Annotated in this window: 105 protein-coding genes; 65 read left to right on the top strand and 40 right to left on the bottom strand. The window is 65.9% G+C overall.

The features are described 5' to 3' along the window. Positions 1–114: 114 nt before the first annotated feature. The 7 genes from TZ00_RS17840 (at position 115) to TZ00_RS17810 (ending at position 5,880) form a co-directional block, all read left to right on the top strand. Entirely contained in the window at positions 115–732 is a 618-nt protein-coding gene (locus tag TZ00_RS17840) for a hypothetical protein (RefSeq protein ID WP_152631259.1), read from the top strand. A gap of 129 nt (positions 733–861) precedes the next feature. Continuing rightward, a complete protein-coding gene (locus tag TZ00_RS17835; RefSeq protein WP_044443755.1) occupies positions 862–1,290 on the top strand; it encodes a DUF4279 domain-containing protein in 429 nt (142 codons plus the stop codon). Positions 1,291–1,387: 97 nt separating this feature from the next. Beyond that, entirely contained in the window at positions 1,388–2,086 is a 699-nt protein-coding gene (locus tag TZ00_RS17830; RefSeq protein WP_152631258.1) for a hypothetical protein, read from the top strand. Positions 2,087–2,263: 177 nt separating this feature from the next. After that, positions 2,264–3,088, top strand: a complete 825-nt coding sequence (locus TZ00_RS17825) for a CPBP family intramembrane glutamic endopeptidase (RefSeq protein ID WP_044443753.1) — start codon at positions 2,264–2,266, stop codon at positions 3,086–3,088. A 64-nt stretch (positions 3,089–3,152) separates the two neighbouring features. Next, positions 3,153–4,973: a TIGR03767 family metallophosphoesterase gene (locus TZ00_RS17820; protein WP_044443752.1), complete on the top strand. Its 1,821-nt coding sequence runs from the start codon at positions 3,153–3,155 to the stop codon at positions 4,971–4,973. Further along, entirely contained in the window at positions 4,970–5,329 is a 360-nt protein-coding gene (locus TZ00_RS17815; RefSeq protein ID WP_044443751.1) for a hypothetical protein, read from the top strand. The genes TZ00_RS17820 and TZ00_RS17815 overlap by 4 nt, the downstream gene beginning before the upstream one ends. Next, on the top strand, positions 5,326–5,880 hold the full coding sequence (locus TZ00_RS17810; protein WP_044443750.1) for a hypothetical protein: 555 nt from the start codon (positions 5,326–5,328) through the stop codon (positions 5,878–5,880). The genes TZ00_RS17815 and TZ00_RS17810 overlap by 4 nt, the downstream gene beginning before the upstream one ends. Before the next feature lie 195 nt (positions 5,881–6,075). On the opposite strand, the gene TZ00_RS17805 is transcribed toward TZ00_RS17810, so the two are convergent. The 3 genes from TZ00_RS17805 to TZ00_RS17795 all read right to left on the bottom strand — a co-directional run bounded on the left by TZ00_RS17805 (position 6,076) and on the right by TZ00_RS17795 (position 8,069). Then, positions 6,076–7,062 (bottom strand): aldo/keto reductase, encoded by a 987-nt coding sequence (locus TZ00_RS17805; protein WP_044443749.1) that lies wholly within the window; start codon positions 7,060–7,062, stop codon positions 6,076–6,078. A gap of 84 nt (positions 7,063–7,146) precedes the next feature. Continuing rightward, the gene (crcB, locus tag TZ00_RS17800; protein WP_044443748.1) at positions 7,147–7,524 is read right to left on the bottom strand and encodes a fluoride efflux transporter CrcB; all 378 of its coding nucleotides are present in this window, start codon (positions 7,522–7,524) and stop codon (positions 7,147–7,149) included. After that, on the bottom strand, positions 7,521–8,069 hold the full coding sequence (locus TZ00_RS17795) for a fluoride efflux transporter FluC (RefSeq protein ID WP_338010804.1): 549 nt from the start codon (positions 8,067–8,069) through the stop codon (positions 7,521–7,523). Before TZ00_RS17795 ends, crcB begins: the two co-directional genes overlap by 4 nt. A 257-nt stretch (positions 8,070–8,326) precedes the next feature. Here TZ00_RS17795 and lgt point away from each other — a divergent pair, with 257 nt between their 5' ends. Beyond that, complete coding sequence (gene lgt / locus TZ00_RS17790; protein ID WP_052521687.1) at positions 8,327–9,262, top strand: prolipoprotein diacylglyceryl transferase; 936 nt, start codon at positions 8,327–8,329, stop codon at positions 9,260–9,262. A gap of 204 nt (positions 9,263–9,466) precedes the next feature. Here the strand turns inward: lgt and TZ00_RS17785 are convergent, their stop codons facing one another. Continuing rightward, positions 9,467–10,570 (bottom strand): LacI family DNA-binding transcriptional regulator, encoded by a 1,104-nt coding sequence (locus TZ00_RS17785; RefSeq protein WP_044443746.1) that lies wholly within the window; start codon positions 10,568–10,570, stop codon positions 9,467–9,469. Between the two features lie 167 nt (positions 10,571–10,737). Between TZ00_RS17785 and TZ00_RS17780 the strand changes: the two genes are divergently transcribed. The 6 genes from TZ00_RS17780 to TZ00_RS17755 all read left to right on the top strand — a co-directional run bounded on the left by TZ00_RS17780 (position 10,738) and on the right by TZ00_RS17755 (position 17,043). Next, entirely contained in the window at positions 10,738–12,087 is a 1,350-nt protein-coding gene (locus TZ00_RS17780) for an ABC transporter substrate-binding protein (protein ID WP_078714311.1), read from the top strand. Next, on the top strand, positions 12,084–13,055 hold the full coding sequence (locus tag TZ00_RS17775; protein WP_338010803.1) for a carbohydrate ABC transporter permease: 972 nt from the start codon (positions 12,084–12,086) through the stop codon (positions 13,053–13,055). Before TZ00_RS17780 ends, TZ00_RS17775 begins: the two co-directional genes overlap by 4 nt. Further along, positions 13,052–13,876: a carbohydrate ABC transporter permease gene (locus TZ00_RS17770; protein ID WP_044443745.1), complete on the top strand. Its 825-nt coding sequence runs from the start codon at positions 13,052–13,054 to the stop codon at positions 13,874–13,876. Before TZ00_RS17775 ends, TZ00_RS17770 begins: the two co-directional genes overlap by 4 nt. Before the next feature lie 2 nt (positions 13,877–13,878). After that, entirely contained in the window at positions 13,879–14,868 is a 990-nt protein-coding gene (locus TZ00_RS17765; protein ID WP_044443744.1) for a glycoside hydrolase family protein, read from the top strand. Then, positions 14,865–16,040 carry a serine hydrolase domain-containing protein gene (locus tag TZ00_RS17760; protein ID WP_044443743.1) on the top strand — a complete coding sequence of 392 codons (1,176 nt, stop codon included), beginning with the start codon at positions 14,865–14,867 and terminating at the stop codon, positions 16,038–16,040. The genes TZ00_RS17765 and TZ00_RS17760 overlap by 4 nt, the downstream gene beginning before the upstream one ends. Positions 16,041–16,149: 109 nt before the next feature. Beyond that, positions 16,150–17,043 (top strand): DUF808 domain-containing protein, encoded by an 894-nt coding sequence (locus TZ00_RS17755; RefSeq protein WP_044443742.1) that lies wholly within the window; start codon positions 16,150–16,152, stop codon positions 17,041–17,043. Positions 17,044–17,079: 36 nt separating this feature from the next. Here TZ00_RS17755 and sigJ read toward each other — a convergent pair whose 3' ends face one another. After that, on the bottom strand, positions 17,080–18,006 hold the full coding sequence (gene sigJ / locus TZ00_RS17750; RefSeq protein WP_044443741.1) for an RNA polymerase sigma factor SigJ: 927 nt from the start codon (positions 18,004–18,006) through the stop codon (positions 17,080–17,082). A 104-nt stretch (positions 18,007–18,110) separates the two neighbouring features. Here sigJ and TZ00_RS17745 point away from each other — a divergent pair, with 104 nt between their 5' ends. The 3 genes from TZ00_RS17745 (at position 18,111) to TZ00_RS17735 (ending at position 20,464) form a co-directional block, all read left to right on the top strand. Then, positions 18,111–18,851 carry an SDR family oxidoreductase gene (locus TZ00_RS17745; RefSeq protein ID WP_044443740.1) on the top strand — a complete coding sequence of 247 codons (741 nt, stop codon included), beginning with the start codon at positions 18,111–18,113 and terminating at the stop codon, positions 18,849–18,851. A gap of 49 nt (positions 18,852–18,900) precedes the next feature. Further along, positions 18,901–19,317 (top strand): DUF6855 family protein, encoded by a 417-nt coding sequence (locus tag TZ00_RS17740; RefSeq protein WP_044443787.1) that lies wholly within the window; start codon positions 18,901–18,903, stop codon positions 19,315–19,317. 94 nt (positions 19,318–19,411) lie between these two features. Beyond that, positions 19,412–20,464, top strand: coding sequence for an NAD(P)/FAD-dependent oxidoreductase (locus TZ00_RS17735; RefSeq protein WP_084606283.1), 1,053 nt, complete (start codon positions 19,412–19,414; stop codon positions 20,462–20,464). Positions 20,465–20,532: 68 nt separating this feature from the next. Here TZ00_RS17735 and TZ00_RS17730 read toward each other — a convergent pair whose 3' ends face one another. After that, positions 20,533–21,675, bottom strand: a complete 1,143-nt coding sequence (locus TZ00_RS17730; protein WP_161793796.1) for a low temperature requirement protein A — start codon at positions 21,673–21,675, stop codon at positions 20,533–20,535. A gap of 114 nt (positions 21,676–21,789) precedes the next feature. Here TZ00_RS17730 and TZ00_RS17725 point away from each other — a divergent pair, with 114 nt between their 5' ends. From TZ00_RS17725 to TZ00_RS17715, 3 genes are all read left to right on the top strand, one after another. Further along, positions 21,790–22,284: a hypothetical protein gene (locus TZ00_RS17725; RefSeq protein WP_044443738.1), complete on the top strand. Its 495-nt coding sequence runs from the start codon at positions 21,790–21,792 to the stop codon at positions 22,282–22,284. Positions 22,285–22,347: 63 nt separating this feature from the next. Beyond that, the gene (locus TZ00_RS17720) at positions 22,348–22,716 is read left to right on the top strand and encodes an ArsR/SmtB family transcription factor (RefSeq protein ID WP_044443737.1); all 369 of its coding nucleotides are present in this window, start codon (positions 22,348–22,350) and stop codon (positions 22,714–22,716) included. After that, positions 22,716–23,768 carry a DMT family transporter gene (locus TZ00_RS17715; RefSeq protein WP_044443736.1) on the top strand — a complete coding sequence of 351 codons (1,053 nt, stop codon included), beginning with the start codon at positions 22,716–22,718 and terminating at the stop codon, positions 23,766–23,768. The genes TZ00_RS17720 and TZ00_RS17715 overlap by 1 nt, the downstream gene beginning before the upstream one ends. A gap of 65 nt (positions 23,769–23,833) precedes the next feature. Here the strand turns inward: TZ00_RS17715 and TZ00_RS17710 are convergent, their stop codons facing one another. Further along, positions 23,834–24,598, bottom strand: coding sequence for a VIT1/CCC1 transporter family protein (locus tag TZ00_RS17710; RefSeq protein WP_084606279.1), 765 nt, complete (start codon positions 24,596–24,598; stop codon positions 23,834–23,836). A gap of 236 nt (positions 24,599–24,834) precedes the next feature. On the opposite strand from TZ00_RS17710, the gene TZ00_RS17705 reads away from it, so the two are divergent. The 5 genes from TZ00_RS17705 to TZ00_RS17685 are packed head-to-tail and all read left to right on the top strand — an operon-like array spanning position 24,835 to position 29,561. Then, positions 24,835–26,271, top strand: a complete 1,437-nt coding sequence (locus TZ00_RS17705) for a ferredoxin reductase family protein (RefSeq protein ID WP_044443734.1) — start codon at positions 24,835–24,837, stop codon at positions 26,269–26,271. Next, on the top strand, positions 26,268–26,789 hold the full coding sequence (locus tag TZ00_RS17700; protein WP_044443733.1) for an FMN-binding protein: 522 nt from the start codon (positions 26,268–26,270) through the stop codon (positions 26,787–26,789). Before TZ00_RS17705 ends, TZ00_RS17700 begins: the two co-directional genes overlap by 4 nt. Continuing rightward, positions 26,789–27,583, top strand: coding sequence for an FAD:protein FMN transferase (locus tag TZ00_RS17695; RefSeq protein WP_238579750.1), 795 nt, complete (start codon positions 26,789–26,791; stop codon positions 27,581–27,583). Before TZ00_RS17700 ends, TZ00_RS17695 begins: the two co-directional genes overlap by 1 nt. 53 nt (positions 27,584–27,636) lie before the next feature. Next, a complete protein-coding gene (locus tag TZ00_RS17690) occupies positions 27,637–28,305 on the top strand; it encodes a response regulator transcription factor (protein WP_174436088.1) in 669 nt (222 codons plus the stop codon). Continuing rightward, the gene (locus TZ00_RS17685; RefSeq protein ID WP_044443732.1) at positions 28,302–29,561 is read left to right on the top strand and encodes a sensor histidine kinase; all 1,260 of its coding nucleotides are present in this window, start codon (positions 28,302–28,304) and stop codon (positions 29,559–29,561) included. Before TZ00_RS17690 ends, TZ00_RS17685 begins: the two co-directional genes overlap by 4 nt. Before the next feature lie 36 nt (positions 29,562–29,597). Here the strand turns inward: TZ00_RS17685 and TZ00_RS17680 are convergent, their stop codons facing one another. Then, on the bottom strand, positions 29,598–31,028 hold the full coding sequence (locus TZ00_RS17680) for an MFS transporter (protein ID WP_044443731.1): 1,431 nt from the start codon (positions 31,026–31,028) through the stop codon (positions 29,598–29,600). 188 nt (positions 31,029–31,216) lie between these two features. Between TZ00_RS17680 and TZ00_RS17675 the strand changes: the two genes are divergently transcribed. The 3 genes from TZ00_RS17675 (at position 31,217) to TZ00_RS17665 (ending at position 33,678) form a co-directional block, all read left to right on the top strand. Next, positions 31,217–32,260: a hypothetical protein gene (locus TZ00_RS17675; RefSeq protein ID WP_152631257.1), complete on the top strand. Its 1,044-nt coding sequence runs from the start codon at positions 31,217–31,219 to the stop codon at positions 32,258–32,260. After that, positions 32,260–33,099: a hypothetical protein gene (locus tag TZ00_RS17670; protein ID WP_052521686.1), complete on the top strand. Its 840-nt coding sequence runs from the start codon at positions 32,260–32,262 to the stop codon at positions 33,097–33,099. The genes TZ00_RS17675 and TZ00_RS17670 overlap by 1 nt, the downstream gene beginning before the upstream one ends. A gap of 75 nt (positions 33,100–33,174) precedes the next feature. After that, the gene (locus TZ00_RS17665; protein WP_044443729.1) at positions 33,175–33,678 is read left to right on the top strand and encodes a hypothetical protein; all 504 of its coding nucleotides are present in this window, start codon (positions 33,175–33,177) and stop codon (positions 33,676–33,678) included. Here TZ00_RS17665 and TZ00_RS17660 read toward each other — a convergent pair. Both TZ00_RS17660 and TZ00_RS17655 read right to left on the bottom strand, forming a co-directional pair. After that, on the bottom strand, positions 33,624–34,139 hold the full coding sequence (locus TZ00_RS17660; RefSeq protein ID WP_052521685.1) for a GNAT family N-acetyltransferase: 516 nt from the start codon (positions 34,137–34,139) through the stop codon (positions 33,624–33,626). The genes TZ00_RS17665 and TZ00_RS17660 overlap by 55 nt on opposite strands. A 59-nt stretch (positions 34,140–34,198) precedes the next feature. Further along, on the bottom strand, positions 34,199–34,483 hold the full coding sequence (locus TZ00_RS17655) for a DUF3253 domain-containing protein (protein WP_044443728.1): 285 nt from the start codon (positions 34,481–34,483) through the stop codon (positions 34,199–34,201). A gap of 178 nt (positions 34,484–34,661) precedes the next feature. On the opposite strand from TZ00_RS17655, the gene TZ00_RS17650 reads away from it, so the two are divergent. From TZ00_RS17650 to TZ00_RS17615, 8 genes are all read left to right on the top strand, one after another. Further along, positions 34,662–35,591 carry a metal ABC transporter solute-binding protein, Zn/Mn family gene (locus tag TZ00_RS17650; protein ID WP_044443727.1) on the top strand — a complete coding sequence of 310 codons (930 nt, stop codon included), beginning with the start codon at positions 34,662–34,664 and terminating at the stop codon, positions 35,589–35,591. 88 nt (positions 35,592–35,679) lie between these two features. Continuing rightward, positions 35,680–36,522 (top strand): metal ABC transporter ATP-binding protein, encoded by an 843-nt coding sequence (locus TZ00_RS17645; protein WP_238579751.1) that lies wholly within the window; start codon positions 35,680–35,682, stop codon positions 36,520–36,522. After that, positions 36,519–37,409, top strand: coding sequence for a metal ABC transporter permease (locus TZ00_RS17640; protein WP_044443726.1), 891 nt, complete (start codon positions 36,519–36,521; stop codon positions 37,407–37,409). Before TZ00_RS17645 ends, TZ00_RS17640 begins: the two co-directional genes overlap by 4 nt. Before the next feature lie 66 nt (positions 37,410–37,475). Beyond that, complete coding sequence (locus TZ00_RS17635) at positions 37,476–37,874, top strand: Fur family transcriptional regulator (RefSeq protein ID WP_044443725.1); 399 nt, start codon at positions 37,476–37,478, stop codon at positions 37,872–37,874. A gap of 188 nt (positions 37,875–38,062) precedes the next feature. Then, positions 38,063–38,299 carry a 50S ribosomal protein L28 gene (rpmB, locus tag TZ00_RS17630; protein WP_044443724.1) on the top strand — a complete coding sequence of 79 codons (237 nt, stop codon included), beginning with the start codon at positions 38,063–38,065 and terminating at the stop codon, positions 38,297–38,299. Continuing rightward, a complete protein-coding gene (rpmG, locus tag TZ00_RS17625; RefSeq protein ID WP_044443723.1) occupies positions 38,299–38,466 on the top strand; it encodes a 50S ribosomal protein L33 in 168 nt (55 codons plus the stop codon). The genes rpmB and rpmG overlap by 1 nt, the downstream gene beginning before the upstream one ends. A gap of 3 nt (positions 38,467–38,469) precedes the next feature. Next, the gene (gene rpsN, locus TZ00_RS17620) at positions 38,470–38,775 is read left to right on the top strand and encodes a 30S ribosomal protein S14 (RefSeq protein ID WP_044443722.1); all 306 of its coding nucleotides are present in this window, start codon (positions 38,470–38,472) and stop codon (positions 38,773–38,775) included. Positions 38,776–39,009: 234 nt separating this feature from the next. Beyond that, the gene (locus TZ00_RS17615; RefSeq protein ID WP_044443721.1) at positions 39,010–39,297 is read left to right on the top strand and encodes an HU family DNA-binding protein; all 288 of its coding nucleotides are present in this window, start codon (positions 39,010–39,012) and stop codon (positions 39,295–39,297) included. A 199-nt stretch (positions 39,298–39,496) separates the two neighbouring features. On the opposite strand, the gene TZ00_RS17610 is transcribed toward TZ00_RS17615, so the two are convergent. Further along, positions 39,497–40,276 carry a TetR/AcrR family transcriptional regulator gene (locus tag TZ00_RS17610; RefSeq protein ID WP_084606277.1) on the bottom strand — a complete coding sequence of 260 codons (780 nt, stop codon included), beginning with the start codon at positions 40,274–40,276 and terminating at the stop codon, positions 39,497–39,499. Between the two features lie 104 nt (positions 40,277–40,380). Here TZ00_RS17610 and TZ00_RS17605 point away from each other — a divergent pair, with 104 nt between their 5' ends. Beyond that, the gene (locus TZ00_RS17605) at positions 40,381–42,339 is read left to right on the top strand and encodes a bifunctional copper resistance protein CopD/cytochrome c oxidase assembly protein (RefSeq protein WP_238579749.1); all 1,959 of its coding nucleotides are present in this window, start codon (positions 40,381–40,383) and stop codon (positions 42,337–42,339) included. Here TZ00_RS17605 and TZ00_RS17600 read toward each other — a convergent pair. Beyond that, positions 42,336–43,400, bottom strand: a complete 1,065-nt coding sequence (locus TZ00_RS17600) for a hypothetical protein (RefSeq protein ID WP_044443720.1) — start codon at positions 43,398–43,400, stop codon at positions 42,336–42,338. The genes TZ00_RS17605 and TZ00_RS17600 overlap by 4 nt on opposite strands. 103 nt (positions 43,401–43,503) lie before the next feature. On the opposite strand from TZ00_RS17600, the gene TZ00_RS17595 reads away from it, so the two are divergent. From TZ00_RS17595 to TZ00_RS17585, 3 genes are all read left to right on the top strand, one after another. After that, positions 43,504–44,775, top strand: a complete 1,272-nt coding sequence (locus TZ00_RS17595) for an ATP-dependent DNA helicase (RefSeq protein ID WP_044443772.1) — start codon at positions 43,504–43,506, stop codon at positions 44,773–44,775. 135 nt (positions 44,776–44,910) lie between these two features. After that, complete coding sequence (locus TZ00_RS17590) at positions 44,911–45,936, top strand: DUF6923 family protein (RefSeq protein ID WP_044443718.1); 1,026 nt, start codon at positions 44,911–44,913, stop codon at positions 45,934–45,936. A gap of 244 nt (positions 45,937–46,180) precedes the next feature. Next, a complete protein-coding gene (locus tag TZ00_RS17585; protein WP_152631256.1) occupies positions 46,181–47,173 on the top strand; it encodes an NHL repeat-containing protein in 993 nt (330 codons plus the stop codon). A 144-nt stretch (positions 47,174–47,317) separates the two neighbouring features. Here the strand turns inward: TZ00_RS17585 and TZ00_RS17580 are convergent, their stop codons facing one another. The 7 genes from TZ00_RS17580 to TZ00_RS17550 all read right to left on the bottom strand — a co-directional run bounded on the left by TZ00_RS17580 (position 47,318) and on the right by TZ00_RS17550 (position 54,733). Next, entirely contained in the window at positions 47,318–48,013 is a 696-nt protein-coding gene (locus tag TZ00_RS17580; protein WP_044443771.1) for an alpha/beta fold hydrolase, read from the bottom strand. 44 nt (positions 48,014–48,057) lie between these two features. After that, positions 48,058–49,197: a cysteine desulfurase family protein gene (locus TZ00_RS17575; protein ID WP_044443716.1), complete on the bottom strand. Its 1,140-nt coding sequence runs from the start codon at positions 49,195–49,197 to the stop codon at positions 48,058–48,060. 127 nt (positions 49,198–49,324) lie between these two features. Beyond that, positions 49,325–50,179 carry a carboxylating nicotinate-nucleotide diphosphorylase gene (gene nadC / locus TZ00_RS17570; RefSeq protein ID WP_044443770.1) on the bottom strand — a complete coding sequence of 285 codons (855 nt, stop codon included), beginning with the start codon at positions 50,177–50,179 and terminating at the stop codon, positions 49,325–49,327. Between the two features lie 4 nt (positions 50,180–50,183). Continuing rightward, on the bottom strand, positions 50,184–51,851 hold the full coding sequence (gene nadB / locus TZ00_RS17565) for an L-aspartate oxidase (RefSeq protein WP_044443715.1): 1,668 nt from the start codon (positions 51,849–51,851) through the stop codon (positions 50,184–50,186). A 1-nt stretch (position 51,852) separates the two neighbouring features. Next, entirely contained in the window at positions 51,853–53,181 is a 1,329-nt protein-coding gene (nadA, locus tag TZ00_RS17560; protein ID WP_044443714.1) for a quinolinate synthase NadA, read from the bottom strand. Positions 53,182–53,257: 76 nt separating this feature from the next. After that, positions 53,258–53,935: an NUDIX hydrolase gene (locus TZ00_RS17555; RefSeq protein ID WP_044443713.1), complete on the bottom strand. Its 678-nt coding sequence runs from the start codon at positions 53,933–53,935 to the stop codon at positions 53,258–53,260. A 144-nt stretch (positions 53,936–54,079) separates the two neighbouring features. After that, positions 54,080–54,733: a biliverdin-producing heme oxygenase gene (locus tag TZ00_RS17550; RefSeq protein ID WP_044443712.1), complete on the bottom strand. Its 654-nt coding sequence runs from the start codon at positions 54,731–54,733 to the stop codon at positions 54,080–54,082. Between the two features lie 160 nt (positions 54,734–54,893). Here TZ00_RS17550 and TZ00_RS17545 point away from each other — a divergent pair, with 160 nt between their 5' ends. Beyond that, positions 54,894–55,694, top strand: a complete 801-nt coding sequence (locus tag TZ00_RS17545) for a LysM peptidoglycan-binding domain-containing protein (RefSeq protein WP_161793795.1) — start codon at positions 54,894–54,896, stop codon at positions 55,692–55,694. Positions 55,695–55,737: 43 nt separating this feature from the next. Here TZ00_RS17545 and TZ00_RS17540 read toward each other — a convergent pair whose 3' ends face one another. Continuing rightward, entirely contained in the window at positions 55,738–56,037 is a 300-nt protein-coding gene (locus TZ00_RS17540; protein ID WP_044443710.1) for a DUF2470 domain-containing protein, read from the bottom strand. 99 nt (positions 56,038–56,136) lie between these two features. Between TZ00_RS17540 and TZ00_RS17535 the strand changes: the two genes are divergently transcribed. Continuing rightward, entirely contained in the window at positions 56,137–56,658 is a 522-nt protein-coding gene (locus tag TZ00_RS17535; protein WP_044443709.1) for a DinB family protein, read from the top strand. Here TZ00_RS17535 and TZ00_RS17530 read toward each other — a convergent pair. From TZ00_RS17530 to TZ00_RS17505, 6 genes are all read right to left on the bottom strand, one after another. After that, on the bottom strand, positions 56,655–57,260 hold the full coding sequence (locus TZ00_RS17530) for a response regulator transcription factor (protein ID WP_044443707.1): 606 nt from the start codon (positions 57,258–57,260) through the stop codon (positions 56,655–56,657). The two genes, TZ00_RS17535 and TZ00_RS17530, sit on opposite strands and share 4 nt — an antisense overlap. Next, positions 57,257–58,480 carry a sensor histidine kinase gene (locus tag TZ00_RS17525; protein WP_052521684.1) on the bottom strand — a complete coding sequence of 408 codons (1,224 nt, stop codon included), beginning with the start codon at positions 58,478–58,480 and terminating at the stop codon, positions 57,257–57,259. Before TZ00_RS17525 ends, TZ00_RS17530 begins: the two co-directional genes overlap by 4 nt. 61 nt (positions 58,481–58,541) lie before the next feature. After that, positions 58,542–59,396 carry an ABC transporter permease gene (locus TZ00_RS17520; protein WP_052521683.1) on the bottom strand — a complete coding sequence of 285 codons (855 nt, stop codon included), beginning with the start codon at positions 59,394–59,396 and terminating at the stop codon, positions 58,542–58,544. Then, positions 59,393–60,295, bottom strand: coding sequence for an ABC transporter ATP-binding protein (locus TZ00_RS17515; protein ID WP_044443705.1), 903 nt, complete (start codon positions 60,293–60,295; stop codon positions 59,393–59,395). Before TZ00_RS17515 ends, TZ00_RS17520 begins: the two co-directional genes overlap by 4 nt. 75 nt (positions 60,296–60,370) lie before the next feature. Then, positions 60,371–61,951: a response regulator transcription factor gene (locus TZ00_RS17510; RefSeq protein WP_152631255.1), complete on the bottom strand. Its 1,581-nt coding sequence runs from the start codon at positions 61,949–61,951 to the stop codon at positions 60,371–60,373. 25 nt (positions 61,952–61,976) lie between these two features. Next, positions 61,977–62,624: a dienelactone hydrolase family protein gene (locus TZ00_RS17505; RefSeq protein WP_044443701.1), complete on the bottom strand. Its 648-nt coding sequence runs from the start codon at positions 62,622–62,624 to the stop codon at positions 61,977–61,979. 99 nt (positions 62,625–62,723) lie between these two features. Between TZ00_RS17505 and TZ00_RS17500 the strand changes: the two genes are divergently transcribed. The 3 genes from TZ00_RS17500 to TZ00_RS17490 are packed head-to-tail and all read left to right on the top strand — an operon-like array spanning position 62,724 to position 64,358. Continuing rightward, positions 62,724–63,398: a nucleoside/nucleotide kinase family protein gene (locus TZ00_RS17500; RefSeq protein ID WP_238579748.1), complete on the top strand. Its 675-nt coding sequence runs from the start codon at positions 62,724–62,726 to the stop codon at positions 63,396–63,398. 46 nt (positions 63,399–63,444) lie between these two features. Continuing rightward, a complete protein-coding gene (locus TZ00_RS17495) occupies positions 63,445–63,861 on the top strand; it encodes a ribosomal maturation YjgA family protein (RefSeq protein WP_044443699.1) in 417 nt (138 codons plus the stop codon). 11 nt (positions 63,862–63,872) lie between these two features. Further along, the gene (locus TZ00_RS17490; RefSeq protein ID WP_044443697.1) at positions 63,873–64,358 is read left to right on the top strand and encodes an SRPBCC family protein; all 486 of its coding nucleotides are present in this window, start codon (positions 63,873–63,875) and stop codon (positions 64,356–64,358) included. 105 nt (positions 64,359–64,463) lie between these two features. On the opposite strand, the gene TZ00_RS17485 is transcribed toward TZ00_RS17490, so the two are convergent. The 3 genes from TZ00_RS17485 to TZ00_RS17475 all read right to left on the bottom strand — a co-directional run bounded on the left by TZ00_RS17485 (position 64,464) and on the right by TZ00_RS17475 (position 67,777). Then, positions 64,464–65,831, bottom strand: a complete 1,368-nt coding sequence (locus tag TZ00_RS17485) for a chaplin family protein (protein ID WP_044443695.1) — start codon at positions 65,829–65,831, stop codon at positions 64,464–64,466. Between the two features lie 109 nt (positions 65,832–65,940). Beyond that, a complete protein-coding gene (locus tag TZ00_RS17480; RefSeq protein ID WP_152631253.1) occupies positions 65,941–66,924 on the bottom strand; it encodes a hypothetical protein in 984 nt (327 codons plus the stop codon). A gap of 232 nt (positions 66,925–67,156) precedes the next feature. Continuing rightward, on the bottom strand, positions 67,157–67,777 hold the full coding sequence (locus TZ00_RS17475) for an RBBP9/YdeN family alpha/beta hydrolase (RefSeq protein ID WP_044443692.1): 621 nt from the start codon (positions 67,775–67,777) through the stop codon (positions 67,157–67,159). A 105-nt stretch (positions 67,778–67,882) separates the two neighbouring features. Between TZ00_RS17475 and TZ00_RS17470 the strand changes: the two genes are divergently transcribed. Beyond that, entirely contained in the window at positions 67,883–68,959 is a 1,077-nt protein-coding gene (locus TZ00_RS17470) for a Gfo/Idh/MocA family protein (protein ID WP_238579747.1), read from the top strand. A gap of 20 nt (positions 68,960–68,979) precedes the next feature. Here the strand turns inward: TZ00_RS17470 and TZ00_RS20515 are convergent, their stop codons facing one another. Further along, positions 68,980–69,105 (bottom strand): hypothetical protein, encoded by a 126-nt coding sequence (locus TZ00_RS20515; RefSeq protein WP_274519284.1) that lies wholly within the window; start codon positions 69,103–69,105, stop codon positions 68,980–68,982. 163 nt (positions 69,106–69,268) lie between these two features. Between TZ00_RS20515 and TZ00_RS17465 the strand changes: the two genes are divergently transcribed. Beyond that, entirely contained in the window at positions 69,269–69,925 is a 657-nt protein-coding gene (locus TZ00_RS17465; RefSeq protein ID WP_052521682.1) for a TetR/AcrR family transcriptional regulator, read from the top strand. A gap of 24 nt (positions 69,926–69,949) precedes the next feature. On the opposite strand, the gene TZ00_RS17460 is transcribed toward TZ00_RS17465, so the two are convergent. Together TZ00_RS17460 and TZ00_RS17455 are read right to left on the bottom strand one after the other, a co-directional pair. After that, entirely contained in the window at positions 69,950–71,587 is a 1,638-nt protein-coding gene (locus tag TZ00_RS17460) for a RecQ family ATP-dependent DNA helicase (RefSeq protein WP_044443691.1), read from the bottom strand. Between the two features lie 13 nt (positions 71,588–71,600). Then, a complete protein-coding gene (locus TZ00_RS17455) occupies positions 71,601–72,569 on the bottom strand; it encodes a LacI family DNA-binding transcriptional regulator (protein WP_044443689.1) in 969 nt (322 codons plus the stop codon). Between the two features lie 154 nt (positions 72,570–72,723). On the opposite strand from TZ00_RS17455, the gene TZ00_RS17450 reads away from it, so the two are divergent. From TZ00_RS17450 to TZ00_RS17415, 8 genes are all read left to right on the top strand, one after another. Next, positions 72,724–74,238 carry a mannitol dehydrogenase family protein gene (locus TZ00_RS17450; protein ID WP_044443687.1) on the top strand — a complete coding sequence of 505 codons (1,515 nt, stop codon included), beginning with the start codon at positions 72,724–72,726 and terminating at the stop codon, positions 74,236–74,238. Beyond that, positions 74,235–75,239: an L-idonate 5-dehydrogenase gene (locus TZ00_RS17445; protein ID WP_044443685.1), complete on the top strand. Its 1,005-nt coding sequence runs from the start codon at positions 74,235–74,237 to the stop codon at positions 75,237–75,239. The genes TZ00_RS17450 and TZ00_RS17445 overlap by 4 nt, the downstream gene beginning before the upstream one ends. 73 nt (positions 75,240–75,312) lie before the next feature. Next, a complete protein-coding gene (locus TZ00_RS17440; protein WP_044443683.1) occupies positions 75,313–76,704 on the top strand; it encodes an MFS transporter in 1,392 nt (463 codons plus the stop codon). 43 nt (positions 76,705–76,747) lie between these two features. Then, on the top strand, positions 76,748–77,989 hold the full coding sequence (manD, locus tag TZ00_RS17435; protein WP_044443681.1) for a D-mannonate dehydratase ManD: 1,242 nt from the start codon (positions 76,748–76,750) through the stop codon (positions 77,987–77,989). Continuing rightward, positions 77,979–78,602, top strand: coding sequence for a bifunctional 4-hydroxy-2-oxoglutarate aldolase/2-dehydro-3-deoxy-phosphogluconate aldolase (locus TZ00_RS17430; RefSeq protein WP_044443764.1), 624 nt, complete (start codon positions 77,979–77,981; stop codon positions 78,600–78,602). The genes manD and TZ00_RS17430 overlap by 11 nt, the downstream gene beginning before the upstream one ends. Next, positions 78,602–79,567, top strand: coding sequence for a sugar kinase (locus TZ00_RS17425; RefSeq protein ID WP_044443679.1), 966 nt, complete (start codon positions 78,602–78,604; stop codon positions 79,565–79,567). Before TZ00_RS17430 ends, TZ00_RS17425 begins: the two co-directional genes overlap by 1 nt. A gap of 103 nt (positions 79,568–79,670) precedes the next feature. After that, a complete protein-coding gene (locus TZ00_RS17420) occupies positions 79,671–81,170 on the top strand; it encodes a SulP family inorganic anion transporter (protein WP_044443678.1) in 1,500 nt (499 codons plus the stop codon). A 9-nt stretch (positions 81,171–81,179) separates the two neighbouring features. Then, positions 81,180–82,157, top strand: a complete 978-nt coding sequence (locus TZ00_RS17415) for an NAD(P)H-quinone oxidoreductase (protein WP_044443677.1) — start codon at positions 81,180–81,182, stop codon at positions 82,155–82,157. 175 nt (positions 82,158–82,332) lie between these two features. On the opposite strand, the gene TZ00_RS19115 is transcribed toward TZ00_RS17415, so the two are convergent. After that, positions 82,333–82,827, bottom strand: a complete 495-nt coding sequence (locus tag TZ00_RS19115; RefSeq protein WP_052521681.1) for a DUF2690 domain-containing protein — start codon at positions 82,825–82,827, stop codon at positions 82,333–82,335. Between the two features lie 101 nt (positions 82,828–82,928). Here TZ00_RS19115 and TZ00_RS19110 point away from each other — a divergent pair, with 101 nt between their 5' ends. Continuing rightward, on the top strand, positions 82,929–83,651 hold the full coding sequence (locus TZ00_RS19110) for a helix-turn-helix domain-containing protein (RefSeq protein ID WP_078715564.1): 723 nt from the start codon (positions 82,929–82,931) through the stop codon (positions 83,649–83,651). A gap of 56 nt (positions 83,652–83,707) precedes the next feature. Here the strand turns inward: TZ00_RS19110 and TZ00_RS17400 are convergent, their stop codons facing one another. Then, positions 83,708–84,298 (bottom strand): hypothetical protein, encoded by a 591-nt coding sequence (locus TZ00_RS17400; RefSeq protein ID WP_044443676.1) that lies wholly within the window; start codon positions 84,296–84,298, stop codon positions 83,708–83,710. A gap of 52 nt (positions 84,299–84,350) precedes the next feature. Beyond that, a complete protein-coding gene (locus tag TZ00_RS17395; protein WP_044443761.1) occupies positions 84,351–85,427 on the bottom strand; it encodes an alpha/beta hydrolase in 1,077 nt (358 codons plus the stop codon). 158 nt (positions 85,428–85,585) lie between these two features. Between TZ00_RS17395 and TZ00_RS20220 the strand changes: the two genes are divergently transcribed. From TZ00_RS20220 to TZ00_RS17370, 5 genes are all read left to right on the top strand, one after another. Continuing rightward, positions 85,586–86,206, top strand: a complete 621-nt coding sequence (locus TZ00_RS20220; protein ID WP_044443675.1) for a DUF2510 domain-containing protein — start codon at positions 85,586–85,588, stop codon at positions 86,204–86,206. Between the two features lie 100 nt (positions 86,207–86,306). After that, positions 86,307–86,810, top strand: coding sequence for a hypothetical protein (locus tag TZ00_RS19105; protein ID WP_052521679.1), 504 nt, complete (start codon positions 86,307–86,309; stop codon positions 86,808–86,810). Positions 86,811–86,847: 37 nt separating this feature from the next. Further along, entirely contained in the window at positions 86,848–87,372 is a 525-nt protein-coding gene (locus TZ00_RS17380) for a hypothetical protein (protein WP_044443674.1), read from the top strand. Further along, positions 87,369–88,115 (top strand): SDR family NAD(P)-dependent oxidoreductase, encoded by a 747-nt coding sequence (locus TZ00_RS17375; RefSeq protein ID WP_044443673.1) that lies wholly within the window; start codon positions 87,369–87,371, stop codon positions 88,113–88,115. Before TZ00_RS17380 ends, TZ00_RS17375 begins: the two co-directional genes overlap by 4 nt. 119 nt (positions 88,116–88,234) lie before the next feature. After that, positions 88,235–92,839 (top strand): beta strand repeat-containing protein, encoded by a 4,605-nt coding sequence (locus tag TZ00_RS17370; RefSeq protein ID WP_084606271.1) that lies wholly within the window; start codon positions 88,235–88,237, stop codon positions 92,837–92,839. Positions 92,840–92,897: 58 nt separating this feature from the next. On the opposite strand, the gene TZ00_RS17365 is transcribed toward TZ00_RS17370, so the two are convergent. Then, positions 92,898–93,368: an Lrp/AsnC family transcriptional regulator gene (locus TZ00_RS17365; protein ID WP_044443671.1), complete on the bottom strand. Its 471-nt coding sequence runs from the start codon at positions 93,366–93,368 to the stop codon at positions 92,898–92,900. 98 nt (positions 93,369–93,466) lie between these two features. Here TZ00_RS17365 and TZ00_RS17360 point away from each other — a divergent pair, with 98 nt between their 5' ends. After that, entirely contained in the window at positions 93,467–94,123 is a 657-nt protein-coding gene (locus TZ00_RS17360) for a YitT family protein (protein WP_044443669.1), read from the top strand. Between the two features lie 138 nt (positions 94,124–94,261). On the opposite strand, the gene TZ00_RS17355 is transcribed toward TZ00_RS17360, so the two are convergent. Next, positions 94,262–95,338 (bottom strand): NYN domain-containing protein, encoded by a 1,077-nt coding sequence (locus tag TZ00_RS17355; protein ID WP_044443667.1) that lies wholly within the window; start codon positions 95,336–95,338, stop codon positions 94,262–94,264. A gap of 132 nt (positions 95,339–95,470) precedes the next feature. After that, complete coding sequence (locus tag TZ00_RS17350) at positions 95,471–96,118, bottom strand: DUF998 domain-containing protein (RefSeq protein WP_044443666.1); 648 nt, start codon at positions 96,116–96,118, stop codon at positions 95,471–95,473. A gap of 60 nt (positions 96,119–96,178) precedes the next feature. Between TZ00_RS17350 and TZ00_RS20045 the strand changes: the two genes are divergently transcribed. After that, positions 96,179–96,835, top strand: coding sequence for a TetR/AcrR family transcriptional regulator (locus TZ00_RS20045; protein WP_044443759.1), 657 nt, complete (start codon positions 96,179–96,181; stop codon positions 96,833–96,835). 32 nt (positions 96,836–96,867) lie between these two features. Here the strand turns inward: TZ00_RS20045 and TZ00_RS17340 are convergent, their stop codons facing one another. Beyond that, complete coding sequence (locus tag TZ00_RS17340; protein WP_044443758.1) at positions 96,868–97,290, bottom strand: VOC family protein; 423 nt, start codon at positions 97,288–97,290, stop codon at positions 96,868–96,870. Between the two features lie 137 nt (positions 97,291–97,427). On the opposite strand from TZ00_RS17340, the gene TZ00_RS17335 reads away from it, so the two are divergent. Then, positions 97,428–98,024: a DUF998 domain-containing protein gene (locus TZ00_RS17335; RefSeq protein ID WP_044443665.1), complete on the top strand. Its 597-nt coding sequence runs from the start codon at positions 97,428–97,430 to the stop codon at positions 98,022–98,024. A gap of 8 nt (positions 98,025–98,032) precedes the next feature. Here TZ00_RS17335 and TZ00_RS17330 read toward each other — a convergent pair whose 3' ends face one another. Then, positions 98,033–98,440, bottom strand: a complete 408-nt coding sequence (locus TZ00_RS17330) for an arsenate reductase ArsC (protein ID WP_044443757.1) — start codon at positions 98,438–98,440, stop codon at positions 98,033–98,035. Positions 98,441–98,554: 114 nt separating this feature from the next. Here TZ00_RS17330 and TZ00_RS17325 point away from each other — a divergent pair, with 114 nt between their 5' ends. Next, positions 98,555–98,932, top strand: coding sequence for a PLD nuclease N-terminal domain-containing protein (locus tag TZ00_RS17325; RefSeq protein WP_044443664.1), 378 nt, complete (start codon positions 98,555–98,557; stop codon positions 98,930–98,932). Positions 98,933–99,153: the final 221 nt, after the last annotated feature.

Below are 99,153 nucleotides of genomic sequence, written 5' to 3'. Positions count from 1 at the left end.
CTACCACCGCCGGAGGCGCCAACCCCGCCTGGGCCGTTTGACGCCCATCGAGTTCGAGACCATCATGAACACGACCGCCGCACTGGCGGCGTGACTACAACATGTCACCTACTCGTGCAGCAGACCCTTCTCTTGATCGTGACTCTGGCTTCCAGCGCGACTTTCAGCTCCCGTTTCACCCCGAGATATACCTACGTTCCCGTCGCTCCGAGCGCACCGTCAACGACGAATCTTGGGGGCCTCAGCTTTGCGGATGGCAATGATCTCGATCCGAACGAGGTGCAAAGGTTCTCAGAGACTTTCGCGGAGAAGAGCGATTGGGTGCTCTCTGAACCATACGACGGCGAAGAATGGAAATACCTTGACTCCAAGGGGCTGTGTACGGTGACGTTCCATTGGGCCAACTTCAATGATCACGTTGAGGTGAGAGACGGTGACGACCGGGCGACAACCGAGAGCTACACGGCCGCGTCCTTGGGCTGGGATTCCTCTGCAGTTCAGGGGCGACTATCGCAGATCGAACTTGCCTACGCCTATCCCAATTCAGGAGCATATGCAGATTTCCTCGTCATCTCGGGATCTGACGGAGACGGTGTCAACTGGGTGCAGGCCAGCCGAGCGTTTGGCGTGAGCGGTATTGGCATGTATGTGGATGTCACGTGCACGTCGGGCGGAGACGTTGATGCAGCGTTCACTGAGGTGCTGGAATCGACAGCAATTACTAGTTCCTAGCGTGACGCATTCTCGGAGGTGCTCGACACGACGGAGTCTCACGGCCCGGTGATGGATTGAATCGCGAATGGCAGGTGACCGGGTGAGTGTGCTCCGATCTCGGGAAGTCGCGCCCCCTAGGCTCACCATATGATTCAGTCCGGGATGGCCACTTTCTCCGTGCAGTCGGCCGAAACCAGCCCGGAGCAGATCACGACGGTGCTTGGCGTTGAGCCCACCAGGGTGGACCTGATGGGCACGAAGACCCGCTCAGGCAGGGTGCGTCAGGTCAACCAATGGATGGTCCATGTTGACGAATTGGCGAACAGCGCCGCCGATCAAACGGGAACCGGTGCACTGCGACAGCTCCTCGTGTTGCTTCGCCCCGCAGCTGGAAAAGTCCACCAGCTCCCCAAGGACTGCTGCGCCAGGATTTGGTGGTCGGCGTATTCGGACTCGACTCAGGGCGGATTTGTTCTGCTGGCAGACATCTCCAAAGCGATCGCCGATCTTGGGGTTGATATGTTCGCGACCGCGTATCTCGACGAGGGTAACGACACGCGTTCTGAGCACACCTAGACCCTGACGCAACGTCCCATGGAGCATCCGGCAGACGCATGGCTGGAATGTGAATGGTTAGTTGATGGACGAAAAGATTCCCCTGCAGAGGACAACTGTGAATACAACTACGGCCATCTATGTGGCTTTTCTCGTACCGATGGGTATAGCCATCGTCGCGTTCCTCGAGGTGCGGCGCCGGTCCAGAGTCGGAAAGCTGCCAGCAGGACGGCAGCCGCTTCTGGTCAGCCAGCAAGACTTGCCTCCGGATGATCTCGATGAGTTGCTGGCAAACATTTCTATGTCCGCGGCAGAGTACGACGGATGGTTCAAGGATCGACAAACCGTTGAGGGTGCCCTCGAGGGGTTCGCAGAAACGGTCGGTGTATGGGTGACGGAGGGGCTGGCTGGCTCCCAAGACGTCGTCGACGCCGCCACGGAGTGCATTGCCCAGGGCCTCGAGACCCCCAGCCTGCTCATGCTCGCAAGCTTGTACCGCGGCGAATCTTGGTGGACAGTGAGGCCCCTTGTCGAGGGCAGTCTGGCCGAGCTCGGCCTGCCGGTTCTCGAGTCGCCCACCTATTGGCAGATGCGCGCTGTGAAGCTGATGTGTCGCGAGTACCTCATGAACGAAATCACAGCACGACAGCTCACTAGGTGGGCCTACACCTGCATCAGCTACGCGGGACTTGCTGAGGCTCAAGACCTCGTTGCCTTAGACGACTGGTTCGATGACAGCAATCACGTCGACGAGGCAGAACTCCGCACCCGCAGTTTCGCGACCCTGTGGCTGCGACACACATCGGCTCAGGCGTAGTCGTCGTCGAGTCATGAACCTGTTCGAGGAAGACCGATTGGCCGTTTGCATAGAACCAGATATGCGTGTCCCTTGATGAACCGATAGTCAAGGTCGTCTCTGCGGCAGGATTCCACTACGCTCTCCCGTATCCGGGGGCGGCGGGTGACGCGACTCCCTTTCTACGGGAGGACTCCGATGCACGAGCACGACGCACCATCGCCCTGGAAGAGCTTCTGGGAGCGAGGCGGATGGTGGAAGGCCCTCCTTCTTGTGCTGCTCTACTACGGCGTCTACCAGCTCGGCGGCGTGCTCCTCAATCTCATCTTCGGGCCCGCCAAGATCGAGCCCGGCGGCGCCCTGGGCATCTTCGTCGGTGTCGGGCTTCCGATTCTGCTCGGTTGCGTTCTTCTCGTGGTTCTCGCATGGTCGGTCGGATGGCTGAAAGAGCTCTTCGGTCACCAGGCCATCCGCGGCCGCGGCTGGATGTGGGTTGCCGTCGCCGTCGTGCTGATCACGAATGTTCTGCGTTTCGTCGCCCTCGACTACGAGAGCGCAGGGGCGGCGCTGATTCTCTCGTGGATGCTGACCGGTCTTTTCGTCGGGTTCGCCGAAGAGGTGCTCACCCGCGGATTCGTTGTGCAGCTCATGCGCAAGGCGGGCCACCCGGAGATCGCGGTCGCCCTTGTGTCGGCCGCGCTGTTTGCGATGCTGCACGCGGGAAACTTTTTCAACGGCCAGGGTGCGCTGACGACGATCGTGCAGGTCGGCTACACGTTCTTCTTCGGTCTCCTGATGTACCTGGCCTACCGGGTGACCGGCCGCCTGATCGTGCCGATCCTTCTGCACGCCAGCACCGACCCGAGCATCTTCCTGCTCACCACGCATCCGGCGGCGGGCAGCCTCGCTCCGATCGCTGGTCTCGGCAACATCATTGTGATCTTGGTGGGCTTGGTGCTGATGCTCGTGCTCATCATCAACGGCGGCAAGGACCGGGCCATCCCTCGCATGGCAGCGAACTGAGACATCCTCGCAAATACCGCTAAAGTCGGAAGAGTCGTCCGATCACGATTCCCAGGGGGGAACTGTGCCCGCTCTTTCTCGTCGCCAGTTCATCGCGGCCGTCACTGCGGTCGCGGCCGCCCACTCGGTGTCTGCCGACCTGCTGGGCGCGGCGCAGGCGGGCGGCGCATCCGGAGTGTCTGGCGGCGCAGCCAGCTCTGCCGTCGCCGCGGCCGTCGAACGCGCACCCAGCACCCTCGAGCAGACCATTCTTCAGGGAGCCGTGCAGAAGGGCTCATACCGAACTCTCGTCGCAGGCCCGGGTGAGCCCTACATTCCGCGACTCGACGTACTCGGTAGGGCTGCTTCTCCAGAGCGCGTCGCCGCGAGGCGCTCCCTGCTCTATCTCGGCCATCTCTCTGACATGCACGTCATCGATGCGCAGTCGCCCGGCCGCATCGAGCCGATGATCGTGCAGAATCACGCCGCTTGGGGTTCCGCCTTCCACCCGCAGGATCCGCTGAGTCCGCACGTCATCGCATCCATGGTGAAGTCGATGTCCGACCTGCGGCTGAGTCCTCTCACCGGTGCCCCGATGAGTGCCGCCATCGTCACGGGCGACAGCGCCGACATGCACTCGATGCGAGAACTGCGCTGGTACATCGATCTGCTCGACGGGCTCGAGGTCGATCCGAAGACGAGCAAGACCTTCGAGGGCGTGCAGGCCTGGGCCGAGGCGGTGTGGGCCTACCGGCCGGGCGACCCTTCCGGCGGATCGTTCGGCGACTATGGCTTTCCCACGCTGCCGGCCCTGCTCGACCAATCGATCGCCCAGCCCGTGCCATCCGTGGGTCTGCCCGCACCCTGGTACACCGTCTACGGCAATCACGAGACCCTGCTGCTCGGCACGTTCGGACTCGACTCCCAGCTGCGCTCGCTGGCGGTCGGCGGGCAGAAGTCCTACTCGCTCGAGGCCACCGCATCGCTCGCCCTCGGCGGCTACGCATCGAGCACGAGTCCCCTGCAGCAGGGCGTCGACGCGCTCGGTCTGGCGCTCGGGCTGCGACCGGGGTTTCGCTCCGTGCCTGCGGATGCAGGCCGCGCGCTCTTCGACCAGGCCGCCTTCATGGCAGAGCACTTCGAGACGCAGCCGGCTCCCGGCCCGGTCGGCCACGGCTTCACCGAGCATAACCTCACCTCGGGCGAGAGCTGGTGGAAAGCCGACCTCACCCCGTGGGTGCGCGCGTTCGGGCTCGACACCTGCAATCAGGTGGCAGGGCCGGATGGCGCGGTTCCCGAGTCGCAATTCGTCTGGCTGCGCGGCGAGCTCGAGAAGGCGGCCGCGGAGAACAAGCTCGTGCTGGTGTTCAGCCACCACAACAGCGTCACGCTCGAGAACCGGGCGCAGAGGCCCGGGCAAACCGAGAAGCTCTACGGCGCCGAGGAGTTCGTGGCGATGCTGCTCGAGTTCCGCGTGGTGGTCGGCTGGCTCAACGGGCACACTCACCTCAACCAGATCCTCGCGCACAAGGGCAGCACCGGGTCCGGATTCTGGGAGGTGACGACTGCATCATGCATCGATTTTCCGCAGCAGCAGCAGATGGTCGAACTCGTCGACAACCGAGACGGCACTCTCTCGCTGTTCACCACGGTCGTCGACCATGCGGCGCATGCGACGCCCGGTTCCGGAGGCGACTATCTGTCGCTCGCCTCCCGCAGTCGCGAGTTGGCATCGAATGACTGGGCAGAGACGCCGTTGATGCGAAGGGGATCTGCCCTCGATCGCAACACGGAGCTGCTGCTGCGAGCTCCGTTCGATCTCAGCAGCATCAGCGATGCGGCGCTCGAGAGTCAGCACCTCGTCGAACGGGCGAGACTTCTGCAGCACGAGCAGGGTCTGTCGTGAACGGGCGCATGTTCGGTGGCGCTGCGATGGTCGGCGTGGCGCTTGCGGTGCTGCTGGCGCTCAGCGGATGCTCTCAGGTCGCGGCGCTCGCACCCGTGGGAGGCAACGCGGTTGCGCAGGTGCGGTACGGGGCTATCGACGTGCTGCTGCGCGAAAACGTCGACATCCTCGAGGCGCCGACCTGCCAGGCCGGTAGCGGAACGGCGGTCACGTGCACCGGCAGCACAACGGATGGCGAGGCCATCGAGGTGGTGTCGAGCACGGCCGCCGATGCCGTGCTCGAGGTAACCGTCGGCGGCACTGAGTTGTTCTCGGGCCCACTCGCCGACGTGATCGATGAGGCGGCGCGCGGATGATCACTCCCGTGAGGCTCTCCGCTGCCCGGCGTGCGGCAGCGCTCGCCGTCATCGTTCTCGTGAACGCTGTCGTTCAGGCGCTCCTCGTTGCGATTGCGCCCCCGTTGCCGCTCAGCACGGGAGCGCTGATTCTTAGCGCGGTCTCCGCAGTGGCTCTCGCCGCGGCGGTCGTCGCCTGCTGGTGGATCGTCGCGCCGGCCGACACGAAGCTGCGCGCGATGACCGGCCTCGTGATCGTGACGGGCGTTGCTGCCGCCGTGACGGCGATCCTGTTCGCCCCGGTCGTTCCCCTCGTGGTGGGTCTCGGATGCGCCGTGATCGCAGGCAACGGCCCGCGCGGTGCGCTCGCGATCGTTCGACGGGAGACGCTGCGGTGGGCTCTGCTCACCGTGGCCACGATGCTCGCCGTGCTGCTCGGCTGGGCCGCGGCCCTCCTGACGGGGCTGTTTATAACGGGACCCGTCGCATCCGCCCTCACCTGGCTGATCGCCGGCCTTCTGGCAGCCCTGGTGATCTATTCCTGGGTTCGTCTCGCTCGGCGAGCCCGCTGACGGGCATCCATTGGTCGAATATCGACCTAAATTCGCGCGAATAGGTCGATTCGTGACAGACGGCGAGCCTCGGTGAGCTGCCACTGGTCGCATATCGACGCAAAACGGCGCGGATGGGTCGATCTTTGATACATGGATGCGCGCTACTCCGGCGAGCTCGCCGAGCTTCATCTGATCGCCGGCATCCCGGCAGGGTCAGCGGCCGACGAATCCCAGATGCTGCTCGTTGTAGCGGTCGCCCTGCACGCCGATCCGCGCGGCGATGCCGTTGAGAGCTGCGATGTCGTCTGCCGAGAGCACAGCCTTGGTCGACGCGGCATTCTCGATGACGCGTTCGATTCGTCGTGTTCCGGGGATGGGCGTGATCCACGGCTTCTGGGCGAGCAGCCAGGCGAGCGCGATCTGGCCGGGCGTCGCGCCTCTGTCGGCGGCGAGCTTGACCACGTGGTCGACGAGTGCCTGGTTCGCTGCGCGGTTCTCCGCCTCGAATCGCGGAATCGTGCCGCGCACATCGCCATCGGAGAAGGATGCGCTGGTGTCGATCGTTCCGGTGAAGAAGCCCTTGCCGAGCGGGCTGAAGGGCACGAAGCCGATGCCGAGTTCATCGAGCACCGGCAGCACCTCGGGTTCGGGATCCCTGGTCCACAGCGAGTATTCGCTCTGAACGGCGGTGACAGGAAAGACGGCGTGCGCCCGCCGGATGGTCGAGGCAGACGGCTCCGAGAGCCCGAAGTGCCGCACTTTGCCGGCCTTCACCAGCTCGCCGACAGCGCCGGCGACGTCTTCGATGGGAACGTCGGGGTCGACCCGGTGCTGGTAGAAGAGGTCGATCACATCGGTGCGGAGGCGGCGAAGCGACGCCTCGGCGACTGAGCGAATCTGCTCGGGGCGGCTGTCGAGTCCCTCGGATCTGCCGTTCTGGATGTTCCATCCGAACTTGGTCGCGATCACCACGTGGTCGCGCACCGGCTCCAGGGCCTCGCCCACCAGTTCCTCATTGGCGTACGGGCCGTACACCTCTGCCGTATCGAAGAAGGTGATCTGCTGGTCGACGGCGCCACGCAGAACGCCGATCATGTCTTCGCGGCTACCGGGGTTGGGTCCGTAGCTCTGGGACATGCCCATGCATCCCAGGCCGATTGCCGACACCGTGAGTCCTTGGCCGAGGGTGCGTGTGTGCATCGATCTCCCGCTTTCTCTCTGGGCTGTGCAACTATTCTCACTCCCGCTATTCCCGCGAACAACCAGTCTCGGACGAGGTGTTGGTCACAAGAGGCTTCCAAGTGCGGCACCGGTCAGTGCGGCGGCGATGGTGAGGCCGAGCATTCCGAGGCTGTTGGCCAGGGCAGACAGGTATCGGCGTTGCTGGATGAGTCGTACGCTTTCGAAGCTGGCGGTGCTGAAGGTGGTGTAGCCGCCGAGGAGCCCGGTTCCGATGATCAGCCGCCATGCATCCGGCAGGATGTCGCGGAGCGCGATCTCGGTGACGAACCCGAGCAGCAGCGCTCCGGTGACGTTGATGATCATCGTCCCGATCGGGAACGTGGTTCGAGTGTGCGCCTTGATCGTGCCGTCGACGATCAGGCGGAGGACGGATCCGATTCCGCCGGCAGCGGAGAGAGCGAGGAACAGAAGCGGTGTCACCGGTCACCTCCCGCTGCAGCGAGCTGGCGGCGATGATGACCGGCGGCCAGACCTATCCCGGTCAGTGTCGCGACCGCACCAACGACTACCGTGACGACGGCGTACACCGCGCCGGCCCACAGCTGCCCTCCGACAAGGAGGAATCCGGTATCGGTGGCGAGCGCGCTGTAAGTGGTGAACCCGCCGGCGAACCCCGTGCCGAGCAGCAGCCGCAGCGTCCGGCGGCGCGCTTCGTCAGGGCCCCTTCGGGCGAGGGACTCCAAGAGGGCGCCCAGGAACAGAGCGCCGGCGATGTTGATCAGGAAGATCGCCACCGGGATGCCGGCCAGGGGCGGGATTGCAAGGCTGATGGCCTCGCGCGCTGCAGTGCCCATGGTGCCGCCGGCGGCGACGAGGCCGATGTATCGCCATTGCAGATGGATGGGCTGCGCCGGGCCCGACACGGGAGCGTCGGAGACGTATGTATCGGGGTCTATCGGAAGCATGGCTTCCGGGTCTGCGCGCCGGGCGCGGTTGGGGGTGTGATGGTCGGCGTAGTCATCCATAGGGTCTCCTATCTCAAAGGGCGCACAAAAGTGCCGAGATAGGGACTGTTGTCGACTCAGAAGTCGAGGTTGGTTACGGTGAGCCCCACCGCCGCAGCATCCCGAAAGACGCTATCCAGATCATAGCCCTGACCCGATCAGGGCGCCACGATGACCCGCGAGGTCGAGTCGGTGACGGATTCCCACGATGTGCAGGGCGGGGCGGGTCTAGTCTTGCCTGGGCTCACTACTCCTGTCGGTGAGTTGCGGAGGTCATGATGGTACTGAGCATTCCCAGCCCCGATCCGGCGTGGGCGCAATTCCACCTCGGTCCCCTGACTGTGCATATCTACGCGTTATGCATTCTGACTGGCATCATCGCCGCAATGGTGATGACGCAGCGCCGGCTCTCGCGCCGGGGTGCGGAGTCGGGCGTGGTGCTCGACATCATCATGTGGGCAGTGCCCTTGGGCATCGTCGGTGCCCGTTTTTATCACGTATTCACCCACGTCGGAGACTACTTCTACCCCGGGGCGAATCTGTGGGATGTATTCGCCATCTGGGACGGAGGCAACGCTCTCTATGGGTCCCTGCTCGGAGGCGCGGTCGGTGCCTACATCGGCTGCAGGCGTGCCGGAATCCGGTTCTGGTCCTTCGCAGACGCTCTCGCCCCGGCAATGCTTGTCGCACAGGCCATCGGCCGGCTCGGAAACTATTTCAACCACGAACTCTTCGGCCTCCCCACCACGCTTCCGTGGGGGCTTCAGATCGAAGCCAGCAACCCCAAATTCCCTGCCAACCTCCCCGACGGCACCTTGTTTCACCCCCTGTTTTTGTACGAGATCATCTGGAATCTCGCGGGAGTGGTAATCCTTCTGCTGCTCGAGCGGCGCTTCCACTTGCAATGGGGAAAGCTGTTCGCCCTCTACCTCGTCTGGTACGGACTCGGACGAAGCTGGCTCGAGGCCATCAGGATCGATCCCACCAGCGACGGATTCCTTAGCATTCCCGACAATGTGTGGGCATCGTTCGCCGCCGTCGCCCTCGGAGTGATCCTTTTCATCGTCCACACCCGACGCCACACCGGTGCGGAACCCTCAATCTTCCGCGATGGGCGCACACCGCCCAACGCCACAACACCCGATACGGCGGAAGACCCGGGCTCCGAGCTGGCCCACGCCTCCACACGACCCGACCGGGGCGAGTCGGACTAAGGCCGTCCAACCAGGTCGGCAGCTCGCGCGGATAGGTCGACTCGTGACACATGGCGCGCCTCGATGACCTGCCGCTGGTCGCATATCGACGCAAAACGGCGCGGGTGGGTCGATTCGCGACACATGGGTGCGCGCTATGCCGGCGGACTCACTGATCTTCATCATGTGTGCAACGTCGGCAGATCGCCTCAGGGGAGGATCAACTCACGGGGTAGGGATCGTGTCGCGAGCATGCTTTCGCCGTGCGTCGAGACGCTCGCGTGCCAGGAGTGCCGTCGAACTCTCGGTGTCGCCGACTGAGATCGAGCTGCGTTCGACCACAGGCATCTCGATCAGCCGTTCGCCCGGTGCCGCCTCAGAGAGCAGGAGTTGCACTGCCTGATGGCCCATGGCCTCGTGAGGCAACCCGATCGTCGTGAGCCCCGGGCGGAGGTAGGCGGCTAGTTCGTCATTGTCGAATGAGACGATCGAGATGTCACGTCCCACGGTCAGCCCGCGCTCCTGGCAGGCCTGGTAGGCGCCGAAAGCAAGTCGGTCGTTCATACACAGCAGTGAGGTCACATCGGGCCGCCGGTCGAGTAGCTCTGCAGTGAGGCGGTAGCCGTTCTCGGGCTCCCACTCCCAGCAGGACTCCTCGGTGAGCAGGCTCAACCCGAGTGCCTTGACCTCCGAACGAAGGCCGTGCACGCGTCGGGCCACAGTAGCCGAGCGAAAGAGATCGTCTTCGACTTCGTCGTTCTGACCGATCAATGCGATGCCTTCCGTGTGCCCTGCGGCTGCAAGCAGATCAACAGCGCTTCTGCCTCCGGATTCCTCGTCGGGAAGCACGGAGAGGCCGAACTGGGGGCTGGTCGCGTTCAGCATGACGACTCGGGTGGATTCGGGGAGGGAGGGCATAACGAGCTCTCGTGCGCGCATGGTCGCGAAGACGATGCCGTCGACTTGGCGATCGAGTACCGCTCCCACGGCCTCGTCCTGGCGAGCCGGGTCTCCGCCTGTCTCGAGAACGAGCATCACATGCCCGGCTTTTTCGGCCTCTTCGAGAGCGCCTCGGATGAGCCCGCTCGCGAATCGGGTCGTGGCCACGACATCCGATATGAAGCCGATCGTGAGGGAGCGATCAGTGCGGAGCGCTCGGGCGCCCATGTTGGGGCGGTACCCGAGCTGCGCGACGGCGTCGTGCACCCTCCGGTGCGCATCGGCCGAGAACCGGGTGTCGGGTTTTCCGTTGAGAATCAACGAGGCTGTGGTGGGCGAGGTGCCCGCCAGGCGCGCGACGTCGGCGAGTGTTGCTCTTTTCGAAGCCACAGCGCCCTCCTTCGGCTCAAGCGTAACTGCACGTAGAACTGGTCTGCTCGAAGGTCTTGACACTCGCAGACGATTGAGTAACGATAATGCCCAATGTAGGTAAATGCTTTTACCATATTGATCGATTGCATCACATTACGCCTGACCATGACGAAGGAGTCAACAGAATGAGAACACGCTTGCGTGCCGGCCGCACGCTGATGGTTACCGCCGCAGCCGCGACCGTTCTAGTCGCCGTTGCGGGATGTGCGCCGGGCAGCAGCCCGGTCGCGACCGCGCCGAGCGGCGACGTCAGCACAGACGCCCCGACCGGCGACATCACGATCAAGATCCAAGACGAGACGGGTTTCCCCGTGACCTCGGATCTCTCCGATGAGTTCACGAAGCAGTATCCGAATGTGAAGTTCGACATCGTGCGCGACAGCTTCCAGAATCTGCTCGCCAACACGCCTCGTCTGCTCGCCAGCGCCGACGCGCCCGACCTGATTCGACAGTCGACGCTCGGAACGACGGTGAAGGACGGACTGCTGACGAACCTCGATCCGTACTTCGACGCCTACGGATGGGACAAGTTCTCGGCGGGTCAGCTCGCCGGAGGCCGAATCACCGACGACGGTGTTCGCGGAGAGGGATCCCTCTACCAGTTCGGCATCGGGTTCAGCGTCACGGGCATCTACATGAACAAGACGATCGCGAGCCAGGTCGGCATCACCGAGGCACCCGCAACGCTCGACGAACTCGAGTCAGACCTCAAGAAGGCAAAGGACGCGGGGGTTCTGCCTATCCAGACCGGTATGCAGGATGGCGTCGGAACCTTCGTGCTGCAGGCCTTGATCAACCAGTACGGCGACAAGCAGGATCTGATCGACTGGATGTACAACAAGCCCGGTGCGACGATCGAAACGGATGCCGCGCTCAAGGGTTCGACGAAGTTCCAGGATTGGGCGAAGGCCGGATACCTGCCGACGGACGTCAATGCCATCAACTACACGACCATGGTCTCGAACTTCACCTCGGGTCAGGGTTTGTTCATGTGGGACGGCAACTGGGATGCCAAGAATGTCGAAACGGGTCTGGGTGCGGGGAACGCGGAGTTCTTCCTGATGCCTCCCGCCGAGGCAGGCAGTAAGCACGTCGCCATGGGCGCGGGAAATACGTTCACCATTCCCGCCAAGTCGAAGAACGCGGATGCTACGGCCTTCTTCCTCAACTGGATCGTCACCAACGACAAGGCGCGCCAGATCGTCGTCGACGTCACGGGCTCCTCGCCGGGAGGCGACCCGACGCAGGCGCTGCCCACCGTTGAGAAGGGCAGCCTTGTCGAGCAGGCGCTCAACAACTCGGCTACCGTCGCCACAGACGACGGGTTCGTCGACTTCATGGCCAACTCCACCGCGGGCATCTACCAGGGCTCTCTCCAGCCCAACGAGCAGTTGCTGCTGACCGACAAGATGACGCCAGAGGACTTCTTGAAGGCCACGCAGGAGTTCTACGAGAAGGATCTCGCCGCAAAGTGAGCGCCGTGAAGCAAGACGCCTCGGTCGGGGCAGGGGTCATCACCTCTGCCCCGGCTGGGCCGGCCGCCGCCGGGCCTCAGCGGCGTCGCAGCCGGTTCGCTCGCCGCACCGCCTACATCGGGTGGCTGATGGTGCTGCCCGCCCTCGCCGCCTATGTCGCCTTCGTCGTCTACCCCTTGCTCACCGCTGTGCAGTACTCGTTCTACGACTGGAACGGCATCGGCGCGTCGACCTGGGTCGGAATCGACAACTACATCTCGATATTCACGGATCCCACCCTTCTGACCCCGATCTTCAACGCGATCATTCTCATCTTCTTCTTCACGGTCATTCCGGTGGTCGTTGGGCTCGTGCTTGCCAACCTGCTGCGCACGATGCGGCAGGGCCCCTTCGCCACGGCATCCCGCACGATTCTCTTTCTGCCTCAGATCGTGCCGCTCGTCGCCGCCGGCATCGCGTGGTCATGGATGTATGCGCAGGCCGGAACGATCAACTCGTTCCTCAATTCGGTGGGACTCGGCTTCATCACCCGATCCTGGCTCGCCGACTTCTCCACGGCCCTGCCTGCGGTGGGGCTCATCGGATCATGGGTCCTCACCGGACTTTGCACTGTGCTGCTTCTCACCGGTATGGGCAAGATCGACGGGTCGCTCTACGAGGCAGTGCGTCTGGATGGCGCGGGCTGGTTGCGCGAGTTCGTCACGATCACCCTTCCCGGGCTTCGGCAGGAGATCGCCGTTCTGACGACCATCACGGTCATCGCCGCGCTCGGCACCTTCGACATCATCTACACCACGACGAAGGGCGGTCCAGGAACGTCGACTCTCGTTCCCGGAATTGCGATTTTCAGGCTTGCCTTCGTGCAGAGCCAGGTGGGTCTGGCTTCGGCATTCGGCGTGGTCCTCCTGATCTTCGTGCTCATCGTCGTTCTGCCCATTCAGCGCCTCTCGAGGGAGCGTGACTCATGATCGTCAACCGCACCGAAGTCGTCGTCGGCCGGATCCTCTTGATCGTCGTCGTCGTGCTGACGCTTCTGCCGTTCGCCAGCATGCTGACCGCCGCACTGCAATCTCCCGATCGCATTCCGAACGGATTCTCCTGGCCGAGCGATCCGCACTGGGAGAACTTCGTCACTGCCTTCCAACTCGGCAACATCGGCACGCTTATGTTGTCGAGCACCTTCATCGTGGTCATCGTCGTGCCGGTCGCTCTTCTGTTCTCGACCCTGGCCGGCTACGCGCTAGGCAACCTGCGCATTCCGGGCGGGCGCGCTGTTCTCGTCGGCATGGTGGTCGGGCTGACCATCCCCTTCGAGGCGATCATCATCCCCCTCTACTACCAGTTCACGTCGTACGGACTCATCAACACCCAGTGGGCCGTGATCATCCCGTTGATCGGGCTGTACATGCCGTTCAGCGTGTTCTGGATGCGCGCCCACTTCATCGGAGTGCCTCGCGAACTCTCGGAGGCGGCTCGGGTCGACGGTGCGAACATCTGGCAGGAGTTCCGACAGATTCAGCTGCCGTTGGCGTCACCCGCTCTGTCAGCACTCGGAATCCTGCTGTTCCTCTGGACGTGGAACCAGTTCCTTCTGCCGCTCGTTATGGTCGACGACCCGAGCAAGCGCACGATGGCCGGTGCCCTGGGCGCCTTCCAGGGGCAGTACATCGACGCGCTGCCTCTGCTGTTCGCGGCGTCGCTCATCGTCATGCTTCCGACGGTGATCGTCTACCTCATATTCCAGCGACAGTTCATCAAGGCCCTCCTTCAGGGCGCAGTGAAGGGGTAACCATGGCCTTCTCTCTTCCCGATTTCTGGGTCTGGGATTTCTGGACCGCCATCGATGGGCCGACGGTGCACCTTTACTACCTTCGCGCCCCTGTATCTCTCGTCGATCCTCATCTGCGGCACCGAAACGCCTCAGTCGGCCACGCGACATCCCTCGACTATGTGAACTGGACCGATCACGGTGTCGTGCTCGAACATGGCGAGCCGGGCGCGGCTGACGAGACTGCAACATGGACAGGGAGCGTCTATCGCGATCCCTCCGGTCTCTGGCGGATGTACTACACCGGCTCTCGGTATCTGCGAGCGGGAGAAGACACGAATATCGAGACGGTCCTCATGGCCACCTCGAACGATCTGCACGAGTGGGTGAAGGCATCCGGGGTGCAGTTGAGCGCGTCGCACCCGTGGTACGAAACGCTGGCAGATTACACGTGGAGGGAAGAAGCCTGGCGTGACCCCTGGGTGGTTCCCGACGCAGCGGGGGATCAGTGGCACATGCTCATCACGGCACGATCGCGGGAGATTCCGACCGGGGATGACCCTGCCGACCGGGGCGTGATCGGGCACGCCATTTCGCGAGACCTCGACTCATGGACTGCGGCCGCGCCCATCAGTGCACCCGGCGCCGGATTCGCTCATCTCGAGGTGCCGCAACTCGTTCTTGTCGACGGCAAGAAGGCTCTCATTTTCTCCTGCGACTCGTCACATCTGGTCGGCAAGCGGGCAGGTGGCGCCGGAGGCGTGTGGGCGCTTGCCCTCGGTGATGCCGATCCGTTCTCAGGCGGGCTTGTGAACCTCGACGATGCGCAACTCATCGTCGGCGACGAACTCTACGCAGGACGGGTCGTGGAGACTCCCGCAGGACCGGCTCTTCTCGGCTTCGAGAACGTCGGGCAGAACGGTGAATTCGTCGGGCGCCTGTCTGACCCTCTGCCCCTTCGTTGGTCCGACGATGGACGCCTGGTCGCATTCACAAGAGAAAGAGTTCGATGACAGACCCTCTCCTCGCTATCGAGGGCTTTGCAGCCGACGGTTTCTCCGCGGTACGCGACGCCTTCGAGGCAGCGATCGCCACTGACACTGAAACCGGGGCTGCGCTCTCTATCTGGCGTCACGGAGAGCTCGTCGTCGACCTGGCCGGAGGTATCGCGAACGCGCGCTCCGGGCAGGCGTTCGGATTGGGCACGCCCAGCGTGATCTTCTCGAGCACGAAAGGGCTCGCATCCATTCTGGTCGCCCGCCTCGTGCAAGACGGGCTCCTCGACTATGACGCACCCGTCGCCGACTATTGGCCCGAATATGGTGCGGCCGGAAAATCGAACACCAGCGTCGGGGACGCGCTATCGCACCGGGCCGGGCTGTCGGCGCCGCGACACGACTGGACGCCCGACGACCTGATCGACTGGAATCGTGCAACGACCCTCCTGGCCGATCAGGAGCCTCTGTTCGACCCCGGAACGGCCTGGGCCTACCACGCGATCACTCACGGGTGGCTGACTGGCGAGCTCGTTCGCCGCGTCACCGGGCTTCTGCCGGGGGAGTACTTCGAGCGTCTGATCTCAAGCCCGTTGGCGGTCGATGCCTGGATCGGTCTGCCCGCCGAGCGGCGCGGGCAGGTGGCGAACATGGTCGTCGGCGACACGCTCGCTACACACGTCGCTGCGCAGCAGAGCGACGTTCGGGCAGGCGCTTCGGTGTGGCCGGTGCGTGCTCTGACCCTCGGAGGTGCGCTGCCGCTGGCCCTGGTTGGGCCCAACGAGGGCTTCAATCGCTCAGACGTGCAAGCGGCTCAGATACCCGGGGCGGGAGGCATCAGCAGTGCCCATGCTCTAGCGAAGATCTGGTCGGCGGTCGTCACCGAAACCGACGGTGTGCGCTTACTCAGCGACGAGACAATCAATCGCGCGAGCCGCGTGCAATCAGAAGGCGCTCCGTTCTTCGATAGTCCGGCTCCGTGGCCCCGTTGGGGTATGGGTTTTCAACTCGACTCGGAAGCGAGGCGATACCTGGGCGAGTCGAGCCTCGGCCACGACGGCGCCGGAGGCCAAGTTGCGTTCGCTGACCTGGATGAGCGCATCGGTTTTGCTTTTGTCACGAACCGGATGGAAGCCGTCGATGCGCGTGGTACCGACATCGTCTCGGCTCTCAAGAAAGCCATTTCGTAGTCTGTATCGATTCTCGGCGAGGAGGCGCGACGAGCGCTGCGCGATACTCTGGACATCCACTCCCGCTGAAAGCTGAGCGGTCTGACGCCCCCACCCCAAGGAGACGCCCATGTCGGTCGGCCTGCTCGCCGTCGTCGATGACATTCTGACCGCCGCCCTCAAGGCGAGCGCAAAGACCGCCGGAGTCGTGATCGATGACGCCGCCGTCACTCCGCAATACGTTCAGGGTCTGACGCCCGCTCGCGAGCTGCCGGTCGTCTGGAAGATCGCACTGGGAAGCCTCGTCAACAAGTTCGTCATCATCATTCCGATTGCGCTGCTTCTCACGGCGTTCGCGCCCTGGGTGCTGCCGTTCCTGCTCATCATCGGTGGCACGTACCTGTGCTTCGAGGGGGCTGAGAAGGTCACCGAGTGGTTCGGCGTGCACCACGGAGAGGGCGACGAAGAGCAGAAGACCGAGAAGAACCTCGTCTTCGGTGCGATCCGCACCGACCTCATCCTGAGCACCGAGATCATGCTTATCGCACTCGACAGCCTCGACCCCGACTTCGGCATCTGGCTCACTCTTGGCGCGCTCATCGTGATCGGCCTGGGCATGACCCTGCTGGTCTACGGAGCGGTCGCCCTGCTGGTGAAGATCGACGACATCGGGCTGCGTTTTATGAAGAGCGCGTCTCGGGGTGTGCGCCGCTTCGGAGCCCGCATCGTTGCCGCGATGCCCGCGGTCTTTCGGGTCATCAGCATCGTCGGCACCGTCGCCATGCTGTGGGTCGGAGGCCACCTGGTGATAGCGAATATGGCCGAAACGTTCTGGCACGGACCGTACGACCTGGTGCACGTGATCACGCACGCCGTCGAGGCCGCGGGCCCCGTTGTGGTCTGGCTCGCCGACACCGCGGCGTCGCTTGTGTTCGGGCTGGTGCTCGGCATGATCATCGTCGCTATCCTCATGGCAATCTCGCGCCTGCGGAACCGCAACCAGCCGGCATCCGCCGCCCACTGATGACGCGGCTCATCCGACGATCAAGCGAACGAGTCGTTAGTGCTGCCACAGCGTGAGCTTCTGCGGGTTCATCGCGATCCAGACGTCGGCGATGTGAGGGGCGCCCGACTCGCTCTGCCGCACGTGAAGGTTGAGCACTCCTGCGACGGCGTCACCGGTGCCAGGCCCGAAACGCAGCGCGATACCGTCGCCCGTGAGCTCGGCTGCGACCACCGTGTCGGGCTCCTTCTCCATGATCCCGAGCAGAAAACGCGCCACGTTGAGCGCCCCGCGCACGGGCTTGCGGGCCGCCGAGACGAATCCGCCGCCGTCTGAGCGCAGCTCGACCGCCGGATCGAGCACGGCGGTGAGGGCCGCTAAGTCGCCACCTCGGCAGGCCGCGACAAAAGCCTGCACGACCTCGTCGTGCACGGCAGTCGATACCCGACCCGCCCGGCGCTCGCGTACGTGGCGCCGAGCCGATGTCGCCAACTGGCGGCACGCATCCGGTGTTCGACCGACGATGTCGGCGATCTCGCCGAACGGCACCGCGAACACGTCGTGCAGCACGAACACCACGCGTTCGGCCGGACTCAGCGACTCGAGCACGACGAGCAGGGCGGTGCTCACCGACTCGTCGAGCTCGACGCGGCCGATTGGGTCGGTGAGTACTTCGCGTGGCTCTCCGAAGAGCTCCGACACGCGGCCCTGCGGCACCGGCTCGGGCAGCCATTCACCGACGTACTGCTCGCGCCGCACGCGGGCGCTGCCCAGTTCGTCGAGACAGATCCGGCTCGTCACGCGGGTCAGCCAGGCCGCAGGCGAATGGATGCGCTGACGCTCGTCGTCGCCCTGCTTGTGCCAGCGAAGATACGCTTCCTGCACCGCGTCTTCTGCGTCGGCGAACGTGCCGAGCATACGAAAAGCCATGCCGAGCAGGCGGGGGCGCTCGCGTTGCACCTCATCGGCCTGGGCGAGTGTCATGCACATCAGTATGCCGCGACCTCACATTCGTGAGGGCTGCGTCGTCATAGGGGTGCGACGGCGACAATTCGACCCGTCGCACCAACCGAAAGGAACACCGTTCGATGAGAATCGCCATAGCCGGAGCCACAGGAGCGGTCGGTGCACACGTCGTCGACGTCGCCCGCCGACGAGGCCACGATGTCGTCGCTTTGAGTCGCTCCCAGGGGGTCGACCTGCTCGACGCGTCAGCCGTCGCCCGGGCCCTCGTCGGCGCAGAAGCGGTGATCGATGTCTCGAGCATCGCGACGACCTCGGGAGCGGCCTCGACGGCGTTCTTCGAGACATCCACTGCAAATCTTCTGGGCGGTGGCGCGGCCGCAGGCGTCGCGCACCACGTAGCGCTGTCGATCGTTAACGCCGACAGGGCGCCGTCCGGGTACTACGCCGGCAAGGTGCGGCAGGAGCGCCTCGTGAGCGAGGGCCCCGTTCCCTGGTCGATTCTGCGCGCCACGCAATTCCATGAGTTCGCGGGGCAGATCTACGATCGCGGACGTATCGGTCCACTTCATGCTGTGCCCATCATGCGCACCCAAACTGTGGCCGCCGCCGAGGTCGCCGAGCGGCTCGTCGAGTTGGCCGAATCGGATGCGCGGGGCCGGGCACGCGATCTCGCCGGCCCCCGCGAAGAGCGGCTCATCGACCTCGTGCGATCGTATGCGTCGGCGGAGGGGCTACGTGGACCGATCGTCTCGGTTCCGCTGCCGGGAGAGATGGGTGCGGCCATGCGCAGCGGCGCCCTGCTGCCGGGGCCTGAAGCCGAGCTCAGCACGCAGACCTTCGATGAGTGGCTGCGCGCTCGATAGACCGTTCGCTTTTGTGGCCGGGTTCTGCGCAGGGCGTATGCTCACGAACATGTCTGACACAACGGATGTGATCGGTGGCGCTGATGCCCCGATCGCGCTCACCACGGCGCCCGGTTCCTCTTCGTATTCGATGCACCGAGAGGGGGAGACCCTGATCTGCACGGTCGGTTCGACGAAGCTCTCCTACCAGCTGCGTGCGGTCGACGACCTGCATCGCTGGCTTCTGGAGCAGGGCGACTGGGTGCCTCTCGGCGGCGCCGACGAGAACAAGCCTGCAGCCCCTGGAAGCGTCGAGGCTTTCGGTCGCGACGAGTCCAACCCCGTCGGGGGCTGGTACGGGTTGCGACGCGGATATCGTGGCCGCTTCGGGGTCTATCTGCCGCCTCTGCTCGAGCACCTCGGCCTCGTCGAACTCGAACACGGGGCCCGCAACAATCGCGTGCGCGCTGTGGACGACGCAAGCTGACCCGAACGAACCTGGTGGCGGCCTCGTTGCCGCCTTCTTGCCTTTTGCGCAAGAGTTCATGCGATAGAGCAAATGCACGCTTAGCGTGGAACTCATGAATCACACGCATCCATCCTTGGCCTCCGCCTACAGCACCGAATCAGCAGATGACGCCGTCGATGTCGTCGTCGTCGGGGGCGGTGCAGCCGGTCTTGCCGCGGCGATCGCGCTCGCCCGCTCTCGCCGCAGCGTCGTCGTGGTCGATGCGGGGCAGCCGCGCAATGCTCCGGCCGACGGGGCGCACAACGTGCTCGGCCACGAGGGCATCCCGCCTCTCGAACTGCTCGCTCGCGGTCGAGCCGAGGCCGAAGCCTACGGCGTGCGCATTCTGAACGGTCTGGTGACCGGCGCATCCGGTGCCGTCGATGACTTCACGCTTGAGCTCGACGGCGGGGCGAGCCATCTCAAGGCCCGTCGCGTCGTTCTCGCGACCGGGCTTGTCGACGATCTGCCCGACATTCCGGGAGTACGCGAGGCGTGGGGTCGCAGCGTTCTGCACTGCCCGTTCTGCCACGGGTGGGAGGTGCGCGACCAGCGCATCGCCGTGATCGGACGCAACCAGAACGCGATGCACCAGGTGCTGCTGTTCAGCCAGCTCAGCGACGACGTCACCCTGTTTCTGCACGATGCGCCCGAGCCCAGCGACGAGCAGTGGGAGCAGCTCGCCGCGCTCGGCGTGAGCGTCGTCACGCCGCGAGTTCGGCGGCTCGTCGTCGACGGCTCGCAGGTGCGCGCGGTCGAGGTGGATGGCGGCCGCTCGTTCGAGGTGGACGCGGTCGTCGTCGCGCCCCGGTTCGTCGCGCGCACCGAGCTGTACGAGGCTCTCGGCGGCGAGCGTACGCTCACACCGTTCGGCGAGCAGATCGACGGGGATGCGCGTGGTGCGACGGCCGTGCCCGGCGTCTTCGTCGCGGGGAACACGGGCCAGCCCATGGCGATGGTCGCTGCTGCGGCAGCATCGGGAGTGATGGCCGGAGCAGCTGCGCACGGCGACCTCGCGGCCGCAGACCTAGCCCGGGCCGTCGAGAAGAGGGCGCAACCGTTCTCCGCCGCTATGGAGGCGAAGGCCACCGAGGCGGTTCTCGGCGATCGGCGGCACGGGATCTGAACTCAGCGCGCGGTGAGATGTCGCGGGTGGTGACTTCCTTCTAGTGGAAAGCCACCATTGGCGACACTTCAATTTCTCTCGCGCATGCGTCGCGCATTGATCGCGATTGCTGCAAGGACGAGGGCGATGACACCGGCCGATGCCGCGACGACTGCTTCGGCGTTCGCATGGGCCGAGAGCGGCACCAGCGTCCACGGCAACAGGATGCCCGCCGGTCCCCAGGCTGCGATCGTGCGCCAGGGAGAGCTGTAGCGGAGTGACTCTGCGGTGCTTGCGATGAAGAACAGGCTGATTCCGGCGCTGAGGGAGATCGCTGCGCCCGGTGGCAGGTGGTGTCCGGCGTCGGCGACCGCCGTGCCGAGGGTCGAGGCGAACAGCGTGATGCCGGCCACGAGCAGAAATGGCAGGTACATCACGGTGTCACGAAGTCCGCCGACGCTCCCGCGCAATTGCAATCGCTTCAGTCCGCTCTCGACAGATGACGTGGCGTAGGTGAAATAGAACCAGGCGAGCATCGAGACGGCCGCGAACCCCAGAATGGCGGAGAGACCAGACATCGGCATCCAATGAGCGTCGAGCTCGGCGATGGTGGTCAGGATCGACTCACCGAAGACGATCACGACGAGCAGGCCGACGCGTTCGGCGAGGTGATCGACGTCGAGAGCCTCCCTCAACCACGCTTGTTCGCCGTTGAGGAAGATCAGCAGCACCACCTCGACCGCCACGGCTGCTGCCCACAGCGCGTACTGCCAAGGCGGCGCGACGGCTATCGAGACCAGCCACAGCGCGGCGGGAACGCCGCAGTAGAGAATCGATCGCCACCACGGAGAACCAATTGTGCGGCGATTCATGAGCCACGGCACCGCCCAGATGACCCGGATGACGGCATTGCCGATTGCGAAAGCGCCGGCTCGATCGCCGAGGGCATCCGGAATCGCTGCCGCCATCACGCCGATCGAGAGCATGGCGATGGTGACGGAGATCCAGATGGAGGCTGTGATGCGTGCGCCGAACAGGTTCATCGTGAGGGTCGCGTTCACCCACGCCCACCAGGCGGCGGCCAGAAACCCGACGAAGGCGACGGCATCCATCCACGACGGATCTCCGTGCATCGTGTGGGCGATCTGGCCGATGTAGGCCACGATCACGAGGTCGAAGAAGAGCTCGAGCCAGTGCACCCGCCGACCCATGTGCGCACTCGTCTGTGTCATCGAGATGGCTGACACCTCCTGAGGAAGCAACGGAGCCGGTGAAGGAATCGTTAGGCCGAGCATAGACCGACAACGGCATTCCGCCAGGGCAAAGGGTGGTTTAGCTTATGAGTCATGGCAGACACTTTCGAACAGGCCCAGGCGCGCGTTCTCGCGCTCAACAGTGACGAACTCCCATTCGTCTACCAGGCGGCCCCGTATGGCATCCAGGCCGTGTGGAAGTACGCGGATGTGAAGTGGGCTGCGTTCACGGCTGCCGGTACCATCGACGCCTCTTACGAGTTGCGGGTCACCCTCGACGCCGCCGAAGCGCAGTGGGAGTTCGACGAGACCGACACGCAGAGCGAGTCGAGAATCCAAAGCACGGGCGGAGGCGGATTCAGTATCGGCACGTCGACCTCGACCTTCAAAGGGCGTGAAAGCAAGAAGAGCTTCTCGTTCGGAGTGGGGGCGGCGCGCACCACCGACCGTCAGGGAACCCACGACGGGTTCACGTACGGATACTCGTTCACCACAGACGAGATCAAGCAGCCGCTCATTGCCGCGCTCGAGCAGGGCGGCTGGCAAGCCAAGAAGAAGGGCCTGTTCGGAAAGCTCTTCGGCGGCTGAGTCGCCGAGTAGCCCGCTCAGCGGAAGCGGATATGGTCACAGGTTCTATGTAAGAATCTGCGTATGGATGCAGATAAGACCATGTGTGGCCGAAACCCGGCCAGCCCCTACGTCGAACTCGCCGTGGAGATCTTCGCCATGCTCGCCGACGCTACGAGGGTGAGGATCGTGCTCGCCCTGCGCGACGGTGAGCTCTCGGTGAACACGCTGGCCGACATCGTCGAGAAGTCTCCCGCCGCGGTCTCCCAGCACCTGGCCAAGCTGCGCCTCGCCCGCATCGTCGCGACCCGTCAAGAGGGCACCCGGGTCTTCTACCGCCTCGCCAACGAGCACGCGGCGCGGCTGGTCAGCGACGCGATCTTCCAGGCGGAGCACGCGCTCAGCGACAGCCCCGCGCACCACAGTCAGCCGGATGCCGGGGCGGCCCGCTGATGCTGCGATCCCTGCGGCACATCGGCGTGCAAGCTGCGCTGGCGGCAGCGGTGCTCTTCGGCGCCGGTACGCCTCTGGCCAAGCTCCTGCTCGACGACGACGTCAGCCCGTGGCTCTTGGCGGGCCTGCTGTACTGCGGTTCTGGCCTCGGGCTGGGTCTGTACCGCATCATCCGGCGCGCGCCTCGCGTTCGCATTACCCGGCCCGAGGTGATGCCGCTGGTCGGCGCGATCTTCTTCGGTGGCATCGCCGGGCCGGTGTTGCTCATGTTCGGCCTGTCGAACATGCCGGCCTCGGGCGCATCGCTGCTGCTCAACGCGGAGGGGGTGTTCACCGCGGCCCTGGCCTGGTTCGTCTTCAAAGAGAACTTCGACCGGCGCATCGCGCTCGGCATGCTGGCGATCGTGGCGGGCGCGGTCGCGCTGAGCGTGCCATCCGGTGCCAATCTCGGCAGCGCACTGCCGTCGCTGGCTATTCTCGGCGCCTGCCTGAGCTGGGGTCTCGACAACAACCTCACCCGCAAGATCGCGCTGAACGATGCCACATGGCTTGCCGCGGTCAAGGGCGGGGTGGCCGGCCCCGTCAACCTCGCGCTCGCGTTCTCGCTCGGCGCGCAGCTGCCCGGCCCCTTCAACATTGCCGGTGCCATGGTCGTCGGCCTGTTCGCCTATGGAATCAGCCTGGTGCTGTTCATCGTCGCGATGCGCCACGTGGGCACCGCGAGGGCCGGCGCCTACTTCTCGATCGCGCCCTTCTTCGGCGCGCTGCTCGCAATGACGCTGGGAGATCCCCTCACCTGGCCGGTGATCGTGGCGGCCCTCCTGATGGCCGTCGGCGTGTGGCTGCACCTCACGGAGAGGCACGAGCATGAGCACACCCACGAGGCGATCACGCACACGCACTGGCATACCCATGACGAGCATCATCAGCACAACCACGAGCCGGGCCAGGAGGTCGGGGCCCGCGGCTGGCACACGCACGAACACACCCACGAGCCGATCACGCACACTCACGAGCACTACCCCGACAGCCACCACCGGCACGGGCACTAGGGCACTAGGGCACTAGGGCCATAGGGCTCTGGGGCCGGAGCCGGGCAGAAAGACCGGGCCTGGCCCTAGACCACGCCGGATGCCCCCAATAGGGCTCCGACCGAATAGGTCGCGATCAGGGCCAGGGCTCCACCGAGCACGACTCGCGTCACCGCGCGGATCCGGGAGCTGCCGCCGATCTGCGCCGAGACCGCACCGGTGATGGCGAGGGCCACGAGCACGGCGATAAACGTCACCGGTACGCGCCACGCAAGCGGCGGAAGCAGGATGGCCAGAAGGGGCAGTATCGCTCCGATAGTGAAGGCGGCCGCGGAGGCAGCGGCAGCGTGCCACGGGCTCACCACGTCGGTCTCGTCGATGTTCAGCTCTGCCGACAGGTGCGCCGCGAGGGCGTCGTGCTGGGTGAGCTCGACGGCGACCCGACGTGCCGTCTCCTCGCTGAGGCCCTTCGCGCGGTACAGGCCGGCGAGCTCCTCGAGCTCCTCCTCCGGCATCTCCTCGAGCTCCTTGCGCTCCTTCGCGATGAGGGCCCGTTCGCTGTCGCTCTGGCTGCTCACCGACACGTACTCTCCGAGCGCCATCGAGATCGCTCCACCGACCAGGCCGGCGATGCCCGCTGTGAGGATGGGCCCCGAGTCGCTCGTGGCGCCGGCGACGCCGACCACGATCGAGGCGACGGAGACGATGCCGTCATTGGCGCCGAGCACACCGGCGCGAAGCCAGTTGAGCCGCTGGGCGAGGCCGCCGCGGTGAGGTTCGTTGTCGTGGGCGGGGGCATCCGGCACTGCGCTATCGGACGCCGCGGCGCCGCTGGGGATTTCGGTGGACATGGTGCTCACCTAAGCACTCTCTCCCCGCCCGAACAACGTCGGTAAGCCTCACCACACCGCTCGACCAGCTGCTCCGCTGTCCGCGCCTGTTCGGAGCATCCGCTACTGATCGTCCGGGCGCGGATGCACCGAGGAGGCGCGGATACTGCCGATGGCACCGGCTAAGAATTCTGGAAGAAATCGAGCGGATCGTTGTCAACATCGACCACGCCGACCCCATCGAAACGAGAAGAGCCGTGACCCTTCGAACCGCCTCCGGAACCTCCGCCTCCGGCGCGTCGCCGACCGCGCGCCGGGCCGTCGCCGTGAACCGCGACCGAGCGGTGCGCATCCGGCGCCGTCTGCGTGCCGCCGACCTTATGGTCATGCTCTGCTGGGTGTCGGTCGCGTTGTCGGTGAGCCTGTGGCTCGCGTATGGCGGCGCAGCCCAGGTCACCGATGTCGCCTCGGCCCTCACCGCCGGCGGCATCGTGTCGGGGCTGGTCGGCACCGACCTGATTCTCGTGATGCTGGTGCTCGCCGCCCGACTGCCGGTCATCGACCGGGTCGTGGGGCAGGATGCGGCCATGGCCTTGCACCGTCGGCTCGGCAAGCCGGCGCTCTATTTGATCCTGGTGCACGGCGTGCTGCTCACAATCGGGTACGCGCTCACCGACGGTTCGAGCGTCATCGCCGAGACGATCTCGCTGTTCTCGGGGCCGGACATGGCGCTGGCATACCTTGGGCTCGCCCTGTTGATCGCGGTCGTCGTGACCTCGCTCGTCGCTGTGCGTCGCCGCTTCTCCTACGAGGCCTGGCATCTCGTGCACCTGCTCAGCTACGCGGCCGTGCTCGTGGCGCTGCCGCACCAGCTGAGCGTGGGCGGAGTGCTCGCCGACGGCACGCTGCAGCGCGTCTACTGGATTGGCCTCTACGTGCTCGCCTTCGGATCGATCGCCCTCTTCCGCTTCATCCTGCCGACGCTGGCCAGCCTGCGTCACGGCATCCGGGTGGCCGGCATCGAGCCCGTCGCCCCCGGGGTGGTGTCGCTGCACCTGAAGGGTCGGCAGCTCGACCGCCTGCGGGTGGAGGGCGGGCAGTACGCCGTCTGGCGCTTCTGGACCGGCTCCACGTGGTGGCACGCGCATCCCATCTCGTTCTCGGCCGTGCCGACCGCCACCTCGGCCCGCATCACGGTTCGCGAGCTCGGGGCTGGCAGCGCGGCGCTCGGACGCGTTCGCGTCGGAACCCGGGTGTGGTTCGAGGGGCCCTACGGAGTGTTCACCGACGCACACCGCGTGGCGCCGAAGATGGCTGTGGTCGCGGCCGGCATCGGCATCACGCCCATCCGGTCACTGCTCGAGCACGCCTCGTTGCAGCCGGGCGAGGCGACCGTGCTGCTGCGCGCAACCGACCCCTCTCAGACCTACCTCTGGAACGAGGTCGCCGGGCTGCCGAGCATGAGCGGCAACTCCGTCTACACGATGCTCGGCGCCCGCCCGCACGGACTGGCCACGTGGATGTCAGCCGAGGCGATCGCTCGCGGCGTGACCATCGCTTCGGCATTCCCCGAGCTCCTGTCCTCTGACCTCTACGTCTGCGGTCCCCAGTCGTGGGCCGACCTGGTGGTGAGGGACGCGCGTGCCCACGGGCTGCCCGATGCCCAGATCCACATCGAGAGGTTCGACTGGTGAGGGTCCGAGCGCTTGCCGCGAGCATCCTGTCGTCAGCGGCCGTGCTGGCCGTCGGCTGGCAGCTGGGCGGCCAAGGTCAGGTCCAGGTCGCACCGGATGCCGCGGCTCCCGCGGCGTCGGCTGCTACAACGGCCGCACCGCAGGCCCCTTCCGCGGCGGCATCGACCCCGACGGCCGCGGCTCCGACCGCCGCCACCCCGACTGCGGCGGCGACCGCCCCCGTCGCCGCCGCGCCGACGGCATCCGGCACCTTCACGGGTTCCGTTTCACGCACCCGCTACGGCAACGTGCAGGTGCAGATTACGGTCGCCAACGGCAGCATCACCGATGTCACGGCCCTGCAGCTCACGAACGACGGCGGAAAGTCCGTCTCCATCAGCAACAGGGCCGCGCCAGTTCTGCGCACAGAGGTGCTCAAGGCTCAATCCGCGAACGTGCAGAGTGTGTCGGGTGCGACGTACACCAGCGAGGGATATCTGTCTTCGCTGCAGTCGGCGCTCGATCAGGCGGGCTTGTGATGGGACTTCACATCTTCGACACGATGGGCACGACGGTGAGCCTGAACGTCGCCGGTGCTCTGCCGAACGCGTCGACGCTCGCGGAGGTGGAGGAGGCCTTCGTCGACATCGATCGCCGGTTCAGCCTCTATCGTGACGACTCCGAGCTCAGCCGTATCGCCCGCGGCGAGCTCCCCCTGACGCGCGCAGACGCCGAGGTGCGGCAGAGCTACGCCGATGCCCTGGACTGGGCGCGCCTCACGGGCGACGCCTTCACTCCGCACCGGCCGGACGGGGTGATCGACCTTTCCGGGCTGGTGAAGGCCACGGCGATCGACCGTGCCGGGCGTGTGCTCGAGGCGGCGGGAGAGGTGAACTGGCTGATCAACGCGGGCGGCGACATTCTTTTATCCGGAGAGAGCAACGTGGGCGGCAGCCGTGAGCCGTGGCGCCTCGCCATCATCGACCCGCAGGACCGACAAGGCCTGCTCTGCCTGCTCGACGTCACTGGAAGCAGGAGCGCCCTGGCCACCTCGGGTACGGCGGAACGCGGCGAGCACGTGTGGAGGGCATCCGGCGATCATCGGCGAGACGGTCACCGGCCCGACGAGCGCTTGCCGTTCGTGCAGGTCTCGGTTCTCGCCGACGACATCGTGACCGCGGATGTTCTGGCGACGGCCATCCTCGCCGGCGGCCCGGAGCGCAGCGACGACGTGCTCGACCGCTTCGACGTCGACGTGCTCACCGTCGACGGTCGGGGCGAGCTGACCGCCTCGCCCGGCTTCCGCCGTGCCGCGGGGTTGCTGACCGCGTGAGCGCAGATACTGCGGCCGCGAGCGTCACGGATGCGGCTGCCTATACTGCAAACATGTCCACCCGCCCGCGGCTGCTGCTCGTCGAGGACGACGCGCGGCTGCTGCAGATGCTCGAGCAGCTGCTCGGCGCCGAGGGGTACGACGTCGTCGCCGCGCGCGACGGCCAGCGGGCCCTGCACGAGGGACTCACGCAGACCTTCGATGCCATCGTGCTCGATCGGGGGCTCCCCGTGATCGAGGGACTCGACGTTCTCACGCGCCTGCGCGCTCGCGGCGTGCTTGCGCCTGCGCTCATCCTGTCTGCGCTCGGCAACCCGGCGGACCGGGTCGAAGGACTCGATCGCGGAGCCGAGGACTACCTGGCCAAGCCGTTCGACATCGACGAGCTGCTCGCCCGCATCCGGGCCCTGCTGCGACGGCACACGAATACAACGCCGATGCTCGCGCTGCCCGACGGTGCCCTCGACGTGGGCAGTAGAACGGTGACCACAATCCAGGGCGCGCTCGTCGTCTTGTCAGAGCGGGAATCCGATCTACTCGAGCGACTCGCGCGCAGACCACAACAGGTGTTCGAGCGCGCCGATCTGCTGTCGAATGTGTTTCCCGACGCCGACGACATCGGTGTCGTCGACACGTATGTGCACTATTTGCGCAAGAAGCTCGGCCGCTCGAGCATCAGCACCGTGCGGGGAATCGGTTACCGACTCGGGCAGCTGCCGTGAGGCTCCGCCGCCCGCGCGCATCGTCGGTCGACGACCTGCGCGGGGCCTCCCTCCGACTCACCGCTCAGTTCACGCTGCTCGTGCTTGTTCTTCTCGCCGTGGTCGGCGCGATCGTCTTCGTGATCGTGAGCCGCAGCGTCGACGAGTCGAACCAGCGGGCTCTCGTGGCAGCGACCCAGATCGATTCGGGCCGGGATGCGCCGGCCGGCACGTTCGTCACCATGATCGACGGCCACAGCGGTGGGCAGGTGCAGACGTCCGAGACCCTGCCCGACGGACTGCTGGATGCCGACGCTCTGCGCTCCGTCGCCGCGGGAGGACCCGATGTGCGCGAGCAACGCACCGTCGCGGGGCAGAGCTACCTGATGCTGACGACCTCGTCGACTGGCGACCGCAACAGTGATCGTGTCGTGCAGGTCGCGCTGAGCCAGCACGAGAGCGAGGAGGAGCTCAGCAGGCTGGCATCCGCTCTTCTCGTCGGTGGTGCCGTGGCCGGAATTCTGGCCTTCGCCGCGGCCTACGTGATGGCCAGGCGTTCCATGAAGCCGCTCGCCGATGCCCTGGCGCTGCAGCGGCGATTTGTGGCGGATGCGAGCCATGAACTGCGCACGCCGCTGACGCTGCTGAGCACGCGCGCTCAGCTGCTGCGCCGCGACGCGAAGAACATGAGCCCGACCGCCGCGGCCTCGGTCGACGAGCTTGTCGACGACACCAAGGCCCTCTCCGAGATCCTTGACGATCTACTCATCGCAGCGGACCCCCGCAGCGTCGCAGAGCCGACGCCGGTCGACCTCGCCGCCATCGCCGACGAGGCCGTGGCGCTTCTCGGTGCCGACGCGGCGGGCCGCTCCCTGGTGCTCGTTCGAACCGGCAGTTCGGTGCCGGTGATCGTCAGTGGTTCTCGGGCTGCGCTCCTGCGGCTCGTCATCGCTCTAGCGACCAACGCGCTCGACCACGCGCGCAGCTCGGTCTCGGTGCAGGTTGCGATCGAGAAGGGGCTGGCGGTCGCCCGAGTCATCGACGACGGGTCGGGCTTCGCCCCGGACGTTGCGGCCACCGCGTTTGAGCGTTTCGCGAGCGGGCGGGGCCGCGGAGCCGTCGTGGTGCCCGCTTCGGGCATCCGGCACTACGGCCTCGGGCTGGCGATCGTGGCAGAGATCACCCGTCGGCATTCCGGAACCGTGTCGATCGACACCTCGTACAAAGGAGGCGCGGTCGCCTGTGTTTTCCCGCTGGCGGTATCGCCGACCGAGTGATGGCGGTCGATGCGGCCAGGCTCGCGCCGACGGGCACTACTGGCTCGTACCCCCTCGCGAGCGGACGAGTCCCACTGCGACCAGCGCCGCCGCCAGCGCGGTGAGCGTCACCCCCGCGATCGTCACGGCGGTCTCGAACTGGGTCACCTGCGTCCGGCTCCAGTCGGCGGCAGTGATGCTGCCGCTGAACAGCGCCGCGAGCAGCGTGCCCGTCACCGCGATGCCGATGGCGGTGGCCAGCTCACTCGAGGTGTCGACGAGTGCGGCGCCCATCGACGTGCGCGTCTCTGGAAGCCCTTTCAAGACGTTCGTGCCCGCGACGACGCCGACCACGCGCATCCCGGCCGCGACCAGCACGAGCGCCACGAGGATCCAACCGTAGCCGAAGCGGCCGAGCAGCCCGAATACGGCGAGCCCCGACACGACCGCGGCGGCGCTGGCGAAGGCTGCGCGATCGAGCCCGACCTTCTGAACGAAAGGGCCGACGAACCGTCCGCTCGCGAGCAGCACCGCAACCTGGGGCAGCATCGCGACAGCCGCCGCGGCGGGCGGCCAGCCCCACGCGAATTGCAGCTGCAGTGTGACGAGGTAGCTCAACCCCGCCACCGCGAGCCCGGCCGCAGCCTTGTATGCGAGTCCGCTCGAGACCAGGGGCAGCGCGAGCAGGTTCAGGTCGAGCAGGGGAGCTCGCGCCATCCGCTCTCGCAGAACGAACCCAGCGGCCGCGGCGAGCGTTGCGGCCGAGCCGGCCCACGGCATCCACGACCCCGCGCCGACCTCGACGAACAGCGTCGGGGTGACGAGCGCGAGAACGATGGTGGATGTTCCGAGCACGGCTCCCCACATATCGATCGGCTCGTGATGGCGGTCGGCCCGGTCGTCTGCCGCGATGCCCGCGCGGATCCCCCCGAAGGCGAGAGCGGCGATCGGCACGTTGATCAGCAGCAGAATCTGCCAGGGGACGACAGCAAGGGCGAGGCCTCCGGCGGTGGGTCCGACGGCGAGCCCGACGAGGCCCGCGGTGGAGATGACGGTGATGGCGCGAACGCGCAGGTCGTCTGTGTCGAAGAGGCGAAAGGCGAGAGCCATCGAGCCGGGAGTCGTCATCGCAGCCGCGATGCCCATGGCCGCGCGAACGGCGATGAGCTGCTCGGTTGTGGTGACGAACAGCGTGGCCAGGCTTGCGAGGGCCAGAACGGCAAGGCCGACGAGCATCACGCGGCGGCGTCCGAAGCGGTCGGCCACTGCACCGAACAGCAGCATCAGCCCTCCGAAGGCGACCGAGTACGCGCCCGTGACCCACTGCAGGCCGGCGGTTGTGGAATCCAATTCGCGGCCGATCGTGGGCAGCGCGACATTGAGAATCGAATTGTCGAGCATCTCGAAGAGAAAGACTGCCGAGAGTCCGGCGAGAGCGATCCACGCCTCACGCAGGGTTCGAGGTGACCGGCGGGTGGTGGTGGTCATAGAGACACTCCTTCATTACGAAGAAGTGGCGACTCACTCGAGACCGCGTGTCTGCGCTGACCACGTGGGGCGGCCGAGCGTTTTTACCTCAGATAGAAGAACCGTATACCCGGTACTTGGTGAGGCGAGCGTTCTCATACGATGTTCCGCAAAGTGCTATGTTCCTCGTTATGAGGAACATGGCTCGAATGGAAACGCGGCTCGTTCAGCCATTCATCTCCGACCTGGAGAAACTGAATCCGGGAAGTCGTGTGGAATGGCGCGACGGACAGCAGGATACGGAGTTCGACGGTCGACTCATGTGGAAGGTATCCAGCGCTGAGTTGTCGCTGGACGTGGAGATAAAGTCTCGCAGCGTCACCTCGCGCGAAGACGTGCGTCGTATCGTCGGTGGTCGACTCGGGGAGAACGCGATTCTCCTTGCGGCCTTCATCTCGCCCGCCGCATGTGACGAACTTCGGCTGGCCGGATGGTCTTACTGGGATGGGACAGGCAATCTGCTTATTCGGAGCAGCGAACCCTTCGTGTGGGTGGAAAGGTCTGGAATGACACGAAACCCGAATCCAGACAAGCCAGAGGGGAGGAGGCTGCTTCGATCTCTGAAAGGCCAAGCAGCGTCGGTGGTCGTCGTCAGACTGCTCACCGAAGGGCGAGCGGCTTCGGCTCGAGAGTTGTCGAGGCAGACAGGCGTGGGCGTAGCCACCGTAAGCCGGGTGCTCGAGTTGCTTAGAGGAGAACAATTGCTTGAGGAGACGAATGGAGGCCCGGTGGTTGTCCGTGACGCGTCGACGTTGGCCGCACGCTGGACTCAGGACTACAGCTTCACGAATACCTTCAAAGCTCGCCGCTACTTCTCTCTCTTGGGCGAAGAGATTGCCCGAGAACGCTTGCACATGGCGGACTTCGACTATGCGCTCACCGGGGTCGAGGCTGCGAATGACTACCTCGGTTCGGCAGGACGAATCGGCGCGCTGCCGCCCAGTGAGACGTGGATCTATGTTTCCGACGGAGCTGCTGCCGAGCGCACGATGCAGTTAATGGCCGACCCACGAGGGAGCATCGTGATCGCAGAATGCGGCTTTCTGTCACAAGAGCGAGAAGGAGTGCGAGTCGCAGGCAACCTCCGCTTCGCGCGGCCGTGGCGTACCGCGGGTGATCTCTTGTCGGCTCGTGGAAGAACTGCGTCCGTTGGCTTGGAGCTCGCTGAGACCCTCGATCGCGAAAGAGTGTGATGACCGACGTGACCCGATTCAGCCCCGAGTACGTCGCCGCAAGGCGAGTTCTGCTGGACGCGCTGATTCTTATGCGTGAACAATTGGATGCACTCGTGCTCGTCGGGGCGCAGGCCGTTTACCATCACGCACCACTAGGTGACTCGCGCCCGACGTATACGACAGATGCCGACCTCGCCATAGATCCCGACCTGCTCGCGAGTGTTCCGGACCTCGGGCGCGAACTTTCGGCAGCGGGGTTCGTGCTCGATGCGCATGGAAATCCCGGTCATTGGATCTCGCCCGATGGAATCGTGATCGACCTGATGGTCCCGGCGGGTTCCCTGCCGTCGAGCAAACGGCGCACTGCTCCGCTTGACGGGCAGGATCGAAGTACTGCGCGAAGTACTCGGGGTCTTGAGGCGGCGCTGCACGACAACTCGCCTGCGGAGATCGTCGCATTAGATGCAACCGATCCACGCCGAGTCACGATTCGCGTAGCGGGCCCGGCCGCGCTCGTCATCGCCAAGTCCATCAAGATCCGCGAAAGACTTGATGCGGGCAATGCCGACCGAATAGTTACGAAAGACGCTGGCGACTTATTGAGGCTGCTTCGCAATGTGCCTCCGGTCGATCTGGGCGCCCGACTCAATGGCTTGGTTCGTCACGATGGTCTGCGTGAGCAGATCGCAGATGTGGTCACGTGGCTGCATACACAATTTGATGGACAACAATCGACACCCTTGCTTCGGCTGGTATCTCAGGAGCTCGATGGTATCGAGCCTGCTGCCCAGTCCGAGCAATCCCTTCGGCTACTGGGAGGGCAGCTTCTGTCTGCCTACAGTGCGATGGACGCGTGAGGATTCGCGCCGAAGCCGCTCGGATTCCGTTAGGACACCTTCACTGCCCATGGCCACCGGCGTAGACCTGCATCTGTGACCCTCACTTCTCTTCTTCCGTCGCTCAGAAAAAGCATCCCCGACCCGTTCGTCATCGACCGCTGGCCCGAGTGGACGCACCTCACCACCACCGATGTCGTCGTCTCCGGAGTGTCGCTGCTGCGCCTCGTCGAACTCTGCGACACCCCGTGTGTGCACATCGCGGCGGCCGTGGTGCCCGGCACTCACGGCCATCCGTCAGACACCGAGCAGTCGTCGGTCGTCGTCGCTCGGGTCGTCGAGGTCCGGCTCGACGGTACGTTGATTCTGGATGCCGACATCGCGCGCGTGCAGGCTCATGCGTCGGAGGCGCGCCTCATAGGCCGTGCGTCGACACAGCACTCCGTGCCCTTCTCGCTCTCTGAGGAGCAGTCTGCGGTGCTGCCCGCCGACCTCCGCACCGGCGACCTCATCGCCATCCCGTGCCGCGGTGCCGTCTGCCGTCGTCAGCTCAGGTCGAGCACCATCTCGACCTCGTTCTGCGTGCGGTCGAGGGGATAGGGGATCGTTTCGCCCGTCTCGACGTAGCCGCGTCGCGTGTAGAACGCGCGTGCTCGTGGGTTGTCCTCGTGCACGTGCAGGCGCAGGTTGCCATCGGGAACGGCGGCGCGCGCCCATGCCTCCACCTCGTCGAGCAGCGCATCCGTGAGGCCGAGGGCCGTGCCGCGCCAGGCGGGCGTGACGTACACGCTCACGAGCATCGCGTCGCCGTGCCCGTCGAGGTAGGCGCTCATGGTGCCGAGCCAGTGGCCGCTCGACGTGTCGATCGCGGCGAGCCCCACGCTGCCCTCGCGCGCCGCGCGCGCGGCACGGGAGCGCCACTCCGTCTCTTGCTCATGGGCTGCGTTGTCTAGTGTCTCGAGAAAAGCCAGGGGAGTGTCCGCGAGCATCTCGAGGCGCAGCGTGCGCAACTGTGCCCAGTTGTCCTCGGTTATGCGATCGATCCTGAATCCCGATTCCATCGGGCCAGGGTAGCGGGGTGCAGACGACGAGCGATAGCCGGGCGGCCCGGGTGCGTGCGTTACGGGCGCAGGCGCCGGATGCGGATGGGTCCGCGGGCCGTCCTCAGGTCGACCGGCTCGCCGCCCTGCGTGATCTCGACCTCGCCGCGGGCGACGAGACGTGCCGCCGCGCTGCGCGACGCATCCATCAGATCGCGCCAATCGTCGCCGCCGACGGCGCGCGCGGCATCCGACGGACAGATCGTCGAGGTGGGCGCGCGCCGATCGAGCAGGTCAAGAATTGTCTGCTCCAGGTTCCGGTCGATGTCGGACGGCGGCGACTCGGGGGCAGGGGCGGCGCACATGGGTCAAGTCTCTCTGCGCTCATCCCGCGGAGCAAAGGGGTTGCCATGGCGGCTGCGAGTGCGCTCGCCGCAATGCGCTCGATTCAACGGCACTGTCGCGACTTTGACAATCATTATCAATAAGGCTATTTTCGAGAAGACCCGAATTGCACCCGAATTAGAACGGCTCACCCCACCCGTGAAAAAACTCCTCTCTCTTACTGCCCTCGCGGCGGCCACCGCGCTTGTGCTCTCCGGCTGTGCGTCCGCATCCACCGATGCCGGCGCGACCGACGAACCGACCAACGATTCTGGCGTGCGTATCGTCGCGTCGACCGATGTCTACGGTGACATCGCCAAGCAGATCGGCGGCGACAGGGTGAGCGTGACCTCGATCATCGATGACCCCGACAAAGACCCGCATGAGTACGAGGCAGACGCTCGCACGCAACTGTCGCTCTCGAAGGCCCAGCTGGTGATCGAGAACGGCGGTGGCTACGACGACTTCGTCGACAAGATGCTCGCCGCCGCCGACAACAAGATCGCTCCGGTGCTCAACGCCGCCGACATCTCGGGCTACGACCAGGAGCCCGCCGACGGCGAGTTCAACGAGCACGTCTGGTACGACTTCCCGACCGTGCAGAAGCTCACCGACGAACTCGTGAATCAGCTCAGTGCAATCGACCCCGACGGCACCAAGACCTATGAGGAGAACGCCAAGACGTTCGAAGGTCAACTCACCGCACTGGAGCAGCAGGAGAAGGACATCAAGGCCTCGTTCGACGGTGCAGGTGCCGCGATCACCGAGCCCGTGCCGCTCTACATGCTCACCGCCGCAGGCCTCGTCAACAAGACACCGGGCGCCTTCAGCGAGGGGATCGAAGAGGGCACAGACGTTGCCGCCGACGTTCTCAAGCAGACCACCGATCTGTTCTCCTCCGGTGCAGTCAAGGTGCTCGTCTACAACGAGCAGACATCGGGCGCCCAGACCGAGCTCGTGCTGACCGCTGCGAAGGACTCCAAGATCCCCGTCGTTCCCGTCACTGAGACGCTTCCCGCCGGAACCGACTACATCAGCTGGATGACGACGAACCTCAACGCGCTTCAGAGCGCGCTCAGCGGCAAGTAGTCTTCACCGAGTGAAGATCTTCGGGGCGAAGTCGGCGCGAGCCCGCGCAGGAGCCGCGCCCTCGCCCCGCAACGCCCCACGACACGTCGTGCTGCGCGTGCGGGGCGGTGCGCTCCAATTCGGCGAGCGCCGGCTGTGGCACGACCTCGACTTCGACGTTCGTGCGGGCGAGTTCATCGCCGTGCTCGGGGCGAACGGGTCGGGCAAGTCCAGCCTGCTCAAGGTGATTCTCGGCCAGCAGCAGCTCAGCGCCGGAACGATGGCCTTCGAGGGTTCTCCCGTCACCCGAGGCAACCGCCGTATCGGGTACATTCCGCAGCAGAAGCTGGCCGACGAAGGCGCTCCCCTTCGCGGCCGCGACCTGGTCGCGCTCGGCGTCGACGGCCACCGCTTCGGGTTGCCGTTGCCTCGGGCCGCGCGACGCCGCGAGGTCGACGATCTGCTCGCATCCGTCGGCGCATCCGAGTACGCGAATGTGGCGGTCTCGACACTGTCAGGCGGTGAGCAGCAGCGCCTGCGCGTCGGGCAGTCGCTCGCGGGCGATCCGCGCCTGCTGCTCTGCGACGAGCCGCTGCTCTCACTCGACCTCGCCCATCAGCGAGCGGTCTCCGAACTCATCGACACGCATCGCAGGCAGCGCGACCTCGGCGTGCTGTTCGTGACTCACGACATCAACCCCGTGCTCGACATGGTCGACCGGGTGCTCTACCTCGCGGGCGGATCCTTCCGCATAGGAACGCCGGACGAGGTGCTGCGCAGCGAGGTGCTCTCCGAGCTCTACGGCTCTCCCGTCGACGTCATCCGCACGCGCGGTCGCGTGATCGTGGTGGGGGTTCCGGATGCGAGTCACGGGCACGACGGGCATCATCACCACGACGACGACCCGATACTGAACGAGCAGGCCGGCTCGGGCGGCGGAACGCGATCATGAACGGTATCGACTGGGCCGACCTCTGGTCGCAGATCTTCAACTTCTCCGACTACGGCGACTTGATCGTGCTTCTGCAGAACTCGATCATCGCGGGCGCCGTGCTCGGCATCGTGGGCGGCCTCATCGGAGTGTTCGTGATGTCGCGCGATATGGCCTTCGCGGTGCACGGCATCAGCGAGCTCTCGTTCGCCGGTGCATCCGCCGGGCTGCTCTTCGGCATCGGGGTGGTCGAGGGTTCTCTTATCGGCTCGATCGTGGCGGCCCTCATCATCGGCTTCCTCGGCGCGAAGTCGCGCGATCGCAATTCGATCATCGCCGTGCTGATGCCCTTCGGTCTCGGTCTCGGCATCCTGTGTCTGGCGCTCTACCCCGGCCGTAGCGCCAACAAGTTCGGACTGCTCACCGGCCAGATCGTTGCGGTCGACGACCCGAGGCTCAACTCGCTGATAGCCATCTCGATCATCGTCGTGGTCGGCCTCCTCGTGGTGTGGCGCCCGCTCACCTTCGCCAGTGTCGACGCCGATGTGGCCGCGGCACGAGGCGTTCCGGTTCAGACGCTCTCGATCGTCTTTATGCTGCTGCTCGGCCTGGCCGTGGCCGTCTCGGTGCAGGTCGTGGGCTCCCTGCTGGTGCTGTCGATTCTCGTCACCCCCGCCGCCGCCGCGCTGCGGGTGTCGTCGTCGCCGATTGTCGTTCCTCTGCTCAGCATGCTCTTCGCCGTGCTCTCGCTCGTGGGCGGAATCATGCTGGCGCTCGGCGGCTCGGTTCCCATCAGTCCCTACGTCACCACGATCTCGTTCGCTATCTACGTGGTGTGCCGCATCATCGCGGCTTCGAGGGCCCGACGGGGCATCTCGGGGCGAAAACTGGTTGCATTGGATGCCTAGGCGAACGTCGGCGGCTCAGGTTAAGGTTGAGGGGATTTCGGCCATACGTGGCCTCGGAGGTGGATCATGGTCGTGAAGCGCAACACGTGGCAGCGCGAGGCGGTGCGTGCCGCACTCGGCACCCAGATCGGTTTTGTGAGCGCCCAGGGTCTCCACTCCAATCTGCACTCCAGCGGCTCGTACATCGGCCTGGCCACGGTCTATCGTGCGCTGGCCGACCTGGCGAACGAGGGGGAGGCCGACTCGCTGCAGTCGCCCGATGGCGAGAGCCTCTACCGCGCGTGCAGCACTGGGCATCACCACCACCTTATCTGCCGCAGCTGTGGGCTCACTGTCGAGATCGAAGCCGACGAGGTGGAGTCCTGGGCGCGCAAGACGGCCGCGCTGCACGGCTTCTCGCGCCCCGAACACGTTGTCGACATCTTCGGCTTCTGCAACTCCTGCGTTCCGACGCCCGCCGGCTGACCCGGCGCACGCGCGTACTTGCGCGCATCCGCCTGGTCGCCTAAACTTGGTAGTTGGTCGAGTGGCATCTCCACTCGCATGTACGCCAACCCCCACCTGATTCATTTGGGGCAGACGTGTGCCGACAAGCAATCTTGGGTAGAACGCGCGGTAACTTGCGTTTTTCTACGGTAACTATGGAGGAAATCATGGCAGCAACCTGCCAGGTGACCGGCGCCATTCCCGGCTTCGGACACAACATCTCGCATTCGCACCGTCGCACCAAGCGCCGGTTCGACCCGAACATCCAGAAGAAGACGTACTACGTTCCGTCGCTTCGTCGTAGCGTGACCCTGCAGCTCAGCACCAAGGGCATCAAGGTCATCGACGCACGCGGCATCGAGAGCGTTGTCAAAGATCTTCTCGCCCGTGGGGAGAAAATCTAATGGCAAAGCACCAGGACGTCCGCCCCATCATCAAGCTGCGTTCGACGGCCGGCACGGGTTACACCTATGTCACCAAGAAGAACCGCCGCAACAACCCCGACCGCCTCGTGCTCAAGAAGTACGACCCGGTCATCCGCCAGCACGTCGACTTCCGGGAGGAGAGGTAACACATGGCCAAGAAAAGCATGATTGCAAAGAACGAGCAGCGCAAAGTCATCGTCGCTCGCTACAACACCAAGCGCCTTGAGCTGAAGAAGGCTCTCGTCAGCCCGACGTCGACCGACGCCGAGCGCGAGGCTGCCCGCCTCGGCCTGCAGAAGCTGCCCAAGAACGCCTCACCGGTGCGCGTGCGCAGCCGTGACGCAGTCGACGGCCGCCCCCGCGGTGTGCTCACGAAGTTCGGCATCAGCCGTGTTCGCTTCCGTGACATGGCTCACCGTGGCGAGCTGCCCGGCATCACGAAGAGCTCCTGGTAGTCCAGAGCTTCTCGCACTGAGCATCTGAAAAAGGATGTCGGCCCATCGGGTCGGCATCCTTTTTCACGTTTCACAGGTCACGCAGAGCCTCCGAGGCGCGGTAATCCGCGAAATCCCGGCGATCTCTGATACATTCGTCACGGTCAACAGACCAGACGTGTGGCCTACCAAAGGTTTCCACCGTTTCGTTTCTAGAGCTGCTTCACGCAGCACAAGGTCCGAGGAGGACACCCCATGGCTGATAAGTCACTCAACAAGACCGAGCTCGTCGCCCAGGTCGCTGCTGCATCCGGCCAGACGCAGTCCGCTGTCAACGAGGTTCTCGACGCCCTCTTCGCAACGCTCGCGGAGTCGGTCGGCAACGACGTCAAGGTCACCATCCCGGGATGGCTCGCCGTCGAGCGCACCTCGCGTGCAGCCCGCGCCGGTCGCAACCCGCAGACGGGTGAGGCCATCCAGATCGCCGCCGGTCACTCGGTCAAGATCTCCGCTGGTTCGAAGCTCAAGGCTGCCGCCAAGTAGTCTTTTCGATTCTTCATCCTCAGGGGTGTCCGCTACTCGCGGGCGCCCCTGAGGCCGTTAACGGGCTCCCTGTTCCGTGAGCTTGTCGAAGGGGTGCACCGCGACTCGGCGGAGAAGCACCTTTGATCACGCGGGAGGGCGCATCTGCGCCGACTCGATAAGGTGCGGTCGGTGCGCGCTCGCCGGTGGGCGGCGCGCGTCAGCGGGCGAGCGGGCGTCGGGGGCGCAGCGGCGTGCGGGGTGCCGACGTGGGTACGGCACCGGATGCCCGTGCCGGCGACGCGGGCGTGCGCCTGACCGCGGGCGCCAGCGGCTGGCGCGGCGCGCTGTCCGCGGGGCTCGGCGCCAACGATGTCCGCGGTGCGAAGCTCTCGATTCGGGCGATCGCAGCATCGAGGGCCGCCTCGAGGGGAGCCGTCTCCTCGAGCACGCGGCTCACGAGAAGCCCTCCTTGAAGCGAGGCGAGCAGACCGGCAGCGAGCGCGTCGGGATCGGCGTCCGGTCGCAGCGCGCCGGAAGCCTGCATCGCCAGGAGACCGGCTCGAACCGGGGCGAGCCAGAGCCCGAATCCGTCGACAAGCCCGGAACGGGCATCCGGATCGGTGTCGATGAGCTCGCTGGCAAGCGATCCGAGAGGCGACCAGCCGCGGAACCCCCGTCTGCCCGCGTGATCGACCACCGCGTCGCGCCAGGCGCGCAGCGACTCGATGCTGTCGACGGCGGCGAGCTGCGATTGCTCCTCGATGGCGACGACTGCCTCGTGCTCCACGACGGCACGCATCAGCTCGTTCTTGTCGGAGAAGTAGTGGTAGAGCTGCGAGGCGCTGACCTGCGCCTCGGCCCTCACCTCGTCGATGCTCGTGCGGGCGGCGCCGCGCTGCCGAGCGAGGGCGGCCGCGGCTTCCACAATGCGGGCGCGGGTCGCCGCTCCCTTCGCGGTGAGGGCGGGGCGTCGGGCAGGCAGCGTCGCAGTGCTCATGGGCGACGAGTCTAGATCGAGTGGAATGCGGCATCCATTTGCCACGCCGCGTGGGCGCGCACCCCGCGGGCGGGGCGCCCAGGAATGCCGCGTAAAGTTGACGGGTGCCGAGAGTCGTTCGAATCGTAGGTCCTGCCGTGCTCCTCGCGGTCGGTTTCGTGATGCTGCTCGTCGGCCTGCGCATTGCCGGCGGTGCGGATGCGCAACTGTTGCAAGATCCAGGCCCGGTCGTGCGCTACGGCATTCCGGTCACCAAGATGATCGTGAACCTCGGCGCTGCGGGAGTGCTCGGCGCTCTGATGCTCGCTGTCTTCGCGTTGCGCTCAGACAAGCCCGAGTTCAATCGGGCCCTCGACGTGGCTGCGGGCTCAGCTGCCATTCTCACCGTGGCTTCGGCAGCCACGGGGTTTCTCACCTTTCTGCAGCTCACGGTCAAGTCGGTGCGGTTCGACAATTCCTACGGCGAGCTGCTCGGTCAGTTTCTGACCCAGGTCGAGATCGGTCAGGCGTGGCTCATCACAACGCTGATCGCGGCCGCCATCACTGTTCTCTGTTTTGCGGTGCGCAATGTCACGGCCCTCGTCTTCGTGGGGGTGCTCGCGGTGGTGATGCTCGTGCCCATGGCGCAGCAGGGCCACGCAGCCGGAACAACAGGCCACGACGCCGCGATCACGGCGCTCGGACTGCACCTCGTGTTTGCTGCGGTCTGGCTCGGCGGTCTCCTCGTGCTGGTGATCATCTCGCCGCAGCTCGACAACGACCGCATGCTCTCGGTCATCTCGCGCTATTCGACCGTGGCGCTGGTGTCGTTCATCGTGGTCGCGGCATCCGGCTATGTCAGCGCCGAACTGCGCATCGGCAGCCTCGATCGTCTGCTCACGCCCTACGGGCTGCTCGTGCTCATCAAGGTCTCGGCGCTGATCGCGCTCGGCATCTTCGGTGCGGCCTACCGTCGCTCGCTCATCGGTCGTCTCGCCGAGTCGGGCCGACGCTACTTCTTCTGGAAGATCGCGGTCGTCGAGTTGGCCTTCATGGGCATCGCCTCGGGAGCCGCCGCCGCTCTCGGCCGTTCGGCCCCACCCGTTGACCAGGCCATCCCCGCCATCCGCACGCCGGCGCAGATCCTCACGGGCGAGCAGCTTCCGCCCGAGCTCGAATTCTCCCGCTACTTCACCGAGTGGAACTTCGACCTGCTCTGGATCCTGCTTTGCGGCTTCGGCATCGTCTTCTACCTGGCCGGCGTGCGCCGCCTGCGCAAGCGCGGAGACAAGTGGCCCATTCACCGCAGCGTCTTATGGGTGGCCGGCATGCTGCTGCTCTTCTATGTGACCAACGGCGGCGTCAACGTCTACGAGAAGTACCTCTTCAGCATGCACATGCTCGGACACATGACCCTGAGCATGATGGTTCCGTTGTTCCTGGTTCCCGCGGCTCCCATCACGCTCATCATGCGCGCGGTCGCCAAACGGCAAGATGGAACGCGCGGCGGTCGCGAGTGGGTTCTCCTGGCCGTGCACTCCAAGGTCGGCTCTTTCCTCGCCAATCCGATCGTTGCGGCCCTGCTCTTCGCCGGCAGCCTCTGGGTCTTCTACTACTCGCCGCTGTTCCGTTGGGCGACTGTCGATCACATCGGCCACGAGTGGATGATCGCCCACTTCCTCGTCACCGGCTACCTGCTCGTTCAGGCGCTCATCGGCGTCGACCCCGTGCCTTACCGTTTCCCGTATCCGTTCCGGCTGCTTCTTCTGCTCGCGGTCATGGCGTTCCACGCGTTCTTCGGGCTCGCGATGATGACCGGCAACGGGCTGCTGCTTGCAGACTGGTACGGCGCGATGGGCAGGCCGTGGGGCGTGAGCGCCATCGAAGACCAGCAGGCCGGCGGTGGAATCGCGTGGAGTGTCGGCGAGATCCCGACCGTCATCCTTGCGATCGCCGTCGCCATCCAGTGGAGCAAGCAGGACAAGAAAGAGACCACGCGTCGCGACCGCACAGCGGATCGCACCAACGAGGCCGAACTGGGCGAGTACAACGCGATGCTCGAGCGTCTCAACTCCCGTCGCTAGTTGAGCTGCGCAGCGTTCTCCGAGCGGGCCGCGAAGGTGATCTGCCCCGCGTCGTCGAGCGTGATCGCGTAGTTCAGCGAGAACGGAACGTCTTCGCTCAACGCCGACACGGTGCCATCAAACAGCGACTTCACCTGAACGTCGATGTGGGCCGCACCGGCGTTGTCTGCCAGAAGCCACGACGACGGACCGGCGACCACCTTGATCTGCGGATATGTCACGATCGACCAGCTCGGATCGCCCTCGATGCGATCGGTGATGCCCTTCGAGAATGGGCAGCCCACCGGATACAGCACCTTCTGCGCGGCGCAGTCGGCGAGGAAGCCGGTGAGCTGGTCAGACACGGCCTGCGTGAAGAGGTCGTTGGGGACGGCCTTGATGATGCCGTTCTCCGTCTGTCCTGGATCGGGCAGGGCCACGGCGACGGTGTCGCTCGTGAGGTAGTGCGACTCGTGCGAGAGAACCACGAGCGAGGGCACCAGCACGGTGAATCGTCCCCCTGCGCCGAATGCGCCGGCGCCGGCGCCGAGATCGGATGCGTCGAGCTCGCCTGTTCCGACGGTCACGCTGGTCGTGTTGGTCACCGCCAGCGAGAGTGTCGCGACGGGTGACTCTTTGAACCGCCACTGGCTGAAGACGCCGAAGTTCGTGCCGTCGCGCTCGACCACGAATTCGCTCTGTGTTCGTGCCGACTGCTGGTCGGCGCCCTGGAGCGTGTAGCTCGCCGTGACGCGGTGCACTCCCGAGCCGAGGTCGGTGTCGTCGGTCACACGGATTTTGCTGATGGTGCCGAGTGTGTTTCGCTTCAGCAGAGCAGCACCGGCCGAATCGGGCGTGAGACCGTCGGGAAGCTCGACCCCGGGCATCGAGAGAGCGCCGTCGACGTCGCGTGCTCCGAGCGTCTGTAGATAGGTGGTGACGAATCCGCTCGAGCCGAACACTGTGAGGTTGAGCGCAAGCACCCCGCCTGCGAAGACTCCGACGAGCAGCAGCAGCGCGCCGCACCAGGCCAACGCGACCTGCGTTGATGAGATGCGCCTCTTCTGCACATGCACATCCATGGGGTCAGTCTAGGCAATGCCGCCGTGGGCCAGCCGCGCCGGGTGACACGCCCGGTAGATTGGATGTCTTCCCCTCGTCGCCGTGCAGAGAAAGTCGTTCCGCGTGTCCCTTCCCGATCTGTCAGCCGAGCAGAAGCGCGTCTTCGATCTGATCGAGTCGACGAAGAACCACGTGTTCGTCACGGGTCGTGCGGGAACCGGAAAGTCCACGCTGCTCAACCACCTCAGCTGGAACACCGAGAAGCAGCTCGTGATCTCGGCCCCCACGGGAGTCGCCGCGCTCAACGTCGGCGGGCAGACCATTCATTCGCTCTTCCGGCTGCCGATCGGGGTCATCGCCGACTCCGACATCGAGCAGAACGGCGACGTGCGCAAGATGCTCAACACCATCGACACGCTCGTGATCGACGAGGTCTCGATGGTGAACGCCGACCTGATGGATGCGATCGACCGCTCCCTGCGCAAGGCCCGGCACAAGCCGACTGTTCCGTTCGGCGGAGTGCAGGTGGTGCTGTTCGGAGATCCGTACCAGCTGGCTCCTGTTCCGGGAGATGCAGATGAGCGCGCCTACTTCACCGACCACTATCGGTCGATGTGGTTCTTCGACGCAAAGGTGTGGAGCGAGGTGTCGCTCACGGTCGTCGAGCTCACCGAGATCCACCGCCAGCACGACGATGATTTCAAGTTCATGCTCAACGCGGTGCGCCACGGCCAGGTGACGAAAGAGATAGCGGATGCGCTCAACGGCGCGGGATCCCGAACTCCTCCCAGCGACGGCACGATCACCCTGGCCACGCGCAATGATGCGGTGAACCGCATCAATGCGGAGGCGCTCAAGAGGCTGCCTGGAAAGGTGCGCACGGCGAACGCCGAGGTGTCGGGCGACTTCGGAGGCCGCAACTACCCGGCTGAAGAGGCGCTCGAACTCAAGGTCGGCGCACAGGTCATGTTTCTGCGCAACGACTCCGAGCAGCGCTGGGTCAACGGATCGGTCGGCGTGGTCTCGAAGATCAGCAAGGCCGGTTCGATCTGGGTCGAGATCGACGGCGAGGTGCACGAGGTCGACCCGGTGAGCTGGGAGAAGCATCGCTACTCGTATTCGGCCGATGATAAGAAGCTCACCAAAGACGTAATCGGCGAGTTCACGCAGTTCCCGCTGCGCCTCGCGTGGGCCGTCACCATTCACAAGAGCCAGGGCAAGACCTACGACCAGGCGATCGTCGATCTGGGCCAGAGGGTGTTCAGCGCGGGGCAGACCTACGTCGCGCTGTCACGACTCACGAGCCTCGACGGTCTGTACCTCACGAGGCCGCTGAGGCCGGCCGACATCTCCGTCGATCCCGCGGTGCGGCGGTTCATGTCGAGAGGGCAATAACCTCTCCAGAAGATGACGAAAATTTAGTACGAACTGTAACGTTCTGCTACTGTCTGAGAATCTGCCTACAACTGCAGCTCATCTTGTTCGGTCCTCGTTGCAGGGATCGTCATCGTCACTCAAGGGGACCCATCAGTGCATAATTCGCGCCTTCGTGCAAAACTCACCACGGGCATCGCCACGTTGGTCATCGGATTCGTCGGCATCGGCGTCGTCGCCGCTCCTGCTGCTGCTGCCGGAGGGCGTTCCCTGCCCGCGGGCTCGTCGCTCTACGCTCTGTCGTGCGATGAGGGCATTCTTAACCCGCAACTCTTCTCGATCGACGCTGCGACGGCGGGTGCAACGGCTATCGGCGCAGCCACGTCGGAGGAGAATGCTTGCGCGGGCCAGCCCGCATGGAACCCTCTTACGTCGACGGCCTATTTCGTGAGCTGGGGCCCCGACACGACGCTCGGCACGGTCGATCTCACTACCGGCGCCAGCGCGACTGTCGCGCCGTTCACCTTCGAGGGTGGCGGCGAACGTGTCGACTCTCTGGCCATCGGACTCGACGGGGCAGCGTTCGCGATCTCGGGCGATGAGCTGTTCACTGTTGACCTCACGACCGGTGAACTGGCCGAAGTGGGCCAGCTCGGCGTCGTCGGACTCTACGGCTTCGCGGTCGACCCGACGACCGGTGACTTCTTCGCGATCAGCCCTGAGGGCCTGCTCTACTCGGTTGACGTCACGACCGGTGCCGCGACGTTGGTAGGAGACACCGGCCTCAACAGCGGCTCGTTCAACGCCCCGTTCTCGCTGCAGATCGACTCCGCCGGAATTCTCTGGATCGAAGGCGACTCATTCGAGCCCGACCTCGGCTTCGTCGCGAACCTGTGGAGCGTCGACCCCGCCGATCTCTCGAGCAGTTCTGTTCTCTCCGGCGCCATCGCTGTCGGTGAGGATCCTGTCTACTCAGAGGCGCTGCTGTTCGTGCCGGCTCCGGTCAAGCCGGTCGTTCCGGTCGCTCCTGTCGTCGAGCCCGCCGTGGTCGTTGCACCGGTCGCACCGCAACTCGCGAACACCGGTGTCGACGCGGCTCCGATCGCAGCGGGCGGAGCGCTTGTCGCACTGCTCGGCCTGGCGCTTCTGGCGCCCGCCATCCGTCGCCGCGCCGCTCGCTGAAGCATCCGCGCCCGTTCGGCGCATCCGCCCCCGTTCGACCGGGCGCGGATGCACCGAACGGGCGCGTTTGTGTGCGCCGCCAAAAGCGAGCGAAACTACCACGAACCGTCACGTTCTGTTACTGTCTGAGAATCTGCCGACAACGGCAGTGATTCTGTTCGATCCCCACGAGGTGGGTCGTCACCATCATCCGGGGGATCCATCAATGCATAACTCGCGCCTTCGGGCAAGAATAGCCGTGGGCGTGGCAACGTTCACCATCGGCCTCGTCTCGATCGGCATCGTCGCCGCTCCTGCATCGGCAGCCTCGGGCCGCACGCTTGCCACGGGCTCGCTCCACGCGATCTCGTGCGACGAAGACGTGAACGCTCTGACGCTGTTCTCGATCGACGCGGCGACAGCAGCCGCTACTGCCATCGGCGATGGCGCTCCGGAGTCGGAAGCCGAATGCGCACTGCAGGCCGCTTGGAACCCCGTCACGTCGACCGCCTACTACTCCGCCGAGGGCCTCGAACCGGCGGTCCTCACCAGGATCGATCCGAAGACTGGAGACAGCACCCCGGTGGGAATGCTCGCGCTCAACGGTGAGCGCAACGGCATCGATTCGATGGCCATCGGAAACGACGGTGCGGCGTACGCGATCCAGGACGACACGCTCTACTCGCTCGACCTCGACACGGCCGCGCTGACCAAGATCGCCGTACTCGGGACTTCTGCCCTGCTGGGGTTCTCCGTCGATCCCACGACTGGACTGTTCTACGCGATCAGGCCCGGAGGACAGGTGTTCACTATCGATGTCGTGGCGGGAACCGCGACGTTGGTCGGAATTGTCGATGTCGACGGCGGTATCTTCTCTCTGCAGATCGACAGGGCCGGCGTCCTATGGATGGAGGTGGACTCCGGTGAGGACGAAGTAGAAGGCCGGACCGGAGACCTCTGGAGTGCAGATCTCGCCGATCTCGCCGGCAGCTCTCTCCGCTCGGGCACGATTGCCGACGCAGAGCAGACCATCTACATCCAGTCGCTGCTCTACATACCCGGCCCGGTCGTACCGGTCGAGCCGCCGGTTGTGCAGCCGCCCGCCGTGGCCCCGGTCACGCCGGTGACCCCGCCCGCGCCGAAGCTCGCGAACACCGGTGTCGACGCGGCGCCGATCGCCGCGGGTGGAGCGCTGGTCGCCATGCTAGGCCTGGCGCTGCTGGTGCCTGCCATCCGTCGTCGCCGCGCGAACGTTTAGACTCGCTCAACCGAACGGCCCCCGGCGCTCTGCGCTGGGGGCCGTTTCTGTTGTTGGACGGTCGGCGCTCGTGCTCAGGAAAATACGGCCGAATCTCGTCAATTCGTACGTGGAACCCTCGTTACTCCTGAGTTACATCGGTGGTTAGCGGATGGCGGCGACGATCACGTTGGCCAGGTCGCGCGGGCGCGAGAACTGCGGCCAGTGGCCGGTTGGCAGCTCCACGATTCCCACCTCGTGGATGCGCGGCAGCTCAGCGAAGTACGGCACCCCGGCACCCATTCCGCGACGTAGCTCCTCGGCGCTGTAGGTGCAGGTGATCACGGTGACGGGAACCTCGTAGCGGGCCTCGTTCGTCAGCACCTGCGGGTCGCGGGCGACCCGCGTCGGGGTGGGCACGGCGCGGGCGCGGAAGTTCGCGAGATCGGCGTCGTCGAGTCCGGTCAGCTCAAGGTCGTCGAAGAAGTCCCAGGCGGGCAGGGGAAGTTCGCCGTTCACCTCGGGGATGTTGGCGTTGATCTCCATGCCGTCGGGGGTGGGCCCGCTGTCGACATAGACGGCATGCCGGATGCGGTTGGGGTGGCGGTCGACGACGGCGTGGATCACCGAGCCCCCTCCGCTGTGGCCCACGAGCACGATATCGCCGTCGAGCGCGGTGATGTACTCCTCGACGAAGCGGATGTGGTCGTCGAGCGTGATGCCGGCGCGGTCGGAATCAACCGAGTCCATGCCGGGCAGGCTGAGCGGATGCGGAGTGTGACCTGCCGCCTCGACGGCCGCGGTCACAGGAGCCCATGACCACCCGCCGAGCCAGAATCCGGGAACGAGAACGATGTGCATGCTGGCCACGATACGCCCGGAACGGAAGGGAATGGGTGTCGGCCTCAGCGCAACTGCGTCAGCGTGCGTACTGCTTCTGCAGTCGCAGCGGCGGCCGTCTCGACGTCGGCGGCGGTCGTCGCGGGCGAGAGGCTGAAGCGAACGGCAGTCTGCGCATCCGCCGGATCGATACCCAGCGCGAGCAGCACAGGCGACGGCTCGTCGCTGCCGGCGGCGCAGGCCGATCCGCTCGACGACACGACGCCGCGCTCCTCGAGCCCGAGCAGCACGCCCTCGCCGCTCGTTCCGGGAAACAGGAACGAGGCGATCGACGGCAGCCTGTGCTCGCGTGAACCTGTGAGCATCGCCGAGGGGAGCGCCGCCTCGATGCGCGCAATGAGCTCATCGCGCAGCCCGACGACCCGCTCGGATGCCTCGGTGCGGTCGGTCTCGGACAGCTCGACGGCGGTCGTCAGCCCCACGGCCGCGGCCACATTCTCGGTGCCGGATCGCCGGCCTCGCTCCTGGCCTCCGCCGTGCAGCAGCGGTTCCAGAACCACCCGGGAGCGTGCGGCCAGAGCACCCACGCCCTTCGGCGCACCCACCTTGTGACCCGAGATCGACACGGCGTCGGCACCGAGCGCATCCAGACTCACGTCGAGCCAGCCGGCGGCCTGTACGGCGTCGACATGCATCACGGTGCCGGCGTTGTGCGCCAGAGCGCCGATCGCTGCTGTGTCCTGCAGAGTGCCGATCTCGTTGTTCGCCGCCATCACGCTCACGAGCGTTGTGTCGTGCCGCAGCAGCCCGGCGAGGGCGTCGAGGTCGACCCGGCCCGTCGCATCCACCGGCACGAACGACACATCGAAGCCGTGCACCCGGCGCAGAAAGTCGACCGACTCGAGGGTGGCCTCGTGCTCGATCGGCGTGGTCACGATGTGGCGCCCGCGAGGCTGCCCCAGCGCGATGCCCTTGATCGCGAGATTGATGGCCTCGGTGCCGCCCGACGTGAAGGTGATCTCGCTCGGTCGAGCGCCGAACCAGGCGGCGAGGCGAGCGCGCGCGTCGGCCAGGGCTCGCGAGGCCGAGTCTCCGAGAGCATGGTGGCTCGACGGATTGCCGAAGTCTCCTGTGAGGTACGGCCACATCGCCTGAAGTACCTCGGGGCGAACAGGCGAGCTTGCGGCATGGTCGAGGTAGATCACGCGTGCTCCTGGGCGCCCACTCCGCCTCTCACACCGGCGGATGCTACCGGGCGCGACGAATGTTGCCCGGCGACCGGCCACATCCGTCGCTCTGGGCAACAGGCGTGGCCCCGGGCGCACGCTCTGCTCATGCCTCCACCTGCAGATCGAGTCCCAGGTCGAGAGCTCGCGCGCTGTGGGTGAGAGCGCCGACCGAGATGATGTCGACTCCTGTCTCGGCGATGGCGCGCACCGTTTCGAGGTTGACCCCTCCGCTGGCCTCGACCAGCGCCCGCCCCGCCACGATCGCGATTCCGGCGCGTAGTTCGTCGAGCGAGAAGTTGTCGAGCATGATCGTGTCGACCCCGCCCGCGAGTACGGGCTCGATCTGGTCTAGGCGATCGACCTCGACCTCGAGGTGGGTGGTGTGCGAGATGCGGGCCCGGGCGCGAATGATCGCGTCGGTGAGCGAGACACCGGATGCCGTGAGCACCGCGAGGTGATTGTCTTTCGCGAGCACGGCGTCGCTCAACGAGAAGCGGTGGTTGCCGCCGCCGCCGCTGCGAACCGCGTGCCGTTCGAGCGCGCGCAGGCCTGGAGTCGTCTTGCGGGTGTCGACGATGCGGGCTCGCGTGTCCGCGACGGCGTCGACGTAGCGCGCGGCGACGGTGGCTATTCCGCTCATGCGCTGCACGAGGTTGAGAGCGACGCGCTCGCCGAGCAGTACACCGCGCGCCGGGCCCGAGACCGTGGCGAGCACAGCCCCGGCCTCGAAGTGCTCGCCGTCTTCGAGAAGTACTGCAGTGGTGGTCGACTCGTCTGCCGCGAGCATCGTTCTCGAGAAGACCTCGCCGCCTGAGAACACTCCGGGCTCGCGGGCCACCAACTGGGCGGTGGCCGTCGCGCCGTCAGGAAGGAACGCGTCGGAGGTCGCATCGCCCCACGGGGCATCCTCGGCCAGAGCGGCGATGACGACGCGGTCGATCGCCTGGGGTGTGAGCAGCATGTCAGTGTCCTTGGGTCTGGAGCGTGAGTGCGGTGTCGCCCGGGATCTCGCCGGATGTGCGGCGGGCGATCCGGTGAGACGGCTGGCGATGGGCGATGGGGTCGGTTTGGGAGAAGTCGCTTCGAGAGTGCGCGCCGCGCGACTCGTGTCGAGCCTGCGCCGCGCCGACGAGCGCCTGGGCGACGATGAGCAGGTTGTCGGTTTCGATCTGCTCCCGGCTGTCGGCACGTGCGGTGGATGCCTCGGCCCAGATCCGCAGGCGGGCTGCGGCCGTGGCGAGACCAACGCCGGAGCGGGTCAGTCCGGCAAAGCTCCACATGAGTGCTTGCAGTTCGGAGCGGTTGACGGCTCCGACACCCGTTCCCTGAGCCTGTCGAAGGGGGGCGTCCATCCCTTCGACAAGTTCAGGGAACGGGGTGTTCGACAGCGCCGCTGCCACGCGGCGGGCGAAGACGGCGCCCTCGAGCAGGCTGTTCGAGGCGAGTCGGTTGGCGCCGTGCACTCCCGTGCACGCCGCTTCTCCCACAGCGAAGAGCCCCGCGTGTGAGGTGCGGCCGTCGAGATCGGTCGCGATTCCACCCATGTAGTAGTGCGCCGCCGGAACCACGGGGACGAGTCCGCCGGCCAGGTCGAAACCGGCCGCCGCGCACGCCGCCATGATCGTGGGGAAGCGGGCGGTGAGCGTCTCGCGGCCGATGCCACGGGCATCCAGATTCACGGGCACGCCGTTCTGCTTCGCCATCTCGGCCGCGATCGCCCGCGCAACGACATCGCGCGGGGCGAGCTCGGCATCGGGGTGCACACTCACCATGAACCGTTCGCCGCGCTCGTTTCGCAGCACGGCTCCCTCACCACGCACGGCCTCCGACACAAGGAAGTTTCCGGGCGCCGCGAGCGTGGTCGGGTGGAACTGGTAGAACTCCAGATCGGCGGTGGCCACGCCGGCTCGCAGCGCCGCCGCGAGCCCATCGCCCGTGGCGATCAGGGGATTCGTCGTGTGCGAGTAGAGCTGCCCCGCGCCTCCGGTGGCGAGCACGACGGCGTCGGCGAGCAGAACCTCGCGCCCGCCGTCACTCCGCAGCACCTCGATGCCGACGACCCGACTGTCGGCATCCGCGCCGGCTGGGGCCATGCGCGCCTGGTCGACCGGCAGCGGATGCGCCAAACCAGCGCGGATGCCCGCGGCATCGGCGAGCACCAGGTCGGTCAGCGTGGTGTGTTCGCGGATGGTCACGGCGGTGCCACGAACCGCCGCGACCAGGGCCGCCTCGATCGCGGCGCCTGTCGCGTCGCCGCCGGCGTGCAGCACCCGGGCCCTGGAGTGTGCCGCCTCGAGAGCGCGGTCGGGCTCGGCGCTGCCTGGCAGGTGGTCGAACCGCACGCCCCATTCGATCAGGCTCTGGATGGCCGCCGCTCCTTCGTCGGCCAAGACGTGCGCGGCCGTCTCGTCGGTCAGCCCCGCGCCCGCCCGGATCGTGTCTTCGGCGTGCAGGATGGCGCTGTCGTCGAGCGCGGTCGCCGCCGCGATGCCGCCCTGTGCGTAGCGAGTGTTGCTGTCGGAGAGTGCGCCCTTGGTCACGAGGGTCACGTCGTGGCCGTGCAGCTGCGACGCGTGCAGCGCGGTGGCCAGGCCGGCAATGCCGCTGCCCACGATCAGAACGTGGGCCATGTCAGCGCCCCGCTCCGGCGGGCGTCTGCGGAGCGGGAGCCGACGCGGGCGGCCGGGCCGCGAGCATCCGTTCGAGGGCGACGGTCGAGTCGGCGATCACATCGTCGGCCACCTGGATGCGGTTGAGAACCACGCCATCGACCAGGCCTTCGAGCACCCAGGCGAGGTAGCCGGGGTGGATGCGGTACATCGTGGAGCAGGGGCAGATCACGTCGTCGAGGCAGAAGATGGTGTGCTGCGGGTACTCGGCAGCCAGGCGGTTCACGAGGTTGATCTCGGTGCCGATGGCGAAGGTCGAGCCCGCCGGCGCGGCCTGGATCGCCTTGACGATGAAGTCGGTCGACCCCGCCGAGTCGGCGGCATCGACGACGGCCATGGGGCACTCGGGGTGCACGATCACCTGAACGCCGGGGTACTCGGCGCGGGCCTTCTCGATCTGAGCCGGGGTGAAGCGCTTGTGCACCGAGCAGAAGCCGTGCCAGAGCACGACCTTCGCGTCGACGAGCTCGTCGGCCGAGTTGCCGCCGAGCGGCTTGCGCGGGTTCCACATGGGCATCAGCTCCACGGGGATTCCCATGGCCTTCGCCGTGTTACGTCCGAGGTGCTGATCGGGAAAGAACAGCACCCGCTGTCCGCGCTCGAAGGCCCACTCGAGCACCGTCGCCGCGTTCGACGACGTGCAGACGATGCCGCCGTTGCGGCCGCAGAACGCCTTGAGCGCGGCCGAGCTGTTCATGTAGGTGACCGGAATCACGGGAACCCGACCATCGGCATCCGGCGCTGTGCCGTAGATCTCGGTGAGCTGCGCCCATGCGTCTTCTACCGAGTCGATGTCGGCCATGTCGGCCATGGAGCATCCGGCGGCGAGGTTGGGCAGGATGACCGCCTGCGACGGCTTCGACAGGATGTCGGCCGTCTCGGCCATGAAGTGCACGCCGCAGAAGACGATGGCCTCGGCGTCGGGCTTGGCCTTGGCCGCGTTCGCAAGCTGGAACGAGTCGCCCACGAAGTCGGCGTACTGCACCACCTCGTCGCGCTGGTAGAAGTGGCCCAGCACGACCACCCGCTCGCCGAGCGTCTCTTTCGCGGCCCGGATGCGGGCATCCAGTTCGTCGGCGCTCGCCGTTGTGTACTCGACGGGCAGGCGCCCCTGCACCGGCGATCCGGTGGGGATGACGTCGGTCATGGATGCGCCGGGGCCGTAATTCGGAATGCCGGCGTCGAAGCTCCACGGCTGCAGGGCGAGGTCGGGCGTGCAGGTGCTGTTACCTGCGGAGCCGGCCGCCTGTTCACGGGTCAGGAGCTGGATGGTGGTGTCGACGGATGTCATGGAGTTCTTCTTCGTTCGTTGAGCCTGTCGAAGCGGGTGGGCCGTTCCCTTCGACAGGCTCAGGGAACGGGGTCTTCTATTGGAGTGGGCCGCTGTCGGCGAGGTCGATCGACCCGTCGTAGCGGTAGAGGCGAGCGGGGCGATGCCGCGCGCCGGTGACGAATTCGCCCGTGGGGACGACCGTCTTGCTGGACTCGATCGTGCGACGGAAGTTCGCCGGGTCGAGGGGTTTCTGGCGCACGGCCTCGTGCACCTCTCGCAACTGAGCGAGGGTGAACGTGTCGCCCAGAAATGCGTGCGCGATGCGGGAGTACTCCATTTTCGTGCGCAGTCGCCACAGGGCGTAGTCGACGATCAGGTTGTGATCGAAGGCCAGCTCGGGCAGTTCGTCGGTCGACAGCCAGGTCACGTTCTCGCCCACCGTCGCGCGCGCAGCCTCGTCGCTCTCGACCAGTGCCCAGTAGACGATCGAGACGACGCGCTGCCCGGGAGAGCGGCCGACCTTGCCGAAGGCGTAGAGCTGCTCGAGGTACTTGGGCGTGAGGCCTGTGGTCTCGAGAAGGTGATCGCGCGCCGCCTCCTCGAGGTCGGCATCCACCCGCAACGGGCCGCCGGGCAGAGCCCATCGGCCCTCGTCGGGTTGCCGGATGCGGCGGACGACGGGGATCCAGACGGTGCTTATTCCCGTGGCCGGATCGGAGCGCAACGCGAAGATCACGGTGGATACCGCGACGCTCGCCTGCTGCTGGCTCATGGCCGTGCCGATCGTGTCATGACTTAAGGTAGCGATGACTTTAAGTGCTGAAATCAGCTTAGTGTCACAATGACCCGAACGCAAACGCGCAATGGTGGGCGCGGATGGCGGGCACCCGCACTGAGGCGGACGCGCCGCTTCGAGCTAGGCGGCTGCGGTCGCCTTCGCGTTGGCGAGGTCGACGAACAGCTCGGTGTTGAAGCGGTACGCGACCAGAACCTCGTCGATCACGCGGTCGCGTTCTGCGTCGTCCCATCCCGTCGCATCCAACTGCGCGCGGTAGGTCTCTTTGAACTCTTTCGGCTTGGCGATGTCACCGAAGAGGTAGAAGCCCACGCCGTTGGTCTCGAAGCCGAACTGGCGCTGCATGAGCGTGCGGATGATCTGGCCACCCGAGAGATCGCCGAGGTAACGCGTGTAGTGGTGCGCGACGAAGCCGCCGTTCCAGGTCGCGGCCACCTCGTTGATGCGTGCCACGTAGCGGGCTGTCGTCGGCAGGGGGACGATCTGCTCGCGCCAGTCGTCGCCGATGAGGAAGCGCAGGTCTTCTTTGATGGCAGGAAGGCGGGTGAGCCTCGAGGTGATGAAGGGCGCGGCGACCGGGTCGTTCTTCATGCGGTCGGCGGCCACTTCGATGGCCTCATAGATGAAGAAGTGCTGTGCGACGAGCGCGATGTAGTCGTCACGCGTGCCCTTGCCGCTCATGAGGTCGCCCATGAAGCTGGCGCCCTCGCTCTCGCTGTGACTGGTCCAGGTGCGCTCGCGGAGAGCTTGCGAGAAGGGAATGACGTTGGTCACGATGACGACTCCAAAAAAGTGGGGTTCTCTAGCCGTGAGGTTAGGTTGTCCTTACTTTATCGGACGCGCCTGTGGCATTGCTAGACGTAGTTCAGCTCAGTGCGGGCGCGGCTCAACTCCGAGGCGAGCGCAGGCTCCCCATGTCGCTTACGCTGGCGAAATGAGTTGCAAGCGACGCGCAGGGGCGCTCGGAGCGCTAACGGCCCTGGTGATGCTGCTGACCGCCTGCGTTCCCCAGTCTCAGACTCGCCCTGACGCAACCGGGGGAGCGACTGCGGCGCCCACTGGAGACGCGACGATCGCCTCCTCGCCCGCGCCTGTCGCGCCAGGTGCAGAGGTAGCCTCCGCGGTGTTCACGCCCCGACCGGGCTCGCAGGCCTCAGGATCCTTCACGGTCGTAGCGAGCGACGAGCCCGACGCGTACCAGATCATCACGCACGACCTCGCCGCACCGGCGGGTAGCGAGCTCACCCTCCTGCCCTACACGATCGATGCCTCGCAGCCCTGCGCGGATAGCGGGTTTCGATTCTCGCTCGGTTCCGTCGACTCTATGGATCCGGGATCTCAGCTGCTGCTCCCCGATCTCACCCAGGGTGACCCGAGTTTCTTCGGCTCTGCCGTGCTCACTCTCTACAGCGATGCCGATCGAGAGCAGAACGACTGCCTCGCCACTGTGGTTGCCTCGGCCCCTATCGTGTGGACGATGAGCCCGCGGCGACCAGATCTCAAGGTTGCTGACACTGGTCAAACGGCAGGTGCGGCGGGGGTCGTCGCGGTCGACGACTCGGGCGCGGCCATCAGTTATACCGTCGCCCCGGGAGACACGTTGAGCAGCATCGCGGAGAGGTTCGGTATCTCGGTCGACGACATCTTCTACCTCAACCCGTCGCGTGGTCTGGCTCCCCAGGATCAGAGCGCGTACACGGGCGAAGTCTTGAACCTCTCACTCGCCGACCGCTGAGGCTACGGCCTGCTCTGTTGTTCTTCGGTGTCTTCGTGCGGGCTCAGTGCGGGCGCGGCTCAACTCCGAGGCGAGCGCAGGCGGCGTCGTAGAGGGCGACGACCTCGCGGCGCACCTCGCCGCGCTCGGTGATCGGACCGGCGGGCCACGCGATGCGCACCTCGCTCGTTGCCCCGTTGGCGGTGGCGTCCCAGGTCGCGACCGAGCCGTCGAAACCCGTCATCACGGCGGAGGTCGCCGCGGGGTTCGCGAACGCTCGCACGATGAGCAGATTGTCGTTCGTGTGGTCGCCGTTCATGTGCTTCAGGATGGCTGAGACGACGTCGGGGCTGAAGGTGCTCATCCGTCGAGCGTATACGCCGGGCGCAGGTCGGCACGAAGTCGACGACGCCTGGCGCAAATGGCATGGCGGGGCCGCTTGGCGTATCCATAAACTCGGCCCATGCCTATCGTTCCCGAGACCAAGAGCTGGACCTGGGTGCTCGAAAAGCCGTGCCCCGAGTGCGGTTTCGACGCTTCCACCACCGACGCGCGCGAGGTTGCCGAACTCACCCGCCTGAACGCGGCCGCCTGGCCCTCTGCGCTCCAACGAGCCGACGTGAGAGAGCGACCGGATGACAACACCTGGTCACCGCTCGAGTACGCGGCGCACGTGCGCGATGTGTTCACGATCATGCGCGGGCGCCTCGAGCTGATGCTCACCGAGAACGACCCCCTGTTCGTCAACTGGGATCAGGACGCGACGGCTGTGGAGGAGCGTTACAACGAGCAGGATCCGATCGTGGTCTCGGCGCAGCTGGTCGAGGCGGGTCACGCGATTGCCGGCGCCTTCGACGCCGTGCCCCCGGATGCCTGGGGCCGGTCGGGTAGGCGCGGCGACGGGGCGAGTTTCACCGTCGAAACGCTGGCGCAGTACTTCATCCACGATCCCGTGCATCACCTGCACGACGTGTCGGCGGGCTAGAGCCAGCCGTTCGTCTCGGCGATTCGCGCCGCATCCGCTCGATTGCGTGCGCCGGTCTTGCCGATCACCGCCGACAGGTGGTTGCGCACCGTGCCCTCAGACAGATGCAGGATGCGCGCGAGATCGGCGATCGATCCGCCCGTGCGCGCGGCCGCCAGCACATCGGTCTCGCGCTCGGTGAGGGGCGAGTCGCCCTGAGCGAGAGACTCGGCGGCGAGTGAGGGGTCGACGACCCGGAAACCGTTCGCAACTCGACGCACGGCGTCGGCCAGCTGGGCCGATGGGGTGTCTTTGACCACGAAACCCGAGGCTCCCGCCTGCATCGCCCGCACGAGGTAGCCGGGGCGGCCGAACGTCGTCACGATCAGTACTCGACAGTGCGGAACCGCCTCGCGCAGTTCGGCCGCGGCCGCGATTCCGTCGATGCCGGGCATCTCGATGTCGAGAAGAGCCACATCAGCGGCGGACGCCCTGGCGGCATCCACGACCTCATCGCCGCGCCCGACCTCGGCCACCACCTCGATGTCTGCCTCGAGCGAGAGGAGGGCGGCCAGCGCGCCGCGCACAAGGGCCTGGTCGTCGGCGATCAGCAGCCGGATCATGGGCGTTCTCCTTCGTTGTCCGCCGGCGACGTCGCCGTTGCCGGCAGGGTGGCGGTCAGGGTGAAACCACCGAGCGCCCCCGATCCGATGTGCAGCGATCCGCCGGCCGACTCGACTCGCTCCCGCAGGCCACGCAGTCCCGTCGACGATGCCGACCCGACCTCGATGGCCGCACTGGGCCCCCGTCCGTCGTCGTCGATCGTGACGCGGTTCTCCGAGAGATGGATGCGACAGCGCGACGCCCCCGCGTGCCGCACGACGTTCGTCACGCCCTCGCGGATCACCCAGCCCACGAGTTCGCGGTGCTCTGCTGCGACGGTGTCGGTCGACGACGGCAGTTCGGCCTCCACTCCCGCCGCGGCGAGCGCCCCTCGTGCGGCCGCGAGTTCTCCGCTCGCTGTGGTGCCGCGCACGCCCGACACGGTCGCCCGCACATCCGCCAGTGCGCCGCGTGCGATCGTCTCGACATCCTCGATCTCGGAGCGCGCCCGCTGAGGGTCGGCATCCATCAGGCGTGCCGCGAGTTCGGATTTGACCGTGATGACCGTGAGCGAGTGACCGAGAATGTCGTGGATGTCGCGCGCAACGCGACTCCGCTCGCGCTCCGCAGTCACCGCTTCAAGCTCTGTCTGGGTGGCGCGCAGCTCGTTGATGACGGCGATGGTGCGGGCGAACGCGGCCATCATGAGCGAGATAGACAGAATGATGACCGGCTGGATCAGAAGCGCGTCCGACCACGGCTGGGTCAGTGTTCGCACCATGAGCGCGACCACCGTGAGCGCGCCGATCGCCGTCATGGTGAATGTCCACGAGAAGACGCACATGCCGATCATGACGCCCGGGTAGGTCCACAGCCCGACGGTGCCGGCGCCGAGCCAGGGTGCGAAGACCAGGGTGAAGGCGAATATGGCCCCGCACACGACAAGCCGACCCCGGGTCGAGAGTGTCCAGGCGACAGGCGCAGCCGCGAGGAAGCAGAGGCTGAAGATCACGACCAGGGTGATACCCGCGGTGCTCTCGAGCGCCGAGGTGGAGTGCCGCACGATGTCCGGAATCGTCGAGTAGACCCAGAAAAGTGAGAACGCCGCCCCGAGGTACCAGCTGTACGCGCGGGGCGACGTCAGGGCTGAAGGGAGGGCCGTCGTCGGATCCGGTCCCGCGCTCGCCGACCGGATCGGCCATCCCGGCCCGAATCGGCGCGGTTCGTGGATCTTCGTCACCCGCCCACCCTAAGTGCCGCGAGCGACGACGGGCCAACGCGCCCGTCGACCCTCGCCATCCTCACACCCGCTTCGTGTCGCGTCGGAAGAAGACGACGGTGCCCACAAGGAACACCGCGAACCAGACGAGGGCGTTCGCGAGGGCCGCGAGGTCGAAGCCGTCACCGGTCAGCGGGGCGCGGGCCAGTTCACTGATGCCATAAACCGGCGTGAAGGCCGCGATCGTCTGCATGAAGTCGGGCATGCTCGAGACGGGGTAGAAGAGCCCCCCGATGAAGGCGAGCAGCACGATGGCAAGGCTCGTCACCTGCGCCGCATTCTCACCCGGCACAAGGTATCCGACCATGAGCCCGAGCGTCGTGAAGACCGCGCTGGCAAGCAGCCATCCCACGAGGCCCGTCGAGATCCACTGGGCAGCGGAGAGTTGGATGCCGCTGATGGCACCCACCAGGTAGGTCGAGACCACGGCGACCAGGCCGAGCACCATTCCCGCGATCATCTTGATGATCACGTTCACCAGCGGGTTCAGCGGGGTGAGGCGTAGCTGCCGGCTCCAGCCCTGGGCGCGTTCGACGGCGACGGATGCGCCGGTCTGGGTCGCTGACATCATGGCGCCGTACATCGCCATCGACACCATGATGAAGGCGGCGACCGAGGTTCCTCCCGCGGCGACAGGGGTGTCGGTGAGGGAGAGATCGCGCATCGGATAGCCGATGATGAGGAACATCACCACGGGAAAGAGAAGGGTGAAGATGAGCGTGCGCCGGTTGCGGAGCTTTCGCGCCAGCTCGATGCGCAGGTAGGTCAGAGTGAAGCCACCGAACGGGGGAACCTTGCGGTCGAGCTGCACCCGACCGATCGACACCCGGGCGGCCTGCTCGGTGTTTGTATCGGTGGGCGTGACGTCGGTGGTCATGCGGAGACTCCTTCTGACGTGAGGGCGAGAAAGACGCTTTCGAGGTTCTGGCTCGTGATCTCGATGTCGCGAGCCGACGTGTGGGTGAGCAGGTGCCGGGCGAGGGCGTCCGAGTCGCTCGTGTGCAGGGTGATTCGGTCGCCTTGCACAGACACGTCGTCGACCGAGGGAAGGGCTGCGAGCGCGGCGGGGTCGGCATCCGGCACCGTGGCTCGCACGATGCGCCCGGAGACGAGGTTCTTGATCTGGGCCGTCGCGCCGTCTGCCACGATCGTGCCCCGGCTCATCAGCACGATGCGGTCGGCATACTCGTCGGCCTCGTCGAGATAGTGCGTGGCGAAGAGTACGGTGCGGCCGCGCTCCGCATCGGCACGGATGGCGTTCCAGAAGGCTCGTCGTCCCTCGACGTCCATGCCCGTGGTCGGCTCGTCGAGAATCAGCAACCCCGGGTCGGAGAGGAGTGCCATTGCGAAGCGCAGGCGCTGCTGCTGGCCTCCCGAACACAGGCCGACCCGTCGGGTGGCGATGTCGGCGATGCCGGCTCGCTCCAGCACCTCGGCCACCGGCCGGGTGTCGGCGAAGAGACTGGCAGTCAGGTCGAGCGTCTCGCGCACGGTGAGGTCTTTGAGGAGGCCCCCGGTTTGAAGCACGGCCGAGACGAGGCCTCGCGAGATGGCGGCGCGCGGGGCGAGTCCGAAGACTTTCACGTCACCGCTGTCGGGAGGGGTGAGGCCGAGCATCATGTCGATAGTTGTGGTCTTGCCGGCGCCGTTCGGCCCGAGGAACGCGACGATCTCGCCGGGCTGTACGGTGAGGTCGACGCCGGTGACGGCGCGCACGTCACCGAAGCTCTTCGTGAGTGCCGCCGCTTCGATGGCTGGGATGGAGGGGAAGGTCATGGCTCCAGCCTGGTTGCTGGAGCCGTCTGGTACGTCTGAGGACTGTCACGATCAACCCATGACATCCGTCACCCCCTAGACGATCCCGAGTCGGTGCGCGATATCGGCCGCAGCCTTCCGAGAGTGCACTTCGAGCTTGCGGTACAGCCTGCTGGCCGTCGTCTTGACCGTATTGTGGCTCACGAACAGAGCTTCGGCGATCTCGGGTAGAGAGCGGTTCGAGGCGAGCTCGATGAGAACCTGGCGTTCACGACGACTGAGCTGGGCCAGAATCACGGAGCTGCGGGAGATGGGATCATTGTCGAGCCCAGAGAGCTGAGACGGCAGATCTGTCCCGGCAAGATCGGCGAGCTGCACCAGCTGGTCTCGCGAGATCGTGGTGTAGGCGCTGTACAGACGCTCGCTCTCGATAGCCTCGTGCGCAGAGGCGAATGCGATCACGGCCGCGTCGTTCCGGTCGAGGCTGAGTCTCGCCGCGGCCGTCAGCAGCAGACCGATCGCCTGCAGGCGCGGTGCGGAGTCGGCCTCCAATGCGCGGCCTCCCTCGAGCAGCACCTCGTGCATGCGTCCCTCTCGATAGGCGACATGTGCCAGCACGAGATGGTCTGCCGCGGTAAGCGTCATCGTCGCCGAGTTGCGAGGCATGCCGCGGTCGCGGAGGGTGGCCACGCGCTCCAGCGCCGAGCCGAGATAGCGTCCGTTCGATCCCCCGGTCAGCAGCCCCTCGGGCCTCGCCCGCAGCTGCTCGTCGATCGCGCGCACGACTTTCGCCGCGTCGTCGGGCGAACGGGCGATCCACGACCTCAGCCAGATCTCGGCGGCCCAGTACTCGCCCACGGGAGCGTCGGTCAGACGCAGCAGATGAGCCGCAGCTGTGGAGTAGTCGAGTCGATCGGCGGACACCAGGGCCTGGGCCAGATGCAGCGGTGCGTCATATCTCTGCCCCTCCACGGACACGCCGATGGCCCGGGCAATCCAGCGCTCGGCCGTATCCAGTCGCCCCTGGTCGGCGTGCATCCATGCCAGTGATGCTGCCGCGCGTCGGGCGATGAGCGGCTGGGAGGTCAGATTGGCCAGCTCCCATGACTCTTCGTATTCGCGCGCTCCGCCCGCGTCGGCCAGGTCGAACGATCGACCCCATTGAAAGAGGAGATGAGGCAGCGTCATCTCGATCACGGGTTTATGCCGAGGTGGCAGCTCGTCGAGCAGCCGCCTGGCCTCGGCTGCGGAGCGGACAGACTCCGCCAGCTGGCCCTGCGTGCGATGCCCCGCGGTTCTGCCTGCCGAGCCGATCAGCCGGTCGAGGGCCTCTCTTTCTTGAGGTGTTCTGCCGGTCACGTCGTGCGCGAAGTCATGAAAGCTGCTGGGGTCGCCGCCCGCGATGAGGTGCTTCAGATAGTTGACGCCGATGAGGAGGCTGGGCATCGACACGAAGGCCTCGCCCGGAAGAGACGAAATCGAGGCGAGGAGGACTTCCGGGTGGGTATCGACGAAGCGATCCCAATGGGCGGTTTCAAGCTCGAGTCCGGCCCGCCAGCCCTGTTCCGCGGTCAGCGCGGCAACGGCTTGCGGCAGAGCCTCGGGCGACAGGTAGCCGCCCGAAACCATGCCATCACTCGAGAGGGCGTTCTCGACGCCCCCGAAACTTTTGGTCACTGTGTGTGCTTCTTTCTTGGCGCGCTCAGTCGAGCAGTTGACCCTGCATGAAATAGGTCGACCGAGCGAAGGCGAGCGCAGCGGCGTTCTTGTCGAGCACGGTCGAGATCGTCGCGTTCGCAAAATAGCGTGACGTGCCGATGTAGTTGTGCCGGGTCACCGGCGTGCCGACCTCCTTGAGGCGGCTGATGAACAGATCGGCGGCCAGGCCCGAACCCCATTCGTCGAACTCGGAGTAGTGCAGTGCGACCGGGCAGGGAACGATGCCGCCTTCCGTGTCGTCGAGACCGGCGTAGTAGGCGACGACCGCGTCGACCGCGCCCTCCTGAGCGCTGCGCAGCGCCAGCCGGCCGCCCATTCCCATGCCGATGATGCCGATGCGCGCCGCGCCGGAACTGCGACCGAGAGCGATGGCGTCAGACAGCGTTGCGCTGGCGAAGCCCTCGTCGAGGCGTGATCGGAGCAGCTCCACGCCCTCAGCGTCGACGGCCGCGACGCCGTTGAAGAGGTCGGGCACGATCACGAAGAATCCCTGTTTCGACAGGGCGGTGGCGTAGGCCTCCAGGTATGGCAGGCGCCCATAGTCATCGTGCACCAGCACTACCGCAGGCAGTCCCTCCGTTCCGAAGACGAGAGGCCACCCCGGGGAGGGGATGTCGACGAGCTCTTTCACGAGGAATCCTCTCTTTATTCTCTTTTGAAGTCTAGCGAGCGAGTCTGTGCGTGCCGTCAGCCAGGCCTGTCCGGGCGGGGATTGCGTACCGTAGTCAGGGTGACCAGACCCGCTCCCCTCGTTTTGTCCTCCGTCGATGCTCAGCTGACCGCACTGATCCGAGAGCTTCCCCGAGGAACGAGCGGACGCGTGATCGTGGGAATCTCCGGATCGCCCGGCTCGGGCAAGTCGACGCTGGCACGAGCGCTCGTGCGGGCGATCGGCCCGGGAGCGGCGTATCTGCCGATGGACGGCTTTCATCTTGCCGACGAGCAGCTTGCGCGCCAGGGCCTCCTCGAGCGCAAAGGCGCCCCCGAGACGTTCGACGCCTTCGGCTACGCGCGCCTCCTCGAAACCCTGCGTGTTCGGCCTCAGCACACGATCTACGCGCCCGACTTCGATCGCCGTCTCGAGCAGCCGCTCGCAGGGGTCAGCGCCATCGAGCCGCGCGACGACATCATCGTGACGGAGGGCAACTACCTGCTGCTCCCCGGCGAGGCCTGGAGCGCGGTGCGTCGACAGCTCGACACCTCGTGGCACGTTGTCACAGAGTCGGCTCTCCGGCAGCAAAGGCTGATCGCACGGCACGAGGCATTCGGCAAGACTCCGGATGCGGCGCGCGAGTGGGTGCGGACCGTCGACGAGCCGAATGCGCGGCTCATCGAGACGCGCGAGGGTGCAGCCGATCGCATCCTGGATCTGACGGAGTGGGTGCCCGGCCCCGAACTCGTGTGAACCGCCGCGGCCCGTCGGGCACTCGGGGAACGGGTACGGTCGAGCCATGTACTCGACACCGTGGAGGCACCGCGTCGCCCTTGCCCTCGCCGCCTGCCTTGTCGTCGCGATAGGGCTGGATGCGCACGCCGTCGAGGGCCCGGTGGCGGCATTCGCCGCAGACTCGTTGTACACGGTTCTCGTCTACCTGATCCTTCGTCTGATCTTCGTGCGGGCAGGGCTCTGGATGCTCGCGGTCGCCGCATTCGCATTCAGCGCGGTCATCGAGGTGCTCCAACTCTCCGGGCTTCCCGAGCAGTGGGGAGACGCGTTTCCCCCGGCGCGGCTCGTACTGGGAACATCGTTCTCGGCCACAGATCTCGTCTCATACGCGATCGGCGCGCTCGCGATCTGGCTGGCGGATCGCGCCGTGCTCGGCGTGGTCGAAACACGGTCGAGTCGGTCTGCGCGTTCTCGTGCATGACAGGATGAGGCATGCCCGTCGTTGAGTCCCGCTGTGTCGTTCCGGTCGATGTCGAGACTGCTTTCGCCATCTCGCAGACGACGGGTGAGATCCGCAAGCGCTGGGACCCGTTCATCAGAAAGCAGTACTTTCTGCGTGGGGCCACCGCGCCGGCGAAGGGCGTGCACACCTACACCGTGCAGCGTTTCGGCTTTCGCATGGAGAGCGAGTACGTCTCATATAAGCCTCCGTCTAACGTGGGCATGAAGATGACCAAGGGGTCGTGGTTCTTCGAAAAGCTCGGCGGCGGATGGCGTTTCACTCCCGTCGACGGAGCTCCCGGCCGCACGCTGGCCGTTTGGCGCTACAACTTCACGTGTCAGCCGAAGTGGCTCGCCCCTCTCGCGGAACGCATCGGCGCCGTTGTCCTTCAGCGAGACATCGACCGTCGCATCCGCGGTTTCGCGCGGGGGTGCGAAGATCCAGTCGTGCTGGCCGCGGTTGCGCTCTCCTCCTGAATGAGTAACGGCTGCCTCGCCGCGCGTACTCAGACATGAGCGCGCCCGAGCCGGGCGTCACCTGGGGAGGCGACGCCCGGTTCGGGCCTAGCGGACTCTTGGCTGCTAGACGCGAGCGCTCTTCCTGCGCGACACGATCGTCAAGGCGAGGCCGGCCAGCAGCAGAAGCGCGATTGCTCCCGCGAGCGGTGCAGCGGAAACGCCGGTGAGGGCGAGGCCCGATGCGTTGCTTCCGCCGGTGTATGCCGAGGCCGAGTAACCCGCTGCGGTGACGCTACCTGCGGCCACCGCGGTGGTGGTGGTCGGCGTGCCCGGGTCGGTTGGAGTCGTCGGGTCGGTCGGGTCCGTCGGGTCCGTGGGATCCGTCGGGTCCGTGGGGTCGGTCGGCGTCGTCGGTCCGGTGGGGTCAACGACCGTCGGGTCGCCAATCACCGTGATCGCGTTGCCGCCCAGGTCGATCGGCAGGTTGATCACCGGAATGATCTGCGTTCCGCCTCCGATGCTTCCGTCGCCGCCGGTGGTGTTCTCAGACGAGCCGCCGGTGCTGCCCCCGGTGAGGTCCGATCCCGTGGTGGTCGGGTCGCCGATCAGTGTGATGGCGTTGCCGCCCACTGTGACCGGTACGCCGACGACGGGAACGACCTGGGTTCCGCCGAGGATTCCGTCGTCACCCGAGGTGGATGCGCCGGTGCCGGTCGTGCCGGTTCCGGTGTCGCCGGTGGTTCCGCCGGTTGTCGAGGATCCGGTGGACTCCGAGTCGCCGATCAGCGTGATGGCGTTGCCGCCCACTGTGACCGGTACGCCGACGACGGGAACGACCTGGGTTCCGCCGAGGATTCCGTCGTCACCCGAGGTGGACGAGCCGGTGCCGGCGGGAGCGTCGGACGCCCCACCCGCGGTGCTCGCGCCACTCGTGCTGTCTGTGCTGCTCGAGTCGCCGACGACAGTGATGGCGTTGCCGCCGACCGTGATCGGAACTTCGATGTTCACAAGACCCTGCGTTCCGCCGAGCAGCGAATCCGTTCCGACGGTGGTGGCGGGTGCCGATTCGGCCTCGGGCGCGGGAGCGGCCTCGGTTGCACCGGACTGCTCCGAGTCGCCGACCACGCTGATCGCGTTACCCGACACATCGATCGGGATGGCGACATCCACGATGGCCTGGGTGCCGGATGCGATCCCGTCGTCGCCGGATGTCGTCGCCCCGTCCGCGGGTTCAGCGGCCGGTGCTGCCGGCTCAGCGGCGGGAGCCGCGGGGGCCACCTCGGGAGCAGTCGATGTGGCATCCCCGAGGATGCTGATCGAGTTGCCCGACAGGTCGACCGGAACCTCGAGGCCGATTGCGGCCTGGGTTCCCGAGAGCAGGCCATCGTCGCCTGATGTGGTGTCTGCAGCGTTCGCTGCAGCTACGCCGAGGCACGAGAGGCCACCGACGAAGAGGGTGAAGTACAGCCCTCTCAGAACAATTTTCTTCATGATGATTCAACTCCAAAAGATGGGTGAGACTGATGAGCTCCAGCCGCGCGGGTGGCGGGGGAGATGGTTCGCGGTGTCTGCCCCAGAGATCGGGCAGGTGCGAACTCAGTCAGTCAGGAGTCGAACCGAGGTCGAACGTCGGTGAAGCGGGAAGCGTGTCGTCGGATGCGAGAGCGCGCACGGTGAGAGCGGCCTGCGCGAAGAGCGAGCCGGAAATGGATTCGAGTGCCGCGGGCACGCCGGAACCGGCTCCGCCGCCCGTTCCCTGGCCGCCACTTCCAGACGGAGTGGGCAAGACCACAGGAGAACCCTCCGACGGCCCGTTAGGAGCAGGAGAACCCGGGGGCGAAGGCGTTGAAGAGCTGACGGAACCGGCCTGCCCCGGGGTGGGGAGACCAATGGTGCGATCGGATGCGGCGGGGCCGCGGAAGTGTGGAGCGATTGTGCCGTCGACAGGCACCGAACTGATGTCGTTCGCGCCAGCGCCCACGACGGTGGAGTCGGGAACGACAGTAGAGCCGGGAAGATCGAGGCCGGGAACGGAAGGGTCGATGCCCGGGCCGATTGGCTCGGATGCTCCGGGGAGCGTCGGTGCGGCTGTCACGACAGTGCTTGTGACGCTCTCCACAGCGTTGTCGACAACGGTCGTGACAGGAGACGTGACGCCCGCTGCGGATCCCAGAACATCGCCGATCACCGGAACCGCTGCAACGACGGGGTCGACGAGGTCGGTGACAGGCTGAACGATCTCCGACACCGGAGCTTCGGGCACCGCCTCGACGACGGGCACCACGATGTCTTCTACGACCGGCTGAACCACGGGTTGAGCGACCTCGGCGACCGGTTCCGGAACAATCGAGGTGACGGTCTCGACAACCGGTACGACGGGCTGAACGGCCGAGTCGACGATCTGGCTCATGGGCTGAGTCACCCCGGAGACGACGTCTCCAACGCCGTCGAGGAGGCCCCCATCAGCGTGGGCGGGAGCGGCTGACAACAAGATGCCGCCGACGACGAAGCCCGCGCCGACGAGCCCGCCGAGCAGAAGAAGCCGCAGTCGATTGACGGGTCGGTGCTCTTCGATGGCATCCACATCAATCACCCCCAACGGCTGAGTGCCCCCAATGTAGGCACGTCGTAGGCGCCCGGTAAAGGGGGTCAAATATTTCGGGTGGGGAAGATTTCACGACGAATCGGTGCGTTCACGTCGCCCGTGTGGCACCGGATCGAGGTTGGGTGAGCGCTTCGATCCGCATGTTTTGGCGCACGTGCAAGATGTCGGCTACATAAGTCGGCTCACGAGTTAATGTCACCGGAATGTGTGCTCAACGCCCTCGTCGCGCGGTCGGGGTAGCGCCGCTCCGGATGCTCGCGCCCGGGTCTGCACACCAGTCGAGCAGCGACGGCCACTCGCCATATCCGGAGTCGATCGTGAAGTGACCTTGACCCGGCAGGATCGTCGTCGGAATGCCGAGGGGCACACCGAACTCCGCCAGGGCGCCGTCTGGGTTGAACGGGTCGTCGTCGCTGGCGACAAGAGTGATGCGCCCGATGTCGAGCGGAGAGATTGCGAGAGGCAGGGAGCCGAACGCCGCGATCTCGTCGAAGCCCTCGACCACTTGAACGGACGGCGGCGCCACGAGGAGGACGCGTGACACGGCGAGTGCCGAGTCCGGTCTCGCGCCCAGCCACAGCAGAGTCGACAGGCTGTGGGCGATGACGATCACGTCGTCGACGCGCCCGCTGTCGTGGAGCCGGCCCAGGGCATCCCGAACCGAGGCCGACCACTCGTCGACGTGCGGCGCGTGCGGCGATGGCAGCTGTGGGTACTCGACAAGGCAGCCCCGCTCGCGCAGAGCGAGAGCCGTGCGGTGCTGCCAATGCTCGGGCGGTCGCTCGTTCTGCCATCCGTGCAGAATAAGAAAGGCGGTGCGTGACTCGGTCATGCTGCCGATTCTTGCGGCGTGGATCGCCGGTGTACAGCGAGACTGACGAGTGTTACTGCCGGTTTTCTATCGATTGCCGCCAGCTGGTGCCGATAGCCTCGGATCATGCCCTCCGCCATGCCCTTCTCCCGTCCCATCCGCGCCGGAATCATCGGCTTCGGCCTCTCCGGGCGGGTGTTTCATGCGCCGTTCCTCGCCACGAATCCCGACTTCGAGGTGTCGGTTATCGTCACGTCGAATGCCGAGCGTGCAGCCGAGGCCGCGCACCTGCATCCGGCCGCCGTCATCGTCGACACCGTCGACGAGCTGTTCGAGCGCGCGACGCGAGGGCAGCTCGATCTCGTGGTGATCGGTTCGCCGTCGGGCACCCATGCCGCTCTGGCCGACAGAGCATTGGATGCCGGGGTCGCCGTTGTGGTCGACAAGCCGTTCGCCGTCACCAGCGCCGAGGGCCTGGCTCTCATCGAGAAGGCAGAGCGGCTCGGCCTGCCGTTCACCGTCTTTCAGAACCGCCGGTGGGATGGCGACTTCCTGACTCTGGCCTCGCTGCTCGACGCCGGCCAGCTCGGCGAGGTTCGACGCTTCGAGTCGCGCTTCGAGTGGTGGAAGCCTGTGCAGGCGAAGTCGTGGAAGGCGGAGGCCACAGCGTCGGAGGGCGGCGGAATCCTCTACGACCTCGGCGTGCACCTTCTCGATCAGGCGCTGCAGCTCTTCGGAGATGTCGAGGAGATTCACGCCGAAGTGATCACCCGGCGCGAGGGCGGCGTCGCCGACGACGACACCACCGTTCTCCTCAGGCATTCATCCGGCGTGCACACCCAGCTCTGGATGAACGGCATGGCTGCGCAGGTGGGTCCCCGATTCCACGTGCTGGGTTCGACCTCTGCCTACACGAGCTGGGGGCTTGATCCGCAGGAGACTCAACTGCGCGACGGTGCACTGCCCACCGACGACGGGTTCGGTGTCTACGGCGAAGAGCGTTGGGGGCTGCTCGGCGTCGACGGCGACGTGCTCGCCCTGCCCACCCAGGCGGGAAAGTACGCCACTTTCTACGAGCTGCTCGCCGAATCGCTGCTGCATGGCGGGCCGATGCCCGTCGACCCCCGCGAGTCGCTGCGGTCGCTCGAGATCATCGAGCAGATCCACACCGCCGCCGGCTCGTACGAGATCACGGGCGCATAGCGGGCGGCGTCGCTGGTTGCCTACTGGCCGCGGCCGGTGGCCTTTTCTTCAGGGTCTTCGGGTTCATTAATGGGGGACGAATCGTTCTGTGTGATCGACGGCGTTGCCGGTTCGACGGACGCGTCGTTGTTCTGGATGTCTGACATATCCCCCACGCTACGGGTGGCGGCCGACACGTTGACGGGGGTGGCGCATCCGGTCTCGGAGGGGTATCGGTGGCGCGCTGCCGCTCGGTGAAGGCGGCCGGCTGAATGCTCGCTGTGAACACCCCACTTTGAGGGTCAGGAAAACTATGTAGTGTTGTGCCCTATGTCTCATGAAACCGTCGATATCGCGCGTGCCGCCCTGCGACGCAGCCCGCGTCAGGATCGCAGTGCCCAGCGAATCGAATCGATCCTCGACGCCACCGCCGCCCTGATAGACGAGGTGGGGTACGGCAATGTTTCGCCGACGCTCATCGCCAAGCGGGTAGGCATGTCCGGCCCGGGAATCTATCGCTACTTCGACGGAATGACCGCGATCGCGGCCGCGCTCGCCACGCGCAACCTCACGCGCCTGATGCAGGCATCGCACGATGCTCTCGAGAGCAGAGACGCCGAGTGGCAAGAGCTGCTCGGTCGAGTCATTCTGGCATATTGCGAGCTGTACAAGACCGAGCCGGGGTTCCGCTGGCTGCGGCTGGGCGATGCCATCGACCGCAACCTCATCGACAACACCGACAGCAATCGCACGGTGCTCGCCCATCAACTCGGAGAACTGTTCTTCGAGCGATTCGAGGTATCGCGCAAGCGGCCTGATCTGCTGAAGCATGTCGAGGTGGTGATCGAGATCGTCGACACTCTTACGGCAAAGGCCTTCGAGACCGATCCAAGGGGCGATCAGTTCTTCATCGACGAGTGCACGCGTCTGGCCATCGGGTACCTAGAGGATTTTCTCGAGCGCACCCAGAGTTACGTCACCAACTGAGCGGCGTCTGGCTGCTCCCTCAGGTCAAGCGGGCAACAGGGTGAGCAGTCGATTCTGCTGTACTGCCTCGACTGAGAGCACCTTGTAGCCTTCGTCGTCGAAGAACACGGTGATGCGGTCGTCTTCGACGCGCATCACGACGCCTGCGCCCCACTTCGTGTGCTTCACGCGGGCGTCGATGGCGAAGGTTGCCGGCGCATCGTCGCGGTGCTCGCGGGTGAACTCCTCATAGGCGATTCCATCGCTGCAGGTGTCGCAGTTGCCGCAGGGGCTCGGCAGGTCTTCGCCGAAGTAGCCCAGCAGAAAGATGCGGCGGCATTCGAGAGTCTCCGCGTAGCCGCGAACCATCTGCACCCGAGACTTCTCGACGCGGTGCTGTGCCTCGGCCTGCTGCACCGCGATGCGCGCTGCTGTGGCGGGGGAGCGGCGACCGACGGCGCTGAGTCCGGCTGTGGTCGAGGTGAGCAGCTCGGCCTCCTCGAGCAGATTGACCAGACCGCGGCACGTGCGTGCAGACAGGTCGAGTCGGTTCGCCAGGTCGGCGAGCGAGATCGACGGTGACTTCTTGACTGCTGCATAGAGGCGAGCGATCGATTCCTTCGACGGCACCCCTGATGCGAAGAACGTGCGCAGGCCGAGGTCTTCAGCCCGGTAGTGCAGCGTGGCCAGCGAGCCCATCCCATCCCGGCCCGCTCGTCCAACCTCTTGGTAGTAGCTGTCTATGGAGTCGGTGACCGCCTCGTGCACCACGAAACGCACATCGGGTTTGTCGATGCCCATGCCGAAGGCACTCGTCGCGACCACGACATCGAGCGTGCCGTCGGTGAAGCGGTTGTGCACGTCCTCCCGATGCGCGTCGGGCAGCCCCGCGTGATACGCATCGGCCCGGATGCCTTGGGCCTGCAACGCGTCGGCGTATCGTTCTGCGTCGGCGCGGGTCGCGACGTACACGAGGCCGGGACCTGTCGCATCCATGACCTGCCGCATGACGGCGCGACGTTTGCCGTCTTCGCTCTCGTGACGTTCGACCTCGAGCCTGATGTTGGGCCGGTCGAAGCCCCGGGCGAGAACGAGAGGGTCGCGCAGCCCGAGGCGCTCGACGATGTCTGTGCGCACGGGGCCCGATCCGGTGGCGGTCAGAGCGACGACCGGCGGATGCCCGAGCTGCTCGATGATCTCGCCGAGCGCCAGGTAGTCGGGGCGGAAATCGTGCCCCCACGACGACACGCAGTGCGCCTCATCGACGGTGAACAGGCTGACACCGAGCGCCGCGAGGCGGGAGACCACGGACGGTTTGGCGAGTTGCTCGGGCGAGAGAAAGACGAAGCACTGCTCGCCGCCCCCGACCTCCATCCATGCCGATTCGGTCTCCCGGTCGGAGAGTGACGAATTGATGGCGACCGCGGTGCGCCCGTGCACCTCACGAAGCGAGCGCACCTGATCGTCTTGCAGAGCGATGAGTGGCGAGACCACGACCGTGACTCCGCCGAGCAACGTGCCGGCGAGCTGGTAGACGGCCGATTTTCCGTAGCCCGTGGGCATCACCGCGAGCACGTCCCGACCGAATATCGGAGCCCGCACCGCCTCGATCTGGCCTTCACGCAGACGGGCCCAGCCGAAGGCATCCCGGGCTACGGTGGCGATCTCGGTATCGGTCGTCACGGCGATGATCTGGTCAGTCGCCGGTTCGTGGCGGAGCGGTCGAGCCGCGCACGATGAGTTGGGAATCGAGGGTGGCAACGGCCGGAGTGTCTTCGCCTGCCATCGTCTTGAGCAAGACCTCTACTCCGAGCGATCCGCAACGGTCGATGGCGAGTCTGACGGTGGTGAGGCCCGGCTGGCGGACCGACGCCAGCTCGATGTCGTCCATGCCGATGATGCTGATGTCGTCGGGGCAGTGCTTGTCGAGCTGGGCCATGCCCGAATCGATGCCCAGGGCTACGAGGTCGTTGTACGCGATGACCGCCGTCGCGCCGCTTGCGACGACGGTGGCTGCGGCCGCCAGGCCGCCCTGGATCGACGCGCTCTGGTGGTTGAGGGGAGTGAACCTCACGTCCATCGCAGTGCAGGCGGCGGCGATGGCGTCGTGGCGTCGGGAATCCGCCCAGGAAAGTCGGGGCCCAGATGCGTAGGCGATGTGGCGGTGACCGAGAGCTACGAGGTGTTCGACTGCCTGCCGTGGCCCGTTCGATGTGTCGACGACCACGCCGGGCAATCCATCGATGATGCGGTTGACGACAACCGTCGGGGTGGTGCCCACAAGCCGGCGTATTTCGTCGTCTGGCAGCCGTGGCGAGCACAGGAGAATGCCGTTGAGTTTTCGCGCCAAGACGATCTGCTCGCGTTCGCGGTGGAGATCTTCGTCTGTATCGAACAGCACCGGTCGATGGCGTCCCTCCCAAGCCTGGGCATGGATGCCCTTCAGGAGCTTCGCGTACACCGGACTCGACACATCCGGCACGATCACGCCGAAGGTCTTCTCTCCTGACCCGACGCTGCTGGCCGTGTAGCCCAGTTCTGCGGCAGCCCGCAGCACTCGTTCGCGTGTCGCGGCTGCGAGGCGATCAGGCTCTCCGAAAGCGCGCGATGCGGTCGCGAGGGATACTCCCGCTAGACGTGCGACGTCTGTCAGGGTGGCTGTCACGTTTCTTCCTTTGTCGACTGGGTGCTCAGTCAATCATGATGCATGACATTCGAATGAAAAAACTTGACAAGGTTGTACAACACCTTCATGATTGTGTCCATGTCGATCGATGCGGATCTCGGTTCCACGGCGCTCCACCCCCGGGGAGTGTTCCATGAGTAGCGCGCTGCCCAGACTGGGCGCCGCGAACACGCAGCGCATCGCATCTCCCCGGTCCGCCGGTGTGCTCCACCTCGGCCTCGGCAGTTTTCACCGAGCGCATCAGGCGGTCTACACGGCGGCAGCGCTGCGCACCGGCGACGACGACTGGGGCATTGTCGGCGTCGCCTCTCGATCGCGATCCGTCGTCGACGCCATGCGCGCCCAGGATCTCCTCTATACGGTCGCCGAAATCTCCCCGAGGGGCACGGCTCTGAGGGTCCCCGGTGCTCACACCGACGTCTTCGTCGCTGCCGAAGAACCGGCACGGGTTGCCGAGTCACTCGCCGATCCCGCCATCCGGGTCGTGACTCTCACCGTCACCGAGAACGGCTACAGCTATTCGCCGGTGACGGGCCATCTCGATCTGGCAGATGCCGGGATCGTCGCGGATCTCAGCGGCAGTCACCCGCAGACTCCCATCGGCCAGCTTGCGCGGGGCGTGCAGCTGCGCGCCGGCCGTTCCGGCGCACCGCTGACGATTTTGAGTTGCGACAATCTGAGCGAGAACGGCGCGCACACGGAGCGACTCGTGCGCGAGTTCCTCAGTGCCCTGCCCGGCACCGAAGGCGACGAGGCCCTCGCCTACCTCGATCAGGCGGTGGCCTTTCCTTCGAGCATGGTCGATCGCATCGTTCCGGCCACGACGGCCCAGCTTCGCGAAGCGACGGCGGCTCAGCAGGGCCTCTGGGACGAGGTTCCGGTTCCGGCCGAGCCCTTCTCCATGTGGGCGATCGAGGATCGTTTCGCCGCAGGGCGACCTTCCTGGGAAGCAGGCGGGGCAGTCTTCACCGATGAGGTCGGCCGCTACGAGCAGATGAAAGTTCGCCTCCTCAACGGCACGCATTCTCTGATCGCCTATCTCGGCGCTCTGCGCGGAGCCTCATTGATCGCCGAGTCGATCGAGATGCCGAACATCGAGGAGTCGGCCCGGCTGATCCTTCGTCGAGAGTTCGAGCCCTTCGTCGAGGCCCCAACGGGCATAGACCTTCGGCAGTACGAGAGCCAGCTCTTCGATCGCTGGGCGAACAGCGCCCTCGGCCATCGCACCGCCCAGGTGGGTACCGATGGCTCGGTCAAGCTGGGCCAGCGAATCCCTGGCCCCGCCCTTCTGAGCCTCGATCGCGGAGAAGTGCCGCATATGATCGCCCTCACCGTGGCGGCCTATCTGTCATGCATCGCTCCCATATCAGGCTTCGATCCCGGACCCCACGCGCGCGCCATGATCGATCCGGCCCGCGAGAAACTCGCCGGCATCGCGGCTTCGGCCAGGAATGGCGTCGAGATTGCCAGCCGGGTGATCTCCGACCTGAAGCTGTTCGGGCAGGAACTGGCGGAGAAGCCCGTCTTCGTTGCACGGGTCGGCGAACTCATCGACACCATCGTGCGACACGGCGTCGACGCCGCCATCGGCGACTGCACTGCCGCAACCCAGAAGAGTTCGACCATCACGAGAGAGGCCCATCGATGAAGAAGCTGGCCATCCACGCTGCCGAAGACATTCGCTGGGAGGACGTCGACAAGCCTGAACCCGCACAGGGCCAGGTTCGCCTGCGGGTCAAGTACGTGGGAATCTGCGGGTCCGACCTCCACTACTACTTTCACGGCGCCAATGGCGAGTACACGATTCGTGAGCCTCTGACGCCGGGACACGAGCTGTCGGCCGTCGTCGACGTCGACCCGTCCGGGCGGCTTGCGCAGGGAACGCCGGTGGTTGTGCACCCGGCCCGGTACGGAGCCGAGGTCGCCGGCCTCGAGAGCCGACCCCACCTCCGCCCCGGCGGCGACTACCTGGGCAGTGCCGCGGCGACGCCGCATCGTCAGGGCGGTGCGGCCGAGTACCTCATCGTCGATGAAGGCATGGTGCGGGTGCTGCCGGATGGGCTTCCGCTCCAACGCGCCGCCTTGGCCGAGCCACTCGCGGTCGCCCTGCACGCCGTGAGCCTCGCCGACGGAGTCGCGGGCGGTCGCGTACTCGTCATCGGGGCGGGTCCGATCGGTCTGCTCGTGCTCGCCGCCGCTGTGCGCGCCGGGGCACAGACGGTCAGCGCGAGCGACGTGAGGAACGAAGCACTGCAGCGTGCGAGCTCCTTGGGCGCCGATGAGCTGCTGCTCGTCGGTCGCGACTCCATCGCAGACGAGACCTACGATGTCGTCTTCGAATGCTCGGGGGCGCCGGTGGCACTGACGCAGGCGGTTCGTGCGACGCGTCGGGCGGGCACGATCGTGCAGGTCGGCATGCTTCCGAACGCCGAGATCGCCGTCAATCTGGCGCCCATGCTGGCGAAGGAACTCACGCTGCGAGGCGCATTCCGATTCTCGAGCGAGATCGACGACGCTGTCGCGCTTCTCGCCGAGAGCGATCGTCTCGACGCCGTCGTCACCCACGTCGTATCCGCTCAGAACTCGGTCGAGGCATTCGCCCTCGCCCGCGACTCGTCGCTGTCGTCGAAGGTGCTCCTCGAGTTCTGAGAAGTCCTCTTCTCTCCCTGCCTAACACTCGTCATCCTCACGTTTCTCACTCTGGTCCGAAGGAGTACCACCCATGTCTCACACACCCGCCACGGCCACTGCGGCCGACCCCACCTCGAAGAGATCGGTAGGCGATCTCGTCAGAGCCGCCATCTCGGGCTGGCTCGGCACCGCGCTCGAGTTCATGGACTACCAGCTGTATTCGCTGGCGGCCGCACTCGTGTTCGCCGATCTCTTCTTCTCGAACGAGAACCCCGCCATCGCTGTGGTCGCGGCCATGGCCACCTATGGCGTCGGCTACGTCGCTCGCCCGGTGGGTGCATTCTTCTTCGCCCGCTTGGGAGATAAGACGGGCCGCACAAAGGTTCTCTTCTACACGATCCTTCTTATGGGGTTGTCGACCACTCTCATCGGCGTGCTGCCCACGTACGGCCAGGTAGGCATCCTCGCGCCGATCCTGCTCGTCGTGCTGCGCATTCTGCAGGGCTTCGGAGCGGGTGCGGAGATCTCTGGCGCCGGCGTGATGCTCGCCGAATACGCTCCCGCCAAGCGGCGCGGCATCATCGCTTCGCTCGTTGCGCTGGGAACCAACTGCGGCACGCTGTTGGCATCCGGCATCTGGGCGATTCTGCTCGTGGCCTACAGCGAGCAGGAGGTCATCGAATGGGCGTGGCGCATCCCGTTCCTCGGCAGTGCCGTGATCATGCTCTTCGCCATCTGGGTGCGGTTCAACCTCAAGGAGAGCCCGGTCTTCGAAGAGCGCGACGATGTCGTCGACGGCAAGGCGCTGTCGAAGAAGGAGACGATCGAGCTCGCGACCGAGACCGGCAACATGCGAGCGCTGGAGGCCATGGAGCGCAAGCCGATCAAGGCATTCGCCATTGCTCTGATGCTTCGCTTCGGCCAGGCCGGCAACTCCGGGCTCATCCAGACCTACCTGATCAGCTACATCACGGTTGTCCTGCTGCTGGATCGCTCCATCGGCGTCAACGCCGTCATCGTGTCGTCGCTGGTCGCCTTCATCACGGTGCCGCTGTCGGGCTGGCTGGGAGACCGCTTCGGCCGCAAGCGTATGTACACCGTGTGGGCGGTCATCGCCCTGATCGTCATCGTGCCCACGATCCTCATGATCAGCAGCAAGGAGACGTGGCAGGTCTTCGTCGGCTATGTCGTGCTGCACAACCTCGCCGTGATGACCTTCGCCTCGCTCGAGAACCTCACTCTTCCTGAACTGTTCGGGTCGAGGAACCGCTACACCTACACGGCCATGGCGCGAGAGATCGCCGCGATCATTGCGACGGGTGCCGGCCCTGTCATCGCTGCGGCGTGGGTATCGGCAGTCACAGGATCGTTCATTCCGATCATCATCATGCTCGGCATCTTCACGCTGTGCGCCCTTTTCGCATCTCTCTGGATGCCCGAGGTCGCCGGCCGCGACCTGACCGATCCGCGCGACGCGATCTGACCCACCCGACCTCGCCCCGCGCATCCACGAAAGGACCGAGCAGATGAGCATCGAACGAGCTGATGTGCTGATTACCAGCCCAGGCAGAAATTTCGTGACCCTGAAGATCACGACGAGCGACGGCATCGTCGGCTGGGGGGATGCGACGCTCAACGGTCGCGAACTCGCCGTCGCGTCGTACCTCGGCGATCACGTCGCATCCACCCTGATCGGGCGCGACGAGGAACGCATCGAAGACACCTGGCAGTACCTTTATCGCGGGCCGTACTGGCGTCGCGGGCCGGTGACGATGGCTGCCATCGCAGCGGTCGACATGGCGCTGTGGGACATCAAGGCGAAGAGAGCCGGCGTGCCGCTGTACCAGCTGCTCGGCGGCGCAAGCCGAAGCCGGATCCGCGCTTACGCGCACGCATCCGGCACTGACTACTCGGCGCTCGCCAACGCGATCACCGGCTACAAGGAACTGGGCTTCACGGCCGTGCGCGTGCAGACCGGGGTGCCCGGGCTCGGCCAGGTCTACGGAGTCTCGGCGGCGGGCCCTGGTGTGCGCTACGACTATGAGCCCGCGAAGCGCGCCGCCGACGGGTCCGCGGCGACGGCCCCGTCTGAAGAGATGTGGGACACACACGCGTACCTTGCGCACATGCCGTCTGTCTTCGGCAAGATCAGGGAGGACTTCGGCTCGGAGCTGCGGATTCTGCACGACGGCCATCACCGCATGTCGCCCATCGAGGCGGCGAGATTCGCCAAGGACATCGAGCCGTACAAGCTCTTCTGGCTCGAGGACTGCACTCCCGGCGAGGACCAGACGGCACTGCGGCTTGTGCGTCAGCACTCGACGACCCCGCTGGCGATCGGCGAGGTCTTCAACACCGTCTACGACTATCAGACGCTGATCACCGAGCGTCTGATCGACTACGTGCGCTCGGCGGTGACCCACACCGGCGGAATCACGGCCATGAAGAAGCTGCTCGACTTCGCGGCGATCTACGGGATCAAGTCCGGAATCCACGGCCCGACCGATATCTCGCCCATCGGCATGGCGGCGGCCCTGCACCTGGACCTCGCCATCAACAACTTCGGCATCCAGGAGTACATGCCGCACAACGCTCAGACCCTCGAGGTGTTCCGCACCTCCTTCACCTTCGATGACGGATTCCTGCACCCGGGCGAGCAGCCCGGACTGGGCGTCGAGCTCGACGAGGAGGCCGCAGCGGCATTCGACTACACGAAGGCGTACCTGCCCGTGAATCGTCTGACGGATGGAACCGTTCATGACTGGTGAGAGCGGGCTGGGGGCGCTGGCCGACCACCACGTCGTGCCGCTGGCATCCATCGCCGATCCGGCGCACGTCGACATCATCGGCGAGGGGCTCACCGCCGGCGGCCTGCCGGTCGTCGAGGTGGCGCTCCGCGGCATCCATGGTCTAGGCGCCGTGCGACGCCTTGCCGAGCGCGGAGATCTGCTGGTCGGGGCTGGAACGGTGCTGTCGGTCGACCAGGCCCGCGACGCTCTCGACGCCGGCGCGGGCTTCATCGTGACTCCGGGACTCGACGCCGATGTCGTGCGTTTCGTGAGCGACGCCGGGGTGCCGATCGTGCCCGGCGTGCTCACGCCGACCGAGGTGCAGGCGGCCATGGGCATGGGCCTGAGCCATGTGAAGCTCTTTCCTGCCGGAAATTTCGGCGGGTTGAAACTGCTGTCGGCATATGCAGATGTCTATCGCGAGGTGCGCTTTATGCCCTCGGGAGGGATACGGCAGGACAATCTGGCTGAGCACCTGGCGCATCCGGCCGTCTTCGCCGCCAGCGGTAGTTGGATCACGGCGACAGCCTCTGACGGGGTCGACGCCGTTGCGGCCGCGGCGCGGGCGGCCGCCTCGGTGGAGCTCGTCTGATGAGCGAACTCCAGCAGCTTGACGTGCTCTGCATCGGCGAGTCGCTCGGGCTTCTCGTTCCGGAGAGCCCCGGCAAGCTCGCTCATGTGCGCGCGCTGCGGCTCGGTTTCGGCGGCGCCGAGAGCAACGTTGCGATCGGCGTGGCACGGCTCGGCGGCGCTGCTGGATGGGCAGGCCGCGTCGGGGCGGATGGCATCGGCGAGCTCATTCTCAGGGAGATTCGCGCCGAAGGCGTCGAGGTTCACGCGGCGATCGACGAGAACGCCGCTACCGCGATGATGCTCAAGGAGCGGCCGCGTGCCGGCGCATCCCGTGTCTCGTACTACCGGTCTGTGCAGGCCGGCAGCCGACTCGCGGCCGCCGACCTTGCCGAAGGTCTCGTCGAGCGCGCGCGCATCCTGCATGTCACGGGAATCTCAGCGGGTCTCGGCGAGGGCCCTCTCGGCGCCGTGCATGCCGCGATCGATCGGGCGCATGCTGCGGGGGTTCTCGTCTCGTTCGACGTGAACCACCGCAGCGCCCTCTGGCGCGATGGGCGCGACCCGGGCGCCGCGTATCGAGAGCTCGCGGCCCGCGCCGACATCGTCTTCGCGGGCGACGATGAGGCGGCGCTGTTCACGGGCGTCACCGATCCGGAAGCGCAACTCGACGCGATCCGCGCCATGGGCAGCACATGCGCGGTGATCAAGCTGGGGGATCGCGGCGCGATCGCATCCGAGCGCGACGAGCGGGTGCGCCGGGACGCTTTGCGCGTGGACGTCGTCGACACTGTGGGCGCTGGCGACGCGTTCGTCGCCGGGTGGCTTGCGGAGACCGCTCGGGGGTCGAGCATCGAGCATCGCATCGATACGGCGATCGCGTGCGGCGCGCTCGCCTGCACGGGCGACGGAGACTGGGAGGCGGCACCTACACGCTCCGATCTGCTGGCGTTTCACAGCCCCAGCGTCGACCCGGTGCAGCGCTAGCCGCAGGGTCGCGCGCTGAGGTGCGGGGTATGGCCGCTTCATCGCCGATCGTAGCGACCACTCTCCGCCCCTCAGTGCGCCCGCGGTTGCGTAGGCTGTTCCGGTGCCAGCGCTCCCCGGATCTACCGCCCCTCAGCTCGAAGTGACGACACTCCAGGCGCTCCGCTCGCCGAGGCTCCTGAGCCGTGAGGTGCTCGCCGGAATCGTCACGACGCTGGCGCTGATTCCCGAGGTCATCTCGTTCTCGGTGATCGCCGGTGTCGATCCCAAGGTGAGCCTCGTCGCATCCATCGTTCTGGCCATCACCATGTCGATCCTCGGCGGGCGACCAGCTATGGTCACCGCCGCGGCCGGTTCGGTCGCGCTCGTGGTCGCGCCCCTGGTCAAGGACCACGGCGTCGAGTACCTGCTGCCGGCGATCATCCTCGCCGGCATCGTGCAGATCGTGTTCGGCGCACTCGGCCTCGCCCGGCTGATGCGGTTCATCCCCCGTTCGGTGATGATCGGATTCGTCAACGCCCTCGGCATCCTGATCTTCGTTGCCCAGGTGCCGCACCTGCTCGGCGTGCCCTGGCTCGTGTACCCGCTGTTCGCGCTCACGGTCGCGATCATCCTGATCCTGCCGCGCTTCACGACGGCGGTGCCCGCGCCCCTGGTCGCCATCGTCGTGGTCACCGCGATCGTGATGATCGCGCACCTGAGTGTTCCGAACGTCGGCGATGAGGGCGACATCGGCGGCGCGCTGCCCGGGATCACGCCGTTCCTCGCCCCGCTGAACCTCGAGACGCTGCAGCTCATCTGGCCCACCGCGCTCAGCGTCGCGTTTGTCGGTCTGATGGAGACTCTCCTCACCGCGAAGCTCGTCGACGACATCACCGAGACCCGCTCACACAAGAGCCGCGAGTCCTGGGCGCTCGGCGTCGCCAACATTCTCGCCGGCTTCTACGGTGGCATCGCCGGATGCGCCATGATCGGCCAGACCGTGGTGAACGTCAAGATGGGTCGCGCTCGAACCCGCATTTCGACCTTCGTCGCCGGTCTCGTTCTTCTCGCCCTCGTGACCCTGCTCAGCGACCTCATGGCGCAGATCCCGATGGTGGCGCTCGCGGCGGTCATGATGATCGTGGCCATCACCACCGTCGACTGGCACAGCCTGCGCCCCGCGACACTGCGCCGGATGCCCGTGCCGGAGACGCTCGTGATGGTCATCACGGTCGTGGTCGTCGTCGCCACAGGCAACCTCGCGCTCGGCGTGCTCGTGGGCGTGGTGCTCGCGATGGTGCTGTTCGCGCGCAGGGTGGCCCACGTCATCCGGGTCGACCGGGTCGTCTCGGGCGACGGCGAGTCTGCGCGCTACGCCGTGCACGGGCCGCTCTTCTTCGGAAGCAGCAACGACCTGGTCGAGCGATTCTCGTATGCGACCGATCCGTCGACGGTCGTGGTCGACTTCGGCGCGGCCCAGATCTGGGATGCGTCGACCGTGGCAGCACTCGACTCTGTCGAGAACAAGTACCGCCAGCACGGTGTGACCGTCACCTTCGAGGGGCTGGATGGCCGCAGCCGCGCGCTCCACACGCGCCTGTCGGGCCGTCTCGGCTCGTAGACTCGCGGCATGCGAGCCATTACTCTTCCTCAATTCGGTGATCCGTCGGTGCTGACGGTCGCCGAGGTCATCGAGCCTCCCGTCGGACCATCGGATGTGCGCATCGACGTTGTGGGTGCCGGCGTCAACGGCGCCGACATCTCGCAGCGTCGGGGCAGCTACCCGCCGCCATCCGGTGCCCCGCTCTGGCCTGGCCTCGAGGTGTCGGGCATCGTCAGCGCTACGGGTGACGACGTCTCGGAGTGGCGCGTCGGCGACGAGGTCTGCGCGCTGCTTCCCGGCGGCGGTTACGCCGAGCGTGCAGTCGTCGATCAGGGTCTCGTTCTTCCCGTACCCGCAGGCGTCTCGCTGCTCGACGCCGCAGCGCTACCCGAGGTGGCCGCCACCGTCTGGTCGAATGTGTTCATGAGCGCCGAGCTGTCGTCGACCGAGGCCTTTCTGGTTCACGGGGGATCGAGCGGTATCGGGGCCATGGCCATCCAGATCGCCGCGGCACGGGGATCTCGAGTCTTCGCAACGGTGGGGTCGGCCGAGAAGGTCGCGTTCGCCGAGCAGCTCGGAGCGATCGGCATCAATTACCGAGAGCAGGACTTCGTGGAGGTCGTCAACCACGAGATGGGCGGAACGGGCGTCGACGTGATCCTCGACATGGTGGGCGGTGACTACATCGGCCGCGACATCCGGGCCCTGGCGGTCGGTGGTCGCGTCATGGTGATCGCGAATCAGAGTGGCGACACGAGCTCATTCAACGTGGGCTCGCTCATGATCAAGCGCGGGCGCGTCTGGGCGACGACCTTGCGGGCCAGGCCGCTGGCCGAGCGTGCCGCGATCATCGCATCGGTGCGCGAGTCGGTCTGGCCGCTCATCGAGCAGGGGCTGGTGAAGCCGACTGTCGACAGCGTGTTCACGCCCGACCAGGCTACCGACGCGCATCGTCGCATGGAGTCGAGCGCTCACATGGGAAAGATCCTGCTGCAATTCCGCTAGCAGGCCGCTCTTCGACAAGCTCGGGGAACGCCGCGGCTCGGTTGTTGCTCCGCCGGCGCATTGCGCAACTACGGCAGCACGAAAATCCCGTGACCAACCCGAGGGTGAGGACACGGGATTCGCGCTGTCGCGACGTGAATGCGGCGCTACTGACGTCGCGGCCCGTCACATCCGTTCAGCATACGGTTTGATACGTGGACCCCGCGTTGTAGGTTTCCCCATAGCTCGCCCCCGACGGGTAATAGAGGTGAACCTGGAAATTGATGCATGACGTGCCGGGGGCGTAGACCTGCATGCTGTAGCTCGATCCACTCCCGTAATCGATCTCGGTCGGCAACCACGAACCACCTGCGGTGCGGATGTCCTTCACGGTATTTCCGCCGGCCGGGTTACCGGAGACGCGGATCCAGTTCGTCTGGCATGAGTAGGAGTAGTAGATGTCGACAGTGGCGACCGTCTGCCCGTATTCATTCTCAACTGGTCGGGAGCCGATCCGGCTGGCATTGCTGTTGCACGGTGCGGCCCCGCCGTAGCCGACGGACGGGTCGCGGCCGTGATCGGCAGGGCTGGCGGACGCTGGCATAGCGGCGCCGAGCGTCATTGTCAGGGCGAGCAGCGTTGTGGTGAGGATGGTTGTCGCAGTCCATCGACCGCGCGAACGAGTGATCATCTTGGTCCCTTCGGTTTCCCGCCTAATAGCGGCTTCCCATAGTGTGAAGAACCGGCTAATTTGAGGGCGAATACCCGTCAAACTCGAGCAGGGGGAAACGCATGGCTCGGCCGCAGAAGGCACTGCCGGCACCGGTCACTGCGGCGCAGCACCTTGGTGTCGAAATCCGATACTGGCGGGAACGGCGACGGATGACGGCGACGGAACTGGCAACTGCGAGCGGATGCAGTCGGACGACGATCTACGGGGCAGAGACCGGCAGTGAGGTTCCAAGCGAGCAGCTGATATGCCGGATCGACGAGGTACTGCGCGCGGAGGGACTCATCGTGTCTCGGTACGAGGGAGTTCTGTCGGAGAAGCGGGCGGCAAAGATGTCTAGGTCCGTCCCGAGCATCGACGCGGCCCCGGATGCTTCGGATGACGACGAGTCCTGGTTCCTCGAGGAGACCATCCCGGACGGCACGCTGATGCCCCGAGGTCATCACTTCGTGAAGACATGGACCATCATCAACACGGGCAAATTCGGCTGGCACGGCAGATATCTGCAGCGAGTGGGAAGTCCGGCCGGCGTCGGCCTGATAACGACTCCTCAGCGGGTACCAGTTCCGACGACACTACCGGGGGAATCCGCCGTACTGGCGGTTCCCTGCGTCTCGCAATACGTGGAGGGGACCAGCCGAGCACACTTCAAGATGGCGGACGCGCACGGAAGACTGTTCTTCAAGGACAGATACGACGTCGGGCTTGTCGTGCAGGTGACGGTCGTGCTGGGTATGGAGCTGATGGACGAGGGGCGCAGACCCCCGACAGTGTCGCCGGGTTGAGTCCGTAACCCGTGTCGTTGCGCCTGACGACCAGCTCGCGGCGGGATCGATGGCTACTAGAGCTCGTCGGATCCCGACTCGTCGCCCCACGACGAGATGGGGGCCGGGATGCGCAGCTCACCGTCGCCGGCCCGGGCCACCACGTGGACATGGTTGAGTCGGCTGGCGGGAACCCCGTTGCGCGAGACGAACCAGGTGCCGAGCATCAGAGACGGGCCCGGCGCGGCGACGCACGTACCCATCACGGTGAACGCCCCGTAGGCGAGCTCGAAGTAGCGGGCCGCGATCACGTCGCCGTGATGCAGCGTCGGAACGACATCGGCCGGGTCACCGGAGGGGAGCGCCGCGACCTCCTCGTCGCTGAGCGAGGCGACGCCGTCGTCGGCCAGGGCCGCCTGCGGATCGATGATATCGAGAAGCTGAAGCGACTTGTCGGGCTTGAGGTTCGCATCCAGGGCCCGGCCCGCGAGCATAAACGCATTCGTGGTCTTTGATAAGTGCGCCCGTCCCTCGATCGACACGACGCCGTAACGGGGGGTGGAGAACACGGCCTTCACGAGAGCGCCGGATGTCAACTCGGCGATCGTTGCTGTGAGCCCTTTCACGTTGCGTTTGCTCGGGATTGTCAGCTCGGAGATCGACGGCACGGGGCTTCTCTCGTTCGGTGGGTGTCGACATCCATTGAAGCACCTGACCCGCTCAGGGTGCGTCGGTGCGCGCCTTGAGAAAAGCGAGCGTGCGATCGAGAGCGGTGTGCGCATCGTCATAGTCGAGGTGGAACTGGTATTCGTGGGGGAGCGCCGGCTCGTGATCGGCGGCCCAGAACAGCTCATCGACCTCGACCCCGGCGGCCTTCAACGCGTTCGACATCGGCACGGACTCGACCCATGTGAGGGCGTCGCCGTTGCCGCCCGAGATGTAGGTCGCTGGAAAATCTGGTGTGACGAAGCCCAGGCTCGACATCGTCGCGCCCGCAGAGGTGTCAGACCAGTCCTTGGTGCCTGTGTAAGCCCACAGCGAGATCTTGAACCCCCACGCCTCGATGCCGTTCAGCTCGGACATACGCTGCAGGTCGTAGACGCCGCAGTTCAGAATCGTGCCCACGAGCTGAGTCGATGACAGGGCCGGCTTGATTCCCATGACCGTCGCATAAGACGGATTGGTCGTGATTCCGGCGAGCTCACTCGCGAGCTGCGCGCCGGCCGAATCGCCGGCCAGCACGATCTGTTCGGGGTCGACGCCGAGTTCTGCGGCGTGCTCGTCGATGTAGGCCAGTGCATCGTTCAGCTGCAAGATCGCCGTCGGGTAGATGGACTCGGGTGCGATCGAGTAGTTGAGCCCGATCGTCGTGTACCCCTCGGCGGCGAGGATCTTCAGGTAGGGAGCGACGTTGCTCTTGTCGCCGGAGATCCACGCGCCGCCGTGAATCCAGACCACCGTCGGGAGCGGGCCTTTCGCGGATTCGGGCCGGAACGCATCCAATGTCGTTGCGGCGCCGGCCGTGCCGTCGGCATATTGCACGTCGAGCGTCTCGGCGATGCCGGATGCGGGAACGTACGGAAGCATCTCGGCCACCGTGTCGCGGCCGCCCTTCTCGAAGACGGCGCGGATGAGCATGCTGGATGCCCAGGGAGAGCTCGACGTGATGATCGAGATCACGAGCGCCACCGCGAGCACACCGCTGAGAACCGAGATGACTCGGCGTGCACGTCGAGAGAGTCGGCGAGGCGTGCCCCATGTGGGAAGGTCTCTGTCTGCGCCCGTTCGCTTGGTCATGATCCCCCGATCCGCGACCAGTCTCGCAGCACCGAGGCCGCGCGACAATACACTGTGTGTCGAACCCTGCTGGAGGCAGACATGTACCTGAGTGAACTGCGCGGCCTGGATGCGCCGGGGCCGTGGGCGGCTTACGCTCGGTTCGGGGGTAAAGAGCTATGACTGATGTCGCTGCTGGGTGGTACGATGACGGATCCGGTGGAAAACGCTGGTGGGACGGCCGCGCCTGGACCACGAGGCAGGCCGACATGCCCAAGCCGACTGCGTCTTATGCTCCGAAGCCCAAGCTGCCCGAGGGCACGCGCTGGGCCACCGTGGGCAATCCCATCTCCAAGGTCGGCGGTGGGCGTTACCTGCTGATTCACGACCACCTCTTCGTTCACCTCGGCGACGCGGCGCGCACTCTGCATGATGTTGCCGTGATCGACATCACCGAGGTCGATGTCGTTCAGAGCACTCTGCAGAAGACCCGGGGGCTCGCCACGATCCGTATCGCGGTCGGCCACGGCATCGAGACGATCCATTTGACTCTCGACGATGTGCGCGAGTTCCGTGACGGGGTCGCCGCGATAACCGGAGCGATCGCCGATGCGCGGCTCGCGGCGAACGGCGGGCTGCCTTCCGCTGAGCCCGAGGCTGTCGCCGAACAGGCCCCGGATGCCGCGGTGCAGGCCCGCGACTTCATCGCCGAGTTGGGTGCGTTGGCCGCCTTTCACCGCGACGGAGTGCTGACGGACGAGGAGTTCGCCGCCGCCAAGCGCAAGCTGCTGGCGCTCTAGGCCTCACTCGCGGTGCGAGGACATCGAGCGGTAGGCGTGCGTTGACGGGCTCACCGCGGCCATACTCGAAGCACACGCAACGCGAGCGAAAGGAACGATCATGACCTTCGAACCGCCGGCCATGCCGCAACAACCACAGCAGCCGCAGCCGGGTTACGCTCACCAGCCTCAACAGCACCCCGGATATGGCCAGCAGCCGCAGCCCGCGTATCCGCAGCCGCCTCACCAGGGCTATCCGCAGCAGCCTCAGCAGGGTTACGCCCAGCCGCAGCAGCAGAGCGGACCTCCGCGCGCGAAGAACCCGCTGGGTCTGACCTCGGCGATTCTTGGAGCCTCGGGCTTCGTTCTCGGTCTGATCTTCACCTTCATCCAAGTCGGCATGTACGCCACTGACTTCTCGGGGTCGTTCTCGGCGCTTGGCGTCACGCAGAACGTGCTCGACGTGCTTCTCGGCCTCGGCGCCATTGCGCTGGGAGTGGTCGGGTATCTCAAGGGTGGCCCCTCGAAGTTGCTCGCCACCATCGGCGCGACGCTGGGTGTCGCCCTACTGTTCGGCGTGATCAACAGCCTGATCTTCACGATCGCGCTGCCTCTCGTCTACTGACCTTCCAAGACGCTCCCGTTTGTCGAAAGGACGCACAGTGCAGCTGCCACAGATCTACCTCTCGATAGAACCGACCGGTCCCGCCCAGTGGAACGCCATCACCTTCGGGCCGATCTTTCACCAGAACCTCTCGTCGGCGAACAACGGTCAGGGCGGCTCTGTCGTGAGGGTTGCGCAGCACGGCAGCCGCGCGGTGCTGAACGACGACGTCGACATCTCGGTCGAGTTCGGGATGGAGGCGACCGACATTCAGATCGATGGCCTGCTCGACTGGGTGAAGCCGGCCAACTTCGAATACGACAGTGCGCGCCCATTTTTCGTCGACCTCTTCTATGGCGGCAATCTCGTCGATCGGGTGATCGCCGTGTGGATCGACCAGTACAGGGCTGCCCTGCCCTTGCCTTACTCGGTGACGGCCGACGGTGGAGTGAAGGGTGCCGTTCCCACGTGGCACGTGTCGCGGCGCAGTTTTCTGCTCGTGCGACTGATCGACCAGTTGCGTGGCGGCATTGAGTTCGACCGCTACTTCGCCCTCTCCGGCCTCTCGCTCGACCGCGCATGAGCCGTTTCGCGGGCACGAGGGTCATCGTTGTGGGCGGCGGCGGAGGCATCGGTGGCCGTATCGCGGAGCGATTCAGCGAGGAGGGCGCCGACGCGATCGTGCTCGACCTCGCGCGCGGCGACTCCTCGCGTGAGTCTGGCGATGCGGCCGAACCGGCCCGGGGCATCCTGCATTGCGATCTGGTCGACGCGGTGAGCGTCGAGGCGGCCTTCGCGGTGGCGCTGGCCGAGCTCGGCGGAGTCGACGTGCTGGTGAACAGCGCCGGAATCCTGGCGCGCGGAAGCCTGCTCGACCTCGCGCCCGAGCGCTGGGACCTCGTAATGGACATCAACGCGCGCGGCACTCTCTTCGCCATGCAGCACGCGGCACGCGCCATGATCGAGCAGGGTACGGGCGGAACTATCGTGAATATCGCGAGCATGGCGGCGAAGGCCGGCGGGGCGGATGAGGGCGCGTACGCCGCGTCGAAGGCCGCGGTCGTGGGGCTCACTCGGGCGGCCGCTCTCGAGTGGGGCGAGCACCAGATCAGGGTCAATGCGCTGCTTCCCGGCTACGTGCTCACTGACATGGGCAAAGACACGCGAACCGATGAAGACGTGGCCAACTGGTCGAAGAAGTCGCCGCTGGGCCGCCTCGGCACACCGGATGACGTGGCCGGGTTCGCCCTGTTCCTCGCGTCGGTCGATGGCGGGTACCTCACGGGCCAGTCGTTCAATGTCACTGGTGGAATGATCATGCACTGAGGCTGGCAGGGCTCGCCCCATCTGCTACGGTTCGTATTGTTTTATTGACGGATGCTCGATAGGCTCGCCGAGGTCGGGTCGCGTGTGCGCTCCGCGTTCCGTCGTCGGGGGATCCATCAATGCGCAATTCAACGTCTCCTTCAGGCGATAACGACGGCGCGATCCCCTCGCGCCGCGGTCGGTTGTCGGCGCTCGCGGCCGTCGCGTCGCTCGCACTCGTTCTGGCGCCGCTGGTCAGCGTGACGACGGCTTTCGCCGCCGAACCCGCCGCCGTCAACCGGGTCGCCGCTGAGCCGCCGTCGCCTCCCGCCGATGCCGATCCGCCCGCGGGTACAGGCGTGTGGGGCGCGGTGACGGGGTCTGATGCTCCGACGACAGGCCTGGCGAGCGCCTATGTGCAGCTGTGTTCGGCCGACTGGCACTGCTACTCCGACAGCACGGATACGCAAGGCGCTTTCGACATGGCAGTTCCTGCCGGAACCTATGCGTTCACTGCCGTCGGTCCGGACGGAACCGTGTATATCAACGGCGTGACCGAGAATGTCATCGTCACCGATGGTCAGTACACACGAGTCGACACCACGATTCAGCAGGGTGCCACGATCTCGGGTGTCATCACCGATTCCGCGGGTAACGGTATCGCCGATGCCTTCGTGGGAATCTACGATGCGAATGGTGCACAGGTCGACACCGGCTACACCGACAGTTCGGGGTCGGGCGAGTACACGACTCCGGTCCTTGCCCCGGGCAGCTACACGCTGGAGTTCTCGACGAATGGCGGCCTCTATATCGCCGAATGGTGGAATAACGCATCCTCCCGCGCGACCGCCACTGCAATCGTGCTGGCCGCCGCCGACCAGATCACCGGTATCAGCCCGAGCCTCTCGTCGACTCTGACCCTGTCGGGAACGGTCGTCGGTGATGATGCTCCCACCGCCGGCCTCGGCTCGACTGAGCTGTGGTTGTACAAGGACGACACCATGATCGGTACTTACAACACCGATGAGGATGGCCGCTTCGAGATGACCGGCCTCCAGCCCGGCAATTACAAGGTCGAGGTCATCACGCGCGACGCCAACCCGTATATGTACGAGTGGTACCAAGACAAGTCGACCAAGGCGACGGCGACCGTCATCGACCTGCAGGCCGACACCGACATCACGATCAGTCTCGCCCGGGGCGCCCAGATTTCGGGGCGTGTCACAGACGTGGACAATCCGACGGTCGGCATCGAGGGTCAGAACGTCTTCGCCTGGACGACAGGCAACGGCAGCGGGTTCGCCACGACCGACGCCGACGGGTACTACACGATTATGAACCTCGCTCCCGGCACCTACCGACTGCAGATCCAGTTCGGCAGCCCTACCAAGGAACTCTGGTGGGACAAGAAGCTCACGCAGGGTGCAGCCACTGCAGTGACGCTGACCGCCGGACAGGCCACGGGTGGCAAGGACTTCCTCCTCGGAACCCCGCTGACGCAGTCCCGCACCCCCACGATCACCGGCACGAAAACGGTCGGAGGTGTGCTCACCGCGTCATCGCAGGCGTGGTCGCCCGCGCCGGTCGCGCTCGCGTACCAGTGGAACCGCAACGGCACGCCCATCACGGGAGCGACGGGGACCACTTACACGGTCGTCGAGAGCGACGTGCTGTCGTCGATCACCGTGACGGCCACCGGCACGAAGTCGGGCTACAGCCCGATCACGGCGACCAGTAGTGCGTCGGTCATCCCGGGCACACTCAGTACCGCCACACCGACCATCTCGGGCACGGCGGAGTTCGGTCAGGTGCTCACTGCAGATGCCGGTACCTGGGGTCCGGCCCCTGTCACCCTGTCGTATCAGTGGTACCGCGGCGGAGTCTCGGTCGGAAACACGGGGCGGCAGGCGACGTACACGCTCGTGGCGGCTGACATCGGCAAGGCCATCACCGTCACCGTCACCGGCTCGAAGACGAACTACACGGGAGCTTCGGCGAGTAGCGCCGCCGTCACGGCCGTGGCGGGCACGCTGACGACGACGGTGCCCGCGGTCTCGGGCTCGCCGCTGGTGGGTGAGCAGCTCACCGCCGCCGTCGATCCGTGGGGCCCGTCACCGGTCACCGTGACCGGTGCCTGGACCAGAAACGGCACGCCCATTCCGGGCCAGACCGGCACCACCTACACGCTCACGAACGACGACGCCGGCTCCGTGATCGCCTACGCGGCCACCGGAACCAAGACGAACTACACGAGCGTGACGGTGTCGAGCGCACCCACCGACACCGTCACGGGCGGAAGCCTCACGGCGCATCGGCCGACGCTCACGGGCACTCCCTCCGTCGGACAGACCCTCGGGGTGTCGATGGATGCCTGGGGCCCGGCTCCCGTGGACATGCTCTACGGCTGGTACCGGGAGAAGTCACCGGACTCCGGTGACTTCACTCTGATCTCCGGCGGTGAAGACCCGACCTACACCGTCGACACCGCCGACGTGGGGCACCGCCTCATGCTCGTCGCGTTCGGCTCGAAGGACCACTTCGTTAGCACCAGCTGGTCCGTGGGGCCGACCGCCCCGATCGCCGCCGGAACGCTCACGACCAGCGCGCCCGTCGTCACCGGTTCGACGATCGTCGGCTCCGAACTCACGGCGTCGACCGACTGGAGCCCCGCCCCGATCGACACGAGCTACGCGTGGTACCGCGTGGCCGACGGCATTCACGTCGCCATCCCGAACGCCTCGGGAGCGGCATACACCCTCACGAACGACGACGCGGGGTTCACCGTGGGGGTGACGGCGTCTGGAACGAAAGACGGCTACGCGTCGGTCGAGCTGTCGAGCGAGCCGACCGCGACCATCACGGGCGGCAGTCTGTCCGGCACCGCGCCGGTCATCACCGGAACGCCGGCCGTCGGGCAGACGCTGACCGCGTCGACCGACCCGTGGGGTCCCGGCCAGGTTGACGTCGCCGTGCAGTGGTTCCGCGATGGCAGTGCGATTGCGGATGCCGATGGCTCGGAATACACGCCGACCGACGACGACGCCGGTCATGCTCTCACGGTCGTGGCCACCGGAAGTCGGTCGAGTTTCGACGCGCTGCAACTCGAGAGTGCACCCACGGGGATGGTGACCGGGGGAACGCTCATCGCGCCGACGCCCACCGTCTCGGGCGAGCCCGTCGTCGGCACCACGCTCACCGTCGACGAAGGAACCTGGGGCCCCGCCCCCGTCGGCTTCAGCTACCAGTGGAGCCGCGACGGAGTCGCCATCCAGAACGCGACGGATGCCGAGTACACGCTGGTGAACGACGATGCATCGCACACGATCACGCTCACGGTCACCGGGTCGAAGCTTGGCTTCACGACGCATGATCGCACCAGCGCGGCCACTGGCATGGTCACAGGAGGAACATTCGCTGCTCCCATTCCGAGCATCCTGGGCGATTCGCTCGTGGGGCAGAAGCTGGCGATCGACGAGGGCGACTGGGGCGACGGCGATGTGGACTTCGACTACGCCTGGAGCCGTGACGGAGTCGGGATCGCCGACGCCACGGAATCGAGCTACAGGCTCGTGAACGAGGATGCCGGCCACACGATCACGGTGACGGTCACGGGGACGAAGCCCGGCTTCCTGCCTGCCCCATCGACCAGCGAGCCGACCGCACGCGTCACCGGGGGCATCCTCACCGCGCCCGTGCCGACCGTCACGGGCTTGCCCGTGGTCGGGCAGACGCTCGTCGCCGCCTCCGGCGACTGGGTGCCCGCCCCCGTCGACCTGGTCTATTCCTGGAGCCGTGACGGTGAGCCGATCGCCGACGCCGATGAATCCGAGTACACGCTGGTGAACGAGGATGCCGGGCACACGGTCACCGTGACCGTCACGGGCACGAAGGACTACTTCGTCTCGCAGTCGGCGGTGAGCACAGCCACGGAGATGGTCACGGGAGGCACGATCACCGCCCCTCAGCCGAGCATCACAGGATTGCTCGTGGTCGGCGAGGAGCTCGCCGTCGACACCACCGGATGGGGCCCCGCCCCGCTGGAGCTGAGCTACGAGTGGACCCGTGACGGCATCGCCATCGACGGAGCCTCGGCGGGCACCTACATCCTCACGAACGAGGATGCCGGCACGGTCGTCGGGGTCGTCGTCACCGCGCGCAGGAGCGGATTCGACTCCGCGTCGGAGACCGCCGAGGCCGCCGCCATCGTCACGGGAGGAACCCTCTCGGGTGACGCACCGAGCGTGTCGGGCAAGCCCGAGGTGGGCAGCATCCTCACTGCCGATGCAGGCGATTGGGCCCCGGCCCCGGTCGAGGTGTCGTACCAGTGGTACCGCGACGGCACCGGCGTAGAGCTGGCGACAACGCGCATGGCTGCTGCTGCCGCCGCCGGCACACCCATCGACGGTGCGACCGCGGCGAGCTACAGGCTCGTGGATGCCGACATCGGCCACACGATTTCGGTCACCATCACCACGGCCCGCCTCGGGTTCGACACGGTGTCGCTCTCGAGCGAGCTGACCGCCGCGGTGGCGGCCGCACCTGTGCCGCCGCCCGTGACGCCCGTGACGCCGAGCGAGCCGACGACGCCCGGTGTGCCGTCCCCGGCGACGGTCGCGCCGGCATCCGGATCGGGCTCGCTCTCGTCGACCGGCCTGGAGGTCGGGGGTCTGCTCGGCCTGGCGACCCTCCTGGCCCTTGCGGGAGCAGGGCTGGTGACATTCCGACGCAGAACCCGAGCTGAGTAGCGCCGAGTGGGCGGTTTCTGTCGGTGTGATTGTTCTCTCATCGACAGAAACTGCTCACTCAGTTCTCGGCTGCGCGCTCCAGGAGCGGTCGCAGGCGCAGCGGCATGGTCTCGACGAGCGAGATCGTGGTGTTCGTGCGAACCACGCCCTCGATCGCGAGCATTGCCACGGTGATGCGGCGCAGCTCCTCGGTGCTGCGCGCGAGCACCTTCACGAGCAGATCGGCCTCGCCGGTGGTCGAGTGGATCTCGACCACCTCGGGCAGCTCGGCGAGTCCCGCCTCCGCGAGATGCCCCGTGGCCTGGCTGATGGCGATCGACACGAAGGCGACGAGTGTGTAGCCGAGGGCGGCCGGGTCGACGCGGCGGCTCGGTTCCTTGAGGGCTCCGATGCGCGCGAGTCGGGCGAAGCGGGCGTGAACCGTGTTGCGCGCGATGCCGAGCGTGTGCGCGAGAGACAGGATCGTGGCATCCGGATTGTCGTCGAGCGCGAGCAGGAGCCGGGCATCGAGGGAGTCGAGGGTGTCCATGGGTGCATTGTGTCACTTGATGATGCTGACAAGTTGCATTCTGCTCAGCCAATTCGAACTCATTTGCGCGTCTGCCCAGTTCGCGAGAACATCAGCCAATGACCTCTTCGCCCGTGCTGCCCCCGCTCGCCGTTCCAGCCTCGACTCCCGTCACGCAGGCTTCGCCCGGGCACACGATCGTCGAAGACATCCTTGCGATCCTCACCGGAACGATCACGACGTCTCTCGGGCTGTTTCTGTTGAAGAGTGCGGGTGCGGTCACCGGCGGAACGGCCGGCCTCTCGCTGCTCATCAGCTATGCGACCGCCCTGCCCTTTCCCGTGCTGCTGCTCGTGGTCAATGCACCCTTCTTCGCGCTCGCGTTCTGGAAGAAGGGCATCGCGTTCACCGTGCGCACGATCATCACCGTGGGGTTGCTGTCGTTGTTCTCCTCGGTCATCCCCACGCTCGTGCGCTTCGAGCACATCGATGCGGTCTTCGGCATTCTCGTGGGCAACCTGCTCGCCGGCGTGGGCATGCTCATCCTCTTCCGCCACGGATCGAGCCTCGGCGGCTTCAACGTGCTCGCGCTGCTGATGCAGGAGAAGTTCGGCTGGCGCGCGGGATATGTGCAGATGGCGCTCGACGTCACGGTGGTTCTCGTGTCGTTCGCGGTGGTCTCGCCGTGGGTGGTGCTGCTCTCAGCCCTGGGCGCCGCAGTGCTGAACATCGTGCTGGCGCTCAACCACCGCCCGGGCCGCTACGTAGCCGGATGACCCCCCCTCGGCCGCACGTCGTGTGGGCCGCGCTCGTAGGCAGGAAAAGCGGAGGGGTGGCGCGCGAAGAGGGCGCTGCTAGCGGATTTTTCCTGAGTTGGAGCGAGCCGGCCGCGAAGCTGCCGTATCGAGGCCCGCTCAGCGCTGCGTGTCAGCCGATGAGAGCAGGCGGATGAGTCGCTGCTGCCCCTCTTCGGCCAGCTCTGCAACATCGTCACGCGAGGCGAGGAAGTCGGTGAACGAGCGGTAGCCCAGCGGCTTCTCGTTGAACGACGGATCCATTCGCCGCATCTGATTCTTCACCGATCCGGTGTTCAGCCACTCGTCGGCGTCGCCCTTGGCATGGCCAATCTGCAGTGCGCGCACGAGCAGCTCGGTGGCCACGGTCTGTGCGTCCTCCGGTTCGGGCTCGGGCTCTTCGAAGGGCGCGTCCTCTGTGTGAGAGAACATGGGGATGGTGACCCGGCGCGAGCGAGCGGCAGCCTTCTTCGGCTCGGACTCCGTCTCTGCCTCAGCCGAACCGGAGCCGTCGGAACCGGCGTCGATGACGCCGGCAGTGGCATCCACCGTCTTCTTCGAACCGCGGCGCGACGACGACGACCCCGCAGGGGCCACCACCTCGGGTCGCTTCTCGATGCCGGGCAGCGAGTCGTAGTCTTCGAACTCGTCGCATGCGGCGGCGAGCGAGGTGCTCGTCGATCCGGCGACACCGATGCCCACGACGAAGCGGCCGAGACGCTTGGCCTTCTGCGCCAGCGCGATGTAGTCGGAGTCGCCCGCGACGATGATCACGTGCGTGAGGTCTGGCAGGCGGAAGAGGTCTTCGACCACGTCGACGGCCAGGCGGATGTCTGCGCCGTTCTTGGTACCGCGGGTCGTGGTCGTGAACAGCTGGGTGAGGTCGACGGCGCGCGACATGAGCTGGCGCTGATAGCTCGCATTGACCGGAACGGACCAGTCGGCGTAGGCCCGGTTCACGACCGTGGTTCCGAAGCTGGCGGCGAAGTCGATGATGGCGCTGAAGTCGACGGTGGCGGCGGCCAATCGGGCGGCGATCTCGGGGTCGTTGTTCGGATCGCTCTTGTCGAAGTCGCGGATTCCGTCGCGCTGAAAAGCGTTGCGCCCGTGCAGCTGCTGATAGCGCGAGATGACGATGTTGTCGAAGTCGATGTAGAGGCCGACTCGGGCGTCGATCGGTTCTGTGGTGTCAGCCATGGTGAGCTCCTCGGTTGGCGGAAGACTCAGTAGCGATCCGGTGCGGAACTCCAGTCTCCCGCGACGGGTGTGCCCAAGGCAAACACTGCGGCGTCACGGGCCGGATGCGCAGGGCCCGTGACGCCGCTGGCCTCAGCGGCGCGACAGCAGCGGGTGGGGCACGGCTCGATATGCAGCAACGCAGCTCAGCGCGAGCCAGACCCACCCTGCAATGACGGCGATCCACAGGAGCCCAACACCCCAAGAGGTCTGCGACAGAGCCCCGCCCGCGACGAACGCGACGACGATGACAATGCCTGCTGCGATGGACAACGAGGCGCCGCGCGCACCGCGAGAACGAAACCAGCGCGCGGCGATTATGGCCGCTGCCGCGAGACAGAGAAAGCCGATCGCGCCGAAGGCGAGGTGCAAGAGTCCCGACACGGAGGCTGTTCCTCCGCCGGGGCGGTCGGGGGCAGCGAAGGCGCTCGCGATGAGGGCGGCTCCGAAGATGCCGACCAGCACCGCGGCGACCCGCGACCAGGCCGGTGTTCGCCGCAATCCGATTGCGGCGACGATGGTCATGAGTCCGGAAAGAACGAGGTTCAGGGCCTGCAGCCACCCGGAATCGCCGAGAAGCAGGATGCTCAATGCGTCGCGGCTCAGGTCGAAACCGGGGCGGGTGACCGCGAGGATCAGACCGAAGATGAGATAGAAGGGCCCGGCGACCACTCCCCAGCCGAGCATCGATCGGGTGACTGCGGCGCCGCGGTCCAGGACGGTGTCGGATGTCGTCGACATGAGCGTCTCATTTGTGCACTCGTGAGTGCATTTGTGCACTCGTCAGTGCATAATGGCACCGTGGCTCCCCTCGACGCAATAGCTGATGACGACGAATCGACGCGCGCCGATCCGAGGGTGATCCGATCACGCGAACTGATCCTCGACGCTGCCCTCACCTGCTTCCTCAGAGGCGGCTATGTCTCGACCACGGTCGACGACATCGCCCTGGAAGCAGGGGTAGCCAAGCGCACCATCTACAACCTCTACGGAACGAAAGACGAACTCTTCCGCGCTGTCGCATCCTGGGCGATCGAGACGGCCGAGAGGTTCGTCGTCGAGCGCGTGCAGTCACCGGTCGGCGTGCTGCTGCTCAGCGAGGAGATTGCTGGATTCGCGGTCGCTCACGCACGCGCCGTCGTCAATTCGCGCGTCATCTCCATTCGCCGACTGCTCATAGCCGAGGTTCCGCGCTTTCCGGAGTTGGCGGCCGAGTACTTCGATCGGGTGCCCCGTCGGGTGATGACAGCGATCGCGGATCGGCTGCAGCGATACGCCGTGCTCGGCACGTTGGAGGTGCCCGAGCCGCAGGACGCGGCTTATCATTTCACCTACCTCGTGCTCGGCGAGGCGCTCGACCGAAGCCTGTTCGCGCCTGACTCGGTAGACGATGCTCAGGTCGAGCGCGCCGCCCGTCGGGGGGCGGACGCATTCATTCGCGCATACGCGACTCGCTGAGCGGACGCCGAGTCGGGCTCGTCGCCGTGCTGTCAGGCGCTCGTCACGAAGATGCAGAACGGATGCCCGGCCGGGTCTGCCAGCACGACCAGCGTCTCGGCTGGGTCGTCGATTCGGTCGTCGAGCAGCGTGGCGCCAAGACTCAGGGCCCGGATGTTGTGGGTGCGGAGTTCGTCGAGATTCGGAACGCTGAAATCCAGATGCAGCTGCTGCGGCCTGAGGCCTTCGGGCCAGGTGGCTTTCGGGAGGCTCTCGACCTGCTGGAATGCGAGCAGTCGGTGCCCGTCGTGGCCGAGCAGCACCAGCCAGTCGGCGCCGGCACGGTCGGGCTCACCCTCGGCAGGCACCTCGTCGCCGGGCTCGTAGCTCAGGCCGAGGAGCTGGCGGTAGAACTCGGCGAGCTCGCGAGCGTTCTCTGTATCGAGCACGATCTGGCGAAAGGCGGGATGACTCATGCCTCTATTGTCGCCCGAGGGTCTGCGTTGGTCGAGCGGTTGAGAAACGAGCAGGTAGATACCGTCATCGACACGCAGTGGGGCATGATCGTCAGTGAGCGCCACCGTCGTCTGAACGGGGCCGAAGGAGAACTCGAATGGTGACCGCAATCGCTGTGATCGCGTTGCTGGGAGTGGCCGTCTGCCTTGGCTGCCTGATCTACCTGCACGTGGCGCCGACCGGGTTGAGCCCCGTGCACGACCCAGTGAGCCAGTACGGGATCACGGACTACTTCACCTTCTACCGCGCGGCGGCTCTGTCGCTCGGTGTCGCAGCCCTGATGCTCGCGGTCGGTCTTATCGAGGCTCTGACCGAAGCCAATGCGGCGGGCATCGTGTTCCTCGTCATTCTGGGCTTCGCACGCCTCACGATCGGGTGGGTTCCGATGGATGCGCCGGGCGCTCCCCGCACGGCGACCGGTCTGCGGCACAACCTGCTCGCCACCGCATTCTTCGCGTCGGCCACCGTCGCGGCGTTTCTGTTCACGGGCACCTTCGCCGGCGACGCAGTGCTCTCGGGCATCGCGCCAGCGTCGGCTGTTCTCTCGTGGGCGATGGCGATCTTCAGCGCGCTCATTCTGCTGACCAGCCTGGTCGGGCCGCTCAAGCGGTACTTCGGTCTGGTCGAGAGGCTGCTCTACGTGGCCGTGCTCGCCTGGATCGCGACGGTGGCGATCGCGCTCATCGCCGGTTGAACACTGTCTCAGCGCTCGGGCAAGAGTTCCGATAGGAGCGCCGTGACACGCTCTTTGATCGAGTCGCGGATGGCGCGCACCTCGTCGATGCTCTTGCCCTTCGGGTCGACGAGCTCCCAGTCCTCATAGCGCTTGCCGGGAAAGATCGGGCAGACGTCGCCGCAGCCCATGGTGATCACGACGTCCGACTCGCGAACGGCCTCGGTCGTCATCAGCTGAGGCACGGCCTGCGAGATATCGATGCCCTCTTCGGCCATGGCCTGGATGGCGATGGGGTTGATCTCGTTGCCGGGTTCCGAGCCGCCCGAACGCACGGTCACGGCGCCGTTGGAGAGGGCGGTCATGTAGCCGGCGGCCATCTGCGAGCGACCCGCGTTGTGAATGCAGACGAACAGAACGGTGGGAGCGTCGGTCATAAAGATCACGGTAGTCCCAACGAGTGAACGGTAGGTGTCGAGATTTGCTCGCTTTCAACTCGATCTGTGTCGGATGCTCGATTTCGACGACGAGGCATCACTAGACTGACCCGCATGCCGGTCATGACAGTCGTTCTCTTCGCTCTGATGATCGGCGCACTCGTCGACATCATCCTTCGGCGCGACGATCAGGTGAAGCATCTGCCCAAGATCGTGTGGGTTCTGCTGGTCGTCTTCCTGCCGCTCATCGGCAGCATCCTGTGGTTTGTGATCGGGCGCGAGTACAGCCAGCCTGTAAACCTGGGCGGCTTCGGAGACCCGCGTCGCCGGGAGAAGGCGGCCGGCAGCATCTCGTCGACGCAGACCGTGCGCGTGAAGACCACCGAGGAGGAACTGGCCGATCTCGACCGCGAGATCGAGTTCCATAAGCAGCAGGATCGCATCCGTCAGCTCGAGGCCGAACTCGAGCAGCAGCGCCGCAAGCAGGAGTGAGTCGGCCGTTCGCCGACATCATCCGCGCTGGTTGAGTAGCCGCGGATCCTGCGCTGGTCGAGAAGTCGCTGGGATAGTGCCGCTCTAACTCAGGAAAAGTCGCGCGATTGCGTGCTTCTCGCACGTGGCGACCCGGGTTTTCCTGATGTGGAGCACACACCGACCAAACCGATCTGCCGGGGGTGGCGAACTACCTGTGTCCGCAACAACTCCCCAGCAAA

The sequence above is a fragment of the Agreia bicolorata genome, from assembly GCF_000938265.1.
Lineage (GTDB): Bacteria > Actinomycetota > Actinomycetes > Actinomycetales > Microbacteriaceae > Agreia > Agreia bicolorata.
This window is presented reverse-complemented; position numbering and strand designations above follow the sequence as displayed.

Excerpts from the sequence above, each read along its gene's own strand:
- TZ00_RS17835 (WP_044443755.1), top strand. The coding sequence starts at position 862 with ATGATTCAGTCCGGGATGGCCACTTTCTCCGTGCAGTCGGCCGAAACC.
- TZ00_RS17730 (WP_161793796.1), bottom strand. The coding sequence starts at position 21,675 with ATGACACAGACGAGTGCGCACATGGGTCGGCGGGTGCACTGGCTCGAG.
- TZ00_RS17425 (WP_044443679.1), top strand. The coding sequence starts at position 78,602 with ATGAGCGAACTCCAGCAGCTTGACGTGCTCTGCATCGGCGAGTCGCTC.
- TZ00_RS17660 (WP_052521685.1), bottom strand. The coding sequence starts at position 34,139 with ATGGAATCGGGATTCAGGATCGATCGCATAACCGAGGACAACTGGGCA.
- TZ00_RS17825 (WP_044443753.1), top strand. The coding sequence starts at position 2,264 with ATGCACGAGCACGACGCACCATCGCCCTGGAAGAGCTTCTGGGAGCGA.
- TZ00_RS17690 (WP_174436088.1), top strand. The coding sequence starts at position 27,637 with ATGTCCACCCGCCCGCGGCTGCTGCTCGTCGAGGACGACGCGCGGCTG.
- TZ00_RS17710 (WP_084606279.1), bottom strand. The coding sequence starts at position 24,598 with ATGTCCACCGAAATCCCCAGCGGCGCCGCGGCGTCCGATAGCGCAGTG.
- TZ00_RS17475 (WP_044443692.1), bottom strand. The coding sequence starts at position 67,777 with ATGACCGAGTCACGCACCGCCTTTCTTATTCTGCACGGATGGCAGAAC.
- TZ00_RS17715 (WP_044443736.1), top strand. The coding sequence starts at position 22,716 with ATGCTGCGATCCCTGCGGCACATCGGCGTGCAAGCTGCGCTGGCGGCA.
- TZ00_RS17795 (WP_338010804.1), bottom strand. The coding sequence starts at position 8,069 with ATGGATGACTACGCCGACCATCACACCCCCAACCGCGCCCGGCGCGCA.
- TZ00_RS17445 (WP_044443685.1), top strand. The coding sequence starts at position 74,235 with ATGAAGAAGCTGGCCATCCACGCTGCCGAAGACATTCGCTGGGAGGAC.
- TZ00_RS17395 (WP_044443761.1), bottom strand. The coding sequence starts at position 85,427 with ATGACCAAGCGAACGGGCGCAGACAGAGACCTTCCCACATGGGGCACG.
- TZ00_RS17745 (WP_044443740.1), top strand. The coding sequence starts at position 18,111 with ATGAGAATCGCCATAGCCGGAGCCACAGGAGCGGTCGGTGCACACGTC.
- TZ00_RS17495 (WP_044443699.1), top strand. The coding sequence starts at position 63,445 with ATGTACTCGACACCGTGGAGGCACCGCGTCGCCCTTGCCCTCGCCGCC.
- TZ00_RS17770 (WP_044443745.1), top strand. The coding sequence starts at position 13,052 with ATGATCGTCAACCGCACCGAAGTCGTCGTCGGCCGGATCCTCTTGATC.
- lgt (WP_052521687.1), top strand. The coding sequence starts at position 8,327 with ATGGTACTGAGCATTCCCAGCCCCGATCCGGCGTGGGCGCAATTCCAC.
- TZ00_RS20515 (WP_274519284.1), bottom strand. The coding sequence starts at position 69,105 with ATGTCAGACATCCAGAACAACGACGCGTCCGTCGAACCGGCAACGCCG.
- TZ00_RS19110 (WP_078715564.1), top strand. The coding sequence starts at position 82,929 with ATGGCTCGGCCGCAGAAGGCACTGCCGGCACCGGTCACTGCGGCGCAG.
- TZ00_RS17485 (WP_044443695.1), bottom strand. The coding sequence starts at position 65,831 with ATGAAGAAAATTGTTCTGAGAGGGCTGTACTTCACCCTCTTCGTCGGT.
- TZ00_RS19115 (WP_052521681.1), bottom strand. The coding sequence starts at position 82,827 with ATGATCACTCGTTCGCGCGGTCGATGGACTGCGACAACCATCCTCACC.
- TZ00_RS17680 (WP_044443731.1), bottom strand. The coding sequence starts at position 31,028 with ATGACCACCACCACCCGCCGGTCACCTCGAACCCTGCGTGAGGCGTGG.
- TZ00_RS17610 (WP_084606277.1), bottom strand. The coding sequence starts at position 40,276 with ATGAGCACTGCGACGCTGCCTGCCCGACGCCCCGCCCTCACCGCGAAG.
- TZ00_RS17725 (WP_044443738.1), top strand. The coding sequence starts at position 21,790 with ATGGCAGACACTTTCGAACAGGCCCAGGCGCGCGTTCTCGCGCTCAAC.
- TZ00_RS17695 (WP_238579750.1), top strand. The coding sequence starts at position 26,789 with ATGGGACTTCACATCTTCGACACGATGGGCACGACGGTGAGCCTGAAC.
- TZ00_RS17640 (WP_044443726.1), top strand. The coding sequence starts at position 36,519 with ATGAACGGTATCGACTGGGCCGACCTCTGGTCGCAGATCTTCAACTTC.
- TZ00_RS17535 (WP_044443709.1), top strand. The coding sequence starts at position 56,137 with ATGCCTATCGTTCCCGAGACCAAGAGCTGGACCTGGGTGCTCGAAAAG.
- TZ00_RS17370 (WP_084606271.1), top strand. The coding sequence starts at position 88,235 with ATGCGCAATTCAACGTCTCCTTCAGGCGATAACGACGGCGCGATCCCC.
- TZ00_RS17810 (WP_044443750.1), top strand. The coding sequence starts at position 5,326 with ATGATCACTCCCGTGAGGCTCTCCGCTGCCCGGCGTGCGGCAGCGCTC.
- TZ00_RS17655 (WP_044443728.1), bottom strand. The coding sequence starts at position 34,483 with ATGTGCGCCGCCCCTGCCCCCGAGTCGCCGCCGTCCGACATCGACCGG.
- TZ00_RS17755 (WP_044443742.1), top strand. The coding sequence starts at position 16,150 with ATGTCGGTCGGCCTGCTCGCCGTCGTCGATGACATTCTGACCGCCGCC.
- TZ00_RS17735 (WP_084606283.1), top strand. The coding sequence starts at position 19,412 with ATGAATCACACGCATCCATCCTTGGCCTCCGCCTACAGCACCGAATCA.
- TZ00_RS17765 (WP_044443744.1), top strand. The coding sequence starts at position 13,879 with ATGGCCTTCTCTCTTCCCGATTTCTGGGTCTGGGATTTCTGGACCGCC.
- TZ00_RS17375 (WP_044443673.1), top strand. The coding sequence starts at position 87,369 with ATGAGCCGTTTCGCGGGCACGAGGGTCATCGTTGTGGGCGGCGGCGGA.
- TZ00_RS17580 (WP_044443771.1), bottom strand. The coding sequence starts at position 48,013 with ATGCACATCGTTCTCGTTCCCGGATTCTGGCTCGGCGGGTGGTCATGG.
- nadA (WP_044443714.1), bottom strand. The coding sequence starts at position 53,181 with ATGACATCCGTCGACACCACCATCCAGCTCCTGACCCGTGAACAGGCG.
- TZ00_RS17515 (WP_044443705.1), bottom strand. The coding sequence starts at position 60,295 with ATGACCTTCCCCTCCATCCCAGCCATCGAAGCGGCGGCACTCACGAAG.
- TZ00_RS17520 (WP_052521683.1), bottom strand. The coding sequence starts at position 59,396 with ATGACCACCGACGTCACGCCCACCGATACAAACACCGAGCAGGCCGCC.
- TZ00_RS17805 (WP_044443749.1), bottom strand. The coding sequence starts at position 7,062 with ATGCACACACGCACCCTCGGCCAAGGACTCACGGTGTCGGCAATCGGC.
- TZ00_RS17465 (WP_052521682.1), top strand. The coding sequence starts at position 69,269 with ATGTCTCATGAAACCGTCGATATCGCGCGTGCCGCCCTGCGACGCAGC.
- TZ00_RS19105 (WP_052521679.1), top strand. The coding sequence starts at position 86,307 with ATGACCTTCGAACCGCCGGCCATGCCGCAACAACCACAGCAGCCGCAG.
- TZ00_RS17675 (WP_152631257.1), top strand. The coding sequence starts at position 31,217 with ATGGAAACGCGGCTCGTTCAGCCATTCATCTCCGACCTGGAGAAACTG.
- TZ00_RS20220 (WP_044443675.1), top strand. The coding sequence starts at position 85,586 with ATGACTGATGTCGCTGCTGGGTGGTACGATGACGGATCCGGTGGAAAA.
- rpmB (WP_044443724.1), top strand. The coding sequence starts at position 38,063 with ATGGCAGCAACCTGCCAGGTGACCGGCGCCATTCCCGGCTTCGGACAC.
- TZ00_RS17330 (WP_044443757.1), bottom strand. The coding sequence starts at position 98,440 with ATGACCGACGCTCCCACCGTTCTGTTCGTCTGCATTCACAACGCGGGT.
- TZ00_RS17760 (WP_044443743.1), top strand. The coding sequence starts at position 14,865 with ATGACAGACCCTCTCCTCGCTATCGAGGGCTTTGCAGCCGACGGTTTC.
- manD (WP_044443681.1), top strand. The coding sequence starts at position 76,748 with ATGAGCATCGAACGAGCTGATGTGCTGATTACCAGCCCAGGCAGAAAT.
- TZ00_RS17555 (WP_044443713.1), bottom strand. The coding sequence starts at position 53,935 with ATGAGCCAGCAGCAGGCGAGCGTCGCGGTATCCACCGTGATCTTCGCG.
- TZ00_RS17670 (WP_052521686.1), top strand. The coding sequence starts at position 32,260 with ATGACCGACGTGACCCGATTCAGCCCCGAGTACGTCGCCGCAAGGCGA.
- rpsN (WP_044443722.1), top strand. The coding sequence starts at position 38,470 with ATGGCCAAGAAAAGCATGATTGCAAAGAACGAGCAGCGCAAAGTCATC.
- TZ00_RS17740 (WP_044443787.1), top strand. The coding sequence starts at position 18,901 with ATGTCTGACACAACGGATGTGATCGGTGGCGCTGATGCCCCGATCGCG.
- TZ00_RS17540 (WP_044443710.1), bottom strand. The coding sequence starts at position 56,037 with ATGAGCACCTTCAGCCCCGACGTCGTCTCAGCCATCCTGAAGCACATG.
- TZ00_RS17365 (WP_044443671.1), bottom strand. The coding sequence starts at position 93,368 with ATGGACACCCTCGACTCCCTCGATGCCCGGCTCCTGCTCGCGCTCGAC.
- TZ00_RS17545 (WP_161793795.1), top strand. The coding sequence starts at position 54,894 with ATGAGTTGCAAGCGACGCGCAGGGGCGCTCGGAGCGCTAACGGCCCTG.
- TZ00_RS17355 (WP_044443667.1), bottom strand. The coding sequence starts at position 95,338 with ATGGCTGACACCACAGAACCGATCGACGCCCGAGTCGGCCTCTACATC.
- TZ00_RS17490 (WP_044443697.1), top strand. The coding sequence starts at position 63,873 with ATGCCCGTCGTTGAGTCCCGCTGTGTCGTTCCGGTCGATGTCGAGACT.
- TZ00_RS17350 (WP_044443666.1), bottom strand. The coding sequence starts at position 96,118 with ATGTCGACGACATCCGACACCGTCCTGGACCGCGGCGCCGCAGTCACC.
- TZ00_RS17335 (WP_044443665.1), top strand. The coding sequence starts at position 97,428 with ATGGTGACCGCAATCGCTGTGATCGCGTTGCTGGGAGTGGCCGTCTGC.
- sigJ (WP_044443741.1), bottom strand. The coding sequence starts at position 18,006 with ATGACACTCGCCCAGGCCGATGAGGTGCAACGCGAGCGCCCCCGCCTG.
- TZ00_RS17415 (WP_044443677.1), top strand. The coding sequence starts at position 81,180 with ATGCGAGCCATTACTCTTCCTCAATTCGGTGATCCGTCGGTGCTGACG.
- TZ00_RS17450 (WP_044443687.1), top strand. The coding sequence starts at position 72,724 with ATGAGTAGCGCGCTGCCCAGACTGGGCGCCGCGAACACGCAGCGCATC.
- nadB (WP_044443715.1), bottom strand. The coding sequence starts at position 51,851 with ATGGCCCACGTTCTGATCGTGGGCAGCGGCATTGCCGGCCTGGCCACC.
- TZ00_RS17530 (WP_044443707.1), bottom strand. The coding sequence starts at position 57,260 with ATGATCCGGCTGCTGATCGCCGACGACCAGGCCCTTGTGCGCGGCGCG.
- TZ00_RS17720 (WP_044443737.1), top strand. The coding sequence starts at position 22,348 with ATGGATGCAGATAAGACCATGTGTGGCCGAAACCCGGCCAGCCCCTAC.
- TZ00_RS17360 (WP_044443669.1), top strand. The coding sequence starts at position 93,467 with ATGACCTCTTCGCCCGTGCTGCCCCCGCTCGCCGTTCCAGCCTCGACT.
- TZ00_RS17615 (WP_044443721.1), top strand. The coding sequence starts at position 39,010 with ATGGCTGATAAGTCACTCAACAAGACCGAGCTCGTCGCCCAGGTCGCT.
- TZ00_RS17600 (WP_044443720.1), bottom strand. The coding sequence starts at position 43,400 with ATGGATGTGCATGTGCAGAAGAGGCGCATCTCATCAACGCAGGTCGCG.
- rpmG (WP_044443723.1), top strand. The coding sequence starts at position 38,299 with ATGGCAAAGCACCAGGACGTCCGCCCCATCATCAAGCTGCGTTCGACG.
- TZ00_RS17780 (WP_078714311.1), top strand. The coding sequence starts at position 10,738 with ATGAGAACACGCTTGCGTGCCGGCCGCACGCTGATGGTTACCGCCGCA.
- TZ00_RS17470 (WP_238579747.1), top strand. The coding sequence starts at position 67,883 with ATGCCCTCCGCCATGCCCTTCTCCCGTCCCATCCGCGCCGGAATCATC.
- TZ00_RS17635 (WP_044443725.1), top strand. The coding sequence starts at position 37,476 with ATGGTCGTGAAGCGCAACACGTGGCAGCGCGAGGCGGTGCGTGCCGCA.
- TZ00_RS17430 (WP_044443764.1), top strand. The coding sequence starts at position 77,979 with ATGACTGGTGAGAGCGGGCTGGGGGCGCTGGCCGACCACCACGTCGTG.
- TZ00_RS17340 (WP_044443758.1), bottom strand. The coding sequence starts at position 97,290 with ATGAGTCATCCCGCCTTTCGCCAGATCGTGCTCGATACAGAGAACGCT.
- TZ00_RS17325 (WP_044443664.1), top strand. The coding sequence starts at position 98,555 with ATGCCGGTCATGACAGTCGTTCTCTTCGCTCTGATGATCGGCGCACTC.
- TZ00_RS17440 (WP_044443683.1), top strand. The coding sequence starts at position 75,313 with ATGTCTCACACACCCGCCACGGCCACTGCGGCCGACCCCACCTCGAAG.